The following is a 115,343-nucleotide window of genomic DNA, read 5'->3' as shown; positions in this document are numbered from 1 at the left end:
GTACGGTCAGCTGCTGGTTGCTCATAAACGTAACCTTAGGCGATGCGAGGTGATAGGCCGACATGCCGATATAAAACTGTTGCTTCTCATTGATGCGTGCCTTAAACACCCCGCCGATGGCTACATCCCAGTAATTGCGTCTGAGTCCGTCGGATTTGGCTGCGGCATCTGCGGAAGTCTGTGAGAAATTGCCGTAGGCATCCAGCTGGTCGTTGAATACCAGTTTGGCCGCATCAATGCTTCTCTGCGAATAAGTACCCTGTATGCCGATACCGAGGCTGTAATTGCCTTCTTTGTCGAAGCCTTTATGGTAGGCGGCGCTGGCGCTCACATAGTTGTTGGTGAGGAGTCCGTCGGCCACCTTGTCGCTGATCACCTGCAGTCCCACACCCAGCCTGTCGTTTGCGGGGATCTTGCTCTGCAGGATATTACCGTCAACAGATAAGGTGCCGGTGGTGAAAGCGTTGTTCACACTGGCCCACTGGCTTCTGTAGTTGACCATCGCACGCAGGGTGCCATCCATAAATCCCGTAAGGGCAGGGTTCACGGAAAGAGGTGCAACAAAGTATTGAGAGTAGTGCACATCCTGTGCATGCGCAGCAACAGAGGCACTGATCAGGAAAGCAAGCAAGGATAATCTTCTGCGATTCATATAACGGTCGTTTTAAAGAGAGGATGAAAGCCCTCCCGTCTCTGCAGACGGAAGGGCTTTTTCAAAAAAGATTATTTGATCATCAATACCGTTCCTTTGATGAGGATCGGTTCATTGTTGCTGTGCAGGCATACTGCCTCGAGCATATAGACAAATCCGGATGCATCGCTGATGGCTTGTCCGTTGAAGGTACCATCCCATCCGAACTTAGGATCGTTGGCATTGAAGTTTTCTTTGCGGAACACTTCCTGACCCAGACGGTTGTAGATAGCAAAGCTCTTCACGGTGAATCCGGTTCCGCGTACATAGAAGATGTCGTTAGTGCCATCATTGTTCGGGGTGAAGGCGTTCGGCATCGTGATGTTTGCACCATCACAGAATACGCGAACGATCATGGTGTCATGTCCGGTACATCCCTGCGTATTGGAAGCATAGATGATGTAGGTCATGTCCTTGCTGGAGTTGAACACAGGGTTGGGACAGTTGGCACAGGAAAGACTGTCAGCAGGTTCCCATCTGTATTTCACCACATCCTGACCATAAGTGGGCAGCAATGTATAAGGAATGTTCATGCGCACCAGTGTATCATATCCGGTAACCTGTGGAGTGGGGATCACCGTTACGGAAACCTGACCCGATGTATCCGGACAGGCGGCGTGGTCGCTCTTCGCGGTTACCGTGTATTTGGTGGAGCCGGCCGGACTGATGCGGGGCGTTCTGGAAGTGGAATCGTTCATGCCGGTGGAAGGCGACCAGAAAATATTGGTTGTATTCGTTGTGGCAATGAGCGAAATGGTGTCTCCGTAACAGAACGCAGTGTCTGCAGATACGGATAAGGTCACTCGCTCATCAACGGTAACATACATCGTGTCCGAACGCAGACATCCTGTTTCGGTACGTGCAGTGAGGATATATCTGCCTGCATTATCTTTCGTAACATTCTGACGTTTGAACGAAGCAGTGTTTGCAGTGAATCCGTCAAATCCGCCGTTCCATATATAATCGGTAAATGGTTCCGCGAGCACTTCCACATTAAGCAGACTTCCTTCGCAGAGATTCTGATCTTTCAGTTTCGGATCACCTGGAGAAGGAGCAACTACTACCGTGGTCATAGCCGGGTCAGACTGACAAAACTTGTAGGTGGTAACGAGGTAATAAATTCCTCCGGAAGCGCTGGTAACAACCAGCTGAGGCTGGGCTTCGGTGGAGGTAAATCCATCGGGTCCGGTCCACAGGTAATCGGTTTCCGCCCGCACTGCAGTAAAGAGTTTCAGCGTATCGCCGGCGCATAAAGGTCCGTTATTGGAAATAACAGGAGACGGGCCGGTGGGTCCGAGCAGATCAATAGGCCCGAAGTAAGTAGTACTCACGCAGCCAAACGAATTCACCACATAAATCGCTGTGTAGGAACCGCGAACAAGTCCGCTCAGCAGTATATAGCCGTCTCCGTCTGAAGTGGCGGTTACGGCAGGTTGTCCTTTGCCGTTAAAATCGTAATAAACGGTATAAGTTGTACCGGGATGATCCACTTTGAATCGGATCCATCCGTCTTTAGCGCCGCAATAGGTTGGGTCGCTGGATGTAAAGGAGTCGATTGCAGGGATCGGGTTCACAATAATCGTAATAGGAGTGCGTCCGCTTTCGCAAATGCCATTGAGTTGCGAAGCATAGAATGTGTAAGTGCCTGCGATATTCGTGCTTGGGATAAGCGAGGTAACCGGGGTGCCGCCGGTAGCGCTGGTATAATACAGCATGGTAGCGCCCGGAAGCCCGCTTGCAGAGAGCGGCGCTGCAGATCCGAACCGGCAGTAGGTAACCGGGGATACGACAGCTGGCGGATCAGGGATCTGGAATGGCTGAATCGTGATCACCATAGAGTCTACACATCCGAATGCTTCATTTGGTTTCGCTACATAAGTAACGGTATTCATCCCCAGATCAATCTCGTTGTCGGTTCCGGTAAGATTGGATAGTCCCGGTCTCGCACTCCAGGTCCAGGAATAGCCGCTTCCGTAAGCGATGTTCAGGTCCTGACGGATCGTCGGAGATCCTTTTGCACGGCAGAGTTTCACGGTGTCACCGGACTCATACAGCGTTCCTTCATATTCCCATACTGGAGAAATGTCCGCAAATGCAGAATCCAGGTCGTCTTTGCTCAACACATAGGCATAAGACAGGTTGGTACTGTCGCCGGGGGCCAGATTGCCGAGGTTGAACACCACGCCAATACCTACGTCATTGATGTAAGCGGTATCCGGTGTGTCGATATCCAGGATCGTATTGTTGATTTGTTTGGAGTTGGCGTTGAATATCTGGCTCAGGGAATCCGTGGGTTCCAGTCCGGCAATAACGATATAAGGTTTTGCACGGCAGTCTTTGGTGCCAAGGCCCAGGTAGGCTCCGAAAGTCTGTCCGGTGGCGGACACCAGGGTTTTCTGGCTTTTATTCGGGAGCTGGTATTCGAATTTATTAATGGTTACGTATCCGCCACCAACGGTCACCTCATTGTCGGGGTCAACTGTGCGCTCATAATAGACACGGTTCACAGTGGAGCTGCTCGTGTTCTTGACGGTCACTTTTGTAATGAAATAAACCTTGTCTTTCCTGAGTGTGGTGACGGCCCGGATCTTAAGGGGACCTGAAGTTCCCTCCCAGGTGGCACTTATGCGGTCTCCGACTACGGAATACGCGGTGCAGGATCCTGTGAGTCCGCCCGTAAAGGAAGTGGCGCCGGAACCTCTCCATGCTTTAGCCCAGACTCCGTTATATTGTATGTCCCATCCCTCCTGGGGAGAGCCGGGAAGAAAGTAATCTCCGAAATAATCCGGCGTTCCGACAGTCCAGCCATCTTTATCAGGATCGGCAATGAATCCGAGAAGTGATCCTGCTCCACGGGGATGATATCCCGCGGGAGCATTTGTACCGCTTCCGAATGCACCGTTGGTAGCAATACCCACTTCTACGTGATCTCCCTGTAAAAATGCTTCCGTTCCCGATAGCTGGGCTTTAGCCTGAGGTTGCACAGCCAGGAAAAGGCCGGCAAACAAACCTCCGATACGGTAGTAAAAATTTTTCATAGATAATTGTTTTGCGAAAATCAATTAAGGTTTATCAGTATGCAAAAAGTTACTGAAGTTACTAAAAAAAAATCATGAAAAAGTAACCTCGTAAACCTATTCGATATAAGAGACGAATCCTGCGATCAAATCGTTGGTGACAGCACGAAAAAAGCCCGGCGCAAGGGCCGGGCTTCAGATAGTTCATAATGCTAACAATCAAATACTTCCGGTTCTGCCACCGTCTACAGGGATGCTTGTGCCGTTCACATACGCGGCGGCCGGACTTGCTAAAAAGGCAATGACGGAGGCAATTTCCTCAGGTGTTCCGAAACGTGCGGCAGGGATTTCTGCGAGCATCTCTTGGGCAACTTCATCTTTATCCATCCCGGTTTTTGCAGATTTGTTGTCGATAATGCTGCTCAGGCGTCCGGTTGCCGTTGCTCCGGGCAATACGTTGTTTACCGTAATTCCGTAAGCCGCTACTTCATTGGCCATCGTTTTAGCCCAGGATGCTACCGCTCCGCGGATCGTATTCGAAACCCCCAGGTTTTTCAATGGTATTTTCACTGAAGTGGAAATAATATTGATGATACGTCCGTACCCTGCCGCTTTCATGCCATCCAGCACGAGTCCGGAAACAATATGATTGCAGATCAGGTGCTGGTTGAATGCCTGCAGGAATGCATCGGTTTGCGCGCTTACCACCGGACCCGCTGCCGGGCCGCCGGAGTTGTTGATAAGAATATGTATCGCATTTCCCGCGGCTATAAAATCCTGAACTACGCTGCGCACTTCCTCCGGACGGGAGTAATCGGCAACCAGATAGCCGTGCTGCTGGCCCTGTGCTGCAGGCAGCTTGCTTACAGCTTCTTTCAAAGATTCCTCATTGCGTGCAATAAGTGTACAATTGGCTCCCATACCGGCGAGCATTACGGCGGACGCCAGGCCTATTCCCTGGGTACTTCCCGCGATCAGTGCATTTTTCCCTTTCAGATCGAGCTGTAACATGCCGCAAAGCTAGTTCTTTCAGTAGAAAATGAACATTATGGCTTATTGTTCATCCCTGATTTCTGCCGCCGATCCATTAACTTCGCAGGTTCTTGTTTTTGAAGATTCAGTAGTTTTTATGGAATGGAGGAAGGAAGCCGGTCAGACAATGCAGCTGGCCATGCCTATTATTTTTGGTGAACTGGCGCAGATGGCCTTGCATCTGCTGGATACGGCTATGATCGGTCGTATCAGCCACGTGCAGCTTGCTGCCTCGTCCCTGGTGCTGAATGTACTGGGTATACCATTTGTACTGGGTATTGGTATGACGATGTCTATTGCACAGATGGTGTCTATGGCCCAGGGACAGCACGATAATAAAAAGGTATCGCATTATTTTTTTAATGGCTTCTGGCTGTGTACATTTTTTTCCGTGTTCATTGCATTGAGTCTTTTTTTCGGGCGTAATATCATCCTGCACCTGAATCAGGACCCGGAAGTTGCACGGCTTGCAATCCCGTTTTTGCAGGTAATGAGCCTGTCGTTGATTCCCATGCTGTTATTTATGGCATTGAAGCAGTTCACCGACGGATTACAGCATACGCGTACTGCGATGGTGTTGTCGGTATTGGCATTACCTATCAATGTCGGCCTTAACTGGGTGCTGATCTACGGCAACCTGGGTTTCCCGAGAATGGAGATCATGGGGGCGGCTTACGGCACGCTGATCACGCGTACAATTATTTTTTTCGCACTGGGTGCGGTGATCCTGCGGCATAAGCTGTACCGCAAGTACATCGCGGTCCGCAAATCACAGTGGTATTTCAGTCGTCAGACGTTTATGGAATTACTGCGCATCGGGGTGCCCAGCGGATTGCAGATCGGCATGGAGGCCGGAGCCTTTGCGGTATCCGGTATTATTATCGGCACTATCGGTGCGGTGGAGCAGGCAGCGCATCAGATCACGCTCAGTTGCGCCGCATTTACGTTTATGGTATCAATGGGCCTGGCCCAGGCCGGATCTATCCGTGTGAGCAATGCATACGGTGCTGGTAATTTCAGGAAGATTTCCCTGATCGGTAAATCCACGCTGATCTGTGCGCTGATCTATGGTGTATTCTGTGCGCTGATGTTTGTGACCTTACGCAACCAGTTGCCGTATCTGTTCAACCGGGAAACGGAAGTGGTATCAATGGCGGCGCTGCTGTTTATACTTGCGGCGGTTTTCCAGATATCGGATGCCACGCAGGCGATCGGTGCCGGTTTGCTGCGCGGACTCAAAGACGTGAAGGTTCCAACTGTGCTGATCTTTATCGCATATTGGGTGCTGGGTATCCCGTCCGGGTATGCGCTTGCCTTTGTTTTTCATCTGGGCGCACCCGGCGTGTGGCTCGGATTTATCATCGGACTCACATTCTCTTCTATTTTCCTGTGTACACGCTTCCTGAAGCTGGCAAGGCGTCATTCGGTAAATCATGAATAAGCACCGCTATTTCGTTCTGCATAAGCCGCGCAATATGGTATCGCAGTTCATCAGCGCTGATGCGGTGCCGTTGCTGGGTGCCATTGATTTCCCGTTTCCGGAAGGAACGCATGCAATTGGGCGTCTGGATAAGGATTCGGAAGGCTTACTGCTGCTTACGACCAACAAAAAGGTTACACGGCTGTTGTTTGAAGGCCCTGTTCCGCATCGCCGTGACTATCTGGTAATGGTCAAGAACAGGATCAGTGCCGAGCGCCTGCGTTTGTTGCAGGAGGGAGTATCTTTTATTGCTGCCGACGGATTGCCGCATCACACAGGGCCTGTATCTGTCCGTCTGGTGGAAGACCCGCTTGCTGAATTCGGAATTGCCGATCAACGACCGGCGCATATACCCAGCAGCTGGCTGCTCATCAGTCTCTGTGAGGGGAAATACCACCAGGTGCGGAAAATGGTGTCTACGGTGCACCATCGCTGCCGCAGACTGATCCGGGTGGCAATTGAAGACATTTTGCTCGGAGATATGAAACCGGGAACAGTAATCGAATTGAGTGAAGAAACGTTCTTCCGGTTGCTGCATATTGATTATGATGCCGGGGCTAACTGATCTTTACCGAAGTCATGCTTAAAGATCCGCCGACCATTTTGTCGTTAAACAGGCTAAGCGACTCTTTCTCCCCTTTGAGCGCTAATGCATATACAAGAGGCAGGTAGTGATCGGGAGTCGGTACTGCCAGTTGTATCGCGCGTCCCTGCTTTTCATACTGTACGATCGGATCGAAATTGCCGTCCAGGAGCCATTTGTTGATCTTGTCGCGACTCTCCACAGCCCAGTCAAATCCATAATTGTCTTTATTGATGTTGCGGAAATCCACCAGCCCCAGATTGTGCACGATGTTTCCGCTTCCCACAATCAGGATGCCGCGCGAACGCAGGCTTTGCAATTGCCGTGCCAGTTCATAATGGTATTCCGGACCTTTGGTATAGTCGATGCTCATCTGTATCACCGGGATATCGGCTTTCGGGTACAGGTGCGTCAGCACGCTCCAGGCTCCATGGTCGAGCCCCCATTTATCATCCAGTTCCACAGCAACAGGCTGCAGCAGTTTTTGGGTTTCACGGGCCAGTTCAGGACTGCCTTTCGCGGGGTATTGCACCTCGAAAAGTGCACGCGGAAACCCTCCGAAATCGTGAATAGTGCGCGGCATATCCATCACCGTCACTTTGGTGCCATGTGTAAACCAGTGAGCGGAAATACAGAGAATAGCATTCGGATGCGGCAATGTTGCTGCAACTTTCCGGAATCCCTGCACGAACTCATTTTCCTCAATCGCATTCATCGGGCTTCCGTGGCCGAGGAACAGCACGGGCATTTTCGGAGAGGGAGCAAACGAAGACGCAATTTGTCCGAGCGCCTGCAGATTGTTGCTGAAAGGTATCATGGATAATAAGCCTGCTTTTTTAAGGAACGATTTCCGGTCCATTGTACTGCATTTAAGATACAAAGTTACCAATAGAAACCGATCGGCGTCTACACGGGTCGCTTACCACGTGTAAACCGGCTGGTTATTCGTTACTGTTTCAGGGACCGTGAAATGGAACGGATGGTTTGCCAGAGCAGCAACAGGCAGGAAAGGGCTACGGCGATCCACACATATAAACCGGGAAACAGGTCGATTTCCAGTTGCAGGCTTTTCAGCCTTTGTGCAGCCAGTGACTTCAACAACACCGTCAATATAAGGCTCAACGTCACCGCACTGAGCATCAGTGGTACATACCGGCGTGTAAGGAAGAGCCGCAATTGTGCGGGACTATATCCCAGTTGCAACAGCAGTCTCACGGATTCCTGTGCTTTGGCCATGGTGAGCTCTATAAACAGTACGAATACAAGACCGCTCACGAACATCAGTAATAGTGCAATGACTCCGGTCCCCGCGGAAACCGCTTCCACAACGGAACGCATTTTGCTGAAACGCAACTGCTCTGCATTGGTGGTGTAATGATGGTCTGAAAGAAAGCCCGTAAACGCTTTGTCGCTCGGATCTTTCACTTTAAGGATAAGTCTCGACACATGAACGGTTCCATTGCTGCTGAAGTGGCGGTTCCCGTAATCGATAAACGATTGGGGTACGAGCACCGACGATATCCTGTCGGAAAATCCTTCCACCTGCGCCTGATATTCCTGCTGCATCGGTCCTTCGCCCATTGTAAGTGTGAAGCCCAACGCTTTTACCGATTCTTCGGAAAGTAAGGGTAGTCCCTGGCTCGGTGCAAATATGTAGTTGTACATATTCAGGAAATCGCGGGAAAGAATGATGGGTATCGTACGATCACCTTCTTTCCAGTTCCAGCGTCCCGGAATCTGGTCCATAAAGCGATCCGGAGCCGCCTCCAGAAACAGGAGCGTATAGAAGCTCATCGGTCCGTAGCCGAGGCTGGCAGCCACTTTAAAATTGGCCGGCGTCAATTTGCCGGCATCCTGTACCTGGGGTGCGCGGGTAATGGTCGTTAATTCCTGATCGGAAATAGTGGTGGCGTTTTTATCGGCCATGCTGGCATCTTCCACCTTCTTGCTGATAGTCAGGAATGTGCTGCCGAGGCTATCCTGGCTGCGCCTTCCGTCCAGGATGTCGCGGAATGTGGACCAGAGTTCCACGGAGACGAATAGTAGCAGGCAACCCGCCACCAGGGTGATCCAGGCGCCTGCAAGCCTGCTTTTCCCGCCACCGCGTAACAGCAGCTTTTTTAATATGCCTTTTGCTTCGCTCACAGTTGCAGCGTTTGGTGGTAAGGGAAAAAGTCGTTCTCGTCCAGGTCCGCTAACAGCAATGCAGCATTGTGCTGCTGCACCACGGATAATATCAGTCCGGATGCGATACGTGTGTTCCGCTTATCCAGATGACTGAAAGGCTCATCCATCAGCAGGAAAGAAAACGGCTGCAGTAAAGCCCGGATGATGGACAGGCGCTGCTGTTCCCCATAAGACATCTGCGCTGCAGGCGCATTCTTTTTATCCGCAATACCGAGTTGCAGCATCCATTCGCTTACCTGTTCCGGGCTTACCGTATTGGTAAGACTGCGCTTGATCTCCAGGTTTTCCCATGCGGTGCAATCCGGAAATAGCCGCATATCCTGGAAGATAATGCTGATCTGTGTGCTTCTTAAATGTGCAAGCTCTTCCTCCGTGACAGTTCTCAGGTTCTGATCGCCCCAGAAAATAGCCCCCTCGTAATCGCGGCGTATACCATACAGACTTTGGATCAGCGTGGTTTTGCCGGTGCCCGAAGGTGCCAGCACAGAAAGGTACCGGCCTTTTTCCAGCTCCAGCGATTGAGACCATATGTCCGATTGCCGTGCGGATAAGCGATCTTTCAGCGGTATCGGTACGAGTCCGGAAGTACGTAGTTTCATAGTTGCTTATTGCATGAGTGCACGCAATCTGTTTTCTGCAGCCATTGCTTTGGCGTTATCACCTATCGCCCTGTATATCTGCATCTGAAGGTTGTAGACAGCCGGATTGCCGGCATCAATTTTAGCCGCCTCGTCGAGTGTGCTGAGCGCCATGGGAATGTTGCCGCGTTGTGCATATAATGTTGCAAAGCGGATGAGAACCGCGTCATTGCTCGGATCAATTTTTACTGCCTGTTCATACACTTTAAAAGCGCTGTCCAGTTGCTGGCTTTCCATCAGTTGGTTGCCCAGCATATCCAGTTTGGTTTTACGTTCGAGTACGGCGCTCAGTATTGCGCCATCCACTTCTATTTTATGAACCGCATTTGCCGGCGGCCATGTGCCTGCATTCAGTTGTTCCAGGGAAATATAGCGCGAGTAGGTGATGTAATAGTCCCAGTCTTTCGTGTCGCGGTCGTTCAGACGTACATATACACCCAGGAATTTATCCGTGTCATGTGCGAAATAGCGCTCTATCTGAGACATGTTGGACGCCACGATGATCCTTCCTTTGGATGGCTTTGCGTTAGCCTTGATCCACTCGGTCGCCTGCTTTCCGCTGTTCTGGTAATAATCCAGATCGTAGCGGCCAACAGCATTTTTGACCCCTCCCTCAAACTCGTTGAAGTACACATACTCATTGGGGTAGCTGCGTACGATCCATGCGAGCGGTAACAGCATACCCAGCGCAATAACGGCACCGATACCATACTGCATTGACTTTTTGCCGCTGTATGTCTCGAGCAGATAATTGCACAACATGGCAGAGATCAGCACCATGCCGGGGTAAGTGAAGAAAAAGTGGCGCCAGGTATCATGCAGCGTAGAGTGCTTGTATACGGCATAAGCAATAGGGAAGATCAGGATGAAGTACCCGATCAGCACAGCAGGCCTGCCATAGCGCGTGCTCATCTTCGGAATGAAAATGAGGCTGCCGATAAAGGTGATCAGAATAAGGATTGGTGTCGAAATAAAGATCCACTGTGTGGTGTATGTATTCGGCACCTCGGTATTCATAATGTATGCGCCGTCGAACAACATACGGAACGGAACCTCGCGCATTGTCATTGCTTCGAGTGCTTCCAGCGGACGGGAAAGAGGGTCCTGCAGCGCCCAGGGCCAGAACATAATGCCAACGATATAGCCGACTACCGTCATTACGAGCAGGTGTATCGCAATGGCTTTCACACCCGCGCCGAAGGCCGTCTTTATTTTATTGCGGAACGGCTCGTTCCAGAGATAAAAGGCACCGATAAACAGAACCGAATACGGGATCATCAGAATTCCTCCGATCCGGAATCCCATGGCCAGTCCGAAACCCAGCCCCATCAGGAACGTATATTTCCATTGTGCTTTCTTTTGTCCGAAGGTGTCTATAAAACGCAGCAGGTAATAAAGGAACATGATGCTCGCAAACGCAAACGGAATATCCTTGGGATTGTTCATGGATTCTCCGAGCAGGCGCGGGCTTAACGCGATAAATATAAAAGCAAGCACACCGGTGCGCCATCCGCCGATCTGTTTTGCAGTCAGCCCGGTGTAGATAAACAATCCTGCTCCGAGCAGTGAGTTGACGATGTGGCGGAAGGTGAGCTCGTCCATCGACGAGAATAAATTTTTGTGCAGGAACGTGACTACAAAGTCGTACAAACCCCCGTAATAGTGCAGCCCCGCAACCTGGGCCCAGTTCTGAACATCGTAGTCCAGGGCTACTTTGCTTCCTTTGAAGAAATAGTCGTAGATATCATGCCCGTAAATGATCAGTGACCATTCGTCGCCGGACATTCCGTGCGGAATGCTGAGCAGAGGCATCGCAATCAGGCTGAGTGCCGTAAGTGCAAAAAAGATCTTTTGCCAGAGCTTATCCGATGCGGAAGCAGTGGAGAATGTATTCATCGTGGATTCTTTTGGTAAATATAGGTCAGGCCTGTTGAATATGAAATTGCTTATTTGCCGTAAAGCCAGTTCCGGGCGTTCTCAAACAGCAGTTGGTCCTTCAGCTCCTGTGCATAAGGCATTTGTTCGATGAGTTTGCCGGGATGATGTTCGCCGAGCGGGAAAGGGTAGTCGCTGCCCATACAGATCTTATCGGCACCGATCACGTCAATCACATAGTCGAGCGCTTTCGGATCGTGTACAAGGGCATCTATCCAGAAGCGGCCGAGGTATTCGCGGGGATTGTGGTTATTGTCGATCGCGCACAGATCGGGACGAACATTAAAGCCGTGTTCTATACGGCCGATCGTGAACGGGAAGCTGCCGCCGCCATGTGCGAAAGCCACGCGCAGTTTCGGAAAACGTTCAAACACGCCGCCGAAGATCATCGAAGCAATCGCCCGCGCTGTTTCCGCCGGCATGCCGACCAGCCAGGGCAGCCAGTATTTTGTCATGTCTTTTTCTCCCATCATTTCCCAGGGGTGCACAAACAGGCTGCAGCCTGATTCTTCCGCAGCTTTCCAGAACGGATCGAAATAAGGGTCGCTCAGGTTGCGGCCATTGATATTGGAGCCGATCTCCAGCCCGGGCATGTTCAGTTCCTTCACGCAGCGTTCCATTTCGCGGATGGAAAGGTCTATGTCCTGCAATGGAACAGTACCGATACCGATAAAACGTTCCGGATGCAGTTCGCAGCATTGAGCAATATGATCGTTGAAAAAGCGGGATGTTTCGAGTCCGTGCTCCGGCTTGGCCCAGTAATTGAACAATACCGGAATCGTGGACAATACCTGTACGCCTACCTCTGTCAGGTCCATTTCGCGGGTACGTACCGCCGGATCCCAGCAATTCTGCTCTACTTCACGGAATACCTTGTCCCCTTTGATCATTCTGGCACAGCCCGGGCAATGATGCTCGAGGTGTATAAACTCTCCATATCCGAACTTTTCAAAATAGTTCGGGATATGCTCAGGCATGATATGGGTGTGGATGTCGATTTTCCGTAAAGTCATTTGTCTTTAGTTTCGGCAAAAATGCGGAAAATCTTACAAACCGGGATCGTTCCCGATGATTAAATGATCTCCAGGCTGTGTCCGCTCCACAGCAGACCCAGTATCACGAGCCCCACCACAATACGGTAGATGCCGAATGCCCGGAATCCATAGCGTGTTACGAAGCTGATGAACGATTTGATCGCAATGATGGCGACTACAAAGCCGACGATATTGCCGATACCGAGCAATGTCCATTCTTCTGAAGAAACATGGTGCCCGTCTTTATAAAAATCCAGCAGTTTTTTAGCAGTTGCCGCAAACATCGTGGGTACAGCAAGGAAAAAGGAGAATTCGGCTGCCGCTTTGCGCGTGAGCTTCTGCTGCATTCCGCCGATTATTGTAGCTGCAGACCGCGATACACCGGGAATCATCGCAAGGCACTGGAAGAGTCCGACTACGAAAGCTGAAGGATACGAGATCTTATCAGAATCGTCCTGCGTGTTATTGCGCCAGATACGATCCACAAACAATAACACGATACCACCGAGTACCAATGCTATTGCCACGGTTTGCGGGCTTTCGAGCAACGCGTCGATCTTATCGGAAAACAGTACCCCGAATATCGCTGCGGGAATAAACGCGGCTATGAGCTTGAAATAGAACTGAATGCTCCGGAAAAAGCGTTTCGTATACAGCACTACCACAGACAGGATCGTTCCCAGCTGGATCGCCACTGTAAACAACTTTACGAATTCATCTTTCTGTATGCCCATCAGTGAACTGCCGATGATCATATGGCCGGTGGAAGATACCGGTAAAAATTCCGTCAGTCCTTCGATAATACCGAGGATAATGGCCTGGAGCGTAGTCATGTGCGTAAAGCTATGGAATGTTGAGATACTTGTGTGTTTGCAACGATAATTGCCAGCCCGGGTGCTCCTGTATATAAGCTATAATAGCAGGAGTCATCTGGTCCCGTTTGTCCCATTCGGTTTGCAGGTACAGCTTACATTGTTGGGGCATTTGCGCTGCGTAGCTTTCGGCCCACTGAAAATCGGATTTGTTGAAAATGATGATCTTCAGCTCATTGGCCAGGTGCAGGTTTTCCTGTAGGGGAGCCTTGAATTTTTTAGGCGAGAGCGTCACCCAGTCCCAGTCGCCGGTGAGCGGACTGGAAGCGGAAGTTTCTATATGGGTGCGGAATCCGGCAGCATGCAGTGCATCCGTAAGCGGAGTAAGCTCATACATGGAAGGCTCTCCTCCGGTCACCACGGCAATACGGCCGGGATGAGCAAGCGCCGCAGCTACAATATCCGTAACACTCATATGCGGATGCGCGGAAGCATCCCAGCTTTCCTTAACATCGCACCACACACAGCCGACATCGCAGCCGCCGAGGCGGATGAAATATGCCGACTGACCCGCATAGGCACCTTCACCCTGCAGGGTGTAAAAGTGTTCCATCACAGGATAAGTGGCGGGCTGAACTGTATGCATCATTATTTTAACGCGCCTGTGCCGATTTCAATGTGTTTTTCATCAGACCGCAGATTGTCATCGGGCCCACACCCTTAGGAACAGGGGTGATATAACTGCATTTAGGTGCCACTGAATCAAAGTCTACGTCTCCTACGAGTCGTGATCCGCTTTTGCGGCTCGGATCGTCGATGCGGTTGATACCCACATCGATCACAATAGCTCCTTCTTTCACCATGTCGCCGGTCAGGAAGCCCGGTTTGCCGATCGCGGCTACGATCACATCGGCCTGCAGGGTAAGCGATTTAAGGTCACGGGTGCGGCTGTGTGCAAGCGTTACGGTTGCATTACCGGGACGCGTATTCCGGCTCAGCAGGATGCTCATAGGCGTACCGACGATATTGCTGCGACCGATCACCACACAGTGCTTTCCGGTAAGGTCAAGATTGTAATATTCAAGCATCAGCATGATGCCGTAGGGGGTAGCCGGAAGAAAAGTGTCCTGACCGAGCACCATTTTCCCCTGCGAAATAGGATGAAATCCATCCACATCTTTTCCGGGATGGATCGCATTGATAATTGCGTTTTCTGAAATGTGTTTCGGCAGCGGTAATTGTACCAGGATGCCGTCTATATCCGGGTTGTCGTTCAGTTTTTGAACCTCGTTCAGCAATACAAATTCCGAGATATCCGAATCGAAGCGCAGCAGGGTGGAACCGAAGCCCAATTCTTCACAGGTGCGCACTTTGTTGCCTACATAAGCTTCGGATGCGGGGTTATTCCCGACCAGGATGGCAGCCAGATGCGGTGTTTTCCCGCCTTTATTTTTCAGGGCGGCCACTTCCAGTTTTATCTGTTCTTTAATATGTTGGGATACGGCGAGGCCGTCAAGAATTTGCATGGCGCAAAGGTACTGGATAACACCGAGAATGCCACTTGCAAAGCAGGTATTATTGGCGCTTTTTGCCTCTCTTCTGCTTCGATAATCGCCGCACCAGGTCGGCCAGCTGCCGGGTCAGTTCTTCCAGCTGTTTTTTTTCTGTCAGCAGGAAGGGCTCGGTACCTGCAGACCGCTCGGGTGTTCCCGCTTCCGGACCCGAATGCTTCAGCTGATCCGAAAGCTCCAGCAATTCGACAACAGAAATGTCCAGTACATTCGCTATTTCATAGAGACGCCTGACGGACACCTGCGTGTGTCTGTTTTCTATATTCCGGTAAGCCGTAGCCGAAATGTCCAGTTGGACTGCCAGGTATTCCTGCGTGAAATTCTTTGCTTCCCGGGCTTTACGCAGGTTCCACGCCACATCACATAGTTTGTTCTTCATATCCTGATTCTTCTTTAATTACTTTGATTGGGAAGTAAATTTAATATTCCCTTCATTTCTTACAGGCTAAATATATAGTTTTTAAGCAAAAAAGCAGTTTTTGTTGCGGTGAAAGCAAGTAAAACGGATATGAATTCCTGTGAATTTATCTCACCTTTGAATTGCCGGTTTTTACGGAATACCGGTCACCATACGCTGCCGGCCGTAAACGGCAGCGAAGCCAGTAAGCAGTTTGTTATGTAAGTGAAACCTATTGTTCACTTTAAAAAAAGCTTATATGAAAAAGCAAACAATTGCCCTTTCGGCACTCGCGCTTGCAGCCCTGGTTTCGTTCAGCGCCTGTACAAAAAAAGAAAATTCCATTCAACGTCCAGTTACAGAAGGAGCAAAGGACGCTAAGGGAGTTCAAAATGGCTTGTCCAGAACTGGAGACAAAATAACGTTTGACCCCAGAATAGATGACTGTGTAGATGGTCCTAACAAAACTTGCTTGGACCCTGTTGTTGTAAAGCCTAAAAAAATGACTTGCCTGGATAATGCTATAGCAGAAGGCGGCCTGACTTTACAGCAGCTGTTCTCTGATGAAACTACTGCATTGTCCCTGATTCCTGAATTTAATGCACCGGAATTTGCAATCGCGCGACAAATAATACTTTCGGGTAATGCGGTTTTCGTCAAGAAAGACAAAGGCGATCACGTACTTTACCTGATTAGTTCTAAAGATTCGCAAGGCACCCCGGTAATGGTTATTAACTATATCAAGGAGTAGTCTAAATGTTTTTATTTACGAAGCACGTTCGGATGTATAGCGCAATTGCGCTATGCATCCTTTTTACAGCCTGCTCTATTTCGCCGCATACGAAAATGGCTCGTCTGTCTGATTATTTAATAGATTCACTGCTTTTGCCTGAAGAAATCGGCGCCACGGCCTTTGGCTCGCAGATCCGGTACAGCGATTCAGGGCGTATAACTTACCTGGATAAAGAGCGGGATCTTTTCCTGTTGTATGATATCAATTTGGGCCGGAACACTGATTCTTTCCTTTTTGAGGAAGATATACAGGCGCTGGAAATACGCAATTTTGATTCAGTTTATATTGCCGGTCGGCACGAGCTTATCACCATCTTCAGGAAGAAAATACACCGTTACGACTTGTCGGAAATGCTGCGGACATATGTGGATGCCGATGTGTGGATATCCGATGGTAATGGATTTTCCGTCGTTGGTGATACCGTCAGAATAACCGTTCGCTGGTTCTCTGATAAGGACGATACTATTCCCAGCCGCAGATCTGTCCTGACACATTTCGAGGTTGTGTTTGCACTCAAAGGAGATTCTGTAATGTATCTGGGAAAATACAATCCCGATCCGGTTGCTTTGGTGGGACAAGACTTCGGAACGAACATGTCGCGCCCGGCACTTCTGTTAAACGGTCATATGATAGCGTGTAATTTGCCTTTTGGGGATACCCTGTATACCTATGATATCATCCGGAGGCAGGAACATAAGATTGGGATCCATTCCTCAATACGCCCGGCCCCGCAGCCTTTTGATTATAGCAAGGCTGCGGATCACGCATATTTTTCCGGATATCACAATGCAAACGCATGGTTTACTTTTTTGTACCATGATCCCTGGCGGCACCATGTCTATCAGTTTCTGAAACATCCCGGTGATTACATCACAAGTGAGGGTGAGCGTAAAAAATTTTATGACGCATCATTTTCACTGCTGGTATATAGTACAGATCTGGGACTCCAGGAGGAGTTGCAGATTCCGGAAAAAATGCTTTACCCGCTTAAGACTTTTGTTACGCCGGACGGTATCTGTATTGCAGAGGACAAGGATAGGCGACGGCTTGACGGGAAGACTATGTATTATCGATTCCGGATTCCCTGATTTCATTTTCACACAAACAATAAAACATGAATTGGGTTACAAGACATGCCGTTGCTTTTTGTTGTATTCTCTTGCTGAATTCTTGTGAAGACGATCCGAAACCGGCTGAATGGCTGCGCTTTGAAAAGGCTTTGAAGACATCTGCACTAACTGTTCGGGATACTAACAGTCGTGCCATTGTTCTCTGGAATGATGCAGCGTGTCACGGATGTAAGGTCAAGTGCGTTGATTTGCTATTACAACATCCCACATGGCATGTCATTGTAATTGCACCATATTCAGATCGAAATCTTGCAGCACAGTTACCACGAGACAGATATTGGATAGATTCTTTCAATCAGATTGGGAGATATTTCTACGGTATCAATAACCTGGGGATGATCCGGTTGAAGGGGAACATAGTAAGGGAGATCCGGGATTTTTCCGTTCAGGCGATGGATAGCCTGGAAATTGAGCTGGGCAGGCAAAATAACTGATGTATTTACACGTTTAATTGATTCGTCATCAGGTAAAAAATCAGAACAATGAGACCAAAAAATGCTGCAGTACTTGTCGGGATTTTGTTGGGTTCGTGTCAGAAAGGTACGGTTACACAAAACTTTATACAGCCGGTAGATTCATTTACTGTCGATATTCTTGAACGACCAGCTGATTTCAGGAACGTTTATGCGGAAGGAGATTCTGTCTTAGAAGGCTTTTGTGCCAATGATCAGGTGTTGGTACGTTATCGACGGGAAAATGATAAGCTGGTACGTTGTATTCGCGAATATGTGAATGCTCCCGGATTGCTGATGTGCGGCTGGAAAAACGGAACCGGGAAATGGACGTTTGTTGATGAGCAATGTCAGTTGTGGAGATATGATTCAGTGCTGAAAGCTTCCGGCTATATTTTTGACACTCCTTCGCATAAGTTTGCTGTTAGTGCTGCTGCTGCAATGCCGGTATTGTTTTATAACGGAGATACAATTCTTCCTTTTATTCATTACGACCGAAGTCCTGAGAATGCTGTTCGCTCTGGTTGTGCAATGGTGCGCTTTGGTGTAACAAAAGCCACGGCTTTTTCCCCGCGTCCTGAGGTATTACGAAAGCAGATTCAGGTACAACAAACTTATTGCCGCAATGGCTCGCTGCTGGTTATGTTATATGCTGGTATTGACACGCTTTACCTGTTTGATCTTTCGTCCGGGTTGCAGCGACATGTTCCTATATGCAATCCGGATTTTGTGCCACAATCCGAGGCAGATCCGCATATTCTTACGGATGTCGGTAAATCAGCTCGCTATTGTGCATCAAACTTCACCTATTGCGGTATATTCTTCAATGCGCATACAGGTCATTATACTTTGCTATATAATAAACCTCCACGGGCTAAGTCAGTCATGCCTAATGCCGACGAAAAGGTCGCCGGCGCTCTGGTACTTGATACCTCCTTTCGCACTTCCGGTCGCTATTTATTCAGCCATCCTGCCTGGATAGGACTTGCGTTCCCGATGGAAAACGGATTGGCTATTCCTGTAGATCCACAAAGACATAATGGAAATGCGTATCATAATCTACATTGCTATATTTACCGGTTTTAGTGCAAGTTGCGCAGATGAAAGAACGGCAGAGATGAATCGTGTTCTGAAAACATTTCATACCGCTATTCCGGAGCAGAGACATATCTATTTGCTAATTCCTTCGTGCGTTTGTAAAAACTGTTATTGCTTCCGCGCTGAAGATTTGCCTGAATATTTTGTAAACAGTTTTCAAATTGTTTCCAGTATTGATACGGAAAAATTTATAGGTTTTAGCAATACATTGCGTGATACTAATGATCAGCTTATACGATTGGCTTTTTTAGATTATGGTATAAAATTTGTGGTTACCGTTCGCGGTAGTGTTATTGGCGTAATTCCATTTACAAACCTCAACCAGCAATCGGATAGTCTGAACAGGTATTTTCTGAAGGTAAGTCAGTCTTGTAAGTAAACTCCGGTTGAATGAAAAGCTTTATTTCATTGCAGCCTTTTTCTTTTCCAGTGCCAGCAACTCATCCCGCCATTTTGCGGCTTCCATAAAGTCGAGGTTTTTCGCTGCCTGCTCCATTGTTTTGCGGGCCTTGCTGATCGCCTTATCCAGAGATGCTGCGGTCTGATACTCCGTCTGCTCCTCCGCTGCAATGGACGGACTGTTGTCGGCCACGGCATAAGGGCTCTTGTCGTCGTAACCTTTAATATCCAGTACGGAAGTCTGCTTGAAGATCTGCTCCGTGGATTTGATAACGGTTTTGGGAGTAATGCCATGCTCGGCATTATAACGCATTTGCTTCTCCCTTCGACGGTTTGTTTCATCAATGGTACGTTGCATGGATTCGGTCATCGTATCCGCATAAAAGATAACCATGCCGTCTGCATTACGTGCGGCACGACCCGCCATCTGCGTGAGCGATTTCTCGTTACGCAGGAACCCTTCTTTATCAGCATCGAGGATCGCCATCAGTGTTACTTCCGGAAGATCCAGTCCCTCTCTCAGCAGGTTCACACCCACAAGCACGTCAATGTTGCCCAGTCGCAGATCTCTGAGTATTTCCACGCGGTCCAGTGTATCTACTTCCGAGTGGATATAGCGGGAGCGTATCTGTATGCGGCTGAGGTACTTGTCCAGTTCTTCCGCCATGCGTTTTGTAAGGGTGGTCACCAGCACCCGTTCTCCCTTTTTTACCCGTTTATCGATTTCATCCAGCAGGTCATCGATCTGGTTCGCACTTGGTCGGATTTCAATCGGAGGATCCAGCAGTCCGGTAGGACGAACCACCTGCTCTGCAATCACACCGCCGGTTTTCTGCAGCTCATAATTGCCGGGTGTGGCACTTACAAAAACCACTTGGTTCAGCAACTGCTCAAATTCATTGAAATTGAGCGGGCGGTTGTCCAGTGCCGAAGGAAGCCGGAACCCAAAGTCTACGAGCGTGAGCTTACGCGAACGGTCGCCTCCGTACATGCCACTGATCTGGGGGATGGTTACGTGGCTTTCATCGATCATCAGCAGAAAATCTTTCGGGAAATAATCCAGCAGACAGAACGGCCGTGCTCCGGGACGACGGCGGTCGAGGAAGCGGGAATAGTTTTCAATGCCTTTACAGAAGCCAAGCTCCTGCATCATTTCCAGGTCGTAGTTCACACGCTCTTTGATGCGTTGTGCTTCTATCGGTTTGCCTATTTTCTGGAAATATTGTGTTTGTTCGTTTAGTTCATCCTGTATCTCATGAACGATCTCCGCCATCAGGTTCTTCGGCGCGATGTACAGGTTTGCAGGGAAAATCGCAGCATGCTGCATCCGTTGTATCCGTTTGCCGCTTTCAATCTCAAAGCTTTCGATTTCTTCAATTTCATCACCGAAGAAGGTGATTCGGTAACCAAAATCCAGGTAAGGAAGGTTAATGTCTACGGTATCCCCGTTCACGCGGAATGTGCCCCTTGTAAAATCTCCCTGGCTCCGCATATAGTTCGCGTGCACCAGGCGATGCAGAAAGCTATTCCGGCCCACATTATCGCCGATCTCAATACGGGTGATGCTGTTCTCGTATTCCGTTGGGTTACCCATACCGTAGATACAGGATACGGAAGCTACGATCACGATATCGCGCCTGCCGCTGAGCAGACTTGAAGTGGCGCGCAGCCTCAGTTTTTCCAGCTCTTCGTTGATCGAAAGATCTTTTTCGATGTACACATTTTTTGTGGGTATGTACGCCTCCGGCTGATAGTAGTCGTAGTAAGAAACAAAATACTCTACGGAGTTTTCCGGGAAAAACTGCCTGAATTCCCCGTAGAGCTGTGCCACCAGTGTTTTATTATGTGTGAGGATCAGGGTAGGTTTTTGCACCTCCTGTATCACGTTGGCCATAGTGAACGTCTTCCCTGAGCCCGTCACACCGAGCAGGGTCTGAAAAGGTTCGCCTGCCTGAATCCCCTCCGTCAATTGTCTGATTGCGGATGGCTGGTCGCCGGACGGTTTATATTCACTATGGAGTTTAAAAGGCATATGGTTAGTTTTGGCCGATCCATTTGCGGGTCAGCAGGTATTCTGCGATCTGGATAGCGTTGGTGGCAGCTCCTTTACGGAGATTGTCCGCAACAATCCAGCAATTCAAAGTATTCGGCTGCGAATCATCCCTGCGGATGCGTCCGACAAAAACGTCGTCTTTATTTGTCGCGTATAACGGCATCGGGTATTGCTTTTCAGACGGATTATCCGTTACGATAATGCCCGGAGCCGATTCCAGCAGTTCACGTACCTCATTCAGATCAAAATCCTTTTCAAATTCGATGTTTACGCTTTCACTGTGCCCGCCCATTACCGGAACACGCACACAGGTTGCGGTTACACGGATACTGTCATCGCGCATGATTTTACAGGTCTCTTTCACCATTTTCATTTCCTCTTTCGTATATCCGTTATCCTGGAATACGTCGATCTGCGGTAACAGGTTAAGGTCAATCGGATGCGGATAGACAGAAGGCGTCGTATTGCCCGAACGTTGCTGCAGCAGTTCATCCACAGCTTTCTGTCCCGTACCGGTAACGCTCTGATAAGTACTTACCACAACGCGTTTGATCTTATAGCGTTCGTGCAGCGGTTTCAATACCACTACCATTTGTATGGTGGAGCAATTCGGGTTGGCAATGATCAGGTCTTCTTTCGTCAGTGCATCCCCGTTTACTTCCGGAACGATGAGCTTTTTAGATGGGTCCATGCGCCATGCCGAAGAATTATCCACGACATAGCATCCTGCTGCTGCGAATTGCGGTGCTAACTCCAGGGATGGGCCTCCTCCGGCCGAAAACAGCGCCAGTTCAGGTTTCCGGGCAATAGCATCAGCAGCAGTCATCACAGGAAACTCCTTACCCTTAAAGGATACCGGCTTACCCAGGGAACGCTCAGAAGCGACGGGTAAAAGTTCAGTTACGGGGAAGTTTCTTTCTTCCAGCAGACGAAGCATCGTACTGCCAACAAGGCCTGTGGCGCCTATGAGTGCTACTTTCATAAGTATAATTAATAAAAAATTGGGGTCGTAAAATTAGTCTTTTTCGGACTGTTGAAGGTTCTGTATTTGGTAAATTAAAATAAAAAAAGAGGCTTCTTGCGGAAGCCTCTTTTTCTGAAAAGTCAGATTTTATTAGTGGGCTACGGTAAAGCTGCGAACGGTTCCGTTGCTCAGCTTCACGAAGTAGCTTCCGGAAGGCAGGTTGCTCACGGAAATTTTATCGCTGATCGTTTTGGCAGCCGCATAGTGGCGGGATACTACCGAACGACCCTGAATGTCTACCACCTGCATATCCAGGGATTGCGCCTCAGCCTGAGCAATCTGGAGAGACAGTTCGTCACCGGCAGGGATCGGGAAGAGTTTTACGTCAGCAGCGATAGTGCTGATTTCCTTAACTGCAGTCGGAGAGAAGTCTTCGTAATAATAGTTAGTACGGGAATCTCCGCTCGCCATGTAGAAACCTCCACCTGTACCGTCGTTGGTGTATGTGGTTTCAGATGTTTCCTGGTTGTAAGTGTTGTATGTATACTGTGTGAGGGCTGAACTGTCGTAAGTGGAAGTAGAGCTGTTCCAGTTAAGAGAATACTCATCCAGCAAATTAGCGGATGCATCAAAAGTAGATGCGATACGGCCGATAGGGCTCCAGGTTGTTCCGTCGAATTCTTCAAAATCCTGGAAGATCGGATTTTTAGAAGCATCGTATGTGTAAGTTGCGCGTTGGTAATCTTCCAGCACTGTTCCTGAGAAGTTCACTTTTACCAACATAGTGGCGATGTCATCTGACGAATTATACGTGTAGTCCAGAGATACATAAGGAAGCCATACGCCCGCGTAGATGTAAATCGTGAGTTTGCTTTCTTTACCTGTACCAGTGTAAGAAGTAACGATAACAGAGTTATAGTCGTACGCAGAGCCGCTCCAAGTCAGAGAAGTATCGGTAAGTTGTTTCCCGGCTGAATTGTAGGTGAACTTGTCCATATCCCCATTATCCCAGCTGGTTCCGTTCCAGGTCTGAGATTCGGTTGTTACCATCAGGTTTGAGGAGTTGAATGTATTTACAGTGCGGTCACTGTTTTCATAGGCCAATGTACTGTAGTTATAAACCTGATTGGTTACAGTAGTCTGGTTGTTATTGGCATCATAAGCGGCATAACCGCGGCTGTCCAGTTGCAATGGTGCAGAAGTGCCTCCATTGGTGTAGTTGTGCATGGTGTCGTACTTCAGGGTTGTTTTGAGGTCTCCGCCGCGTCCCCAGCTGTACTTCAGGTGAGAGGAGTCGGTGAGGCTCAGCGTGGAGCCATCAGACTCGCGGTAAGCGTAAGCGATCACGCGGCTATCCATTGCAGTGGTTTTGCCGGTTTTGAGCGATCCCGCTTTTTGTTTTTCAATAAGTAAAGCAGTGTGCGCTTTTGCAATTTTCAGTGCTTCGGCCGGAGTTGCTCCGGCGTGCAGTTTAAGTGCCTTCGTGGTGGAACCCACTTGTATTTTCGCAGTCGCAGGTGTGACATTCAACAGTGCGATGCATGCTCCGAGGGATAAAAGGTTTTTGTTCATAAAAGAGAATTTGAGCGAAATTATCTGATTGCCGTGACTACCCTTGTTAAAAGTTGTTAATTGTTTTACGTTGTTTTCATTTGTAAGTCATACAAAAACAAGCGTTTGGGCCCCTTTGTTGTATGTAAGGTTTGCTGAATTTGATATTAATATATTTAATTATATGGATTGATTTGCTTTATTTGCGCATAAATTTTATTGTAAATATCAGACGAACTTAAAATGACAGAACAATTATGAAAAAGTATTTTTATTCCTTTGCTATGTTAATGGCATTGCATTCCGTTTCGGAAGCTCAGTTGCCGCTCAGCGGCAGTGTTTACCGCCAGAACTTTGATTCTTTGGTATTGGGTTTACCCAAAGGTTGGTATGCAGACACGAATGCACGTACTGCTTATCGCGGCGGGGCTGCTGCCGGTGTCTGGGTTCCGGGCACTACAACCCGTTGGTCTTCCACCGGCGGATCTTTCAAGAATGTTGCTTCAGCAAACAGCTTCCGCTACTGGGCGGATGCAACTACCACACTGCAGCTAACAGCCACCGATCGTGCATTGGGATTGCGGCAGACTTCCACTTTCGGGGATCCGGGCGCGTCTTTCGCAGTCCGGATCGATCAGACGTACAAATTGACGGACTTCCGTATCAGCTTTAAGCTTCAGTCGCTCGATTCTGCCAACGGCAGTAAAATCACTCCCTGGGTACTTCAGTATGGTTGGGGAGACAGTCCGGATACTTTTTATACGGTACCCGGAAGTATAATGGGTAGCGGAGGTAGCCGCTATGCCAATGATCGCTATGTTTTTTCGTTTGGTAAGGCGCTGGACGACAGCCGGGGGCCTGTCTGGATCAGGATTGCTGCCCTGGCCGGCTCCGGAGGCAGCGGTTCGCGTACCATCACGGCCCTGGATGATGTGGAGTTGCTCTGGAACGGGACCGCGATATCAGGTGCGCGTCCCTACGTACAACATACCGTTCCGGCTTCCAATGCAAAAGATGTACAACCCGGATCGATACTGCGGATCTCTTTTTCAAAAGGGATCAATAAAGGATCATCGGGCAATCTGTATATAAAAAATGAGTCATCCGGCACTATACAGACTATCAGTATCGGGTCTCCTGATGTTGTAGTCACGGGAAAAGAGATGGCCATAGCCGGCGTGCGCCTGCAGCCTTATTCCGATTATCACGTTACTTTCGACTCATCCGTTGCCGATACGGCGGGCTTCGCATGTATCCCACTGAGCGATACAAGCGACTGGCGTTTTTCTACGGTGCCGGCAACAGCAGGTAAGTTGCCCGAATTATTTGATACCGTTTGCCTGAAACCGCTGCAACCTTCCGGCTGGCAGCAATACAGCAAACAGGGAGTGCAGGTATGGTCCTGTCATGAAGCTGCCGCGGCAAACCAGGCCATGTATATATATGGATACGACGGCAGCCTGAATGTGCCCAACAGCGACTGGCTGATTTCCCCGCTTTATGATCTCAGCAGTGTTGTGGGTACTGCATCAGAAATCCATGTCCGCTACCGGAAATCTGGTCCCGGTAATATTCTTCAGCTATTTTTGTCCGAGAACTATGTTGGTTCCGGCGATCCCGATTCCGCCCTTTGGGTACCTGCAGGTTGGATCGGTACTGCCGCTACCGCGGGAGTATGGTCTGCCGAAACGATCAGAATTCCCGCAGGCTATGAAAAATCGAAGTGCTATCTCGGTTTTCATTACATTTCTGACGCCACCGAAGCACAGGAGGTCTGGCTGGACAGTCTGGATATCGTACCTGAGCCAACCGGCCTTGCGGCAGACCCGCAAACAGAAAGCAACCGTTTACGGGTTGAAAACCCGGTAGCAGCTGATGGCGTCATGCGTTTGTTTCTGAATACCGCGGCGTCAGGAGCATACGAGATTGCTGTTCACTCCATGACCGGCACTTGCGTTTTCCGGAAACAAGAGCGTTTTACAGCTGGTAGTAGAGTGCAAACAATTTCGGACGTATTTTTGTCTCCCGGTACTTATATAATATCCGTGTCGGGCGAAGGGCAACAGTTGCGCTCCGTTTTTGTAAAGGGAAAATAAGCAAACGATTATGGCAGAATATAGTGTTGGAGATGCATTACGCCGCCTGATCCGTCAGTCCGGATGGGGCGACAGGATCAATGAATACCGTTTGCGGGAAGAATGGGCGCAGATAGCGGGAGTGACCATTGCCCGTTATACAAACGGTATGATGTTGCGCGACAAAGTGCTTACGCTCAGTACGGATGTCGCTCCGCTGCGGCAGGAATTGTTATTGGGGAAACAACAGCTGATCGAGAAAATAAACGCCCACTTTCAAGAGACAATCATATTGGATATTAAAGTAAGATAGTACAAGCTGTGTTATCTTTTAAGTGAACTTTCTTTCTTACTGATTGATTTTCAATAAACAATTTTTTCAAAAAACATGTAGAAAAACTGTTTGTAACAGGAAGTCGGCGTACCTTTGCAATCCAAATTCAAAATAACACAAGCATGTCTCATCTTTCTGCAGAACAAAAGAAAAGCATTTTTAAAGAATTCGGTGGAAGCGAAGCTAACACTGGTTCTATTGAAGCGCAAATCGCAATCCTGACACAACGTATCAACCATATCTCCCAGCACCTGAAAAGCGGTAACAAGAAGGATTTCTCTTCTAACCGTGGTCTGATGAAAATGGTAGGTCAGCGTAAACGTCAGCTGCAATATCTGAGCCGCACAAACCTGACCGGTTACCGTGCGCTGATTGAAAAGCTCGGTCTGCGTAAATAATGATCGGCATTTTCTGACTATTCCCAGCATTATTACTAATGTTGGGAATAGTTTTTTTATGCCTGTAATCAATTATCTTTGATCGGTATTTTTTTAAAGTCCTTTACAGGAAGCAATACATTGGGGTTAGATATTGCTTGTTGCATACATTAAGAAAAAATCACCTCCCGGAATTACAGATGCGGCCCGGGCTGTGTGTTTGGCTGAAAAGTCCGCATTTTGATGACAAAAATTTTAAAAACAAGCAATCTTTATGACGCTGAATCCCACTTCTGTATCGTTCAAACTGAACGATGGACGTGAAGTAACAATTGAAACGGGCAAGATGGCCCGTCAGGCTGACGGAGCCGTAACCGTACGACTCGGAGACGCTGTTCTCCTTGCTACCGTGGTAGCAAACCAGGAACCTAAACCAGGTCAGTCCTTTTTCCCTCTTACCGTTGATTATCAGGAAAAATTTGCCTCCGCAGGGCGCATTCCCGGCTCTTTCTTCAAAAGAGAAGGTCGTCTGAATGATTATGAGGTATTGATTTCCCGTCTGATAGACCGTGCATTGCGCCCGCTGTTCCCGGAAGATTATTACTGCGATGTACAGGTAATTGTAACGCTCATCTCTTCTGACATCGAAGTGATGCCTGACGCGCTTGCCTGTCTGGCTGCATCCGCAGCGCTTGCAGTTTCTGACATACCGGTTCAGGAAATTATTTCTGAAGTACGTGTGGCACGTATCAATGGTGAGTTTATGATCAATCCTACCCGCACGCAACTGAAAGACGCGGATATGGATTTCATTATCGGAGCTACTGAGAAAAATATCATGATGGTGGAAGGCGAGGCTAAGGAATGTTCCGAAGCTGATGTCGTAAAAGCTATCGAGTTTGCCCATGAGGCCATTCGCGTGCAGGTAAAAGCGCAGCAGGAACTGCGTGATAAACTGGGCATCACCGCCAAACGTGAAGTGGTTCCCGTTGCAGTGAATGAAGACATAAAAAAACGCGTACAGGATTTCGCAGGAGCTAAAATGCTTGAAATCAGCAAGTCCGCTTCTTCAAAACACGAACGCAGCGAAGCTTATAAAGTATTGGCTGAAGGATTGAAAGCGCACCTGAGCGAAGGTCTGGAGCCGGAAACGGAGCTGGATGCAGCGGTTTGGTCCGAAGCAAAACGTCATTTCGAAGATCTGCAGTACTACACCGTGCGTAACATGATCCTGGATGAAGGTGTCCGCCTGGATGGCCGTAAAACAGATCAGGTTCGTCCGCTTGCAATGGAAGTGAACGCATTGCCTTCTCCTCACGGTTCCTCTTTGTTCACCCGTGGCGAAACACAGTCTCTGACAACGGTTACCCTGGGATCCAAAGACAGCGAATTGCTGTTGGAAACGGCCGCTACATCTGATTACCAGAAATTTATCCTGCATTATAATTTCCCTCCTTTCTCTACAGGAGAGGTGAAAATGCAGCGTGGCGTAGGCCGTCGTGAAGTAGGACATGGTAACCTTGCAAAACGTTCGCTGGAACAAATGATGCCGGGAGACGAATATCCGTATACCGTGCGCGTGGTTTCCGATATCCTTGAATCTAACGGTTCTTCCTCTATGGCAACCGTTTGCGCCGGATCTCTGGCTCTGATGGATGCAGGTGTTCCTTTCCCTAAACACGTAGGTGGTGTTGCAATGGGACTGATCAGCCGTCCTTCAGATAAAAAATGGGCTGTATTGACGGATATCCTCGGAGATGAGGATCATCTGGGTGACATGGATTTCAAAGTTACCGGCACACGTGAAGGTATCTGCGGTATCCAGATGGATATTAAAGTGGACGGACTGAGCATGGATATCATGACACAAGCGTTGGAGCAGGCCCGCAAAGGCCGTCTGCATATCATCGACGCTATGTATGAGTGTATGCCTGCTGCCCGTCCGGAACTGAAACCGCATACACCACGTATCGAACAACTGATCATCGAGACAGAGTTTATCGGTGCGGTGATCGGACCTGGCGGAAAAATCATCCAGGAGATCCAGCGTGAAACCGGAACGTCTATCTCTATCGAAGAGAAAGACAACAAAGGATTTGTAAAAGTATTCTCTGCCAATAAAGAAGGAATTGATAAGGCTATGGCCTGGATCCGCAGCATTGTAAGTGTTCCGGAAATAGGAGAAGAGTATGAAGCAACCGTAAAAAGCATTATGCCTTACGGAGCATTCGTTGAATTCATGCCTGGTAAACAAGGTTTACTGCATATTTCAGAAGTAAGCTGGAGTCGCCTTGAAACACTTGAAGGAGTGTTGAAAGAAGGAGATACCATTCGTGTGAAACTGCTGGAAGTAGATCCTAAAACGGGCAAATTCCGTTTGAGCCGCAAGGTATTGATGGAAAAACCGGAAGGATACCAGGAACAACCAGAAGGAGAACGCCGTGAACGCCGCGACCGTCCTAATGGTGGTGATCGGGATCGTGACCGTCGTCCGCGTGAAAATCGCCCTCCGCGCGGAGAGCGCCCGGAAAGGGCTCCGCGTCAGGATGCGCCGAACGCGCCATCTGCCGACGATGCAGATATGAAGCTCTGATAATGATGTGATTGTAAAAGGTCCGCCGGTATTTGCCGGCGGACTTTTTGTTTACCGGTAAGTTGTTATAAAACTTCATCTATTCTGATTAACTTCGCGCAAAAGTTACTACCCGGAGTCGTTTTCGATTTCCGGACTTATAACATTTTACCTTTATGCCTAAAATTGCTTTAATTACCGGTATCACCGGACAGGACGGGGCGTATCTCGCCGAACTTCTTCTGGAGAAAGGATACATTGTTCATGGTATCAAACGCCGTAGTTCCCTTTTCAATACCGACCGTATCGATCATCTTTACGAAGATCCGCATGTCGATAGCCGCCGGTTTATTCTGCATTACGGAGATCTGGCTGACAGTTCTAACCTGATCCGCATTATCCAGGAAGTACAACCTGATGAAATATATAACCTCGGTGCGATGAGCCACGTGAAAGTGAGCTTCGACACACCGGAATACACCGCAAACGCCGATGGTATCGGCACCTTGCGTATCCTCGAAGCTGTCCGCCTGCTGGGGCTCACCAAAAAGACCAAAATATACCAGGCATCCACTTCCGAGTTATACGGATTGGTGCAGGAAGTGCCCCAGAGCGAACGCACTCCCTTTTATCCAAGGTCTCCGTACGCTGTAGCTAAAATGTACGCCTACTGGATTACGGTAAACTACCGTGAAGCCTATGGGATGTTTGCCTGCAACGGAATATTGTTCAATCATGAAAGTCCTTTGCGCGGCGAAACATTCGTAACGCGCAAAATCACCCGCGCCGTAGCGCAAATGTCGCTCGGGCTGCAGGATAAATTATATATAGGGAATATGGATGCCAAACGTGATTGGGGACATGCCCGCGATTACGTTGAAGCAATGTGGCTGATTCTGCAGCAGGATAAGCCGGAAGATTTTGTGATCGCCACCGGTATCACTACTACTGTGAGAGATTTTATCATCATGGCTTTTGCAGAAGTGGGCGTAACACTCGAATTCAGAGGAGAGGGCGCAAATGAAAAAGCATTTGTGGCAGCAAGCTCGGATAACAATGAACATTTCCCGCCAGGTAAAGAAGTGGTGAGTGTTGATCCGGCTTATTTCCGCCCCACGGAAGTGGATTTGTTGATCGGAGACCCGACAAAAGCACAGCAATTACTCGGATGGAAGGCCAAATGTACCTTGCCTCAACTGGTAAAAGAAATGGTGCAGGCTGATCTGCAATCGTTCAAACGTGAGAAAATGCTGAAAGAAGCAGGTTTCACGATATTAAAACAATTTGAATAGTAGGACACGCCTTGATGCAGTTTAACGATAAAATTTATGTCGCCGGTCATCGGGGAATGGTCGGGAGCGCTATCCTCAGAAACCTTGAAAAAGCAGGTTTCCGCAATCTCGTGGTGCGCACTTCTTCGGAACTGGACCTGAGAGATCAGGCGGCCGTGCGTTCTTTCTTCGAAGAGGAGCGTCCGGACTATGTGTTTCTTGCAGCCGCCAAAGTTGGTGGTATTCTCGCAAATAATACACGCAGAGCGGAGTTTATTTATGAGAACATGATGATCCAGAACAACGTTATCCACCAATCGTACCTGAGCGGTGTGAAAAAGCTGATGTTCCTCGGCTCATCGTGTATCTATCCCAAAATGGCACCGCAGCCATTGAAGGAGTCTTACCTGCTTACCGGTCTGCTGGAGCCGACGAATGAACCTTACGCAATTGCGAAAATTGCGGGCATAAAAATGTGTGAGGCTTATCGCTCCCAGTACGGATGCAATTTTATTTCCGTGATGCCGACCAATTTATATGGCCCGAATGATAATTACGATCTGAATAATTCGCATGTACTTCCCGCTATGCTCCGTAAGTTTCACGAAGCAAAGCAGCAGCAGGCTGCCTCCGTTACACTTTGGGGAACGGGCAGCCCAATGAGGGAATTTCTTCATGCAAACGATATGGCAGACGCCTGTGTGTTCCTGATGCAGTCCTACAACGAAGCGGAATTGGTGAATGTCGGAGTGGGAACGGATATCAGCATAAAAGACCTGGCCATGATGATTAAAAAGATTGTGGGGTATGAAGGCGAAGTGATATGGGATTCGGAAAAGCCGGACGGAACACCCAGAAAACTCATGGATGTTTCCAAACTGAACGGGTTAGGCTGGAAAGCTTCCATTGATCTGGAATCCGGGATCAGAGCCGTATATAAGGAACGGTTTGAAAACACCATTTAATGATGGTTGTTCGCGAGCCTGGATATTCGTGGCTGGTCATTGCCACAAGGCCACGTTCGGAAAAGAAGGTAGCGATGTGCTTGCAACGTTTAGGCATTGATTATTATTTGCCTGTGCAACGTCAATTGCACCAGTGGAAAGACCGGAAGAAGTGGGTGGACGTAGTGTTGTTCCCTTCCTACGTATTTGTTTACCTAGACAAGGCTAACCGTAATGCGGTGTTTGAGGTGGAGGGGGTTTTGCGGTTCGTTTCTTTTCAGGGGCGCCCTGCGGTCGTTTCACAGTCAGATCTGCAGCGCATCAGTCTTTTGTGCAGTGGTCCTGAAGTGCCGGAAATATGTCGCGAAGTGTTACTCTCGGGAGACAGGGTGGAAGTTGTGGGCGGTGCATTATGCGGATTGCAGGGAGTGTTGACCGAGAACCTGAATGAGTCGCGGTTAAATGTAAGTATCAGTGGATTAGGTTGCCATTTATCGGTGATTATTGACCGGAAACTGGTGCGTAAATTATAATATCAGTCGATGCTCCGGCATGTGTTCAGTTACTGTTTATGTAACTGACGTCGGCGAAGCCATGTAACTTTAAACATACTTTAAGCAGTGAATAGCAATATAGCCATAAAGGTAGAAGATGTCGGAAAGTTATATCGACTTGGAGAAGTAGGTACCGGCACGATCAGCCACGATCTGAACCGTTGGATTGCCCGTATGCGCGGTAAAGAAGATCCGTTTGCTAAAGTGGGGGAATCGAATGACCGCACGACAAAAGGCAGTAGTGATTATGTCTGGGCGCTGAAAGATGTGAGCTTTGAGGTTAAGAAAGGAGAGGTGCTGGGAATTATCGGCAGGAACGGGGCGGGGAAAAGTACCCTGCTGAAATTATTAAGCAAAGTAACGCAACCAACTTCCGGTCGCATTAAAGTAAACGGCCGTATTGCAAGTTTGCTGGAGGTCGGTACCGGTTTTCATCCGGAAATGACAGGACGTGAGAATATTTTTCTGAATGGCGCTATCATGGGAATGACCAAACGCGAAATCAGATCCAAATTTGACCAGATCGTCGATTTTGCGGGAGTGGAGCGCTACGTGGATACACCGGTGAAGCGTTACAGCAGTGGTATGTATGTACGACTCGCTTTTGCGGTAGCTGCTCACCTGGAGCCGGAGATTCTGATCGTGGATGAAGTGCTTGCGGTAGGGGATGCCGAATTTCAGAAAAAATGCCTCGGAAAGATGAAGGATGTGAGTGTAAATGACGGGCGTACGGTATTGTTTGTGAGCCATAATATGGGCGCAATGAGCAATCTCTGTAATAACGGACTCGTTTTGCGCAATGGTCGTTTTCTTTTCTCGGGAACCATTCGCGAGGCTGTGGGCTGTTATCTCGAACGTAATAAGGCGAATGACGCTGTCGGGCAGTTTGCACGGGAAGCTGACAAGGAAATATATGTTTCCAGAATTTCCATTCTGAACGAAGGAGGATATGCGGCGGATGAGTTCCGGCATGATGAGGATATTGCAGTTGAGGTGAATATCGGGGGTAAAATTCCCGGGAATGGCTCTTATCGCCTGCTGCTTACCGTATTGGACAGCCTTAAAAATCCCCTTTTCTCAAAAGAGCAGATTATTTCTGAAAAAATGATGACTCTGAAGATAAGACGGAATTTCCTTGTGCGCGGTAACTATTCAGTAAAAACAATCATCTATATCCCCGGCGTTACTCAATACGACCAGGTAGAAGATGTTTGTCCGTTCACTGTGATAGATTCAGGTTCGGAATTCGCTCATCTGGAAACCTTTGATTATGGTACTGTTTTTTCGAATGCTATATGGGAATAATACGAAATATCGCACGTAGCATAAAAAATTATATCGCGCCTCAGCGATCTGCTCCGCAGCCAGCTCTTTTTTTTACGAGTGATTTACTCGCAGACAGGGGCTTTGAAATAGGAGCATACACCTATGGTAATCCACGGATTTTCCATTGGGGGGAAAAGGCAACACTTAAGATTGGAAAATTCTGTTCGATTGCTGAAGACGTGAAGATTTTTCTCGGAGGCAATCACCGCGTCGACTGGGTAAGTACCTATCCGTTTCCGGCTCTGCCCGGATTTTTCCCGGAGGCAGCTGAAATAACGGGGCATCCCTCCACCAAAGGCGATGTTGTAATAGGAAATGATGTATGGATCGGATACGCAGCCATTATTCTTTCCGGAGTCACGATCGGCGACGGAGCTGTCATAGGAGCCGGATCTGTAGTCTCCAAAAATGTGGGACCATATGAAATATGGGCCGGAAATCCGGCAGTCTGCATTAAAAAGCGTTTTCCGGAGGAAATTATAGCACGACTGCTCACCGAAAAATGGTGGGATAAGCCGGATGCTGCAATGAGAGCGAGTATAAAAACGCTGTGTGAATCACCTTTAAAAGATAAGAATGGATAACCAATTGGCCTATGACCGTCCTATTGTTGAAGATTTCAATAGGCTCTCTTCCGAACATAAGAAAGTAATTGAATGGGTTGGCCATGGAAAGCAGGTGTTTGAAGCCGCCTGTCATACCGGGTATATCAGTGCCTGGTTACAGAAAAATGGCTGCATTGTTACCGGAGCCGAACTTTTCGAACCGGCATTGGAAAAAGCCAGGCCATTTCTGAAGTCTGCTATTTTAGGGGATCTGGAAAGTGAAGAGGTCTGGGCACAGATTTCCCGCGATCAGTATGACGTGGTGCTTTATATGCATATACTGGAGCATCTGGTGAATCCTGAAAAGGTACTGGAGCGTACCAGAGATATTCTGAAGCCGGGTGGCAGCGTTATTATTTGTCTGCCTAACGTAAGTAACTGGTCAGACAGATGGAAGATGTTCCGTGGTCATTTCGAATACACCGACGTCGGTGTGATGGATAAGACGCATCTGAAGTTCTATAACTATTTTACGGCACCAAAGATGATTGAAAGCTGCGGTTTTACCGTAAAGGAATATTGCGGAGATTCATGGAAGGTGAGATTTAATATATTACCCGAAACCAATCGGTTTTTCAGCAGGATAAACGATCATTTTAACCGCGTGATGCACTACTTCCTTTCTCCCAATATGACCGACCGAGTAGGGATGTACTTAATTACCAAGTCATGACCGGGCACAAACTCGTTTCTGTTATCATACCCAATTACAATCACGCAAAATTTCTGGATCAGCGTATCACATCCGTTTTGAACCAGGATTACCCGGCTAAGGAACTGATTATTTTAGATGATTGTTCTACGGACGAAAGCGTTCAGGAGATCGGGAAATTCAGGCTCAGAAACGAAGTATCGCATATTGTCGTCAACCCGGTGAATTCAGGGTCTGTATTTGCCCAGTGGCAGAAGGGAATAGAGCTGGCCAGCGGCACCTATATATGGATCGCCGAAAGTGATGATTACAGCGACCTTTCTTTTCTGAGTACAATGGTAGGCCTGCTGGAAAAGCGGGAAGACACGATTCTTGCTTATTCAAACTCTGTACGGGTTGATGAGAACGGTAGAGAGTTTGAACAGTTAGCTGCTCCCGATTTCACCACGGCCTTCGGGCCAGATGGCTTTGCCGATGCGCAGGCATTCTGCAAGTCGCGCCTGTTGCGCTCGAACGTGATTCCGAATGCAAGCGCAGTTGTATTCAAAAAAGCATTTTTTCATAAAAAGCTGCTTGAAACCGCACGACGCTTCCGCCTTGCAGGAGATTGGGTTTTCTGGACTCAGTTGCTCCATCAGCCGGGCACAGTAGCGTATAGTCCGCTTCCCCTGAATAAATACCGGTTTCACTCCGGAACAGTGCGCTTTAGCAAGGGAAGGGAACGGAGAAAAGATCATTTGCTTGAAAATATACGCGCAGTTGTTATTAACCAGGAGCATATTGGTCTTTCTGAAAAAGAAAAGCAGGCACTTAAATATGGTGTTATCGAAAAGATGATCAGCAACTGGAAGCAGGAGCAAATCGGATTGGATGTGAAATTTTTATTCACTGCCCTTTCGGAGATTAAAAAAATAACAGGGGATGTGTACATCGCCTTTATCAGAACGATTGCCGCAACGCTCAAATCCGGATAATAATTATTACCGGAGCGATCAACATTTACCGGTAGCCGATCTGAATGTGACATTTCCGGATGTAAATGCCACCCGGTTTTGCGCATATTGTTATTTGAATAAATGTTATATTGGCAGCCAGGTGATGCTCCCATCCTTTCAAAAAACAGTTTATGATTAAGAAAATCATTCGTGCGCTTATTTTCTGGGCCAGACCGGAAACTTTTTCAGCCCAGGGAGTGCATCATACCAGTACCGTCCACGAGTCGGAACTGGAACAGCCGGTGCGCATTGGTAAGGATTCCTATTTCTATAATTGCCGCATCGGTGCTCACACTTATTTCGCCGGGCATAATGTAGCTATGAACGCCAGCATCGGGCGCTTTTGTTCTGTTGCCGGGAATGTTACGATCGGACCCGGGATGCATCCCGCAAAAACTTTCGTTTCCACAAGTCCGTATTTCTGGTCTACTGCCGGTCAATGCGGCGCAACAATCGCAGATAAAAGTTATTTTAAGGAAACGGGCTCCGTTACCATCGGTCATGATGTGTGGATTGGTCAGAACGCGGTTATCCTGGACAATATCCGGATCGGAAATGGTGCGATAGTGGCTGCAGGCGCCGTTGTAACGAAAGACGTCGCTCCGTTTTCGATAGTCGGCGGTGTGCCCGCCAGGCAGATCGGTATGCGTTTCTCTGAAGAGGAGATTGCATTTTTGCAGGAATTCAAATGGTGGGACAGGGATGAAAGCTGGCACCGGGAACACTTGCACGAAATGCACGACATTTCCTTATTAATTAAAAACAATAAACGTTAAGTTCATCGCAGCATGCTGTTTTCAAGAAAGAAAAAGCCGACAATAGGGGTTTTATACATATGCACCGGTAAATACGATATTTACTGGCAGCAATTTTACGAATCTTCAGAACGCTTTTTTTGTCCGGGCCTGGAAAAGCACTATTACATTTTTACAGATTCTACTACTATCAAAAGCTCTGAACGGATTACTGTCATTTACCAGCAACGGCTCGGATGGCCTTATGATACGCTCATGCGGTTCCATTTGTTTGTTCGTGAGCGTCATCTGTATGAACACCACGATTTTCTTTTCTTCCTGAATGCCAATATGCAGTTTGTAAGAAAAATCAGACCCTCACAGATATTGCCGTCCGATAAGGAAAAGCTCGTTGCGGTCATTCATCCGTATTACTATGAGTCGCCTGTCGGAGCACCCTTTGAAAGCAATCAGCAGAGTTTGGCATATGCCGACCCGGCTAAAGCCCGCCACTATGTGCAAGGATGTCTGAATGGGGGAATTACTGCGGATTATCTGCATATGTCTGAAGTGCTGGCAAAAAGAATAGATGATGATCAGAAAAACGGAGTGATTGCCGTGTGGCATGACGAATCTCATTTAAATGCTTACCTGGTGACGCATCCTGAATACAAGGCTCTGGATGCTGGTTATGCAAAGCCCGAGGGGCGCGCCGGCTTCCCTTTCAAAGAGCGCGTCGTGATTCTTAATAAGAATAATCAGGGGGGATTGGCCTTTTTACGTTCGTAGGAGGGCGCGCAGGGAAGCGATTCCTCAAAATGTATTCTTCTATCCGCTCAGGGTACCTCTAAAAAACAAACCAGAAAATCAAATTGCGTGAAATTACTTAAGCGACACCTTCACTTCAACTCGCATATGGGACGTATGGGCAACCAGATGTTTCAATATGCCTGTGCCAAGAATCTGGAACTGCAGGGTGGATTTGTATGCTCCCTGGATGACATCTCTAAACTGGAGTATTTTGAACTGGCGCCGAACGAACGCCGGAAAAACAGGTTCAAGGAAAAATTCTTCTTTCATGTGGCTAAGCGCCTTTACGGAATGGAGGTGCATAACCTTCAGTTTGAGGATATGCATGGCGATTTTCGTGCATGGCTGTTTGGTCTGAAGAAACCTTCAATGATATGGGGATACTTTCAGAGTGAATCGTATTTTGCCCAAAGCGCTGCACAGATAAGGCAATATTTTAGTGTCAAAAGGCAATACCAGAGCGGGTTCACAGACTTTCTGCAAAAGCACGGACTTGAACCTGGTTCTTATGCTGCCGTTCATATCCGCCGTACCGACTATAAAAATTTCACTGTGAAAGGTCTCGAAGGCGACGATTTTACATTGCCGGATTCTTTTTACGATAAAGGGATGGAGCTGTTGCAAGGTCAGTTTGGCGGTAAGGTCGTCATTGCTTCCGACGATGCCGGCTTCTGTAAAGAGCGCTATGGAGGGAATCCTTCGGTGATCATTTCAGATTGTGATGCGATCACTGATTTTCAATTATTGTCGCATGCAGCGGCGCTGCTGATCAGTAACAGCACTTACGCATGGTGGGCAGCATGGCTGAATGAAAAAGCCACACATATTTATTGTCCGAAATACTTTCTCGGTTTTAAAGAACATAAAGAAGTGCCTGTGAATATCTACCCGGGTCACTGGACACAAATAGCAGTTTAATTCCCGGATATGCATAAAAGAATTGTCGGACTGGACATTGTGCGCACAGTAGCTATCGTATTGGTATTGCTGTGCCATCTTTCCTATCCTTTTTATCCGTTCCTGCATGGGAAAGCGGAACACCTGTATGATCTGGCCGTCTGGATATTCGGCTATTACGGCGTTGAGGTTTTTTTTGTGCTGAGCGGCTTTCTGATCGGCAGTATTTTCGTCAGAGAATTTGCGTCGTCCGATCAGTCAGTTCCGCCGGACGCATCACTCTGGCGCTTCTGGGTGCGCCGCTGGGCAAGGACGCTGCCTAATTATTATCTTTTCGTACTGATTAACTGGCTGATAGCACGGTACATGCTCGGCGTGCACGAAACTCCCGTTATACCTTACCTGCTGTTTATCCAGAAAGTCACTCCGGACAGCACGCTGCATTATTTTGGTGTGTCCTGGAGCCTTGCGGTGGAAGAATGGTTTTACCTACTGATGCCGGTTTTCTTTTTCCTTTTTTATGGAATTATCCGGAACCCTAAAACGGCATTCAGGCTGGTTATCGCCACCATGATGTTATTCCCGGTTTTGGGAAAGCTGTTGTATGCGTTGGCTCATCCTCAGTTGGCGAATTATGAAAACGTATATCATTTCACCACCTGTTTCCGCCTCGATTCGATAGCGTTCGGTTTATTACTGAGCTACTTGTTTTACAATGAAAATATAAAGTCTTACCTGGTCGCCAGAAAGAAATTATTGTTACTTGCCGGACTGATAATTACGGTTGTGTGTTGCGGCCTGATCGCACTGTACCTGGCCAGGCCAAAGCAAAATGCGCTGGCTTTTACGGCAATCATGCCGCTCACCAGTTTGGGTGTAAGTTGTTGCCTGCCGTATTTCGCCACACTTAATGAATTATCGAAAGGGAAAAATGCGGGACGGATGTTCGTGCACTGCAGTAAAATATCCTATTCGCTGTATCTTGTGCACATCCCGGCAATGATCCTGATTGAGGAGCTGTTTAAAAGTGCCGGAGATACAGGTGGTTTCGCTGCTTCACTCGGAAAATATCTGTTGATTATAAGTACGACCTTCGTGACCTCTTCTCTGATCTACAGGTATTTTGAATTGCCGGTTATGAAGCTTCGTGATAAAAAAGTAAAATCTAATTAATATGCGGCAATCAGCTTTAGTGGTTCAGTCTTTTGGTCGCGAAAATGAGTACAAACGCGTTATGCTCACCGTGTTGAGCTTTTTTGCGTTCAACGATACGGCACACACGAAGGTGATATTGTTCACCGACAGGCCGGAGAGATTTGAAAAGGTATTTGCGGGCTTGGATGTGCATTATGTATTGCTCACGGGAGAAAAGATACAACAGATGCGCGGTCAGATCGATTTTCTGCACCGCATGAAGATCGCCCTGATCGAAGAAGCTTTTTCGCTGATAGGCGATCGCTTCCTGTTTTATGCAGATTCGGACTCTTTCTTCCTGCAAAATATTCAAAGCCTGCTCGGTCAGCTGGATCCTGAAACAGCTTCCATGCATCTGAAGGAATACCTGTTTGAGGCAATGGCAACATTTGAGCTTCCGGCGGGAGAAACGTTCCGTGCGGCGCATGCCTGTTTTTCGGAACAGGTTTTGAAAGATGCTTCGGGAAATGCTTTAAAAGTGGACCCCAAAAGCGAGTGGTCGTGGAATGCGGGTGTAATGTGCTTCCATCCGAAGCAGGCGGAAATTATTCCGGATGTATATGCGCTCACAGATCAGATTTATCCTGCATCCGGTAACCATGCTTCCGAGCAATATGCGTTTTCCATCATGCTGCAGCGCCGTTACAAAATGGTGCCGTGTTTTGAATATAATTACCATTACTGGTATCGCACCAAAAAGCAGATCGCAGATTGGTTTTTACACGATCATATCGATGCTGCTTTCGAAAGTCTTCCGCTGGAGGATAAGATAAGCCGGGCGAAAGGCTGGGTTACACAATTAAGAAAGGAATTCAGATCCAATATACGTCGCGTACAGGATGAAGCGGTTCAGTCTTTCAACCGCAGAGAATTTGCCCGTGGCTATGCTTTTGCATTCAAAGCGCTTCTGAGCAGTCCGGGATTCAATACCTCTTTTTATAAAGATGTACTCTACCACACAAAAAAAATGATTAGCGGGAAGTGAATAGTCAGAGAAAACATATAGCGGTCAGCTTTTGCGTTGCGTATGATTGGGAGATGCTGCGTCTTTCCATTCCACCGATTTATGAACGCGCAGATCAGATTTGCCTGTCGATCGATGAGAGCCGCGTGAGCTGGTCGGGTAATAAATTCAGCTGGGACCAGGAAGGGTTTATGAAGATGCTTGCGGAACTGGATCCCAAAGGGAAAATCCGGCTTTTTGAAGCAAACTTCTATGTGCCTACACTTACACCCATGCAGAACGAAGTGCGGCAACGGAATGAGATAGCGAAGTTTATCGGCGGCGATGGCTGGCATATTCAACTCGACACCGATGAGATCTTTCTGAATTTTGAAGGATTTGTACATTATTTACAGTCGTTCCGTTCGCGCCGGAAGGTCAATATCGCATGTCCCTGGATTACTGCATATAAGCAGACGGAAGACGGATTCTTTTTCGTGAAGCCATCCGATTTTTCGCAGATAGAATTTATCCAGATCGCAACCCTGCATCCCGACTATGAATATGGCCGTCGCAATGGCAATTTCAATGTACGGTCTCCGTTTGCATTATTGCATCTGAGCTGGGCACGTAGCGAGCAGGAGATTTGGGAGAAGATCAATAACTGGGGACATAAGGATGATATAGATATCCAGGGCGAGTTCGACCGGTGGAAAAATCTCTCCGCTGATAATTTTCATACATACCGGAATTTTCACCCCGTTGTGCCGGAAGCCTGGCCTGCACTCGGTTTTATCGCAGCTAAAGATGTGGCCCACCTTATGGCTCTTCCCGAAGGGACTATAAGGTTGCCGCTTACCAAGCGAAAGCTGCGGATCGAAAATTCAATCTGGGTTTCCAGAGCAAAAAAATACCTGCGTTTTAAACGATGACGATATCCGTATTGATTCCCACTTACAACGGAGCAGGTAAAATAATGAATCTCCTGCACTGCCTCGGAAAGCAAACATTGCTGCCGGACGAGATCATCGTGCTCATCGATGGCTCGAAAGACGGCACTGAAGAGCTGATTGCCGATGGCGATTTTTCGCTGAAAGCACGCACGAAGGTGTTATGGCAGCCGAACGGCGGACGCGCCAAAGTGCGGAATACGGCGGTTGCTCATGCCAGCGGCGATTTGCTTATTTTTTTTGACGACGACATGTTGCCGTTGCCGGACTGTATAAAGCAGCATCACGACTGGCAGCTTACGCACGAAAGAGCTTTTGTTACCGGCGGACTGGAGGAACCTGTAGATGAAACTACTTCGGATATTCTTCGTTACAAAGCATCACTCAGTCGTAAATGGAATAAAGAACTGGAGGGACATCCGGACGGATTGCTTGAAGGAGACAGCGCCTTTTTTACAGCAGCGAATTTCTCGGTTCCTGCAGGATTGTTCCGCGAACTGAAGGGCTTTGACGAACGCCTGAACGATGCGGAAGATTACGAATTGTGTGTACGGGCGCAGCGTGCAGGTGTCCGGTTCTATTTTCTCCCGGATGCATTTGCCTGGCACAACGACCCGCTCACCTGCAGCACATACATTCGGCGTCTGCGACAATATGCGCAGGCTCACCGTAAATTGCAGTCCCTGATGCCGGAATTGCCGGTACGCTATAAACAGCCCGTACCGCAGGGGCTCAAAAAAATATTTTTTAAATTATTCCTGAACCGGTTCTGGATCCGCTCCGTCGATAATGGTTTCTGGACGCGGCTGCTGCCCCTTTCGTTGCGCTATCGTTTGTATGATTACGTGATCACCGCAAACGGTGTATATTTTCCTGATAAAGTATCGCTTTCATGACTGCCAAGAATCTGACTTACATAGTGTCCGACATGAGCAAGATGATTGCGCTTGAGTGGATCATCGATTACCGGGATAAGTCGCTGACGAATCTCAGTTTTATATTTCTGAATAAAGGCGACAGCGAGATAGAAGCCTTTGTGCAGCAACATAAGCTGCCTTTTATCCGTATTCCTTATCATGGCAAGAAAGATCTGCCTAAAGCAATATGGCAATCGTTCCGTTTCCTGCGTGCGCAACGGACGGAGATCGTGCACTGTCATTTGTTTGATGCCTGTATGGTGGGCTTAACCGCGGCGCGCATGGCCGGGGTACCCAAGCGTATTTTTACCCGGCATTATGCGACCTATCACCATGTATACTTTCCCAAAGCGGTGAAGTACGACCGGTTTATGAACGCAATGGCCACAGATATTGTTGCGATTAGTGAGCTGGTGAAACGGGTACTGATCAAAGACGAACAGGTACCGGAATCGAAAGTAAGCCTCGTGCATCATGGTTTCCTGCTGAGCGAATACGATAATGTTACCAAAGAACGGATTGCGCATTTCAAATCCAAATATGGTTTGGGTGCCGAGCCGGTAATTGGTGTGGTGGCGCGCTATACATTGCTGAAAGGTATCCAGTTCATCATCCCTGCGTTCAAACAACTGCTGCAGCATTATCCCGATGCGAAGCTGCTGATCGCAAACAGCCACGGTAATGACGAGGCATACCTGAAAGGTCTTATGCAGGATATTCCCGCGCAGAATATCGTTGAAGTGAAATATGAACGGGATATGGGCGCCTTGTACAAATCGCTCAGTGCATATGTACACGTTCCTATTTACGATCATATCGAGGCCTTCGGACAGACTTATGTGGAAGCGCTTATGGCCCGGATTCCTTCTGTCTTTACACTGTCCGGCGTGGCAAGTGAATTTATTGTGCACGAACGCAATGCACTTGTCGTACCGTTTGAAGATGCCGGTGCGATATTTGAAGCGCTGATGCGTTTGCTGAGCGATAAAGATCTCTGTAAACAGCTGGAGAATCAAGGCTATGAGGATACACGTAAATTATTTTCCCTGGAAAGAATGATTTCCGGACTTGAAAAATTATATATTTCGTAAAATTATTATCGGCCTTTGATATCAGGTTTACTTAAAAGTGTTTTATCCTCGGTGAATTTGCTGCGTCTTAATAAGGCGGGGAATAAATTCATTTTTGTATTTCATGATATCGATAAAGACGGGAAGCGCCATTTTTCCTCCGAGCATTATTCTACAAAACTGGATCGTTTTGCCGAACAGATTGATTTTCTGAAACGGAATTTCCGGATTGTTCCATTGCGGTCTTTACTTGAAGATGACTTCGTAAGCGGCGCCAACTATGCATCGCTTACATTCGACGACGGCTTTTATTCAGTTAAGGAATACGCACATCCTTTACTGTCAGGCATGGGTATTCCGTACACCTGCTTTATCAATAAGGCAGCATGCTCGCTTAACAGGCTCTGGATCAGCGATATCGTACTGGGCACTTTCGACCGGTATGCACTTGCAGCGGGTCTCGGGCATTTTTGCGGTCAGAGCGTGGAGCAGTTGAAGCATTCAGCTGATTTTAATAATCAGCTTTCTGCTTATTATGGTACGCTGCCGTTTGAAGATTATCAGGTATACCTGAATGAAGCGGATATCCGCTCGATGATCGCATCCGGTGTTGCCTTTCAGAGCCACTCCTCTTTTCACGCCGTGCTCAGCATGTGTAAGCCGGAGGTACTCAGGGGGGATATTGCCGGCAATGAAGCTATGCTGCGTTCTCTGAACGGAATTCCTTCGGATATGTTCGCACTGCCATTTGGTAAGAAGGAACATTATACCGATGCGGTTTCGGATGCGCTGCGTAAGGAAAATTACCGGTTTATGTTCACAACAAACCCGGTGGGGTTTTCCGGCAGACCCGGTTTTGCCGTTCCGCGTATCGGTCTTTTGAATCAGTCGGCTACTGAGATCCGATTTCTGATCAACAGGACTTTTCTCAAAAAGATCGATTTGTAATTTTGTTTATCTATGCTGTTCAATTCACTGAATTTTCTGCTGTTTTTCATTATTGTGTTCAGCCTGTACTGGTTTGTCTTCGGACGCAGGCTCGCCTGGCAGAATTTGTTTCTGATGCTGGCCAGCTATGTGTTTTATGCATTCTGGGACTGGCGTTTTCTTTTCCTGCTGATATTCTCCACCTGCCTGGATTTTGTGAGTGGTATCCAGATATACAGGGCTAAAAGCGATAAGTTGCGGCGCCTGTATCTTGTGCTCAGCGTCGGTATCAATCTTGGTTTCCTTGGAGTGTTCAAGTATTATAATTTCTTTGCAGACTCTTTAGCCCGGTTATTGGAGGCCGGAGGGATTCATACACACTGGACATTATTGTCCATCGTGTTGCCCGTGGGCATTTCCTTCTATACGTTTCATGGACTTTCTTATGTGTTCGACATTTACAACCGTAAAATAGAGCCCAGTTATAACTTCGTCAATTACTCACTGTTTGTAAGTTTTTTTCCATTGCTCGTAGCGGGGCCTATCGAACGTGCTACACATCTGCTGCCGCAGGTGGAAAAGCCGCGGCAATTCTCTTACGAGCAGGCCTGCGACGGCATTACGCAGATCTTATGGGGTTTATTCAAGAAAGTAGTGATTGCTGATGGCTGCGCGCAATTCGCAAATCAGATATTCAATGAGTCCGGTCAGTTTGGCGGCATCACATTGTTTGCAGGCGCTGCGCTGTTCGCATTCCAGATATATGGAGATTTCAGCGGCTATTCTGATATGGCAATGGGTGTTTCCAAACTGCTGGGCTTCGAACTGTTGCGCAACTTTAATTACCCGTACTTTTCGAGAAGTATTCCCGAATTCTGGCGGCGCTGGCATATTTCACTGTCTTCCTGGTTCCGCGATTATCTGTATATCCCGCTCGGAGGTAGCCGGGGAGGCCGCTGGCATTCGCTTCGCAACCTTATCATCATCTTCGTCGTGAGCGGTTTCTGGCATGGTGCCAACTGGACTTTTGTTGTATGGGGATTGCTGAATGCGCTGTATTATATTCCCTCTCTGCTGTTCAAAAGCAATCGTGACCATCTGAATACGGTTGCTGAAGACAGGGCATTGCCTAATTTTAAAGAGCTGATGCAGATGATGGCGACCTTTATTATGACGGTTTTTGCCTGGGTTTTTTTCCGGGCTCCTTCCGTACAATTTGCGTTCAGCTACTGCCACCGTATTTTGCTGGCGGCGTTTGATCCCAACGCCTACAAAGAGATGCTAACCTATGTGCGCTGGACCATAGGCATACCTATGATGCTGATCTTATTTTGTTTCATGGTGCTGGAATGGGTCGGGAGAAGAGAATTGCATCCACTGCTTGTATTCAGAAAGCATATTCCCAAGCCAGCACGCCATGCGCTTTACTACGTAATTCTTATTGTCGTATTCCTGTTTGCAGGCAAACAACAGCAATTTATTTATTTCCAGTTTTAAACCAAGATGAAGCGTTTTCTCATCAATCTTCTTTTATCCGTTCTGCCTGTAGCTGTTTTTGCGCTGTGGCTGGATTGGCGTGTGGTGAAAGATCTGCGGCATTCCAACCATGGAGATTATGGCGTATGGAACGATCTGTATTCGGGCAGAGCCAATAAAGACTTACTGATATACGGATCTTCGCGTGCCTGGGTACACATTGATCCTGTCGTGCTGGAAGATAGTGTCCGGATGAGCGTATATAACCTCGGAGTTGACGGCTACAATTTCGATATGTCGTCTTTGCGGCACGACATCATTATGCGCGGAGTGCCACCGAAAGTGATCGTCTATGCGTTGGACGGGTCGACACTCTTCAAACGGAAGGATCTGTACAACCAGGCTCAGTTCTTACCGTATCTGGATGATGACGCACTCGAAAAACGTATTTCGGGTTATGAAGGATATAGTGCCTGGGACGCACGCCTGCCGTTTGTTAAGTTTATCGGACAGTACCGTGTATTATTTCGCTGGTTTAACGGAGACTTCAGTGCTGGGGTTCCCGCAGATCGCTACCGGGGATTCAAGGCGCAACATGTCAACTGGACAAAGGATGTAGATGAACTTATAAAGCACCAGAAACAGTTGACGCAGCCCCTGGATACGTCCAGTATCAGACGCTTTGAGCTGTTTTTGCAGCAGTGCCGCGCAAGCCACATCCGGGTGATCCTTACCTATCCTCCGGAACATATACTGGGGCAGCAGTTTGTGTCTAACCGTACGTCCATTATCCGCATCTACCGCAGTCTGGCGTCTATTTACGACATTCCTTTCCTCGACTATTCTTCAGATACGCTTTGCATGGACAAAAAGTACTTTTACAATTCCCAGCATCTGAACGATGTCGGCGCTACTATTTATTCCCGTAAATTGGCGTCCGCATTAAAGGGTATCCTGAAAGATGCACCTCAAAAATAAAAGTGATTATGGAGTTCCAGATTCGTCCGACAGACACAGCAGATTTCAGCAGATTAACAGACATGTTTGCGCTCTGTCTCGGCCGGCGCGTGGACGATTCTTATTTCAGATGGAAATACCTGGAGAACCCGTCCGGACCGGTTGTTGCATTTGAAGCATTTGAGCAGAATAATATTGCTGCCTTTTACGGAGTGATACCTGAGTGTTACGCAGACGGACAGGAAAAGTTCCTCGCGTATCAGTCCATGGATACCATGACGCACCCGAATTACCAGAAGAAAGGCTTGTTTGTAAAGCTCGCAAAGCATACCTATGCGGCGGTACAGGCAAAGCACCCTGAACTGTTGATCGTGGGCGTTCCGGGAAGTAATTCGTTTCACGGTTTTGTGAATAAGCTTGGCTGGAAACACCTGATCGATATACCCTACATATTTACACACCGGGCCGCGTTTACAGCAAGGAATATTTTTCGCAGGGATCGTACCATTCACATAACCGAACTGAATACTTTCACGGACGATATCCAGGGTTTCCTGGATCGTTTCTACAGTACACAGAAAATGATACGCCCATTCTACGATGTCGCTACATTGAACTGGAAGGTATTCATGCACCCCTTCAAAGAACTCCGTGTATTATCATTGACGAAGAATGAACATATGGAGGGCTTGATAATTTATTCTAAAGAAAATAACAGGATAAAAATAGAATTAGCAGATTTTTCACAATCGGAATCTTCAGATGCCCTACTTCTGGCAGGGTTAAGCCGTATTTTTGGAGACAATCCGCAAGCGCAATGGTTGTTTACCTGGGAGCCAACCCGTAAAGATCTGAAGACAGCTTACCGGAAAGCGGGGCTTTTAAAAAATCCGTTTTCAAAAGGGCCGTTTTCATACAAGGTGCCGTTCATCATATATGGAACGAAATTTGCAGGAGCGGATACAGGGGATTTGCGGAGTCGTTTCGACTTGCAGCCTCTGATTCAGGATTAACGAGACGAAATTTATGAATTCGAAAGAGATCTTGCAACTGACAGGAATCAGGTTTGTTGCAAGCTTTATGGTATGCATTTTTCATTTTAACCCTTTTACAGTAGCTGTCTTCGGAGAACGGATCCACGATTTTTTTTCCGAAATGCATGTGGGGGTTACCTTTTTTTTTGTGCTTAGCGGCTTCCTTATTGCCTATCGTTATTACCATGAGGAACATATTGATTTCAGACGTTTTTACGGGAACAGAATAGCGCGGATCTTCCCGGTGTACCTATTGCTGACCATCGCATTTTTCGCAGTTCAGTTGTTCAATCATCCCGAATGGAGGGCACAGCTTTGGTTTTACAAGGAGCTATTTCTGAACCTCACACTTTTAAAAGGCTTCTCTTCCTCGTATAAATTCTCCGGAATATTGCAGGCCTGGTCTTTGACGGTAGAAGAGACATTTTATCTCTTTGCTCCCTTCATCTTCCTGTTGCTCAGGAAAAGCAGGTACATGCTTTTAATATTTCCTGTCTTTTTTTTACTGCTGGGCATACTTTTGCAGTACAATATCGGAACAAGTCCGCATAATACAGACGCATGGTTCGGAAATATGGAGTTTATAAGTTCCTATACTTTTTTCGGGCGCTCTTTCGAATTCTTCTGCGGCATTGCGCTTGCGAAAGTTTGTTTCAGGCAGCGCGATAAAGGCGTCGAAGCGGTACGAGGAAATTTTTATACGGCTTCAGGAATTTTGCTTTCCCTTATGCTGATCTTCCTGATATCGTTATTCGCTTCCCCGCAATATATCCATGGTATTCAGCATCCTGCCGGTATCCTGATCAACAATATCCTGCTTCCGATATGTATTGCGGTATTTTATTACGGACTGATATACGAAAGGACTTTATTCGCAAAGTTATTGGCTCATCCGGTTCTCGTTATTTTGGGTAAAAGCTCCTACGTTTTCTACCTGGTCCATCTTTGGGTAGGTTCTTTTAATGATAATATACTGTTTGTCTTACCTGTAAGTATCCTGATCTCGTTGCTGCTGTGGCGTTTTTTCGAGGAACCTGCAAGGCGTATAATTACGTCACGCCTCGCCGGCGAGCAAAAATGATTTTTTTGTGAAGCTGCCGCCCGGGAGCGTGTCTATTTGTTTTATAGCTGTTTAATTAGTAATTATGCACTCGTTAAAAAAATACACGTGCATAATTTTTTGAATAAAACTTTACGCGATAAGAAGTTTTTTGTCGTATTGATGGTTGTATTGGTTGCAGTCAAAATATTTCTGTGTAGTTTTTTATATGCGTATAATGATAATGACCAACTGTTGTATACTTCCGGGAAACTGAAATTCAGCAATGGCTTTTACCAGGGAGGTGATGATTTTGAAGTGTTCAACAGTGCCGCCTACTACCGTGCCACGGATACGATTATGGTACTGGATCCGGTGCATAGTTTTTATAAACCGTCACCGAGAGCGCACAGGCCGTATGCTTCCGCTTTCCGTCCCAAGGCATTTGTGTTGATGCATCTGTACGGGACGCAGTTGTTTCACTCGATCACCGGCAAGGATGCCGGAACCGTAGATAGTCCGAATATGCATGCTTATTTCAATTTTTACGGATGCATCCTTTATTTTCTTGCTATCGCTGCCTATATTATTTCGCTGTTCGCATTTTACGCGCTCCTGCAGTTCCTGTTCGGTAATGAACTCTGGGCGCGTGCCGGGCTGATCCTGTACGCAATTATTCCATCCCATTTATTGTTTATCGGACTGTTCGATTCGTGGGAAAACATCAGCTTTTATGTACAGGTGATCTTTTTCTCACATCTCTATCTGGCAGTATTTGCAAAAAAATCTTACAGCACATGGGGCGCTTTGGGCGTGGCTTTGTGTGTACTCGTCGCATTTTGCCGTCCGCATCTGCTGATGACTTTCGGTGCATTGCTCGCTCTTGTAGTACTTTACGCTTTGTTTGCGAAAGATAAATCCGCACGTTCCTCATCTCTCAGGATCGTCGTTTTTTCGGTGCTGTTGCTCACTTGCGGACTCGCTTTCACATTCTGGCAGAACAATAAATGGTTCGGGAAACCTTTCCTGAGCACGCAATCTTCATTCGAATTTTTCCAGGGGCATAATGAATATGCACGCAGCAGCTGGAACTCCCATATTTACGAACAGCATAAAGCGTATTTTGATTCCGCGATCTACGGGAACCGCAGTCCGGAGCAGATCGCCGCAATGAACCTGAATGAATACCAGGAGGCGTCGCTGTATAAGCAATATGCCGACCAATGGATGAAGCATCATGTAACGCAGGAGCTATTGCTGACCACCAAGAAAGTGGCGGGATATTTCATCCCCTACAATCATCTGAACAACCGTGTAAACCTGGTAACGGTGCTGCTGGAAGCGGGATTTGGTCTGTTTTGTTTGCTTGTGGCTGCTGCATTGCTGCGTTTCCGGAAGAATAGGGAGCAGCTATGGCAATACGTGTTTATTATGGCACCGGTATTATTTACCATTGTGCTTACCATTATGTTTTTTGTCGGGTATCGCTGGCGTTATTATGCCGAGCCTTTTATGCTGATCGGCGGCATGCTGGCGGTTAAGCATTATTACGATACGAAGCGTACGCGAAACACCCTGAATGCTTAAACCAACGAACGATGATTACTGTATCCCAGATTCTTTTTTGTGCCCTGTACTCGATAGGCATGTTGCTGTTTTTCGTGGGTATCGGTTATCTCGTGTACACGATCCGCGGACGCAAAAGTGATCCTTATGCCGTTCCTCCTTCTTTTTATCAATTCGGCATTACCGGACTCGCACTGACGGTGAGCCTTTACGCTATTGTATCTACCGGCGGTAAAACTATATTGCTTCCTGTTCCGCTACTGATTTGGTTTTTTCTTCAGAAACGCGCTGCAACAGATCCATTCAGCGAAAGGCGACCCTTTAACTGGGCGGATATTTTCCTTTCCTGGTTGTTGCCCTTCCTGTTTTTTGTGTACACCTTCTGGTCGTTCAATCCGGATCAAATAAAGTATGTAGCCGGCGATTTTAATATTTACTACCGGATGTCCCTGTTCCTGAACGAGCGTGGGGTAGAGGCTTACAATTTCAATATGCTGCAACAGCCTTTTATCACACGCCCGGCTCCTTATCATTTCGGGGATTTGTGGTTCTACGGCATCAGTGCGCGTCTTACGGCCAATCAGCCTTCGCCGCTATTCTTAATTGCGTTCAGCGTATTGGCAACTTTATTTGCTGAGGGCGTAAAGGATCTCTTTACGCGCACGCTCAAAGCCGGGACGTCCGTATATCTGTTACGTATTTTACTGGTGCTTGCCGGATTGTTTGCAGGTATGGAACTCACTTTCCCGTCTTTTCTGCGCCGTTTCTGCGAACCCTATACGCTGAGTATTTTCAACTGGGGGAAGATTTTATTGCTGAGCACATTCGTTGTGGGTATCCTGAATGCACTTAAAGCAAAAGCCTATACCGGCGCTTCTGTACTGATCGCCATTACTTCAATGTTCTACATCAATGCTGCACCTGCATTGTTCCTGGCGGCCTTCCTGCTTTACGGCGCTGCACTTCTGAAGCGTCGGATACATATCGCGGCATGGCTGCGGCTGAACTCATGGTACCTGGTGCCTACAGCTCTGGTGGTTTGCTATTTGTATATCATCCTTCCGAAATTCCTTCCCGAAAGCTGGCCTCATGCATATACTCCTTCTGAAACGGTGGCTGGTCCGCTTAAGAATCTGCAGCCATTCAAATACATAAAGACGGCAGTCAATATTTTTATCGGTGGTTTTTTTCAATTGTTTACGCTGGCCGCATATGCAGTTATTGCTGTATATGCTATGGTAGTTGCCAGGGTAAATTGGAAAACGGCATTGATGAGCATACCGGAATACATGTGGTATACAGTGCTATTATTTGTTGGCGGATTGGCAAGTTGGGCGGTCATGCATCCGGTGGCGGTGGATACGGTTCAGTTCTTCCATAATATTATCGGTATCGTTTATGTGTTTGTGATCGCCGGGCTGCTGGTGTATGTGAGTCAGGTGCTGCGCAACCGCCTTGCTACAGTACTGATGACACTGGCGGTGATTGCCGGTATTGTTTTGTCTGTGGGACATATATTCTTCACCTGGAACTATCCGAAAGCCGAGTGGGTACGTCTCCGGCAATTTACGTCCACGCCCGATGCGCACTGGGTAAATCTCAAATCCCAGAAGGAGTTTTCTTATTGGTCGATCAAGAAAACGGACCAGTATATTCCGCTGTGCATCATGAACAACAAATGGCCTCAGTATTTTAATGTCTGCCTGAATGCACCTTTTATTCCTGTTGATCAGCAGTCTTTGTATGCATTTGAAGAGCAGCGGGATAAAATGACGCAGACCTTTTACCAGTATTATAATGCAAAACAGCAGGAAGGCGCGGGTTCCGACTTCGGCTCGATAGCAGAAACATTTATGAAAGAGTATAAAGTTGGCTATTTTTGCGTTTCAGGTGATACAGTGCTGCCAGAGCGTTTCCGCCCGATGGTGTCGGATAGTTTAACGCTTTCGTATGAGCGTATGACCATTTATAAAATCAAATAATTTTGATGCCTTCTGTTTCTTTCGTAGTACCCTGCTATAACGAGGTTGCACGCTTACAGCGTTCTGCCTTCCTCGACTTTGCTGCCGCTCATCCCGAAATTGATCTCTGGATGGTAAACGACGGTAGTAAAGACGGCACCTGGGAGCTGCTGCAGGAGCTGGAAAGACAATCTTCCCGGAAGATCAGGGCATTGAACTTTCCGGTAAATTCCGGAAAGGCTGAAGTGATCCGGAAAGCAATATTGCACATCGCAGAAACGGAGCATCCCGCTTATATCGGGTTTATTGATGCAGACCTTTCCGCCCCGTTGGAGGAAATACTTATCCTGATGAACCAGCTCGCCGGGCATCCGTATAAAATTGTGGCGGGTGCACGGATTAAGATGGTGGGCCGTAAGATTGTGCGCAAAGCATCACGCCACTACTTCGGGCGCATCTTTGCAACGTACCAGGATTACCTGCTGCAATTAGGCAATTATGATACGCAATGTGGCCTGAAAGTCTTCCAGACTGACTTTGCCAAAAGCATATTTGCCGATCCGTTTAGTTCTTCCTGGTTTTTTGACATAGAACTGTTCCTGCGTGCAAAGCGTATGCTGGGCGATAGTGGCTATGAGGAAATGGTTGCGGAAGTGCCTTTGAACGAATGGCAGGAAATCGGAGGGTCAAAACTGAAAATGTCAGATTTCATAAAAGCTCCTTTCGAAGTGCTCAAAATCTACAGACGTTATAAATAGACCGCCTCCTTCCAGTAAAATGAATCCCTACTTTTCAATAGTTGTCCCTACTTATAACAGGGCTGCGCTTATCGGTAAAACGCTCCGTTCGCTGCTTGATCAGTCTTACGACAATTATGAGATAATTGTTGTGGATGACGGTAGCACGGATAATACGGAAGAGGTGGTCCGTTCCTTCGACCATCCGCGTCTGCGTTATTTTAAAAAGCAGAATGCAGAAAGAGCTGCAGCACGCAATTACGGTGCGTCAAAGGCCGAAGGGGAATTCGTTAATTTCTTTGACAGCGATGACCTTGCGCTGCCCGACCATTTATCCGTGGCGGCAGAACTGCTGCGGGGGCACCCTGACGCAAACTGGTTCCATCTCGGTTATGAATGGGCAGATCCCGATGGGGTGGTATTCCGCAGCGTTAACCGTTTTCAGGGAGATACGCTGAACCATCTGATGGCGTCCGGCAATCCGCTGAGCTGTAACGGGGTTTTCGTTCGTCGTGAAATTCTGAAACAACATCCGTTTAATGAAGACAGGGCATTGTCTGCATCAGAAGACTATGAGCTCTGGTGTCGCCTTACAGCCCGCTACCCGCTTTATTATTCAAATAAAGTAACTTCTACGATCATTGATCACGAAGCCAGAAGTGTGCGCGTGATTCACGGGGAAAAGCTTATCCAGCGATTGGAACTGCTCATACACTATCTGCGGCAGGACGCCACCGTGATGCAGTATTTCGGGAAAAGCTTCTCCCGGATACTGATGGATTCAAATTCCTACATTGCATTGCATCTTGCAAATGCACCAAAATATAAGTTCCAAAGCATTGCATATCTGCTGAAGTCGATGGGCAACAGCTTATACCTGCTGCGGACAAAAAGATTTTATGCTTGTGTAAAAAATATTCTGATAAAATGGTAAAAGTACTGATCACCGGAGGTGCCGGCTTTATTCCCAGCAGCATGGCCGATAGAATACTGGCCCTGGGAGGTCATGAGGTTGTATTGGTAGACAATCTGCTCACAGGAAATATGGACAATGTTCCTGTGCACCCGAATGCCACATTTATCAAATGTGATGTCAATAACTACAATGACATCGCAGCAGTAATGACCTCGTACAAGTTCGACTACGTATTTCATTACGCGGCGGTGGTAGGTGTGTTGCGTACACTGGATAACCCTGTGATGGTGCTCCGGGATGTGGAGGGTATCCGCAATGTGCTCGATCTGTCCAAAAATACAGGAGTGAAACGCGTGTTCTATTCTTCTTCCTCCGAAGTATACGGAGAGCCTGTGGTATTACCGCAGCATGAATACACCACACCTTTGAATTCCCGCCTGCCTTATGCGGTGGTGAAAAATATAGGGGAATGCTTCTGTCGTTCTTATCACCAGGAGTATAACCTGGATTATACTATTTTCCGTTTTTTCAATACCTACGGTCCTAAGCAGAGTCCCGATTTCGTTATGTCCAAATTCCTGCACGCAGCGCTTGCCGGGAAGGACATCACCATTTATGGTGACGGATCCCAGTCGCGGACATTCTGTTATATCGACGATAACATTGACGCATGTCTGCGCACGATGCTGGACGATCAGTACAAAAACGATGTATATAATATCGGTTCCGATATCATCATCACCATCAAAGAACTGGCTGAGACCATTATCGAACTTACAGGGTCTTCTTCAAAGATCGTTTACCTGCCACCTTTGAAGGATGGTGATATGACGCGCAGACAGCCTGATAACAACAGGATGCGCGAACTGATCGGAAGAGATCTGTTACCTTATAAGGAAGGTATCCGGAAAGTGCTGGATGCCTGGAATAAAAAACAGTAGGAATTTATGTGTGGTATTTTCGGAGCCGTAGTTCGCCGCGGAGCAGATGAAGCAGCATTGAAAGCCGCAACAGACCAGTTGCAGCGCAGAGGGCCTGATGCCGGCGGATATTATTTATCGGAAGATAAACGCACTTTTCTCGGTCATCGCAGGTTAAGCATTATCGATACCTCACATGCAGCTGATCAGCCGATGTTTTCGGCAGATGGCCGCTTTGTGATTGTGTATAACGGGGAGCTGTACAATTTTGCCGAACTGAAGTCGAAACTGCCGCAGCACCACTGGCGTACCAGCAGCGATACAGAAGTATTGCTGGAATTGTTTGCGCGCTTCGGAAGTGATTGTTTCCCCTGGCTGAATGGCATATTCGCTTTTGCGATCTACGATACCGCAGAGCAGAAAATCTTTTTATGCCGGGATCACCTGGGCATAAAACCCCTGTTTGTATTCAGGACCGGCGATACGCTGATGTTTGCATCTGAACTCAAAGCTATCGTCCGCGCAAATAGCCGCGAGCTAACAAGCAATAATTTCATGATCAGCCGTAAGGCGGTCGCAAGCTTCCTCCATCTCGGATATATTCCCGAGCCGATGACCATTTTCAGAGGCGTAAAGAAATTCCCTGCAGGAAGTTTTGGTGTATACGATATCAACGCGGGTACCTGGGACAGGAAGACCTACTGGGACGCGGATAACTATTATCTGCGCAATCCTTTGTCGCAGGAATCAGCAGTGCTTCCGGCTTTCCGTGATTTACTGTTTGCTTCCGTGGAAAGGCAGATGATCAGCGATGTGCCGCTGGGTACCTTCCTGAGCGGAGGCATTGATTCCAGCCTGGTAACCGCGCTTGCTTCGAAGATTGCACCCAAACCGGTGAATACGTTCAGTATCGGCTTCGAGGATCCGAAACATGACGAATCGGTTTTTGCGGAGCAGATAGCAAAGCATCTGCGTACGAATCACCATACATTTAAAGTGTCCGTTCAGGATGTGCTGGATATCGTTCCGGACTTTTTTAATCTGTATGACGAACCCTTCGCAGACTCTTCCGCATTTCCGACCATGCTGGTATCCAAGCTCGCAAGACAACATGTGACCGTTACGCTTTCCGGAGACGGAGGAGATGAGCTGTTCCAGGGGTATGGCATGTATACCTGGGCCAATCGCTTGTCCAACCCGGCTGTACAGGTTTCCCGCAAACTGATCGGCTGGGGTAGTTCGTTTATGGCTGAGCGGTATCAGCGGGCCGGGCTTGTCGCGAATTATCCAAACAGTCGGAATAAGAAAAGCCATATTTTCTCACAGGAACAATACCTGTTCAGCGAACGGGAGGTCGCCGATATCATGCTGAAAAATACTTTTGATTTCAGCAAGTTCAATGAGCCGGTGAAAAGGGGTACCGCCGCAGAACAACAGGCATTCTGGGATCTAAATCATTATCTAAAAGACGATCTGCTGGTGAAAGTAGATCGCGCCAGCATGCACTATTCGCTGGAAACACGTGTTCCATTGCTGGATAAGGAACTGGTTCAGTTCGCACTGAACGTGCCGTATGACCTGAAAGTAAGTAAGGAGCTGGGAACGAAACACCTTATGAAACGGGTGCTCTACGAGCTGGTTCCCGAACAATATTTTCAACGTCCGAAAAGAGGATTCTCTGTTCCGCTGGCAAGCTGGCTGCGCAACGAACTCCGTCCTATGATTGAAGAGTTGTTGACGCAACAGCAGGTCGACTATGCGGGACTGGTGAGTTACCGTCGTGTAAAAGCGCTTACGGATGCATTCCTGGGCGGCAAAACATATCTTTATAACAGAGTGTGGGCACTTCTTGTGTTACATTTGTGGAAGAAGACGAATAATTTCTGATGCTCCCGGCAATCACTCCGGATGCACCGCTAAATTTTTTGAAGGTTGAATATTCTATACATATCATACGACGGGATGACCGATCCTCTGGGTCAGAGCCAGGTATTACCTTACCTGAGCGGTCTTTCGCAGAAAGGATATAAAATCACACTGATCAGTTGCGAAAAGCCGGAGAGGTTAATTCATAAAGAGGCGATCCAGGCCATTTGCAGCAAATATCATATCAACTGGCAGCCGCTGGTTTATACGCGTAAACCTCCGATTCTTTCCACGATGAAAGATGTACGGCGCATGAAAAAGCTGGCAATGTCGCTGCATAAAAAAATAGCATTCGATATAGTACACTGCCGCAGTTACATCGCGGCACTCGTGGGGGTATACTTGAAGCAGAAGACCGGCGTGCCTTTTATTTTTGATATGCGCGGTTTCTGGGCAAATGAACGTGTGGACGGCGGTTTGTGGAGATTAAGCAATCCCGTTTACCGTCGTGTGTTCAATTATTTCAAGAACAAAGAAAAAGTTTTTCTGGAGGAGTCGGCAGCAATTGTTTCGCTCACGTACACCGCTAAAGAAGAAATAGAGCATTGGCCTGTTTCTTCCAGTCCCGTCACAGTCATCCCTTGCTGTGTGGATACAGAATTGTTTAATCCGGAGCACCTCAACCGGGAACAGCTCGAAGCGCTGAAGCGTAAAGCAGATCTTCCCGCCAATACATTAGTGCTGGGTTATGTAGGCTCCCTGGGTACCTGGTATCTGTTGTCTGAAATGCTGGGATTTTTCAAGGTATGGCTCAAGCAGCATCCTGCATCTGTATTCTTTTTTGTCACGGCAGAGCCTAAGGAAATGGTGATGGATGAGGCAGAAAGTCTGGGTATCAGCACTGATAAGATAAAGGTGATATCCGCGGGCAGACATGAAGTGCCGTACTATATCTCCATGATGGATCTTGGTATTTTCTTTATCAAGAACGCTTACTCTAAAAAGGCTTCCTCACCTGTAAAGCAGGGCGAGATGATGGCAATGGGTGTTCCTGTGTTTTGTAATGCAGGGGTAGGGGATTCAGATTACATTATCCAGAAATATCGTTCGGGAGAATTGGTATATACATTTAATGCAGCAGCCTATTCGGATGCTATCCGCCGTATGAAAGAGGAAATGAACCATCCTGAGCAGATACGCGCGGGTGCGATGGATTATTTTGATCTGGGTGCCGGAGTGGAAGCTTATGCCGCGCTGTATGATTCGCTGAAACGCTGAACCTGATCAGCCTGCAATCTGAACACTCCAGGCCTGAGCTTTTTCTGCAAACATAGATTTGGTAAGCGTCCATGTTTCTTTGAAGAATGCTGAAAAACGATAGTGATTCAGGTGCTCCTCAGACTCCCATATGCTATGCGTGAAAAATATGTTCGGATGGTTCACGTCCTGCCATAGTTCCAGGAAATGACAACCTTCGAACGAACGGATCGTCTGTTTGCGCTCTTCGAATAATTGCCGGAATGCTTCAATATGTTCCGGCTGAAAGCTCATCTGCACAATACGTTTGATCATTTTATTCGAAAGATATTTTAAGGTGCCGGTAATATTTCTGTTTTGTATCGTAGAGATTAAACGATAAAAGTTTGGCTGCAGACGCGCCTTTTACGGCTATTTCCATATAGCCTGCGCGGTTGAACCGGCATAAGGCTTCGCCCTCGCTTACCATTCCGGCGTGTGGTGTGATCACGCCTATATTTCCGATACCCCCCAGATCGATTTTAAACCCTCTGTTCCTGCGCAGTGCTTCAAACTCTTCCTTACGCATGTTGATGATCAGATTCCCGTTATGGGCTATGTGCAGTATCTGGCAGTCGACAGAATGCTCGGTAGCTACAGGCAGGGGCATGGTCATCTGCTTGATCGGGTCCAGTTTAAAGTGCGGGAAGCCGAGATCTGCAGGTTTCTTGTGAGAAAGTATATAAGCGATTTCCGCACACTTTTCCTGCCAGTCGCGGAAGTTCTGGTCGTCGCGGTCCCATTCATAGCATTGCCAGAGACTGATATTTTCTATGCCCAGTGCCAGGGGTAATATACCGTTGTTCGGTGCAAGGAAATAATGACCGTCTTTCTCACATAATACCAGTGACGGATTGCGGGAATGATAAATACCTACGTAAATAATGTGGCATGTGCCTTCAGGAAATTCCTTGTAAGAACTTGCGCTCAGGTAAGCAGCTTCGATCAGGTTTTCCCCCGTTACGGAAGCGCTGATTTCCAATACTGCGGCATCCGGATTATGCCGTAGTAAGATACTCCGGGCAATCGCTGTGGAAGCGTCTTTATGCCCGAAATCGGAAAGTAACGTGAGGAAGCGCATCGTGTAATCTGCAAAGTTAAACGGAATTGGCAAATTGTTATAATCATTGTCACATCAGTTCTTCATTAAAGCGTAATCGAATATCGTACCTTTGCCATATGAAAACCCTGAGGGAACATACATTGGAGGAATTGGAAGCGTTGATGGTTTCCTGGAACGAACCTAAGTTCCGCGCAAAGCAGATATACGAGTGGATATGGGATAAGTATACCAACGATATCCAGCAGATGAGCAACCTGTCTAAAGCATTGCGGGAAAAGCTCGCGGAGCACTTCGCATTGAATACGGTTGCAGTCGACCACGTGCAGACAAGCAGCGACGGTACGGTCAAAAGCCGTTTCGTCCTGCACGATAAACATTTTATCGAAGGAGTGCTGATCCCTACCGAGAAGCGGCTCACAGCCTGCGTTTCAAGCCAGGTGGGGTGTTCTCTTACCTGTAAGTTCTGCGCCACCGGCTACATGAAGCGGGTGCGTAACCTGGAGGCACAGGAGATCGTCGATGAGGTGATGCTGATCAACGAGCAGGCATTTAAGTCATTCGGCAAACATCTGACCAATATCGTATTCATGGGAATGGGCGAACCGCTGCTGAATTACAAAAATGTAATGAAGGCAATTGAGCAGATCACCAGCCCCGACGGAATGGGCATGAGTCCGCGCAGGATCACCCTTTCTACAGCCGGTGTTGCAAAGATGATCCGTCAGCTCGGCGATGACCAGTCGCGTGTAAAACTGGCACTGAGCCTGCATGCGGCCAACGATAAAAAGCGCAACGAGATCATGCCGATCAACGAATCGAACAATCTGGCAGCCCTGGTCGATGCATTGAATTATTTCTATCAGTGTACCAAGACGCATGTTACGTTTGAATATATTCTGTTCAAAGGATTCAATGACTCTGAGAAAGATGCAGACGAGCTGATCCGTATTTACCGGAAAGTGCCCTGCGATCTGGTGAACGTAATTGAATATAATCCTATCGATAATGCACAATTCGAAAAACCCGATGAACAGGCTACTGACGAATTTATGGCTTATCTCACCGCGCACAAAGTGAATGTGCGGCTGCGGCACAGCAGAGGAAAGGATATTGATGCCGCCTGCGGACAACTGGCCAATGTGAATCTGCGTACAATGGAGGAAAAACTCAATATGCAGGAGCCTTCTTAGCTCCCGGAAATAACCGTTTGCGATGCCGTCTGGAAAGACGGCATTTTTTTATTAATTTATTGAACGTTTTTCCCGCCCGGGTGTATAAGTATCAAAAGCATAACATCATGTTCAAACACACCTTTTTTACAGCTTTACTGGTTTTCGCAACGCTCGTGTCGGAAGCGCAGAAGCCGCAACCCATTCTTTCATTTGCAAGAGAACAACGCCCCCTTCCCTGGTATAAGGAACAGGCAGGTCTCTGGAAAAAGGAAATAGATAAGGATAACAGGAACGCAACTGCATGGCTTCAGTATTTCCGTGCAGTACGCGTCGTAAACATGCAGGACCCGGACAGTAAGAAAACTCCGGAAGAAAAAGACGCGCAACTGATGTCGATTGTGGATGATATGGAGAAAGCTATTCCCGGTACATATGAATACAACCTGAGCCGGTACAGCGCCGCGGGATTACGCGACGGTTATGAGTCTTACCTGCTCAAAGCGCAACGCCTGGAAGAAGGGCATACCGAACATTATGACTATATGGTGAACCAGGGTGAGATCACCCGGGATACCGCAACCCGTAATAAATACTGTCTGAAGCTCTATGAATCCGGACAGGTCTCCACCGGTATGATGAATTACAACCGTAATGTGCTCGCAGGACTCGCTCCGGGTGCGATTCTGATCACGGTAGGCGACAACGATACCTATCCGGCATTTGTATTGCAGGCAATGGGCTTTCGCAAAGATGTCGCAGTCATTAATATGAGCCTTATCCGTGTAAACAGCTACCGCGAAAAATTGTTTAAGGAGTTGGGTATTGCTCCATGGCAGATGCCCGGGGATAATGCTTCGGCTGAAGAGGCACAGAACGCCGAAAAGCGTTTTGAAAAGGAATTTATCAAGACGATCATAGCAAACAAACAGGAAAGACCGGTATACCTGTCACTCACCTCAGCGGGATGCGATGCCTATGCCGCTCCTTTAGACGAGCATCTGCACCTGACGGGACTTGCGTACAAGTATAGTGAGCAACCTGTAGACGACATCGGTATCCTGCGCCGGAACTTTGAGCAGGAATATATGCTCGATTATCTGAAGGTCCATTTTTATAAAGACATTTCGACGGATCTGGTTCAGTATATCAACCTGAATTACGTAGTGCCCATGCTCAAATTGTACGATCACTATCAGCTCGCCGGGGAAACACAACGCGCAAGATGGATCGGAGCGTACGCAAAGGAAGTGGTGAAAGGCACCGAATACGAACAGCAGGTAACAGATCACCTCAAAAAATAAGCGGGTGGCAGAAAAAATGCAAATAACGGAACAGGCTTCAGATGAATATCTGATGGCGCTTGCCACACAGGGCAGGCGTTCCGCTTTTGAGATACTCTACGACCGGTATTTCCGGAAACTTACCTGGTATGCTTACGGAATGCTCCGTGATGTTCAGCGCTCAGAAGACCTGGTGCAGGATGTATTTTGTGTGATTATCGATAAGCCGGAATCCTTTGATCCTTCAAAAACCTTCTCTACCTGGATCTATACGCTGGTAGGGAATCGCTGCAGGAACGAATTGCGCAACGTAGCGAACAGAAGTGCTTTAATGAAGGAACAGGTAATGGAAGAAGTATCTGAACAGCCTGCGGTAAACAGTGATCGGCAGCGCTTGCGCCAAAAGATCGACCTGCTGTTGGGAACGCTCACGGAAAAAGAGCGGCAGATATATCAGCTTCGCTTTGAGCAGGATCTTAAAGTGAGGGAGATCGCTGTAATAACGGGCATTCCGGAAGGATCTGTGAAGTCAGGTATTTTTTACCTGCTACAAAAATTATCTCATCATTTAAAAGAGTTTAGTTATGCAAAGTAATATGCAGGAGTGGCCGGAATGTGTCCTGGAATGGGTGGCCGTTCATCCGTTTTCAGCTTTGTCTGAAGCGCAACAGGCCGTTGTATTGAGTTGTATGTCTTCGGCGGAGTATGATGCAATGCATGAAGTTTCCGGAACATTATCAGTTATGCATGAAGTTTCGGTTAATGCCGGTCCGGGAAGGAAGCAGGTGTTGATGGATCGTTTTGACGCCCGTCATCAGCCGGCTGCACCGCAGGAGATGCGTAAGAAGATACAATGGTCATTCCAATTATGGCGGGCTGCGGCAGTGGTCTTGCTGGGACTTTGCGGTTGGCTGTCCTACGGGCGCAGGAGTGCGGCTTTGCCGGATTCTCCTGTGACTACAATCCGGGATACCGTTGTGCGCATCAGAGAAGTGGTAGTGACAAATGTGGTGCATGATACGTTCCGGCTTGTCGCAGCGGTTGCTACGTCTGTTCCGGAACATAAAATACGCAAGGCGGCAGCACGTTTACGCGGCGGGCAAGAGCATGCAGTAGCAATGAACAGTGATTTTGCAGATATAGGCGTAGTATCTCCTGCTGAAGTTAACGCAGCACGTAATCAGTCGAAAGGGACATCAAAAAAGGACGATACCCTGTCGCATCAATATGCATTTGTGGTATTGTAGTTCAGGAATATTTCTGTTTTAAAGGTTGCAGCAGGTATTCGAGACCATTTAGTTTGATCTCGTAAAGCGTCTGAAGCAATGTGCCCAGTTTCCCTGCCGGGAAGCCCTTTCTGGCGAACCATTCCAGGTAAGATACGGGAAGGTCGCACAGGATCCTGTCTTTGTACTTGCCGTACGGCATACGCATGCGCACAAGATCTGTCAATAGCGATTGGTCTCCGGATGGAATTGGCTCGGCACTCATAATGCGAATATAGGCGTACTTGTCTGAAATGAAAATCCCCTTCATGACGAAGGGGATTTTTTTAAGGGAGTTGTGAATGGAATATGATTAACTGCATCCGGTTGTGGTACCACAGTTAGGACACATATAGCAGGTGCCGTTTCTCAACGTGATATTACCGCAGTTGCTGCAGGCAGGAGCGTCAGCGCTTGTGCCCATCAGTTTTTTGGTTTCGGCTGTTGCTGATGCCGTTACCACAGGTTTTGCAGGTACCAGCTTCGGAGCAGTAGCAGCGGTGGTTTTGTGCGCCGGTGCCGTTACTCTCACCTGCGACAATTCCTGTTGTACGGTATGCTTCAGGCGTTCTTCATCTACTACATGTACCAGGTCATCGCGGTCGAGGTATTCATACGCCAATACGCGGAATACATAGTCGAGTACGGATGTCGCCGTTTTGATGTTCGGATGCTCTACCATACCACTTGGTTCAAAACGGGTAAAGATGAATTTATCGACGTACTCTTCCAGGGGCACACCATATTGCAGGCCTACGGATACGGCTATTGCGAAGCTGTTCAGTAGACTACGCATGGTGGCTCCTTCTTTGGCCATGTCAATGAAGATTTCTCCAAGCGTATGATCCCCGTATTCACCGGTACGCAGGAAGATTGCCTGCCCGCCTACCTTGCTCTTGAATGTATATCCGCGACGTTTTGCCGGCAGGGATTTACGTTCCACGATACGGCTCAATTGGCGTTTCAGTTGTGTATCCGGGCTCGCCTGAACACGTTTGTTTACTTCTTCCAGTAGTTCGTCGATCGTAAGCTGACCCAGGTCAACGATCTGACTGGTATTGATGTTCGTTTCTTCTTCTTTTACAGGCTCGCCTTTTTTCTTCTTGTCGCTTTTGTTGCTCAATGGCTGACTCAGCTTGGAACCATCGCGGTACAGGGCACAGGCTTTGATACCCAGCTGCCAGCTCAGGTAGTAACAGTCTTTTATCTCTTCAACTGTCGCTTCATTAGGCAGATTGATTGTTTTGGAGATCGCACCACTGATGAAAGGCTGAACAGCTGCCATCATACGGATATGGCCATGCGCATGGATAAAACGCTCTCCGCGCTTACCGCATTTGTTGGCGCAATCGAATACCGGCAGATGCTCCGGCTTCAGGTAAGGTGCCCCTTCGATCATCATTGTTCCGCACACGTAGTCGTTTGCAGCAGCAATCTCTTCTTCTCCGAATCCGAGCGCTTCCAGCAGGTTGAACTCCATGTCGTAGTATTGCTCCGGCGTAAAGCCCAGGCGCTGCAGACACTCTTCACCGAGATTGTACACGTTGAATACGAATCCGATCTCAAATGCGCTTTCCACGAGACTGTCGAGCTTCTTCAGCTCTTCAGCGATAAAGCCTTTTTCACTCAGCGACTGATGATTGATGAACGGTGCACCGGCAAATGTGCCATGTCCTTTCGCATATTTTACAATTGCATCGATTTCAGACTCAGAGTATTTCAGATTGCGCAGCGCAGCAGGGATAGATTGGTTGATGATCTTGAAGTAACCGCCGCCGGAAAGTTTTTTGAATTTCACCAGTGCAAAGTCCGGCTCAACACCTGTTGTATCGCAATCCATCACCAGTCCGATTGTTCCGGTAGGAGCGATTACCGTAGCCTGCGCATTGCGGTAGCCATATTTCTCTCCCAATTGCAATGCATTGTCCCAGGCGCGTGTAGCAGCAGACAACATATAATCAGGGCAGTATTTTGCATTAATGCCCATTGGTTTTGTCTCAAGGCTCTCATACGCTTCTGCAGCATCATAAGCAGCGGCGCGGTGATTGCGCATTACACGCAGCATATGCTCGCGGTTTTCAGCAAAGCGCGGGAACGCTCCCAGCGATTCCGCCATTTCAGCAGAAGTGGCATAAGCAACACCCGTCATGATGGCGGAGATAGCACCACCGATAGCGCGGCCTTCTTCGCTGTCGTAAGGGATGCCGCTTACCATCAGCATAGAACCGAGGTTCGCGAATCCGAGTCCGAGGGTGCGGTAATCATAGCTCAATTGCGCTACTTCGGGACTTGGGAACTGTGCCATCAGTACGGAAATTTCGAGCACTACTGTCCACAAGCGTGTCATATACTCAAAGCTGGCCACATCGAATACGCCTGTTTCTTCGTTAAAGAAACGACGCAGGTTCAGCGATGCAAGGTTACAGGCCGTATTGTCGAGGAACATGTACTCAGAACAGGGGTTGGAGGCCCTGATATCCCCGCCTGCAGGACAGGTATGCCATTCGTTGATGGTTGTATTGTATTGCGTACCGGGGTCCGCACAACGCCATGCAGCGTAAGAGATTTTGTCCCATACTTCTTTGGAAGGGACTTTTTTCATCACTTTACCATCGCTGCGTGCGGTCATTTCCCACTCTTCGTTGTTGGCAAGGCGGCGGAAAAATTCGTTCGGAATACGAACGGAATTATTGGAGTTTTGTCCGGATACTGTTTTGTATGCTTCTCCTTCATAGTCGCTCGCATAACCTGCTGCGATAAGGGCAGCTACTTTCTTTTCTTCCTCTACTTTCCAGTCGATGAAGTCCAGTACTTCAGGGTGATCCAGATCCAGACACACCATTTTTGCAGCACGACGGGTAGTGCCCCCGCTTTTGATGGCACCGGCAGCACGGTCGCCAATTTTCAGGAAGCTCATAAGGCCGCTGGAAGTACCGCCGCCGCTCAGTTTTTCGCCTTCTGCACGGATGTTGGAGTAGTTGGTGCCCACACCGGAGCCATATTTGAAAATACGCGCTTCACGTACCCAGAGGTCCATGATACCGCCTTCATTTACCAGGTCGTCTTCCACGCTCAGGATAAAGCAGGCATGTGGTTGCGGGCGTTCGTATGCATTCTGGGAACGCTCCAGATTCCCGGTAGACGGATCAACATAAAAGTGACCCTGCGCTTTACCGTTGATACCATAAGACTGATAAAGTCCTGTATTGAACCACTGCGGAGAGTTAGGTGCGCAGCTTTGTTGCAGGATGCTGTATACGAGCTCGTCGTAGAAAACCTGCGAATCATACTCAGAAGCGAAATAACCGTATTTCAGACCCCACGCGCGCCAGCAATCCGCAAGACGATGAGCTACCTGCTTGATAGACGTTTCCCGTCCGAGGCTGCCGTCTGCCTGAGGTACACCGGCTTTGCGGAAATATTTTTGAGCGAGGATATCTGTAGCAATCTGAGACCAATGCTCCGGAACCTCCACATTAGTCATTTCGAAAACTTTCTCTCCGTTGGGATTACGGATTACCGAACTGCGGTAGTCGTATTTGAATAACTCAAACACGTTGCGCTCATCGTTCGTAAAGTGCCTTTTAAATTCCAGGCCTTTGCCTGAGCCGGTAGTGTATGTTGCTGCCATATATTCCTGCTTTTTTTTATTGGTGGAAAAATCTTTTTTACGGTTGGGCAACGAAATTATTTAAAACTTTTGCCCGTGCAAGATTTAGATGCCCACAGGGTGTGGATAACCATTAAATGGTTGAAAAACAATTCTATAAATTTAATGAAAATAATTTTAATGAATTGCTAAAGTACCGGGAGCTCTCAAAAAAAACGGCCCCTTATGGAGGCCGTTTCAGAAAGTATCAGCAGTTGCGTTACCAGATCTTATTTCTTGAATTTTCAAAGCCTTTCGGCTTTACAACAGTAAAAATTCTGGATATGTTGAATCCGAAGTGGATCGCCCCTTTTTGCCATTTATCGGTGGTTTGGCCGATGAACATACGTTCCGTCATGCCAATGGAGTTGGTGCAAAACAGCTGGAATACGTGTCCTCCAGTTTCTATGTCGAATCCTGCTCCAAGCGAATTGGTTGTGCCGGTAAGCTGACTGAACTGATAGAAATATTCAACATTGAACGTTACTCTTTTGCTCAGGCGCAAACGGCCACCGGCTCCGAGCGCAAAGATATCATTAGGATCTGCTTTTGTATCTACGAGGTTGTAATGCACGTGCGTGGGCATCAATTGCAGCGTAAACAGGTTGCTGAACTTACGCGCGATCAGCAGTTGGTTAAAGAAAAACAGACGGTTACTGAACGGATAACTCTCAAAAGGCGTAAGCTGACGCCCCACAAGGTCCGTAGCTTTCTGGCTCGTAAGAGACATCCCGCCCACGTAACTTAAGCTGAGGGGCATTTCATCTTTTTCAGTCTGGCGCAGGATACGCGCTTTTAAAAAGCCATCGTATTCCTTGTATAAGGAGCTGCGGCCCACACCTACCGTAAGCCAGTTGGTAACACCATAATCCAGGCCGAGACGCAGCGTTGCACCGTCCAATCCGAAAAATTCCTTCACGCCGCCATTCAATGCGCCGAAACGGTGCGAAATACGGAAGTCGAGGTTGCCTTTTGCCGTATTTTCAATGCTGTGGCTGTTGATGATATGACCCGTTTTGAAAGACCCGTAGGTGTATGTTTTCTTCGGCTTTTCTTCGTCCAGGAGTTTGGAAAGGTCGTCGCCGTCGTTTTGCGCAAATGCCGCAGTGGCGGGCATCAGCATCAGCAGTCCCGCAACTGTTTTAAAAGATTTTATAAGCAATGATTGCATAAGTTAGATTTGATTTGATGAGAATGGATTGCTGTTTGCGAAGCACCTACATTTTTTTCAGAGAAGAATTGATGGTGATCTCAATTTCTTTGGCAACCTTGCCTTCAGCCACGGAAGGGATCCTGATCTTATAGTCGGCGGTCGCCACCTTAAACTGAGCCATTACTGAAGCTTCATTTGCTCCAATGGTAACTGTCCCCGGCACTTTTACGTCTTTGGTTACACCATGGATAGTGAGTTTTCCGCTTACAGTTGTCTTGTATACTCCTGGTTTGTCCGAAACGGTTCCTGGCGCGAGCTTGCCTTTAAAATCTGCCTTCGGATATTTATCCGATTCCATATAGCTCTCATTGAAGTGGTCCTGCATCAGCTGTTTTTCAAACTTGAAGCTTTTTACCGGTACCTGAAAGACAACATCACCTGTAGCCAGATCTATTACTGCACCTGTTTCATTGTTGAATGCCTCGATATTTTCAATGGGTGTCTGCGAGAAAAAAGTAATGCGCCCGCTGCGGGTCATATATTTCTGAGCGGATACGGTATTCGCTAAAAGCAATCCCGCTGCAATAACTGTTATTTTTTTCATGAAAGAATGTTTTAATTGTTAGGACTAGTTATTGGATGCTCCGTTATTGATCCAGCGACGCACTTTATTAATGCTGCACTCGTCCCACTTGGAAGCCCCCTGCGGCATGGATCCGTCCTGGATCACACGCAGGAATCTGCCATCGTCGACGATGGATTTGGCACCGGAATAAGTCGTAAGATTAACACCCGCAGAAGCGGAAGCATCATGACAGCCGCTCTTGGCGCAGGATGCCTGAACCATCGGCTGAATATCAGCGCTCCATGTGGTATTGGTGGTATCGCAGGGACCCAGTGGCGGGTACATCGTTTCTTTGTTGTCTTTGTAGCAACTGTACTGCGTGCTCAGGAGTAAAAATCCGCCCGCAATACCGCACATCGCGACGAGGCGACTGAATGGCTTTTTTAGCATCATAATTGTAATTTGACTGGTGAAATTGACTATTGGGAAATAATGCAGTCGGTAAGTTTTACATCTCCGACAAAACCGCTGCAAAAACCTTTTAATACTACAGAATCTCCGGTTTTGCCGGGGAATTTTTTCTCGCGCATGGTACACATTACGCCGGACATCATATCGTCGGTTTGTAATACAACGAAAGGTACACCCTCCTGATTGGTATCCGCAACTGAAATAGTGCCGTTTACCTGTACTGCCTTATTCAGATAAGTCTGATTTGCTTTCGTTTCATCAGTCGAAAACTCCTGAAACAAAACCCTGGCATTTACCGGAATGCCTGTTACATCATCTACTTTTCTTGCCGGACGGTTCGTGATTACCAGCACAGCAATTACTCCTGCGAGCAGTACGATGGCTAACGCTATAACGACTTTTTTCACAATACGGTAGTTTTCGTGAAATTAACGTCATTTATTTGTCAGTAGTTTGTCCGGCAGAGTAATTAACAATGTGTTAGCCATTCTGCTCTTCCAGCCTGCGATACGCTTTAATGAAGATGGCACCCAGATTTTTATGCGGCGGTACATAATCTCTGAAGGTCGATTCTGCCGGTTTGCCTTTAAACTCTCCGTCCAGTCTTTTCCACATATTCACCCAGTTCACGTCAGTTCCTTCTCCCAGGTTGTCATTTAATGCTCTCAGGATCGGTTCATTTACAGCCATTGCGCCCGTTTGCTTGGTCGAAATGATCTGAGCGTCAGGTGAATTGGTCAGGATGGTGGAGAGGTTATGATAGCCGCCGCAGGATCCGAGCACTACCACTTTGGTCTTGTCGTTCAGACGTTCGAGTGTGGTCGGTAAGTGATAACTGTGTCCGCGGTGGATCAGTATGGCAGGATTAATTGCATTCTCATCGAGGTATTTATTCAACGCTCTCTGCGCATCTTCGTCTTCGGGTTCTGCAAGCGGCAGGTTGGCATATACAGATATCGGTCTGCCTGAAGTGGAAGTGATATTCACCCAGTATTTGGTCGTCGTCATTTTCCATTTCGGTCCTTTGAAATTATTCAGGAAGCTCGCATAAGACATCTTCCCGTCTTCATCGCCGTAGAAGAAAAACTGCTCTACCACTGCCGCGCTGTCATGCGTCAGTGTAGCGTAAGGTACATAATTGATAGGGGGCAAATTCAGTTTTTTAGAGCGCTCTTCTGCCGTTTCATTGGTTACGGTATCCTTTGCTCCGTCAAAAAGAGTGGCGAGCAAGGCATACACCTGTAATCCTTTTTTGCTGCGGTGCTGATAAGAGACTTCGTAGTTCTTTTTTACTTCTTCGCGCAGGTAGGCGATCATGGAAGAGTCTTCAATACTTCCGAATGCGTCGGCCACATCCACCGCGTCTTCGAGGTCATCTTCTTTTCCTTTGTCGAGATTCGCGATAAAACTGCTGAGCAGTTCTTTTTTCTTTTCTTCGGTAAATGTCGCGAGGAACTGATCGAGCCGGTTGAATCCCGCACACATTCTCACAAACGTACGGAAACGGTCATAATGCAATTTTCCGAGGAACTCGTCCCCCGTCATCGGTTTCATCTTTTCCATCAGGCGTTTGAAGGCGCCGGTAAAGGAACTTGTATAGATTTCTTCCTGTCCGTAAATGATGATATAATAAATCGCTTCCGGGCTCAGGTTTTCAATACATTTAAAACGGACCGCTTCCGGTTTTTCATGCAATTCGTCCATTACACGCACATAGTTGCGCAACGAGCGGTATTCCAGTTCACTGTTGATGCTTGCATTACCAAGGTCATTATTTTCGATCTTCAGTCGTACGAGATTTTTAAAGAACAGGTCCTGGTCTTCGGTGATTTTATCTACTTCTGCGATGCTCAATGTCCCATTGTGGATATCGTGTAAAAACGTCTTTGCTTTCAGAGGAGATTTTGATTCGCGTACAATTTTCACGATCGTTTTTACCAGCGGATCCGTATTGCGTTCCACGGCGTTTTTCAGACCGGCATTCGTTGAAGACGCATAGTTGAAAATCTCGTCGGGATTGATTTTCGCAGCCCCTGCAATAACAATGTCCGCGCAGGGTTTGTTGATGAATTCCGGAAGACGGCGGATCAGCAGGGTAGGGTCTTTTTTGGCCAGCTCTTCACAAAGGAATTCTTTATCGTCATCGCCCAGCATCTGACTGTTTCCCATTGTGTACACGTTTACATTGCCGCGGACGAATGCGGAAAGGTTGCCTTCGTATTTAGCGATAACCATATCGCGGAAGTTGTTTACAAGCCGCTTATAATAGAGCGGATCGACTTTATTGTCGTCATTAAAACGGATAAGCACCTGCTCAAGGGAGCGGAGGTAGCCAAGCTTTGTCTGGTTTTCGGTAAACTTATCAGCGATCGGCAGATTCTCGATCATGATTTCAATTTTGCTGATCTCCCGCAGCAGACTGTTGGTAAGCGTCCGGCTGCTGATGCTGTCGTTATTAAAATTGATATAGTCGTCAATTTTACCGTCGAAGGCGTCCGCCCGTTTTTGCTGTTTCTTCACTTTGTCGAAAAACAGGCTGCGCTGCAGGGGTACGGGATTGATAAGCGTATCGATGTCGTAAATGGATACCGTTTTCTTCTTCTTGTCGTCTTTCTTATGATTTTCTTTCTGGGCAAAGGCGAACTGTGCACAAAGGATAGCGACAACCAGACATAATGTTTTTGTGAAATTCAGATGCATGCGAAACCGTGGTGTTGACGAAATCACAAAAATAGACAATCCGCACGGCCACAGAGGATAAAAAAAATATAAAACGTGTTTTTCCGATTCCATATAAAACAATGTACCTTTGCAGCGTCGAAGGTGTTTCTCCACAAGAGAAATGAAAAGGGAATCAGGTGCAAGTCCTGAACATTACCCGATGCTGTAAGTCTCTAAAAAGCCACTGCATTCCATTGCCACTGATGATCAAAGTTCATTTGGGAAGGCGCAGCGGTGAGATAAGTCAGAAGACCTGCCTGCGATAATAATTGACCGCTTTCGGGATTTTTAAAAGCGAAGATCAAATTTCCGGCTGAAGCAGCCGGGTATTTTTTTCTGCCGTTTCCATCTTGCAAGAGGTTTGTGATGAAATTTATTGATTACAAATACAAACGCTATGCGCAAAATTTTTATGCTTTCCGCTGCCCTGCTGGGTGGTGTTGCCGCTTCCGCCCAAACGGTTGCTGATTTTGATTCACTGACCCTGCCCGGTAGTGATACTGCTTATGTAAATTATTCCGCTCCCGGAACTGATGTGGGATTCTCCAGCGGGCTCGCTTATTTTCCCTGTGTATACGATACAGCCTGGGGTACCAGCTTCTGGTCAGGCGGCTTCGCGTATTCAAATAAAACAGACAGTGTTACCAGTGGTTACCTGAATGCGTATGCCGCTAAAGCAGGTATCGGTTTTGCAGGTTCTGCGCAATATGCCACCGCAAACGGCTCTGAAAATATCATCAGACTTACAGGTGCGGCGCTCGGCCATCAGGCAATGGGCTTTTACGTGACCAACAGTACTTACGCATACAACAGTATGCGTGACGGCGATGCTTTTGCAAAGAAATTCAGAGCGGCCGATTCTGATTATTTCCGTCTTGATGTATTTGCTTATTCGGGAGGTGTCCTGAAATCGGATTCCGTTAGCTTTTTCCTCGCCGACTTCCGCAATAGTGATTCCACAAAAGCTTATATCGTGCGTGACTGGGAGTGGGTGGATCTTATGAAACTCGGTGCCGCGGACAGTTTCCTGCTGCGTCTTGTTTCCTCCGATGTAGGCACATGGGGCATGAATACACCTGCGAGCTTCTGCATCGATAACTTCATCACCAACGAATCCGGACTGAATGTCAAAGAGCAAAATGCAGCCTTCGACCTGAAAGTATTCCCGAATCCTGCCACAGACTTTGTGTTTATTGAGTCGTCGGTCACTCATAAACAACATGTGCAGTTGTCCGACCTGAACGGGCGTGTCATTGCTTCTTACGAACTTAATCCGGCTCAACGCCTTTCCGTAGATATGCGCTCATTACAATCAGGCGTGTATATACTTACATTTAACGATGGTACGCGCACGGCTTCTGCACGCGTGGTGAGACAATAACAGATCATGAATAAAGTATTATCCCTGCTCCTTTTAACTGTATGCGGAACCCTGTACGGACGTGCTCAGTTCGCACCACAGGCAGGAATTTCCGGCACTACCGCGATACATCGCAGTAGTGCCGGTATTAAACAATGGGCAGCTTCCTGCACTGTTACGCGCGGACTTACGGATATTGCCGATGCTGGTTCCGGACCCGCTTCTGTAGGCACAGACGCGGATGCTACCGGCATGGCTGACGGTAGTGTGGTAAGCCTTGGCGACAGTGGCGTGGCAGTACTTACGTTCAATGGTTATATTTTCGACGGTGACGGACCCGATTTTGCTGTTTTTGAAAATGGGTTTGCAAATCCTGCCAATGGCGAAGAAGCTTTTCTGGAACTCGCTTTTGTTGAAGTAAGTTCAGACGGGGAACATTTTTTCCGTTTCCCGGCAACGTCCAATACCGGTATTTCCACTCAGGTTGCCGGTGCGGGAGACTACATGAACGCCCGTCTCGTAAATAACCTTGCCGGAAAATATATTGCCCAGTATGGCACTCCTTTCGATCTTGCTGAACTGAAAGGCACTTCAGGATTGGATGTGAGCCATGTGACACATATTCGTATCGTAGACGTTATCGGTTCTGTAAATGCGCATCATTCACAGGATGCCCACGGCAACGTGATCAACGATCCTTACCCCACACGTTTCCCTTCCGGCGGTTTCGACCTCGACGCGGTAGCCGCAATCAATACTGCAGGACTGGGTCTCAAAGAGTTTGAAGCATCCGGATTCCGGATGTACCCCGTTCCGGTTACTGATGTGCTGTCGCTTGATATACCCGGTGAAGAGCATGTTCATGTATCTGTGCGTGATATCCAGGGGCGGGACTTGCAGCAGTACGATGCTTCCGGATCGCTGAGGATTCCCATGGCTGCATACAACGCAGGTACGTATTTTCTGTATATCGATCGTAAATCAGCTCCTGTATGCGTGGGTGTCTTCTCAAAAGTCTGAGTTTTCTGTTGCTGTTCGGCTTCGCGGCATGTAAGAAAGACAAGCCGGATGGCCCGGATAATACGTTGCCCCCTGCATATGCGGAAAAGGTGCTGATTGCCTGCGAAGGTAGTCTCGGCAACGGTAATGCAGCGCTGTCTGTTTATGATATTGCTGCAGACAGCGTATACACAGACGTGTTCAATGCCGCTAATCAGCAGTCACTGGGAGACGTGCTTCAGAGCATGCTGCTTGCCGGACCGGATTGCTTTCTGATGGTCAATAATTCAGACAGGATTACCGTCGTTGATTCCGGTTCTTTCCGTATCAAAGGTTCGATAGCCGTTCCCAAGCCGCGTTATATGTTGCAGGTATCGCAGAATAAGGCTTATGTTGGAGAATTGTTTCAGTCGAAGTTAGCCGTGATCGATCCTTCGTCCCGTCGGTTGATAAAAGAAATGCCGCTGCAATACCGCAATGTGGAGCAGATGATGCTCTGGAACAACCTCGCATTGATTGCTAACTGGGATGAAAATTGCCGGCAGGTCTACCTGCTGGATACTGCCACCGATTTGCCGGTTGACTCTATTGCCCTGCCCGGTTATGCGCCCAGCGCATTTGTACAGGATAAGGAAGGTCATGTGTGGGTTCTGGCGGGAAACGTATTTAAAGGGAAACCGGCTACATTATCCTGCCTGGACATCGGCTCGCGCAGCGTGCTCCGTTCTTTTACGTTCCCTGCAAAGGCGGATCCGATCAAGATTTGTCGCAATAACGGCGGAGATACACTTCTTTTTATAGAAGTGAATTACGATGGCGGTACAGATCGCAACGGTGTATTTAAAATGGGCATCAACCAATCCACACTTCCCGAAACTCCTTTCATCGGCTGTGTTGCCAATCAGTATTTCTGGGCATTGGGAGTGCATCCGCAAACCGGTGAACTCTACGTCGGAGATCCGAAGGGTTTCGTACAAAAATCTTCCGTTACTATTTACAGTGAAGCGGGTGTCGCACGCAGGCAGTTTTCGTGCGGTATCGGAGTATCTTCGTTCTGCTTTAAATGATCTCTTGGGTTTTTCGGCTTTATATCGGAATATCATCATCGCAGTACTGCCGGTACTGTGCGCTTACTCATGGAACAGCCGGGCCCAGACCAAAGAGCTGCATGAAGTAAAAGTGAAACACCGCCGCAAAGCTGCTTCAGGTTCTCCAGATGTAAAGTTGCAGGGCTTTGCACCGGGCATGCAGCAGCTAAGTGTTGATTCGCAGTGGCAGCAGCAATACCGCATGCAGCAATTGTCCCAATTGCTGACGCAGCAGTTTTCCGTTTTTGTAAAGTCTTACGGCATCAATAGCCTGGCAACACTTAATTTCCGCGGTGCATCCGCGGCCCAGTCGCAGGTATATTGGAATGGTGTTCCTTTGAACAATGCATCGTTTGGTGCAACGGATGTCTCTCTGCTTACGGTAAACCAGTTTGATAAGATCCACCTGCTTTACGGCGGTTCTTCCGCGCTCACAGGTAGTGGCAATGTAGGCGGTGCATTACTGCTCGATAATGATCTGCACACATCCGATTCGCTGCGCAGCAGCACCAGCGTCGGACTGGAATGGGGCAGCTATCGTTCGGGCAGGATAAATCTCAGGCAGTCTTTTTCCGGAAAACGGTGGAGTATTTCTGCTAACCTGAACGCACAACGCGCTGATAATAATTTTCATTATACCAATAGTGCAAACCAGGACGTGCAGATGACTCATGCCGCGCTCCGCTCTGCAAGCGGAATGCTGAACGTGCTGTATCAATTGTCCGACTACAGCAGTATCAAAGCTGCATTCTGGCTTATCGATTATAAAAGGGAAATACCACCCGCTTTGTTTGAAGCTGCTTCTGTTAAACTGCAGCGGGATCACGCTTATCGCGGTATGCTCCAATGGCAACACAGCAGGTCTGCAGGGACATTTTACAGTAAGCTTGCCCTGTCTGTGGAGCAGATGCATTATACCGACAGTGCAGCCGCTTTGGATACGCGCAATCAGGTTGTTCAGCTCTATCAGGAAACCGGCTGGAAGCGTGCTTTATCTGAGCATCAGAATCTGCTGCTTTTTGTACCCGTGAATATTTCCGGTACCCATCCGGAAAGGGACTCGCAATCCCGGTATCAATATCGCATCGCAATTGCTGCAGCATATCAGCTGGGCTTGTTCCGGGAGAAGGCGCGGCTGTCTGTCGCAGCAAGAACAGAGCAGATAAATGAACGCACTGTTTTTCTTCCGGGAATAAACGGGTCTTTTCAGGCCTTCAGTTTTCTCACACTGAAAGCAAACCTGCAACGGAGCTTCCGGGCACCTACATTAAATGAATTATTCTACAATCCGGGCGGGAATCCAGCCTTAAAACCCGAATACGGCTGGTCGGCCGATGCCGGTTACGAATTGCTTGTTCCGGCAGGCAGGCGCGTTGCGTTGAAGCATGAACTCGCATTATTCGACAGGCGTATTCATGATTGGGTGCTGTGGTTCGGAGGGTCTGTATGGACGCCTCATAATATAGCCACCGTTCACTCCCGCGGACTCGAAACGGTAAATACACTTACGGTACAGCTGCCACGGTACTGGCGCCTGTGGCTTGGACTGAATACTTCATTTGTGCTTGCCACTACCGTGGAAAGCTACCTGCCCGGAGACGGCAGCATCGGCAAGCAGATACCGTATACGCCCAGGTATAACGGGCAAGGCAATATCGGCTGTTCCTGGAAGCAGTTTTCCTGCAATTATAATCACACCTACACCGGGTATCGTTTCGTAACGGTTGACGAATCCCAGTTCCTAGAACCTTTCCAGACGGGTAACATATACCTGAGCTACCGTCAACCGGTAAGCACCGTTGTGCTGACCTGCTCTGCCGGAATGAACAATATCTGGAACAGTACTTATCAGGTGGTCAATGCGCGCCCGATGCCGGGACGGAATTGGAATTTTGGCCTCAGCGTTTCATTGTAGCGGCAGCCATTTATTATCCCTAATTTTGAAGCATGCGGCTGCGCCTGATTTTACTTTTCTGCGTTACTGTGCTTTCCGTTTGCGCACGGGCACAGTCGTTAAAGCTGGTATGGCATGCCGTGGATGTACCTTCCGTTGCCCTCCCTCCTGAAGCTTTCTACACAGATGCCGCAGCTGTTGTATCCGAGATCAATGACTGGTGTCCGGAAATGCAGGCTTTGGGTTTTCTTGAAGCCTCAGTGGACAGTGTCTCGGTAAAAGGTAACGAATACCATGTGTTTTGCTTTACCGGAAGCAGGTATTCCTGGGCGAAATTGTCGCTGGATTCTGTTCCGCCGGCCCTTCTTAACCAGGCAGGAATCACTGGCGCAGATTTTGCACGGCATGTAGTTAACCCTTCTTCCCTTTCTGCGTTTACCGCCCGTCTATTGCGCTATTGCGAACGAAACGGATATCCGTTCGCAAGGGTGTGGATGCAGCATGCGGTGGAAGAAGAGCCGCATGTGATTTCCGCTGAAATGCGTGTTGATCCCGGCCGTCGCCGTACAATAGATACCATCATCGTAAATGGAAATATTTCCGTTTCCAACTCCTTTCTGCATCGATACCTTGATATTCCAAAGGGGAGTGCTTACAATGAAGAAAAGCTGAAAAAGATAAGCGCCCGTTTGCGGGAACTGCCGTATTTGCAGGAAACATCGCCTATGCTTGTTGAGTTCCGTGCTGCCGATACAAGGATCGTTTTGTTTCTTAAGGAAAAAAGTGCGAATCAGCTGAATGCAATCCTCGGTTTAATGCCGAATAACCTGCAGACCGGTAAAATGCTGCTTACCGCCGATATTCAGCTCGCGCTGATGAATCAACTGGGGCGGGGGGAACAATTAAGTGCAAGCTATCAGAACCTTCAGGCAAAATCCCCGCGTCTGAAAGCGGATGGCGTGTTACCTTATATCTTCCGTTCGCCGGTGGGTATTGAAGCCCATTTTGATATGTTCCGGTATAATCTCGATTTCCGGAAAGTATCATTTCAGCTGGGAGCACGCTACCAATTGTCGGCAACGGAATTTATTAAAGTGTATTACCAGGTAATGAGCAACCGGGTAGTGGAGATAGACTCGGCCGGTATCATTGCATCCAGAAGTCTTACCAACAACATCGATACGCGTGCAAACGGGTTTGGTGTGGAATTTCAGGCAAATCATACTGACTACCGATACAACCCTCATAAGGGATGGTCCATCCGGTGCGCTGCACTGGGCCTGCAGCGGCAGGTATTGCCCAATGATGCAGTCAGGCAATTGAACGACGGAACCGGTTTCAACTTTGCCAGTTTATACGATACTGTCCGCTTGCGCTCCCGGCAGTACCAGCTTTCGGGAGAACTCGCTTTTTACCTGCCCGTAAGCCGGGCGTTTACCTGGAAGCTGGCGTATAACGGAGCGTATATGACCGCCCCGCAATTATTCCAGAACGATCTGTATCAGCTGGGCGGATTCCGGCTGCTGCGTGGTTTCGATGAACAAAGCATCTTTGCGAACCAGTATCATGTACTGAGTGCGGAATTCCGTTTGCGTATGGCTCAGAATTCCTATGCCTATCTTTTTTCCGACAACGGCTGGGTGCAAACAAAATTCAATCGCTTTTCCCGGGAAGCGCTCTACAATGGTTTCGGGTTGGGAACGACGCTCGAAACAAAAACGGGAATTTTTTCCATTGCACTGGCATTCGGGCGCAGCGACTATATTCCGCTTCGCTTTAAAGAATCCAAGCTGTCGTTCGGTTATGTAGCGCTTTTTTAATTCGGGAATCCTGTCGAATTAAATACCTTTGTCGCCATGAAATTCCGGTTGACTATTTTGCTGATTTCCATGCTGATGCTGGGCGCGATTTATAGCTGCCCCGCAAAGGTACAGGCAGATTCGTACGGGGTTTCTATAGATACATCAGTCGTTCATCATTCCGTTGCCCAACGTCTCGATTCTCTGATGTCTCCTCAATGGGATGCCGGTGCAACGCGGATGGTCAACTTTTTGTCCAAGCCGCATTATACCGACGATAACACACTGGATTTCTACTTATTGCTCTGCCTCGCGGCGATCCTCGGAGGCGTTAAAACCATTTACCCTAAATATTTTAATGATCTGTGGCGCGCCTTTCTGAACCCGACTCTGGGAAACAGACAGTTGAAAGACATCATCCAGGCAGCGTCTTACCCCAATCTGCTGATGAATATTTTTGCTTCAGTTGTACTGGGGGCCTATCTGTATTATTTTATTTCTATATTTGTTGACTGGCGGTTTTCCGGGCTTACAAATGGCACTATTGTATTGTTGCTGATTAGTGGAGCGCTCATTACGTATTTGGGGAAATATTTGTTTGTAGAGTTTGTAGGATGGGTCTTTCATATGAAGAACACTACCGACCTGTACAATTTCAATATCTTTCTGGTCAATAAAATCCTGGGTATATTTCTTTTACCTTTTGTTGTGTGCTTCGCATTTATGGACGCGCGTTGGGACAATCCTATCTGTATTGTGTCGGTTATACTCGCGGCAGCTTTTCTGGCAAACAGGTATCTCCGTTCCTGGAATATTTTTGCGCAATTCTTTATGAATAGCCGATTCCATTTTTTTATGTACCTTTGCGCGTTCGAGATCCTACCTATGGCCGTATTACTCAAGCTTGTAACACGCATCGTATAGCGCGTATTCGTTAGAGTTATAGCCATTTGTACAAACCAGTTTATAAGTCCTATTCCACAATAATGGCAAAAGAAGCAGTAGCAAAAAAAGCGAAAACGTCTGTTGCATCCCAATCGAAGGCGGAGACATCCATAAAAGCAGCGGCAGAAAAACCTGCGACAAAAAAGAAAGATTCGGCAAACCAGCCTTTGAAAGAAGTTCACACCGTATTAGTTACTTTACCGAAACCGGAGACAGATAAATCTCCGTATTACGATATCGCCAGGAAATACAACGTACTCGTTGATTTTTTCCCGTTCGTGAAGGTGGAGGGCATTTCCGGCCGCGAATTCAAAAAGCAGAAACTGGACATCCTTGAGCACACGGCGATCATTTTTACCAGTCGTAATGCTGTCGAGCATTTCTTCCGCATATGCGAGGAGAATAAGGTGAAAGTTTCCCAGGATATGAAGTACTTCTGTATTTCTGAGGCGGTAGCCTTGTACCTCCAGAAATATATCCTGTACCGTAAGCGTAAAGTGTTTTTCAGTCCGGACGGCACAACTGACGGTCTGCTCGAGGTGATCGCCAAACATAAACATGAAGAACGGTATATTCTGCCTACTGCTGATAACGGTAAGAGCGATATAAATGTATTCCTTACAAAGAATAAGGTTCCTTTCTCGGAAGCAACCCTCTACCGTACGGTGAGCAACGATATTATGGAGTTGATGGAAAAGAAATACGACCTGCTTCTGTTTTTCTCATCCCTGGCTATCCAGACATTATTTGATTACTTCCCGGATTTCCGGCAGAATGATACCATCATCGGGTCATTTGGTCCGGCCACCGCAAAGGCTATCCAGGATGCCGATCTGCGACTGGATATGAGTGCACCGATGCCGGGAGCTCCTTCTATGGCGGCTGCGCTCGACAAATTCCTCGAAGAAAATAAAAAAGGCAGAAAAAAATAAGAATGTTTCTGAACAGGAAAGGCGGCATCGGAAGATGTCGCCTTTTTTTTGTTTGTCGGGATATGAATCATTTCATTTAGTTACGTAACATTGCTGCAAAATCAAACTAAATGAAGAAAATTGCTATTATCTCGATGCTGCTTGTTTCCACTTTGTCGGTTGGTGCCCAGACGGAAAACACACAAGAAAGTTCCCGTTCAAAGCCGGCTGCCGCGTGCAAACCTTTTTCGTTAGGACTGCCTATGGGAATCGGAGCCAATGCAGGGTTGATTGGTATCGGTGCGGAGTACGGTTTTGCCAAACATTTTTCTGCCGGCGCCGGAGCTGGTATCGGGTCCTGGGGTTATAAATATTTTGGCGAGGCAAAATATTACTTTAAAGACGATTGCTTCAAGGGAAGCGCTTTAGGCCTTGCATACACGTATGCCACCGGTATCTCAGATGTGGATGTGAAGGGAATAGAGACCGTTTATGGTAAAAAGGATGTAAAGATGGATCTGGATCCGGTATCCAATCTGGCTATAGCCTACTATCACTACTGGGGCATGGGACGCCGCAGGATCAATCGATTTTATTTAAGTGTCGGGTATTCCGTATGCCTGTCGTCCGTGACATACACCGTGAAAGGATACCCCGTTTCGCCGCTTACCGGTCAGGGAGCAACAACCATGAATGTACTGGCGCCCGGAGGCCTTGTGCTCGGTCTCGGCTTTTATTTCGGACTGTAAACGTACGCTATCGTAAAGGGCGGATGAGTAAAGTCATCCGCCTTTTTTATAATTCAAGTTTGAGGTATCTGCCGGTATGGCTTTCTGCACAGGCTGCTATTTTTTCCGGTGTTCCGGTTGCTACCACATTGCCGCCACCTTTTCCGCCTTCGGGCCCCATATCAATAACATAATCCGCCACCTTAATAATATCGAGGTTGTGCTCGATCACCAACACGGTGTTGCCCCGCTCCACCAGCCGGTTCAGTACCTCCAGCAGATGCCGGATATCCTGAAAATGTAATCCCGTGGTTGGTTCATCCAGAAGGTACACCGTCTGACCGGTATCCCGCTTGGATAGTTCGGTTGCAAGCTTTACCCGTTGCGCTTCCCCGCCGGAGAGCGTAACAGCATTTTGTCCCAACGTGATATAGCCAAGCCCCACATCCTGTAATGTTTTTGCTTTCCGGTGCAGCATCGGAACATTTACGAAAAAGTCTACTGCCTCGTCAACGGTCATATTTAATACGTCTGATATAGACTTCCCGCGATAACGTATTTCAAGTGTTTCGCGGTTATACCGCTGCCCGTTGCAGGTTTCGCAATGAACGTAAACATCGGGAAGGAAATTCATTTCAATCGTGCGCATGCCGCTTCCCTGGCAGGTTTCGCAACGTCCTCCTTTTACATTGAAGGAAAAACGGCCTGCATTATAGCCGCGTATTTTGGCTTCCGGTACCTGGGCAAAAAGCTGGCGGATGTCATTGAAAAAGCCGCAGTAGGTCGCCGGGTTGCTGCGGGGAGTGCGCCCGATCGGGCTTTGGTCGATTTCAATAACCTTATCAATATGTTCCAGTCCTTCCACTGATTTATAAGGCATGGGCTGCTGCTTATAGTTCGGATAGCAGTGTTTGGCCAGGATAGGGTATAGCGTCTCGTTGATAAGGGTGCTTTTACCGCTTCCGCTTACACCGCTGATCGCAACAAAAGTGCCCAGGGGTATACGGATACTGGCATTGTGCAGGTTGTTGCCGCTGGCGCCCTTCAGGCTTACAAAATGACCATTGCCTTTTCTTCTTGTTTCGGGTACATCAATTCTGAGCGTGTTATTCAGGTACCCCGCGGTAATGGTTTGCGTGCGGATTACTTCGGAAGGCGTGCCCTCGCTTACAATACGTCCGCCATGTACCCCGGCCGCAGGTCCGATGTCGATGAGGTAATCGGCTGCAAGCATAATGTCCTTATCGTGCTCCACCACCAATACCGAATTGCCGGTATCGCGGAGATCTTTAAGCGCATTGATCAGTCGCGTGTTATCACGCTGATGTAAGCCAATGCTCGGTTCGTCCAGGATATAGGTGATTCCGGTGAGCTGCGACCCGATCTGTGTCGCCAGCCTGATGCGCTGCGATTCTCCTCCGCTCAGTGTGCGCGTGGCACGATTCAGATTCAGATAATGCAGCCCAACATTCAGCAGGAAGCGGATGCGATCACGGATCTCTTTGAGAATATCTTTAGCGATGGTCTGCTGTTTTTTGCTGATCCGCTTTTCGAGCGACTCAAACCATGCTCCCAATTCATCCAGTGCGCTTTCAGATAATTCAGCAATATTTTTACCATCGATTTTGAACCAGAGACTCTCTTTGCGCAGTCTTGCACCATGGCATTCAGGGCATTCGCGGAGCTCCATATATTGCTCGGCCCAGTTGCGTATAGCATCCGAACTTGTTTCGTTAAACCAGCGCAGGATCATATTGACAACGCCTTCATAAGCACCCGCCGGGGCAGGTGTGGTGTCGGCGTCTTCGTATTGGATGGTGCCTTCGGTATTGCCGAACAGCAGGAAATTGAGTTGTGCTTCGGTAAGATCTTTTACAGGTTTGTTCAGCGGGATTTTGTTCTTTTTCGCTGCGCTCATGGCAAGGTTGTACGTCCATGCATCACGTTCTTCTCCCAAAGGAGCGATACCACCGTCGGCAATGCTTTTATCCGGATCTGGCAGCACCTCGCGCATATTGATCGAGTGGATGCTGCCCAGACCTTTGCAATGAGGACAATAGCCATAGGGAGAGTTGAACGAAAAGCTGTTCGGTGACGGTTCTTCGTACGAAATGCCTGTGTCGGTACACATGAGCTGGCGGCTATACTGCATGAATTTTTTGCCGTCGGCCTCTTGCACGAACATCAGGTCTTTCCCTTCCTTCAGGCTTTTGGTGATGGACGCAGAAAGCCTTGCAGCGCCTTCGTTATCCGCAACCAGCCGGTCTACTACCAGCTCAATATCGTGGATTTTATAGCGGTCCAGCTGCATTTTTTCTTTCAGATCCACTATTGCTCCGTCGACACGGACTTTGAGATAACCTTGTTTTCTGAGTTGCTCAAAAAGCTCACGGTAATGCCCCTTACGGCCGCGTACTACAGGTGCGAGCAGGATGATTTTTTTACCGTTGAAACTTTTGCGGATATGGGCAGCTATCTCTTCTTCAGAAAATCGCTGCATGTGTTTGCCGGTATTGTAGGAGTATGCTTCGCCGATACGGGCATACAGTAATCGCATAAAATCGTATACTTCCGTTACCGTCCCAACGGTGGAACGCGGATTGCGATTAGTGGTTTTTTGTTCAATGGATATTACGGGTGAAAGTCCGGATACCTTATCGACATCCGGTCGCTCAAGGTCACCCATAAATTGTCGTGCATACGCCGAAAAACTTTCCATGTAGCGTCGCTGACCTTCTGCAAACAAGGTGTCAAATGCAAGCGAGGATTTTCCGCTTCCGGATATGCCCGTAATGACAACAAGCTGATTTTTGGGGATGGTAAGGTTTATATTCTTCAGGTTGTGCACCCGGGCTCCGATCACCTCAATAGATTGACTCATATCGTCTCTTCCAATTATTATTTATTTCGGGAAATAGTAAAGTTAACGAGTTCCTCCATCGCATCCCGCTCCTCGCTGTCCGGAAAAGCGGAAAGAATCGTTAAAGCCTTATCCCGGTAAAGCATCATCTGGCTTTCGGCGTAAGACAGTCCTCCGAATTCACGGACATATTGCATCACCTCAGCCACTTTATCATGGTCTGTATTGTTGTTTTTTACGGTGTAAATAATTCTTCGTTTGATCGCCGACGGAGCTTGTTGCAGCGTATAAATGAGGGGCAGGGTCATTTTCTTTTCCTTGATATCGCCTCCGCTTGGTTTGCCGGTATTGTTGTATCCGTAATCGAGCAAATCGTCTTTAATCTGAAACGCGATACCGATCATTTCTCCGAACTCACGGAACATTTCGGCTGTTTTACGGTCCTTCCTGGCAGAAAAAGCGCCTGCCGAACATGCCGAAGCTAACAAAGAAGCTGTTTTTGAACGAATAATATCAAAATACACCGACTCTGTTATATCAAGTTTTCGCGCTTTCTCAATCTGCAGAATTTCACCTTCACTCATTTCCTTTACGGCGTTGGAGGTGATCTTTAATAGTTCAAAATCTTCGTTTTCTATGGAGAGCAGGAGGCCCTGGGCCAGCAGATAATCACCTACCAGCACCGCTATTTTATTTTTCCATACTGCGTTGATAGAGAAAAAGTTACGCCTCTGCATTGCATCGTCGACCACGTCATCGTGGACGAGTGTGGCGGTATGCAGCAGTTCTATCATTGAAGCGGTGCGGTAAGTAGCATCGTTGATCTCACCGGCAATTTTGGCGGATAACAGAACAAAAAGCGGCCGCATTTGTTTGCCTTTGCTTCTGAGGAAGTATTTCAGTACTTGCTTCAAAACAGCATTCTGCCCATCCAAAAGCGTACTGAAACGCTTCTCGAACTCGATTAAATTTTTATTAAGTAACCTTTTTACTTTTTCCAAATGTTAGTATTTTAGCGAGGTAATACCGGATTTTTATTGCTGCGGCCCTCTGACGCGACATTGCTTTCTGCTGGGTTTGAGGGGTTTTAAGGCGTTCGCAAAATTGCGAAAGGATTTCCATAAAAAGCTAATAATAGAGAAGGTTTCCGTAATGTTTTAAGAAAACTCTAAAAGGCCGATTATTTTTTGGTTTTTCAATAATTGTATTACTTTTGCCTGAGTTTTTTCTATTAAGTCACTAACTACTTTAATTTAAATATACCAATTATGATTAACAAGAAGTACGTTTTATTAGCCAGCTTCGCAGCAGCTATTGCCGTACAGCCGGCTTTTGCTCAAGAGTCGAGCTCTACAACTGCAAAAGGTTGGAGTGGGCGCGATATGACCTACCGCGGTTACAACTACGATTATATGGATACGAATTATGTTCCTAAATCTCGTATGAAACAGCAGAGCAAATTTTTGGCTAACCAATATGCTTTTCCATCCAAGCCACGCAATATGTGGGAAGTGGGTGTGAAGTTCGGTCAGTTGAACGTTTCCGGAGATGTTCCTGCAGAAATGCTGTGGAGAGGTTCCTGGGGCTTAGGCGTTCATGTCCGTAAATCTATTGGTTATGTATTCTCCGTTCGCGCTGACTACAACTACGGTAACGCTAAAGGTCTTCAATGGCAACCTTCTCAGGGATATGTTTATAACTCTGCCTGGAACACTACCTATAACCCGGGTTCCGACAAAGTTTTTTATAACTATCGCACAGAACTGCACCAGTTGAATCTGGACCTCGTAGCTTCTACCAACAATATTCGTTTTCACAGGGCTAAAACCGGTATCTCTTTCTACGGATTCTTCGGTCTGTCTGGTATCGCTTATCAAACTTGGGTAAACACCAAAGATGCAAGCGGAAACAGCTATGCTCAGAAGTTTGAACAAATCTATCAGCAATATGCTAACGTAACAGCTACTCATCAGATTGAGTATTCTCAGCGTAACAAAGTTCGTAAAGATCTGCGTGACGCTATGGATAACACCTATGAGACTGACGCGGAAAACACACAGAAAAACCGTCGTCCGGGTATCTTCGGAAGAAAAACGTTCCTGCTGTACGGATCTATGGGTCTGGGAACGCAAATCCGTCTGTCCACACACTGGAACGTAGCAATCGAAGATCGTCTGACTATTCCTTTGGGTGGTGGTAGCGATCTGCTGGATGGTCAACGTTGGGCTGAACAAACTCCTGGCTTCCCTGTAATGACACAAAGCACAGATGCGTTGAACTTCTTCAGCGTAGGTCTTAACTACAATATCGGACGCAAATCCCGCAATGTTGAGCCTCTGTACTGGATGAATCCTCTGGATTATGCTTATACAGAAATCAACACTCCACGTCACATGATGCTGCCTGATCCGGTTCTGGCTGATGCTGACGGCGATGGTATCGCTGATCAACTGGATAAATGCCCAGGTACTCCTGCAGGTGTAGCTGTTGATGCTCACGGTTGTCCTATGGATACTGATGGTGATGGCGTTCCTGATTACATGGATAAACAACTGATCACTCCTACAGAGTGTCAACCAGTTGATGCTGACGGTGTTGGTAACTGTCCTTGTAACCCTAAATGCGGTACACTCCAAACTTGTGCTAACATCCCTGCTGCATCAATTTCTTTCGGAAATAATGCAAGCAACATCAACTCTGCTGCTCAATCTCAACTGGCGGTTCTGGCTGCTCATATGCAAGCTAACCCGACATGTAAAGTGGTGGTTATCGGTAACGGTAACGGTAGCAAAGTTCAGCAACAACGCTCTTGGGATCGCGTAAACGCTATCATCGAATATATGAGCGAGAAAAATGGTGTTGACCGTGGACGTTTCATCTTCCAATATGGTCAGGCAGGTGATGCTAACACTGTAATGATCCGCGCAGCTGCTCAGGATGAAGAAGGTCCAATGAACGTTCCTCCTCCATTCCCTAACCTGAAAAAATAATCTTTCAGTAAATAAACGGAAAGCCGGTCAGTAAAACTGACCGGCTTTTTTATGCTATAGATTTGAATGGGTGCAAACGTTTTGTCAGGCAGCAGATCTTTTTCAGATATAATTGTCAGTGTCGCTGACATTATTGCTGACATAAAAGCTTTGGCACAGTGATTGGAGTGTAGAAGTCGAACCTAACTAAATAAACTTACAGTAATGGGAAAAATAATTGGAATTGACTTAGGAACAACCAACTCTTGTGTAGCCGTAATGGAGGGTAGCGAGCCTGTGGTAATCGCTAATGACGAAGGTCGTCGGACGACTCCGTCTATCGTGGCATTTTTGAAAAATGGCGAAAGAAAGGTTGGAGATCCTGCAAAACGTCAGGCAATCACAAACCCCGCAAATACCATCATGTCTATTAAACGTTTTATGGGAAGACGTTTTGACGAGGTTAGCGGTGAAATGGAACACAGTTCATACAAGGTTATCAAAGGAGAGAATAATACTCCCCGCGTAGATATTGATGGCCGACCTTATACTCCTCAGGAAATATCCGCAATGATTCTTCAGAAAATGAAGAAAACAGCCGAGGAATTCCTGGGCCAGGATGTGACAGAAGCGGTTATTACAGTACCGGCTTACTTTAACGATGCACAGCGTCAGGCTACTAAAGAAGCAGGCGAAATCGCCGGTTTGAATGTTCGCCGCATCATTAACGAGCCGACTGCGGCTGCGTTGGCATATGGTCTCGACAAACAACATAAAGACAGCAAGATTGCTGTCTTTGACCTGGGTGGCGGTACATTCGACGTTTCTGTTCTCGAATTGGGGGACGGTGTATTCGAGGTAAAGTCAACAAATGGTGACACACACCTCGGTGGTGACGACTTTGATAAAGTGATTATGGACTGGCTGGCTGATGAATTCAAAGGGGATGAAGCAGTGGATCTGCGTAAAGACCCGATGGCATGGCAGCGTCTTAAAGAAGCTTCTGAAAAAGCGAAAATTGAATTGTCTTCTTCACAGGAGACAGAAGTGAATCTGCCTTACATCACAGCTGTGGATGGCGTGCCTAAACACCTTGTGCGCAAACTGACGCGTGCAAAGTTTGAGCAACTTGCCGACTCTTTGATCCAGCGCACGCTGGAGCCTTGCCAGAAAGCGATCAAAGACGCAGGAATTGCGAAGGAAGAGATCGATGAGGTGATCCTGGTAGGTGGTTCCACACGTATTCCTAAAATTCAGGAAGTAGTAGAAAAATTCTTCGGTAAGAAACCTAATAAGGGTGTGAATCCGGATGAGGTGGTTGCAATCGGTGCGGCTATCCAGGGTGGCGTTCTTTCAGGAGATGTAAAAGATGTGTTGTTGCTGGATGTTACACCATTGTCTCTCGGTATTGAAACTTATGGTGGTGTAATGACCCGCCTGATTGAAGCAAATACAACTATTCCTTCTAAAAAAAGTGAGACTTTCTCCACTGCCGCAGATAATCAGCCAAGCGTAGAAATCAATGTATTGCAGGGAGAGCGTCCAATGGCAAATCAGAATAAATCACTGGGCCGCTTTATCCTGGATGGAATCCCGCCCGCACCGCGTGGCGTACCTCAGGTAGAAGTAACTTTTGATATAGATGCAAACGGTATTCTGCATGTCACTGCAAAAGATAAGGGTACCGGTAAGCAACAGAATATCAGGATTGAAGCCGGAAGCGGATTGAGCAAAGACGAGATCGAACGCATGAAAAATGAAGCTAAGGCAAATGAAGAGTCTGATAAGGCCGTTCGTGAGCGCGTTGAGAAGCTGAATATGGCAGACGGTATGATCTTCAATTCTGAAAAGCAATTGAAAGAGTACGGAGATAAGATTCCCGGCGATGAAAAGTCTAAAATCGAAGCTGCTATCGCCAAGCTGAAGGAAGCGCATAAAGCGGAAGACCTCGACGGTATTGATAAAGCCGTAGAAGAAATAAATGCCGCATGGCAGACTGCAAGTCAGCATATTTACGCCGGTCAGCAAGGTGCTGAAGGTGGTGCTGATGCCTCAGGTGCACAAGGCGGAGCGCAGCCGGGAGCGGATGACGTTACCGATGCAGAGTTTGAAGAAGTGAAGTCTTAATCAGTAAAAAGACGCCCCGAGCCGTCCATTTAATATTATGGACGGCTCTTTTTTTTCCTGCCGTGCTTAAATCCGGGAAAAATGCAACTATAAATCTCGTTTTTCAATACCTTTGCGCCTCAATTAATCTGAGCCCGTGCTGCAAGGCACGAAATTATTATTCAATCAAATAAAATCGTTTAAAGACTATGGCTGTTGTAACCCGTGAAAATGTGGGTAATCTGCAAGATAAAATCACCGTAAAATTGTCGAAAGAAGATTTTCTGCCTTCTTTTGAAAAATCACTGAAATCTTACGCGAAGAATGCGACCGTTCCGGGTTTTCGTAAAGGAATGGTGCCATCCGGAATGATCAAAAAAATGTACGGACAATCTATATTCAATGAAGAAGTGATCCGTACTGCAAGCCGTGAGCTTGAAAATTATCTGCAGGCAGAAAAAATCGCCATTTTCGCTAAGCCTATGGTTGCGTCAGATGCAAGTCCTCTGGCACTTGATATGGCGGCTCCGGCCGATGTTGATTTCGCTTTTGAAGTAGGATTGAAACCTGACTTTGCGATTCCGGCGATCGACAGCAAAACATCGCTTACTTTCTATAAAATAGAAGTGTCTGATACTATGGTGGAAGACGAAGTGAAGCGTATTGCCCGCCGCTTCGGTAAAGCAGAGGATAAAGATGCTATTGAGCAAAACGATGATATCGCATACGCTACAATCGTTCCTGCAGACGCTAGCGGTAACCCGATCGAAGGTGCAGAGAAAATCGAAGATACTTCCGTACTGGAACGCTATCCTGAGAAACTGCGTGACATGCTGAAAGGTAAAAAGGCAGGAGACAGTTTCAGTTTCCGTCCTACAGATGTCTGCAGCAAAGAAGAGCTCGCGGCATTCCTGAAAAATATTATTAAAAATGAATCCGCTGCAGAGCAGACATTCGTATTTAACCTGACCAAAGCCGGCTACATTATTCCTGCCGAAGTGAACGAAACGCTTTATGCGCAGGTGTTCCCTAACGCTGAAGTGAAGGATGAAGCGACTTTCCGCGATATGATCCGTAAAGAACTTGACCGTGAATTCACCCGCATTTCTGAAGATCGCCTGAACAGCGAAATGTATGAAGTGCTCGTGCACAAAACTCCATTCGATATTCCGGTTCCTTTCCTGAAACGTTGGTTGAAAGAAGGACAGGATCAGCCTAAAACAGAGCAGCAGGTAGAAGCGGAATTCCCGTCTTTCGAACATCAGTTGCGCTGGACATTGATTTCCGACAAACTGATCACGGATAACAAAATTGAGGTGAGCATGGAAGAAGTGAATCAGGATATCAAAGGTCGCGTTTTAAGCTATTTCGGCATGGAGAACGATGACGATGCCCCCTGGATGGACGGCTATATGCAAAAGATCACCAAAGACGAAAAGGCTTTGAACGAAACATACCAACGTCTGATGTTTGACCGCCTGTTCGGATACCTCAGAACCGCGTTCAGCATCAATGAGCAAAAAGTTTCTGAAGAAGAGTTTTTTAAACTGAAGGATCCGCATGCGATGCATCATCATCATGCGCACTAAGAAAAGCATAAATTACATACAGAGAAAGGCGTACCATTTGGTACGCCTTTCTCTGTAATATCAGGTGTTGTTATTCCGTTTTATAATTCCATGAATTCGTCCGGGAAACGCAGCGCGTAATCAACGAGCGCAATTTCGGTTTCCGCATTCAGTCTTTCGAATGCTGCATCCAGTTCCTCAAATTCTCTGAACTCTTCGTAGAGCTGGGCAAATTCCTCCACAGTGGTTTCTTTTCCCAGCGTTTCGCTGTTCAGCGAAAACACTCTCAGCACATCATCGAGTATTTTTGCCATCTCCGTGGCTCCGACCTGAGTGAGCATCGCCGGCATCGGGGGCAACAGGTCGATATACCCGTTTTGGATCAGTTGAATGAATCCGCCCTGTATCACCTGCATCCGTACATAGTCGTAGCGCAACAGTAGTTCCTGACCGGGGGAGAGTGTTTCTATAAAAGAAAAGTCCTGGCGCTTATATAATTCCTCATGAACAGGCATTACCAGCGCTTCGAATAAGGCTGCAAAATCACCTTTTTCACGTAAAGCATTCAGGTCGTTCAATGATATTTTGGGTAGAAAGGAGCTTCTCACTATTGGTTTAATTACGGTTAAGATTATTGCTGTTCTGTAAGTTCGTTTTCATATTGCTCAATGAGTTCGCCGATATACTGAAGCATATCCTTGCGACCAAGATGTTTTACCGAGCTGGTGATAAAGCTGCGCGGAATATATTCCCATTCTTCACGCATTTTGTTGATGAAAAATTTGGCGTTCCTCGATGTCTCGGATTGGGTGTTTTTGTCCGCTTTGGTAAATACAATGTTGAAAGGGATACCCCATTCTCCCAAAGCACGTAAAAAATCCAGATCAATTTCCTGAGGCTTTAATCTGCTGTCGATCAATACGAACACACAGATCAGGTTTTCCCTTTTCTGGAGATAATCGGATATCATGTGGCCGAATTCGCGGCGTTTATTCTGCGAAACCTTTGCATATCCATATCCGGGCAGGTCCACGAGGTACCAATTGTGGTTAATGATAAAATGGTTGATGTGTTGTGTTTTACCCGGGCTGCCTGATGTTTTGGCCAGTTTGCTGTTATTCGTCAACATGTTGATCAGGGACGACTTGCCCACGTTGGAACGGCCGATAAACGCAAATTCAGGTTTGTCGGGTTTAGGGCATGCATTGACATTCACATTGCTGATCAAATATTTTGACGACTTTATCTCCATTGCTTAATAGTGCTGTATTTTTGCCGACCTCATTGAGCATAATATTTATGAAACACAATGCCGTAGTGCCGGATCATTCGTCAAAATTAAGTAAGAAAGAGCAAGTTGCAGGTATGTTTAATGACATTGCCGGTAAATATGATTTTCTGAATCACGCTTTATCGATGGGTATCGATAAAGGATGGCGCAAAAAAGCGATAAAGAGCATTGAATCCGTCCAACCCCGCCGTATCCTGGATATTGCGACCGGAACAGGAGATCTTGCACTTGCCGCTGCTGCATATTATCCCGATAGCGTTGTGACGGGGCTCGATATTGCAAGCCAGATGCTCGCAATGGGAACGGAAAAGATCAAAGCACGCAACCTTCAGGAACGCATTCATATGGAACTGGGCGACAGCGAGCAGATAGCGCACGGCGATCATTCCTTTGATGCCGTTTTGTGTGCCTATGGTACGCGTAATTTCCAGGACCTGGAAAAAGGTCTTTCGGAAATGTGCCGCGTACTGAAGCCCGGTGGCAGGGTGGCGATACTCGAGTTTTCCCATCCACGGAACTTTCCTGTTAAACAGGTATTTGGGTTTTATTTTAAATATGTGCTTCCTTTTCTGGGCAGGGTTATTTCCAGGCACTCAACGGCTTACACATACCTGCCGGAATCGGTAATGGCTTTCCCGGAAGGGGCAGCATTCTGCGATATCATGCGTGCCTGCGGATTTTCGGATGTCTCGGCCCGGCCGCTTACTTTCGGGATCACCAGCCTGTATACAGGAGTAAAGCCGTAAAAAATTGACGGATAATATCCTGAGGTCTCCGGAATACCGGAGACTTTTTTATTCATCCCGGAAGCGCCAGAAAATTTCGAAATGTAAAATCAAATTGTTATTTTTACAATCGTCTTAACATTGGACTTCTCATAAAGAAAAACACAATGATCAAAAAAATTACCCTTTTTGCCGGTTCTCTTGCAATTTCTCTTGCATCGCTGGGTCAGAGCGTCTTCCCGTGCGGTTTTGACGATGCGCATAAAGAACTGATGCGCACCGACAGGCTTTACGAAAAGGCTGTTCGCGCCTCAAACAACAAATGGATCGAGTACAAAAAACTGGCTTCAGTTGCGCGTTTGACAACGACCTCTGCCGGCTATGTGTATGAAATCCCGATGGTGATGCATATCATCCACACGGGTGGAGCTGTTGGTTCGCTGTACAACCCTGACAGCACCAAGATCGCTCAGATGATCGATTTCATGAACAAAAACTACGCGGCACAATTTCCGTTTCCTGATACCACCACAGGGACTTCAGGCGGAGGATGCCGTATACCTTTGAAATTTGTCCTGGCAAAGCGTACGCCTACGGGAGCTGCCACTAATGGTATTGTTCGCCTGGATGGTACTGTTACCTATGGTCTCACTTACAGCGATTATGGTGTGAAGCGCTCTGCGAGTACCGGTATCACTACCGCGCAGGCAATGGCATTGAGCCGCTGGACGCCATCCGACTATTACAACGTATATATCGTTAATAAAATCGACGGTAATGACCTGACTACTACGGGTGGTGTTGCCGGTTATGCTTATTTTCCGGGTTATCCAACCGTAGACGGTATGGTGGTTGTCGCTTCTCAGGTTAAGTCCGGCAGTGTGACAGTCGCACACGAGTTCGGTCACGCGTTCAATCTGTACCATACGTTTGAAGGTGACGGTGGCACCGCTACCTGTCCTGTAAATACCGATTGTACTGCAGATGGAGATCTGGTTTGTGATACAGAGCCGGCTTACGGTTCCAATCACTGGACAGGATGGTGCCCTCCGACTGACGTTAATCCTTGTACCGGTTCTTCTTACAACAAAACGCAGTACAATGTGATGGATTATACCAATTGCGACTGGTATTATCCGGGAAGCGTTACCGGTCCGGACCGCTTTACTGCCGGACAGCGTGATCGCGTTATGTATGCTTTGAATAACATCCGTACCGGATTTATTTATTCCTACGGTCTTATGGATCCTTCCGGAACCGTAGCGACTCCGGTTTCCACACCTACTTCCAGTTCTACAACCGGTGCATTCGGACCGGAGTCCGTGAAACTGAAAGATATTGAAGTTTGGACAGGTAGTCTTGGCGACGAAAATGCTTCTTATGTGGATCATGCATACACACAGCAGATCCGCGCAGCGATCGGTGATACCATTCCTGTGGTTGTTTCTACCGCTACAAACCGTCAGAACGTAAAAGTGTACGTAGACTATAACAATGACGGAGACTTTGTAGATGCAGGTGAGCAGGTATGGACGCACAATGGTACAACTTCAACCGAAGATCATACAGGAAGTTTTATCATTCCTTCTTCTGCCACAACCTGTACCTGGCTGCGTATCCGCGTTGTTGCGGGATGGTATGCCGCTTCTATCAGTGACTGGGCAAACGGACCTTACTCCAATAACGCGCAGGCAGAGGATTATGCAATCATGATTAAAAACCGCACTGCTGCGGATACGGTAACCATTGCACAAACCGTGGGTTCCAATCCATCCTGTACCGGTAGTGTGGTTACCTTCACTGCCACACCGAAGGGCGGTTCACCTACTTACAAATGGTACGTAAACGGAGTGTTTACCGGAACGACCACTTCTTCTTTCTCTTCTTCATCTCTTGCTGACGGTTCCGTTATTACTTGCCGCACCTTCTTCACAGGTGCCTGCGGAGCGGATAGCGCTGAATCAAATTCTATTCTTCTGCGTGTATCTTCCACTGCTTCTGCATCTGCGAAAATATCGCTCATCAGCGGAACGAATCCCGGCTGTGCAGGTCAGAGCCTGGTATTTAAAATGACTGTATCCGGCGGAGGTACTCCCGATTATGCATGGAAAGTGAACGGAACTGCAGTTGGCGGAAACGTCGACACTTTTGCTACGAGTTCGCTTGCAGCGGGAGCAAAAGTATGGTGTCGTGTCACTCCTCACTCCTCCTGCACGTCCACGCCCGTTAATTCGGATACGATGACTATTTCGTTTGCCGCCGTAGTGCCGACCGTAAGTATTGCACTTACTTCGGGAACGATCCCTTCATGCGACAGTACCTATCTGACATTTACGGCTACTCCTACCAATGGCGGCGCTGCCCCTAAATATCAGTGGTATAAAAACAATGTTGCTGTAACAAGCGCTACCGCTAATTTCTACTCAGACTTCACCTTTAAAACAGGCGATAGTATCTGGTGCCGCGTTATTTCGAATCATCCTTGTATTGTTGCCGGATCCGGTGATACTGCATGGTCTTCAAAAATGTATGTGACAAGAAATACCCGTACGGTTCCTACTCTTTCTGTAACGCGTACGAAAGGTTCAAATCCGGGTTGTCTGGATTCACTTCTGGAATATACTGCAGTAGCAACTGACGGTGGAGGTACTCCAACGATCGTATGGCTGATCAACGGTGCTATTGCCGGTTATGGTAGTGTGTTCGGAACCACCGCTTTTCTTGATAAGGATACACTTTCCTGTAAAATGTATGTTACGGCAGGTTCCTGCAATACAGTGGATTCGCTGGTATGGGGACCTGAAGTAATGGTTCGTTCCACTACACCTGGTACTCCAGTTATTTCGCTGATCGGAACGATGCTGGTTTCCAGCATTCCTTCAGGTATTCAGTGGTATGGCCCTTCAGGCCTGATTCCTGGCGCTACAGGTCCAACGTACCATCCGGCTGTTGCGGGCGTGTACTACGCCGTAGCGGTAAATAACGGTTGTAACGGAAAGAAATCCAATGAGCTGAATGTTACATTGCTTTCGATCAGTCCGTACAATATGGCCGAACTGAAAATCTTCCCGAACCCGAGCACCGGTATTGTGAACCTGGATTGGGGAACGCAGTCTGTTTCCGGTACTGTTGCCGTGTACAATGTTGCTGGTCAGCGCCTGGTTTCAGAATCATTTGAAAATACATCTTACCATACCTTGGATCTGACCTCAGTTTCAAACGGTAATTACTTTATTGTTGTCCGTGATAGCGCGGGTAAAACCGGAACGGTTTCTATCTCTGTCAACAAATAGTTTTTTCTCCTGTTCTATTTTAAAAGTTAGAAGCCACTGCATTATTGCGGTGGCTTTTTTATTGACAAAAGCGAATATTTTTACGGCCGAAATGAAAATGATAAAATCTGCATACTGGTTATTGTTCCTGGTGGGATTAACCGCCGCGCTTTCTGCGACTGCCCAAAACGATACTGCTGTCCGCCCCGGTTTAAGGGTAAGCCTGCTCACCTGCGGTCCCGGAGCGGAAATATATAGCGTGTTTGGTCATACCGCAGTTCGTATCATAGATTCTGCGACAAATACGGATATTGTGTATAATTACGGCACATTTAACGGTTATGACGAACAGTTTGAGCTGAACTTTATGCGCGGCAAACTTTTGTATTACCTGTCAGAAGAGGACTTTGCCGGATTTAAAGAAGACTATATGATGGAGGGGCGCTGGGTAGACGAGCAGGTGCTGGAAATTTCCGCTTCCGACAAAAGAGCTATTCAGGATTACCTGACCACCAACCTGCTGCCGGAAAACAGAGCCTATAAGTATGATTTTTTCTTTGACAACTGTGCAACGCGCATCCGCGACATTTTCACGGAAACACACGGCAGTGCGTTCCGTTTTGGGAATGTTGTTCCGGAAAAAGGCATCACCTTCCGTCAGATTATTAATCGTTATCTGAATCCTGATCCCTGGGAGCGCCTTGGTATCAATATGTTGCTGGGCAGTAAAATTGATAAGGTGATGACCAACGAGCAAATGATGTTCCTCCCGGACTACCTGAAGGATGCGGTTGCTGGAGCCACACTCTCCGGAAAGAAATATGCGGCTGCCCCGGATCGTATTGTACGCATTTCGGCGCTGAATGCCGGGCATCCTGATTATTCCGTTACAATTGTTTTGTGGAGCCTGTTTGTATTGCTGGCTGCCGGTTTGCTCGTGCCGAAGCTGAGGTTCGTGGGCAACCTGCTCTCCTCGGTATTGCTGATCCTTACCGGTCTCTTAGGGGTATTAATGCTGCTGATGTGGTTCGGTACAGACCATAAAGCATGTTCCGACAATTTTAACCTGCTATGGGCGCTGCCTACGAATCTGTTATACGTTTTCCGTAAAAGGCAGACGAAATACGCCCTTATTGCTATACTGTGTATCTTTTTAAGTGTCATCTTTCATCTTGTCGGATTGCAAGGCTTGTTATTGCCGGATATGGTGCCACTGCTGCTGATGTTGTTAATGATATTTGGTGTGCATTTCCGTAAATACTCAGTTGCATAATATGGAGCAGATCATTCTGAAAGGGAAGGTATTCCCGGAAATTATATACCGGAAAACAGGTTCCGGACCAGCATTGCTGTTAGTACATGGGTTCCCTGCCAATCCGCTCTTGTGGCGGGAAATTATTCCGGAATTGAGCAGCCGTTATACCTTGCTGATGCCCGATTTTTTTGCTGTTCCCGGGAGCTGGATGGTGGATGGGCACAATTCCATGGATATGCTCGCCGAAGGTTTTGCAGCCATCCTGGACAATGAAAAGGTGGAACGCACCGTTATTATCGGACATTCTATGGGTGGCTATATGGGACTTGCTTTTGCAGGAAAATACCCTTCACGCCTGCACGGCTTAAGCCTGGTTCATTCTTCTCCTGTGCCGGATGATGAAGCCCGTGCCGAGGGGCGGCGTAAAACGGTGGCAATCCTGGAAAGCGGGGGCAAAAGGCTTTTTCTGAATAAAATGGTTAAGGCCTTATTCCCGGATGAGTTTAACGACAAGCATCCGGAAGTATATAAAAGACAAACGGAAGAAGCCATTGCTGTGGACGATCAATCGCTGGTCGCTTTTTACCGGGCAATTATGGAGCGTGCGGATACCCGGTCTGTTGTACAAGGACTATCCTGCCCGGTACAGTATCTGATCGGCGAAAAAGACAGTTTGGCCAATATTAGAAAAGAATTAGCACAGAAAAGCTTAGCAAAAACGAGTTTTGTCAGTATCTTTAAAAATGCCGGTCATATGGTAATGCTGGAAGAACCGGACGCAGTGCTGGCAACCTTAAACAGGTTTCTTTCTTATTGCTTAGCCGAAGGGCAGGAATGAATATGAAGCGATTTGCATATCTTTTTATTTTTATCGTGTCGCTGCTCTCCGCGCTGCCGACTTTCGCTTCCCACATTGTAGGAGGTGAAATCACCTATACCTGCGGCAGCGGTGGCCGGTACACCATACAGGTGACTATCTACCGCGATTGTATCGGTGGTTCCCCACAGGCAATTTCCGAGGATAATCCGGCTATTATTGCGATCTATACCACTAATGGTAAGCTCTTTTTAGTGGATTCCATTAATGCCGATAACGCTAACGGCGTTGCTGTACCGGCAAATTTTCAGAATGAGTGTGTAAATAATCCTCCCAAAGTTTGCCTGAACAGAATTGTTTTCAGAAAAACATATGTGCTGGATAACACGACAACCGGTTATCGGGTAGTTTATCAGCGGTGTTGCCGCAATGCATCTATCCTGAATATTATTGATCCGGCGTCGTTGGGTGTCAACTATTATTGTATCATCCCGCCGACTTCCTCTGCGAGCTGCAATAACAGCGCTGTTTTCAAAAATTATCCTCCGCAGATCATCTGTGTCAACAACCCCCTCGTTTATGATCACAGCGCAACAGACCAGGACGGCGACTCATTGAGTTATGAATTCTGTCAGGGATATGGTTACTATTCCACCCGTAATGATGGACGTGAGGTGCCGTCTTATTCCGGTGAGCCGCTGCCTTATGGTAATGGATACAGTTACATGAAGCCTATAATCGGCGTGCCGCCTGTGATTATCAACCCGGTTACGGGGCTTATTACCGGTACTCCCACGCTTCAGGGGCGTTTCGTAGTTACGGTATGCTGTCATGAGTGGCGGAAAGGTGTGCTCATCAATACCGTTACGCGTGAATTCCAGTTTGTGGTTACGAATTGTTCCCGTGCAGTTATCGCAGATATGCCGCAATATTCTGACGAGTATAATACTTATATCGTGAATTGTGCGGATTATACTGTTCACTTTGATAATCTGAGTACCAAGAATGTGCGGTATTACTGGGATTTCGGGGTGGAATCGCTGAATAATGATACATCTGACGAGTTCTCACCCACTTACATTTATCCGGATTCCGGTACTTACATTGCAAAGCTGATTGTCAACAAAGGTTCTACCTGCGCAGACAGCATCAGCCGTTTTGTAAAAGTTTATCCAAAGCTTGAAGCTGTATTTAGTCCTCCTACGACCGTTTGCGTAGGTGATACCGTAAGGTTTAAGGATCTGTCCAACTCAACTTACCAGGTAAACAGATGGGCCTGGAATTTTGATGATTTCTCACCTTTGGATACGCAGCAAAACCCGATCCATATTTTTACGAAAGGAGGACTGTTCAATGTGGGATTTGCCGTGGCGAACAACAAAGGCTGTAAGGATACTTCATTCGCGAAGATCCTTGTCGATCCTTTTTCTCCTAATGTAGGCAACGATACGTCTATTGTGCAGGGAGAGACAATTACGTTTAATGGATTTTCCGGTTCTAATTATTTGTGGAGTCCTTCAAAATATCTGTCTGATCCGACCATCGCAAATCCGGTGGGTACATTCCTCGATACAGGTACGTTTATTTATATCGTAACTGCCAAAAGTGAACAGACCGGTTGTCCGGGCAGAGATTCTATGAAGGTGCATGTATATAGCGGGCCTTCGCTTGCTATGCCCAATGCATTTACTCCTAACGGCGATGGGAAAAACGACCGGTTCAGGCCTATCATCATCGGGTACCGCGAAATACTTTATTTCCGGATCTATAACCGTTACGGACAGCTTATGTTTGAATCCAAATCCATGGATGGAGGCTGGGACGGTACATTCCACGGCCAGGAGCAGGAGGTGGGAGTCTACTACTGGCTGCTCAGTGCAAAGGACCGTTACGGCAAAGAGGAGCTTATAAAGGGCGATGTGTCCCTCCTTCGTTAGCATTTCCTTACAGGTATACTTTCGGTAATAATGCGATATCCCGTTTATCGTGCTTATACCTTTGTGCAAATATCTGATCTATGAATTCCAGAACCGTTGAAAAAATTGTAGCTCCTCCGCCGGCACATATGGTAGGAGACGGCTTCCGCGTACATAATTTTATACCGCAGGGGGCGGGCATAAGCAATCGCCGGATGAGTCCGTTCTACATGCTGGATTATAATGCCAAACAACTATTACCTCCCAGTGAAGTGCCCCGGGGAGTGGGAGTACACCCGCATCGTGGTTTTGAGACAGTAACGATCGCCTATGCAGGGAGTGTTGCGCACCACGACAGTCGCGGTAACTCCGGCGTTATCCATCCCGGAGATGTACAGTGGATGACAGCTGCATCAGGTGTATTGCATAAAGAATATCATGAAGAGAAGTTCAGCAAGGCAGGCGGCGACTTTCAGATGGTGCAGCTCTGGGTGAACCTGCCGGCCGCACATAAGATGAGCACGCCGGGATACCAGGCAATCGAAGCTTCAGGCATGGGAATATTCAACTTGCCTGATGGAGCGGGTGTAGTAGAGGTGATAGCGGGGGCTTATGAAGGGATAAAAGGGCCCGCCAAAACCTTTTCTCCGGTTGAATTGTATAATGTCCGTATCCGTTCCGGAGCGGTAGTTCGCCTGCATTTACCTTCATCATTCAATACCGCATTGCTGAGCATCAGTGGCTCTGTGAAAATAAATGGCGGCGAAGCGCTGCCTGCCGATCATTTCGCCTTAATGTCTAACGACGGTGATGAATTTACGATTGAAGCAACTTCGGATAGTGTGGTGCTCGTGATGAGCGGCGCTCCGATCGATGAACCCATTGCTGCTTACGGACCGTTCCTGATGAACTATCCGCAGGAGTTGCAACAGGCGATTACCGATTATCAGAATGGAAAGTTCGGAGAACTGGAAGATTAGGTTGTTTTCAACGATTAACTACTTAACAAAAATGTCCGCCTCGTAAGCGGACATTTTTTATGAGTTATACAGGCAAAATTTATTGTTCGGTTCTTTCCGGGCGCATTTGCGGAAACAGCAGTACATCCTGAATAGAAACATTACCGGTAAGCAACATCGCCAGACGATCTATGCCGAATCCGATACCCGCTGTAGGAGGCATTCCGTATTCGAGTGCCCTGAGGAAGTCGTGGTCGATGAACATTGCTTCATCGTCGCCGCGCTCCATTAATTTTACCTGCTCTTCGAAGCGCTCACGCTGATCGATCGGATCGTTCAGCTCTGTGTAGGCGTTCGCAATTTCCTTGCCGTTTATGATCAGCTCAAAACGCTCTACCAAACCAGGTTTGCTTCTGTGTTTTTTAGTCAGCGGACTCATTTCAACCGGGTAGTCTGTGATGAATGTCGGTTGAATGTAATGGTGTTCGCATTTTCCTCCGAATATCTCGTCGATGAGTTTGCCTTTTCCGATATTGGGGTCAACAGCAATATTGAGCTGCTTACATACATCGCGCAGACCTGCTTCGTCCATTTCACTGACATCGAAACCGGTGTGCTCTTTGATTGCGTCGAATATCGGTACGCGTGCATATGGCGCTTTGAAGCTGATTTCCTTACCGTCGATCACAGATACCGGCGAATTGTTTGTTGCAATTGCGGCGTGCTCCAGCAACTGTTCTGTGGTTTCCATCATCCAGAAATAGTCTTTGTAAGCAACGTAAAATTCAAGGATGGTGAATTCCGGATTGTGGGTGCGATCCATCCCTTCATTACGGAAGTTGCGGCTGAATTCGTACACCCATTCGAAGCCACCCACGATCAGTCTCTTCAGGTAAAGTTCGTTGGCGATACGCAGGTACAGCGGTATGTCGAGTGCATTATGATGCGTGACGAAGGGGCGGGCGGCAGCGCCTCCCGGAATGCTTTGCAGTACGGGTGTGTCTACCTCGAGCGCACCTTCACGATTCAGGAATTCGCGGATCGCGTTTTTCATTTTTGTGATCCTGGTAAATGTATCCCTTACAGAAGGATTCACGATCAGATCTGCATAGCGCTGGCGGTATTTGAACTCCATGTCACTTACCGCATCGAAAATTGCTCCGTCTTTCTCCTTCACCACAGGTAAGGGGCGCAGGGATTTTGTGAGCAGGGTAAAGCGCGTGGCGTGAATAGAGATTTCTCCCATTTTAGTAACGAATACATAGCCTTCTATGCCGACAATATCACCGATATCGAGCAGCTTTTTCCATACTGTATCGAACATGGTTTTGTCCTCTCCCGGACAGATATCGTCCCGACGGATATAAACCTGGATACGGTCTGTGCTGTCCTGCAGTACGGCAAAATTCGCTTTACCCATATCGCGGACCATCATAATCCGTCCGGCAATCGAAACCTGCTTATATGATTCCTGCGTTGTTTCGTTGAAGTTGGCCTTTATATCGGCAGCCGTGTGGGTGATCGGATAAGCCGGAGCAGGGTAAGGATCTATTCCTAAGGCCAGCAATTGTTGTAATTTTTCCCGGCGAATCATTTCCTGTTCGCTCAATACCTGGGTCATATTTTTTTGGATTATTGAAGAGAGGTGCAAAAATAGGGCATTTAGCGCTACAAGTTCCATGTAATCGCTGCCATCCTGTCTTATTAGATTGCGGGACCTGGAAAAATTTGAAATGCACGCAAATTCGCTTTGCTTTGTATTTATGAAAACAAAGAAGCGGGTACAGAATGCCTGGGCTATGTACGACTGGGCAAATTCGGCTTACAATCTTGTGATCACTTCCACTGTGTTTCCTGCATATTATGTAGCGGTAACGGGTGGTGAGGGTGCTCCCAAAGTGTCTTTTTTCGGCTGGCATGTGACCAATAGTACCTTGCTGGAATATTCGCTGGCTTTGGCATATTTCATTATCGCGCTGTTATCGCCGATCCTGTCTGCCATTGCGGACGTGCGCGGAAATAAAAAGTCCTACATGAAATTCTATTGTTATCTCGGTGCGCTTGCATGTATGACGCTTTTCTTTTTTAAGCCGGCTAATATTGAGTTGGGGATCATCGCTTCTATGATCGCGGCTATCGGGTATTGCGGAAGTCTTGTGTTTTACAATGCTTACCTGCCCGAAATAGCACTTAAAGAAGAACAGGATAAGCTTAGCGCCAAGGGCTTTACCTACGGTTATATCGGCAGTGTGTTGCTGCAGCTCATCTGCTTTGTGTTCCTGTTTTCAGACTTTGCAGACGGCACATTTGCTGCAAGACTGTCTTTCCTGCTTGTGGGCGTATGGTGGCTCGGCTTTGCCCAGATCGCATTTTACTATTTGCCCGGGAAAGCCGGCAATACAGTGCATCAGCAATCGGGAAGTATATGGACACGCGGCTTTTCTGAATTGGGAAAAGTATGGCAGCAGGTGAAGCAAATGCCCGTGCTGAAATGGTACCTGATCGCGTTCTTCTTTTATAGTATGGGCGTTCAGACCGTAATGCTTGCCGCTACGATTTTCGGCAGTAAGGAAGTGAAGAAATATGTCGATGGCCAATGGGTGAACCTGGACGCAAAAGATCTGATTCCGGCTATCCTGATCATTCAACTTGTTGCCATACCTGGTGCGATTCTGATGGCTTCGCTCGCAAAGCGATTAGGTAATATAAAGGTATTGCTGGCTGTGGTGGTGTTCTGGATCGGTATCTGTATAGCGGCCTATTTCACTTACACGAATATCCAGTTTTATGTCCTTGCGGTTTGTGTGGGATTGGTAATGGGAGGAATACAATCCTTAAGCAGGTCCACCTATTCCAAGTTGCTGCCTGCAGGCACGAGCGACACCACCTCTTTCTTCAGCTTGTATGACGTTATGGAGAAAATGTCGATTGTGCTGGGAATGTTTTCTTTTGCCCTCGTTGAGCATATTTTTGAGTCCATGCGCTATTCGATACTCGCACTGATATTATTTTTTATATTGGGAATGAGTGTTTTGTGCTTTGTTTTAAAAGTGCAGCGCCGACCTGGTTTGTAAGGTTGCGGGAAAATTCCTTACTTTTAGACTGATTTGCAAAGTTGCATTTATGAAGTTATACACGATTGACACCGGATTATTCAAGCTGGACGGGGGAGCTATGCACGGCGTAGTCCCTAAAAGTATGTGGCAAAAACAAAATCCTGCGGATGAAAACAACATGTGCACCTGGGCCATGCGTTGTCTGCTTATTGATACCGGGAGTTCTCGTATTCTGATCGATTGTGGAATAGGCGATAAACAGGACGAAAAGTTCCTGGGTCACTATTATCTGCACGGTAAGGACAGTCTGGAAAAATCATTGAAAAAGCATGGTTACTCTCCTGCCGATATCACCGATTTGTTTTTGACGCACCTGCACTTCGATCATTGCGGCGGCGCTATTAAAAAGACGGGGGAAGACGCTTTTGCGCCTGTTTTTGAAAATGCTGTTTACTGGAGCGACCGTCTGCACTGGAAAGCGGCAATCAAGCCTAATGACAGGGAGAAAGCATCTTTCCTGAAAGAAAATATACTGCCTTTACAGGAGTGCGGAAAGCTGAGCTTTGTAGAGGCGCACGATGGGGGAGAGTGGAAGGAGGAAATCCGCATCCGTTATATGCAGGGGCATACAGAAAGTATGATGTTGCCGCTGATCCCTTATAACGGGCGTACCGTACTTTACTGTGCCGATCTTATTCCCAGCGCAGCGCACGTGAGTCTGCCATGGGTGATGGCTTACGACATGAAACCTCTGGAGACGCTGTCTGAGAAAAAAGAAATGCTTGAAGCCGCAGCGGAAAACAACTGGGTGTTGTTTTTTGAACATGATCCTCATATCGAATGTGCAACCGTACAGATGACAGAGAAGGGTGTTCGGATCAAGTCGACCTTCAAGCTCTCAGAAATCGATAAGCACTAATTTTTAAAGTCCCCGTTATGAAAAAAATCTTATCCGGTTTTGCTTTTGCTGGCATGCTGGCCGTTGTTTCGTGCGCTTCTTCTGAGAGCAATATGAAATCGATGTCCGCCATGAAAGACTCGGTTTTTGCTGCATACCCTCAGGTTGCATCCGTTACCGTAAACGTGGAGAACGGATCCGATCTGCAGATTGCCCTCGGTTCGGAAGCGCTGTACAATGCGGATCCTGCCGAACGCAGGCAGGTAGCAGGCGAGCTTACGGCTATGGCATTACGTATTTTTGGTAAAGAAGCACATTTGCATTCCGGAAGGGTATTGGTTACGAGAAATGAAACCAACCAGGAAGCCGAACCCAAAAACGCGCTCATGGAGCCGATGAATTTTGAAAAAAAATAATCCGGCAGTTGTTGCTGTAGACAGAATAAGATGAATGAAGTTTTATGGCATGATCTGCGGCAGGAATGCGCTGCCCGTAATGCCACACTGGTAGCGGTTTCCAAAACAAAACCTGCAACAGACATAGCGGAGTTGTATGCTTTGGGCCAGCGGGATTTTGGCGAGAATTACGTTCAGGAGCTCGTTGATAAACACGCGCAATTACCCAAAGATATCCACTGGCATTTTATCGGCCATCTGCAACGCAATAAGGTAAAATACATTGCGCCGTTTGTACATTTGATACATGCCGTGGATAGTATGGAACTTCTTGAAGAAATTCAGAAGCAGGCCGCCCGTTGCCAGAGATCTATCGATATATTGCTTCAGTTGCATGTTGCGCGTGAAGAGACGAAATATGGACTGGATCAAGCGGAACTGGCGGCGCTTTTATCCATTTACAATACCGCACCGGAGCGATTTGCAAATGTGCGTATCTGCGGACTGATGGCGATGGCCAGTTTTACAGAAGATTCCCGCCAGGTGAGAGATGAATTTGCAGCAGTACACCAACAATTTGAGCAGATAAAAATGCAATATCCAGGTATGAGCGGGCATTTTTCCGTTTGTTCTATGGGTATGAGCGGCGATTACAATATTGCACTGGAGGAAGGCAGCACCATGTTGCGCATCGGCAGTATGTTGTTTGGAAAGCGTAATTAAAACACGGTACATGGAAATCAAACCTACGGCTGAGACACTTGAATTGATTGCCCGGCAGGCAGTTGAAGGTTTTATTATAGGGCTGCATAAGAGTCCTTTTCATGGGTTTTCCGTAGAATTTGCCGAACACCGGCAGTATAATCCCGGAGACGATCTGCGGCATATCGACTGGCGTGTTTATGGTCGCAGCGAACGTTTTTTTATCAAGAAGCACGAAGAGGAAACCAATCTGCGCTGCTGTATTTTGCTGGATACTTCTTCTTCCATGCAGTTCCCGGATGGTGGCCGCTGGAATAAATTGCAATATGGCTGCCTTGTGGCAGCTTCTTTGCTGCAACTGCTGAAACGGCAATTGGATGCTACTTCCCTGGCGCTTTTTGATGAGTCGGTGTATTTTACCACGGAGTGCCGGTCGGCTGGGACCCATTACAGGCGATTGCAGCAGGAGCTTGCACGTGTATTTGCGCTGGAGGAAAAAATGCGGCCATCCAATATTGCACAGGCAATTCATCAGATAGCGGATCAGGTGCACCGGCGTTCGCTGGTGGTGGTGATCAGTGATATGGTGGAAACACAGGAGGAACTGAATGACCTTTTCGATGCGCTGCAGCATTTGCGGTATAATAAGCACGAAGTGATACTGGTGCAGGTGCTGTCGCGTAAGGAGGAGATAGAGTTTGCATTCGAAAACCGGCCGTATGAATTTGTCGACCTTGAAACGGGATTACACACGAGGCTTCAGGCTGGCGATCTGAAGGACCAGTATCGGCGGGCAATGAATGAATTTCGTGTTGCAATTGAAAATCAGTGTTATAAATATAATATTTCCCGAGTGGAGGTAGATTTGGAAGCGCCGGTTGATGAGGTGCTGCATGCATTTTTGCTGAAAAGAAATAAAATGCAGTAGATTCCCGGAAAATTTCTATCTTTGCGCTCCGTTTTTTAAGGCGATAGTTCTTTTTTTGTAGCACAATCATAAAGAGTACAGTAAATGAAACGTAGTATGGAATTTGAACTGGCCTGGCAGGGAATGAAACTCGGGGAACACAATTTTGAGTTCCAGTTAGGGAAAGATTTTTTTACAGGCGAACACAGTTCTCTGGAAGATATAGTTGATATTGAGGCGAAAGTAGAATTGAAGTTTGTGAAGCATGAGACCTTTTTCGAACTGCATTTTGACATCGGAGGATACATTATTACCCCTTGCGACAGATGCGGAGATGAATTCAGGATGGAGCTCTGGGATGAATTTGATCTGATTGTGAAACTGGACGATTCTGAGCGGGATGAGATGATGGAAGAGGATGCGGATGTGGTATTTATCCCGCGAAGCGAGACTGTGCTCGATATCAGTAAATGGCTGTATGAGTTTGTGGTACTAAGTATTCCGTTGCAGCGCATTCACCCTGATGATGCGGAAGGTAAATCCACCTGTAACCAGGAAGCGCTTCGGTTACTGGGTAAACTTGCAGAGCAGCCTGAAGCACCTAAAAACGATCTTTGGGAAGGACTTAAGTCAATTAAAATTAAAAAAAGTAAATAACAGCATAAAATCTAAATAAAATGCCAAATCCTAAACGCAGACACTCACAACAAAGAAGTGCAAAACGTCGTACGCATTATAAAGCTACAGCAGAAACTTGGAGCGTAGATGCTACAACTGGTGAAAGCCATCTGCGCCACCGCGCACACTGGGTTGAGGGTAAATTGTACTATCGCGGTAACGTGATTGTTGACAAAGCGCCTGCAGCAGCAGCTTCTGAGAGCGGATCCGCTGAATAGTATTAACCAAACCAGTTCGACTGATGAATATAGGTCTTGATGTGATGGGTGGTGATTTTGCACCGCTCGAAGCAATTAAAGGGGTGCGTCGGTTCTTTGAAAACCATCCTGACACCGCAGTTCATTTGACTTTAGTTGGCGATACCGAAAAAGTGCAGCCACATTTGTCGCTCGTCGATACCTGGAAAGATAAATACACGTTTGTTCATGCCACTCAGATTATTGAGATGGATGAGCATCCGACCAAAGCTTTTAAAGAAAAGCCCGATTCCAGCATCGCTGTTGGATTTGGGCTTTTGGCGCGCAAGAAAATCGATGCTTTCATTGGTGCCGGTAATACCGGTGCAATGCTGGTCGGTGCGATGTATTCCGTAAAGACGATTGAAGGAGTATTGAGACCGACAATTGCCTCATTTGTGCCCAGAGAAAACGGAAGTTTTAACCTGCTGCTTGACGTAGGTATCAATGCCGACTGTAAGCCGGAGCATCTGGTTCAGTTTGCTCAGTTAGGTACCATGTATATGGAGCGCGTGATGGGTATGTCCCGTCCCAGAGTTTCACTGCTGAATATCGGTGAAGAGGAAGGGAAAGGTAATATACTTGCTCAGGCTACTTATCCGATGCTGCAGCAGGCAACACATATCAATTTCATCGGTAATACAGAAGGCCGCGATATATTCCTCGATAAAGCCGACATATTTGTGTGTGAAGGATTCGTGGGAAATATCATTCTGAAAATGGCTGAGTCCGTTTACCATATTTTCAAAGAGCAACGCGGTGTTCAGGATGATTTTCTTGATCAGTTCAATTATGAGCTGTATGGAGGTACGCCGATTCTGGGTATTAATGCGGCTGTGATGATTGGTCATGGTATTTCGTCAGCATTAGCTTTCGAAAACATGATCGTCAATGTGGAGCGTATCGTTCAGACGGAACTTATTTCCGCTATGCAGCAGGAATTTACATCCTGATAATTTTTTACTGAAAATCATCTTTTGCCGCCTTATGGGCGGCTTTTTTTTGCAGCTAAGTCGGGCATTGTAAAAATGTAAATGCATAACTCGTTTTTTATGCTGGATTAGCTTGCAAATTCACAAAATTTACTCTATTTTTCGCACAAATTGTTTACATGCTGACTAAGTAATGTTTACAATAACACAATCTATCGTTATTGAAAACAGGCATAGCTTTGTTAATTTTGCAAAAAATTTAAGAACGGTAAAATAACCGTAATGCCCGGGGGTATATAAATATAGTTATAAGCTCGTTTTATTAAAGGCTAATAAATAAACTGTTGTGGCATTAATTTCCAGTATTGTATTGTCTTTATTTTCAGAGAATGAGCATATCGTGCACCTTTTTTGCGTATATCACTTTTTTCAATGATGATTTTTTTGCAAAAATGCAATTGTGGAATGGTTTTTGTTTTGTTTATAGTGGTTTCTCTTTATAAGAGTGCCTGAAAAGTATTGTTTATGCGCCTTTGGGCGTTAAAATAAATCCGTTAGAAATGAATTTCAAACAGTTACTTAAACGTAATTTATTTAAAGGGTCTTTGCTGCTGCTGTTGCTGCTTTCGCTGGCACAAATGGCATCTGCTCAGGTGAAGTTTGGTGACAACCGGACCGTTCTGGCGCCGGGAGCATTAATGGAACTGGAGAGCACAAACAAGGGCTTTTTGAATGTGCGGCTGTCTACCACGCAGATGCTCAGCATACCGGTGACCACAGCAAGCAGGGGTATGATGATCTACAATACAGACAGTGCATGTTTGTGTGTGTATACAGGATCTGCCTGGAAGAACGTTTGTTCTGATACCAATTTCGTCAACTTAAAGCTGGCAGGTAAACTGAATATCAGCGATACTGCGGCAATGCTGAGCACTTACCTGCGCACCGTATATGGAGTGAAATATACCGATACTGCAATAATGCTTACTCCTTACGCCAGAAAATCTAATCTGGCTGATACTGCCTGGGTGCTTCGCGGACTGATAGCCAATAAAGTTGCTTACACGGATACTGCTTCTATGCTGGCTCCTTATACCCGTCGCTCAGAATTAAAAGATACCGCTACCGCTCTCCGTTCCCTGATCAATACAAAAGTGGCTTACACGGATACTGCGTCTATGCTGTATCCGTATGCCCGTAAGCAGGCGTTGAATGACACAGCTTCCGCGATACGTACTGCGCTGAACAGTAAAGTGAACTATACCGATACTTCGGCAATGTTGGTGGGGTATGTCCGGAAGGGCAAGTGGGCTACAGACAGCCTTGCGCTTGCAACTGCTATAGAACAAAGGGTAAAATATACTGATACGGCTTCCATGCTGAATCCTTACGCACGTAAGCAGGCACTGAATGATTCGGCTGCTGCATTGCGCATGGGTTTGAATACAAAAGTTGCCTATGGAGATACAGCTTCCATGCTGAATCCTTATGCACGCAAACAGGCGCTGAATGATTCGGCTGCTGCATTGCGCATGGGTTTGAATACAAAAGTTGCCTACGGCGATACAGCTTCCATGCTGAATCCTTATGCACGCAAACAGGCGCTGAATGATTCGGCTGCTGCACTGCGCGCGGGTTTGAATACAAAAGTTGCCTACGGCGATACGGCTTCCATGCTGAATCCTTATGCACGCAAACAAGCGCTGAATGATTCGGCTGCGGCCTTGCGCGCGGGTTTGAATACAAAAGTTGCCTATGGAGATACAGCTTCCATGCTGAACCCTTATGCACGCAAGCAGGCTCTTGCTGATTCAATAGCTCTGGTAAGAACAATTATCAGTACGACCGCAACAGGCTTGATTGATACAGCATCTGCTTTGCGCGCTGGCTTGAATACAAAAGTTGCATATGCGGATACGGCTTCTATGCTGTCTCCATATGCTCGTAAGCAAGCGCTGAATGATACGGCAACTGCTTTGCGTAATAAAATCAACAGCAACGATGTTGCTATTCGTTCAGATCTGGCAGATACCTCTTCTACATTGCGTACTTTGATCAGCACGACCGCAACGGGCTTGATTGATACAGCTGCAGCCCTTCGCGCCGGACTGAATACGAAAGTTGCGTATGCGGATACTGCTTCTATGCTGTCTCCATACGCTCGCAAGCAAGCGCTGAATGATACGGCAACTGCTTTGCGTAATAAAATCAACAGCAACGATGTTGCTATTCGTTCAGACCTGGCAGATACTTCTTCTACATTGCGTACTTTGATCAGCACAACTGCGACTGGTCTGGTTGATACGGCAGCTGCATTGCGTGCCGGACTGAACACAAAAGTTGCGTATGCGGATACGGCTTCTATGCTGTCTCCATACGCTCGCAAGCAAGCGCTGAATGATACGGCAACTGCTTTGCGTAATAAAATCAACAGCAATGACGCAGCGATCCGCTCAGACCTGGCTGATACTTCTTCTACATTGCGTACTTTGATCAGCACAACTGCGACTGGTCTGGTTGATACGGCAGCTGCATTGCGTAGCAAAATCAACAGCAACGATGTTGCTATTCGTTCTGATCTGGCAGATACTTCTTCTACATTGCGTACTTTGATCAGCACGACCGCAACAGGCTTGATTGATACAGCATCTGCTTTGCGCGCTGGCTTGAATACAAAAGTTGCGTATGCGGACACTGCTTCTATGCTGTCTCCATATGCTCGTAAGCAAGCGCTGAATGATACGGCAACTGCTTTGCGTAATAAAATCAACAGCAACGATGTTGCTATTCGTTCAGACCTGGCAGATACTTCTTCTACATTACGTTCATTGATCAGTACGACTGCGACCGGCTTGGTGGATACAGCAGCAGCACTTCGTAGTAAAATCAACAGTAACGATGTTGCGATTCGTTCTGATCTGGCAGATACATCTTCTACATTGCGTACTTTGATCAGCACGACCGCGACCGGCTTGATTGATACAGCAGCAGCACTGCGTGCCGGACTAAACACGAAAGTTGCGTATGCCGATACGGCTTCTATGCTGTCTCCTTACGCTCGCAAGCAAGCGCTGAATGATACGGCAACTGCTTTGCGTAATAAAATCAACAGCAATGATGCAGCGATTCGCTCTGATCTGGCAGATACATCTTCTACATTGCGTACTTTGATCGGTACGACTGCGACTGGCCTGGTTGATACGGCCGCTGCGCTTCGTGCTGGCTTGAATACAAAAGTTGCGTATGCTGATACGGCTTCTATGTTGTCTCCATACGCTCGCAAACAAGCTTTGAACGACACTGCTTCTACATTACGTTCATTGATCAGTACGACTGCGACTGGTCTGGTTGACACGGCTGCAGCCCTTCGCGCCGGACTGAATACGAAAGTTGCTTATGCGGACACTGCTTCTATGCTGTCTCCATACGCTCGCAAGCAAGCGCTGAATGATACGGCAACTGCTTTGCGTAATAAAATCAACAGCAATGATGCAGCAATCCGCTCAGACCTGGCAGATACATCTTCTACATTGCGTACTTTGATCAGCATGACCGCAACAGGCTTGATTGATACAGCAGCAGCACTGCGCGCCGGATTGAATACAAAAGTTGCGTATGCGGACACTGCTTCTATGCTGTCTCCATATGCTCGTAAGCAAGCGCTGAATGATACGGCAACTGCTTTGCGTAATAAAATCAACAGCAACGATGTTGCTATTCGTTCAGACCTGGCAGATACTTCTTCTACATTGCGTACTTTGATCAGCACAACTGCGACTGGTCTGGTTGATACGGCAGCTGCATTGCGTAGCAAAATCAACAGCAACGATGTTGCTATTCGTTCTGATCTGGCAGATACTTCTTCTACATTGCGTACTTTGATCAGCACAACTGCGACTGGTCTGGTTGATACGGCAGCTGCATTGCGTAGCAAAATCAACAGCAACGATGCAGCGATCCGTTCTGATCTGGCAGATACATCTTCTACATTGCGTACTTTGATCGGTACGACTGCGACTGGTCTGATTGATACAGCAGCAGCACTGCGTGCCGGACTGAACACAAAAGTTGCGTATGCGGATACGGCTTCTATGCTGTCTCCATACGCTCGCAAGCAAGCGCTGAATGATACGGCAGCTGCTTTGCGTAATAAGATCAACACCAACGATGCAGCGATCCGCTCTGACCTGGCTGATACCTCTTCTACGCTGCGTACCCTGATCAGTTCTACAACAACCGGTCTGGTGGATACTGCAGCTGCACTGCGTGCTGGCTTAAATACAAAAGTTGCTTATGCAGATACGACTTCAATGTTGTCTCCATACGCTCGCAAACAAGCTTTGAACGACACCGCTTCTACACTGCGTACTCTGATCAGTTCTACAACAACCGGTCTGGTTGATACAGCAGCGGCTTTGCGTAATAAGATCAACAGCAACGACGCGGCTATCCGCTCTGACCTGGCAGATACCTCTTCTACATTGCGTACCCTGATCAGTTCAACAACAACTGGCCTGGTGGACACCGCAGCTGCGCTGCGTGCTGGTTTGAATACAAAAGTTGCGTATGCAGATACGGCTTCTATGCTGTCTCCATACGCCCGCAAACAAGCTTTGAACGATACTTCATCTACACTGCGTACCCTGATCAGTTCAACAACAACAGGTCTGGTTGATACGGCAGCTGCGCTTCGTAGCAAAATCAACAGCAACGACGTGGCTATCCGCTCTGACCTGGCAGATACTTCTTCTATATTACGTTCATTGATCAGTTCTACAATAACTGGTCTGGTGGATACAGCAGCAGCACTGCGTAGCAAAATCAACAGCAACGATGCAGCGATCCGCTCTGACCTGGCAGATACTTCTTCTACATTACGTTCATTGATCAGTTCTACAACAACTGGTCTGGTGGATACAGCAGCAGCGCTTCGTAGCAAAATCAACAGCAACGACGCAGCGATCCGCTCTGACTTGGCCGATACTTCTTCTACACTGCGTTCATTAATCAGTTCTACAACAACCGGTTTGGTGGATACGGCGGCTGCACTTCGTAGTAAAATCAACAGCAACGATGCAGCGATCCGCTCTGACCTGGCCGATACTTCTTCTACACTGCGTTCATTAATCAGTTCTACAACAACCGGTTTGGTGGATACAGCGGCTGCACTGCGTGCTGGCTTGAATACAAAAGTTGCTTATGCAGATACGACTTCAATGTTGTCTCCATATGCTCGCAAGCAAGCATTGAACGATACTGCAACTACACTGCGTTCATTAATCAGTTCTACAACAACCGGTTTGGTGGATACGGCGGCTGCACTTCGTAGTAAAATCAACAGCAACGATGCAGCGATCCGCTCTGACCTGGCCGATACTTCTTCTACACTGCGTTCATTAATCAGTTCTACAACAACCGGTTTGGTGGATACAGCGGCTGCACTGCGTGCTGGCTTGAATACAAAAGTTGCTTATGCAGATACGACTTCAATGTTGTCTCCATATGCTCGCAAGCAAGCATTGAACGATACTGCAACTACACTGCGTTCATTGATCAGTTCTACAACAACCGGTTTGGTGGATACGGCAGCAGCGCTTCGTAGCAAAGTCAACAGCAATGATGCGGCAATCCGTTCTGACCTGGCAGATACCTCTTCTACATTGCGTACCCTGATCAGTTCAACAACAACAGGTCTGGTTGATACAGCGGCTGCACTGCGTAGCAAAATCAACAGCAACGATGCGGCTATCCGTTCTGACCTGGCAGATACCTCTTCTACATTACGTTCATTGATCGGTTCAACAACAACTGGCCTGGTGGACACAGCAGCAGCTTTGCGTAGTAAAATCAACAGCAACGATGCATCGATTCGTTCTGACCTGGCTGATACTTCATCTACATTGCGTTCATTGATCAGTTCTACAACAACTGGTTTGGTGGATACGGCAGCTGCATTGCGTGCTGGATTGAATACGAAAGTCGCGTATGCTGACACAGCTTCTATGTTGTCTCCATACGCTCGTAAACAAGCTTTGAATGACACAGCTTCTACATTACGTTCACTGATCGGTTCTACAACAACTGGTTTGGTTGATACAGCAGCTGCACTTCGTAGCAAAATCAACAGCAACGACGCGGCAATCCGTTCTGATCTGGCTGATACTTCTTCCACACTGCGTTCATTGATCAGCTCTACAACGACTGGTCTGGTTGACACGGCTGCTGCACTTCGCGCTGGTTTGAATACAAAAGTTGCATATGCAGATACCGCTTCTATGCTGACTCCATACGCTCGTAAACAAGCATTGAACGATACTGCAACTACACTGCGTTCATTGATCGGTTCAACAACGACCGGTCTGGTGGATACTGCAGCTGCACTGCGTGCTGGTCTGAATACAAAGGTTGCATATGCAGATACCGCTTCCATGCTGAACCCATACGCTCGTAAACAAGCTTTGAATGACACAGCTTCTACACTGCGTACCCTGATCGGTTCTACAACAACTGGTCTTGTCGATACAGCGGCTGCACTGCGTAGCAAAATCAACAGTAATGATGCCGCGATCCGCTCTGACCTGGCTGATACTTCTTCTACATTGCGTACTTTGATCGGCTTTACAGCAACTGGTTTAGTAGATACGGCAGCAGCATTGCGTAGTAAAATCAACAGCAATGATGCGGCAATTCGTTCTGACCTGGCTGATACCTCTTCTACATTACGCTCATTGATCAGTTCTACAACAACCGGTTTGGTTGATACGGCTGCTGCACTTCGCGCTGGTTTGAATACAAAAGTTGCGTATGCAGATACGGCTTCGATGTTGTCTCCATACGCTCGTAAACAAGCTTTGAATGACACAGCTTCTACACTGCGTACTTTGATCAGTTCTACAACAACAGGTCTGGTGGATACAGCGGCTGCACTGCGTGCTGGATTGAATACGAAAGTTGCGTATGCAGATACGGCTTCTATGCTGTCTCCATATGCGCGTAAACAAGCTCT

Annotated in this window: 96 protein-coding genes and 1 riboswitch (1 of these 97 running past the window's edge); of the genes, 67 read left to right on the top strand and 29 right to left on the bottom strand. The window is 47.4% G+C overall.

From position 1 onward, the window contains the following. The 3 genes from ABD846_RS06625 to ABD846_RS06615 all read right to left on the bottom strand — a co-directional run. Nucleotides 1-652: the 5' portion of a PorP/SprF family type IX secretion system membrane protein gene (locus tag ABD846_RS06625; RefSeq protein WP_344824197.1), read on the bottom strand. It extends 386 nt beyond the left edge of the window; only the first 652 of its 1,038 coding nucleotides appear in the window; its start codon is at nucleotides 650-652; the stop codon falls past the left edge of the window. Between the two features lie 71 nt (nucleotides 653-723). Beyond that, nucleotides 724-3,729, bottom strand: a complete 3,006-nt coding sequence (locus tag ABD846_RS06620; RefSeq protein ID WP_344824194.1) for a T9SS type B sorting domain-containing protein — start codon at nucleotides 3,727-3,729, stop codon at nucleotides 724-726. 198 nt (nucleotides 3,730-3,927) lie between these two features. Then, the gene (locus ABD846_RS06615) at nucleotides 3,928-4,719 is read right to left on the bottom strand and encodes an SDR family oxidoreductase (protein WP_344824191.1); all 792 of its coding nucleotides are present in this window, start codon (nucleotides 4,717-4,719) and stop codon (nucleotides 3,928-3,930) included. Nucleotides 4,720-4,837: 118 nt separating this feature from the next. Between ABD846_RS06615 and ABD846_RS06610 the strand changes: the two genes are divergently transcribed. Together ABD846_RS06610 and ABD846_RS06605 are read left to right on the top strand one after the other, a co-directional pair. Further along, a complete protein-coding gene (locus tag ABD846_RS06610; RefSeq protein ID WP_344824188.1) occupies nucleotides 4,838-6,181 on the top strand; it encodes an MATE family efflux transporter in 1,344 nt (447 codons plus the stop codon). Continuing rightward, the gene (locus ABD846_RS06605) at nucleotides 6,174-6,785 is read left to right on the top strand and encodes a pseudouridine synthase (RefSeq protein ID WP_344824185.1); all 612 of its coding nucleotides are present in this window, start codon (nucleotides 6,174-6,176) and stop codon (nucleotides 6,783-6,785) included. The genes ABD846_RS06610 and ABD846_RS06605 overlap by 8 nt, the downstream gene beginning before the upstream one ends. Here the strand turns inward: ABD846_RS06605 and ygiD are convergent. From ygiD to ABD846_RS06560, 9 genes are all read right to left on the bottom strand, one after another. Next, nucleotides 6,778-7,662: a 4,5-DOPA-extradiol-dioxygenase gene (gene ygiD, locus ABD846_RS06600; RefSeq protein ID WP_344824182.1), complete on the bottom strand. Its 885-nt coding sequence runs from the start codon at nucleotides 7,660-7,662 to the stop codon at nucleotides 6,778-6,780. The two genes, ABD846_RS06605 and ygiD, sit on opposite strands and share 8 nt — an antisense overlap. Before the next feature lie 89 nt (nucleotides 7,663-7,751). Then, nucleotides 7,752-8,948, bottom strand: coding sequence for an FtsX-like permease family protein (locus ABD846_RS06595; protein ID WP_344824179.1), 1,197 nt, complete (start codon nucleotides 8,946-8,948; stop codon nucleotides 7,752-7,754). Beyond that, nucleotides 8,945-9,589, bottom strand: coding sequence for an ATP-binding cassette domain-containing protein (locus tag ABD846_RS06590; protein WP_344824176.1), 645 nt, complete (start codon nucleotides 9,587-9,589; stop codon nucleotides 8,945-8,947). Before ABD846_RS06590 ends, ABD846_RS06595 begins: the two co-directional genes overlap by 4 nt. A 6-nt stretch (nucleotides 9,590-9,595) precedes the next feature. Then, nucleotides 9,596-11,524 carry a tetratricopeptide repeat protein gene (locus ABD846_RS06585; protein WP_344824173.1) on the bottom strand — a complete coding sequence of 643 codons (1,929 nt, stop codon included), beginning with the start codon at nucleotides 11,522-11,524 and terminating at the stop codon, nucleotides 9,596-9,598. 50 nt (nucleotides 11,525-11,574) lie between these two features. Continuing rightward, entirely contained in the window at nucleotides 11,575-12,576 is a 1,002-nt protein-coding gene (locus ABD846_RS06580; RefSeq protein ID WP_344824170.1) for an amidohydrolase family protein, read from the bottom strand. Between the two features lie 59 nt (nucleotides 12,577-12,635). Continuing rightward, on the bottom strand, nucleotides 12,636-13,430 hold the full coding sequence (locus ABD846_RS06575; protein ID WP_344824168.1) for an undecaprenyl-diphosphate phosphatase: 795 nt from the start codon (nucleotides 13,428-13,430) through the stop codon (nucleotides 12,636-12,638). Between the two features lie 10 nt (nucleotides 13,431-13,440). Beyond that, nucleotides 13,441-14,058 carry a 7-carboxy-7-deazaguanine synthase QueE gene (locus ABD846_RS06570; RefSeq protein ID WP_344824165.1) on the bottom strand — a complete coding sequence of 206 codons (618 nt, stop codon included), beginning with the start codon at nucleotides 14,056-14,058 and terminating at the stop codon, nucleotides 13,441-13,443. A gap of 4 nt (nucleotides 14,059-14,062) precedes the next feature. Then, the gene (locus ABD846_RS06565) at nucleotides 14,063-14,935 is read right to left on the bottom strand and encodes a bifunctional 5,10-methylenetetrahydrofolate dehydrogenase/5,10-methenyltetrahydrofolate cyclohydrolase (RefSeq protein WP_344824163.1); all 873 of its coding nucleotides are present in this window, start codon (nucleotides 14,933-14,935) and stop codon (nucleotides 14,063-14,065) included. A 49-nt stretch (nucleotides 14,936-14,984) separates the two neighbouring features. Further along, on the bottom strand, nucleotides 14,985-15,359 hold the full coding sequence (locus ABD846_RS06560; RefSeq protein ID WP_344824161.1) for a helix-turn-helix domain-containing protein: 375 nt from the start codon (nucleotides 15,357-15,359) through the stop codon (nucleotides 14,985-14,987). 277 nt (nucleotides 15,360-15,636) lie between these two features. On the opposite strand from ABD846_RS06560, the gene ABD846_RS06555 reads away from it, so the two are divergent. The 4 genes from ABD846_RS06555 to ABD846_RS06540 all read left to right on the top strand — a co-directional run bounded on the left by ABD846_RS06555 (nucleotide 15,637) and on the right by ABD846_RS06540 (nucleotide 18,838). Continuing rightward, nucleotides 15,637-16,128 carry a hypothetical protein gene (locus ABD846_RS06555; protein WP_344824159.1) on the top strand — a complete coding sequence of 164 codons (492 nt, stop codon included), beginning with the start codon at nucleotides 15,637-15,639 and terminating at the stop codon, nucleotides 16,126-16,128. 95 nt (nucleotides 16,129-16,223) lie between these two features. After that, nucleotides 16,224-17,258, top strand: coding sequence for a hypothetical protein (locus ABD846_RS06550; protein ID WP_344824157.1), 1,035 nt, complete (start codon nucleotides 16,224-16,226; stop codon nucleotides 17,256-17,258). Between the two features lie 26 nt (nucleotides 17,259-17,284). Next, nucleotides 17,285-17,734, top strand: coding sequence for a hypothetical protein (locus tag ABD846_RS06545; protein ID WP_344824156.1), 450 nt, complete (start codon nucleotides 17,285-17,287; stop codon nucleotides 17,732-17,734). Between the two features lie 48 nt (nucleotides 17,735-17,782). After that, on the top strand, nucleotides 17,783-18,838 hold the full coding sequence (locus ABD846_RS06540) for a hypothetical protein (RefSeq protein ID WP_344824155.1): 1,056 nt from the start codon (nucleotides 17,783-17,785) through the stop codon (nucleotides 18,836-18,838). 412 nt (nucleotides 18,839-19,250) lie between these two features. On the opposite strand, the gene uvrB is transcribed toward ABD846_RS06540, so the two are convergent. The 3 genes from uvrB to ABD846_RS06525 form a co-directional block, all read right to left on the bottom strand. Next, on the bottom strand, nucleotides 19,251-21,281 hold the full coding sequence (gene uvrB / locus ABD846_RS06535) for an excinuclease ABC subunit UvrB (RefSeq protein ID WP_344824154.1): 2,031 nt from the start codon (nucleotides 21,279-21,281) through the stop codon (nucleotides 19,251-19,253). Nucleotides 21,282-21,285: 4 nt separating this feature from the next. Beyond that, nucleotides 21,286-22,284 carry an aspartate-semialdehyde dehydrogenase gene (locus ABD846_RS06530; protein ID WP_344824151.1) on the bottom strand — a complete coding sequence of 333 codons (999 nt, stop codon included), beginning with the start codon at nucleotides 22,282-22,284 and terminating at the stop codon, nucleotides 21,286-21,288. A gap of 132 nt (nucleotides 22,285-22,416) precedes the next feature. Beyond that, nucleotides 22,417-23,838 carry a T9SS type A sorting domain-containing protein gene (locus tag ABD846_RS06525; RefSeq protein WP_344824148.1) on the bottom strand — a complete coding sequence of 474 codons (1,422 nt, stop codon included), beginning with the start codon at nucleotides 23,836-23,838 and terminating at the stop codon, nucleotides 22,417-22,419. 236 nt (nucleotides 23,839-24,074) lie between these two features. Between ABD846_RS06525 and ABD846_RS06520 the strand changes: the two genes are divergently transcribed. The 31 genes from ABD846_RS06520 (at nucleotide 24,075) to ABD846_RS06370 (ending at nucleotide 57,714) form a co-directional block, all read left to right on the top strand. Continuing rightward, entirely contained in the window at nucleotides 24,075-25,913 is a 1,839-nt protein-coding gene (locus tag ABD846_RS06520) for an Ig-like domain-containing protein (RefSeq protein WP_344824145.1), read from the top strand. 10 nt (nucleotides 25,914-25,923) lie between these two features. Further along, complete coding sequence (locus ABD846_RS06515; RefSeq protein WP_344824142.1) at nucleotides 25,924-26,205, top strand: DciA family protein; 282 nt, start codon at nucleotides 25,924-25,926, stop codon at nucleotides 26,203-26,205. Nucleotides 26,206-26,348: 143 nt separating this feature from the next. Then, nucleotides 26,349-26,624, top strand: coding sequence for a 30S ribosomal protein S15 (gene rpsO, locus ABD846_RS06510; protein WP_344824139.1), 276 nt, complete (start codon nucleotides 26,349-26,351; stop codon nucleotides 26,622-26,624). 253 nt (nucleotides 26,625-26,877) lie between these two features. After that, nucleotides 26,878-29,196 carry a polyribonucleotide nucleotidyltransferase gene (gene pnp, locus ABD846_RS06505; protein WP_344824136.1) on the top strand — a complete coding sequence of 773 codons (2,319 nt, stop codon included), beginning with the start codon at nucleotides 26,878-26,880 and terminating at the stop codon, nucleotides 29,194-29,196. A 155-nt stretch (nucleotides 29,197-29,351) separates the two neighbouring features. Beyond that, nucleotides 29,352-30,467 carry a GDP-mannose 4,6-dehydratase gene (gmd, locus tag ABD846_RS06500; protein WP_344824133.1) on the top strand — a complete coding sequence of 372 codons (1,116 nt, stop codon included), beginning with the start codon at nucleotides 29,352-29,354 and terminating at the stop codon, nucleotides 30,465-30,467. Nucleotides 30,468-30,481: 14 nt separating this feature from the next. Further along, a complete protein-coding gene (gene fcl, locus ABD846_RS06495) occupies nucleotides 30,482-31,411 on the top strand; it encodes a GDP-L-fucose synthase (protein ID WP_344824130.1) in 930 nt (309 codons plus the stop codon). Continuing rightward, complete coding sequence (locus tag ABD846_RS06490) at nucleotides 31,411-31,923, top strand: UpxY family transcription antiterminator (protein ID WP_344824127.1); 513 nt, start codon at nucleotides 31,411-31,413, stop codon at nucleotides 31,921-31,923. Before fcl ends, ABD846_RS06490 begins: the two co-directional genes overlap by 1 nt. Before the next feature lie 87 nt (nucleotides 31,924-32,010). Further along, nucleotides 32,011-33,249 carry an ABC transporter ATP-binding protein gene (locus ABD846_RS06485; RefSeq protein ID WP_344824123.1) on the top strand — a complete coding sequence of 413 codons (1,239 nt, stop codon included), beginning with the start codon at nucleotides 32,011-32,013 and terminating at the stop codon, nucleotides 33,247-33,249. Between the two features lie 200 nt (nucleotides 33,250-33,449). After that, nucleotides 33,450-33,854: a CatB-related O-acetyltransferase gene (locus ABD846_RS06480; RefSeq protein WP_344824120.1), complete on the top strand. Its 405-nt coding sequence runs from the start codon at nucleotides 33,450-33,452 to the stop codon at nucleotides 33,852-33,854. Continuing rightward, on the top strand, nucleotides 33,847-34,548 hold the full coding sequence (locus ABD846_RS06475; protein ID WP_344824117.1) for a class I SAM-dependent methyltransferase: 702 nt from the start codon (nucleotides 33,847-33,849) through the stop codon (nucleotides 34,546-34,548). The genes ABD846_RS06480 and ABD846_RS06475 overlap by 8 nt, the downstream gene beginning before the upstream one ends. After that, nucleotides 34,545-35,501, top strand: coding sequence for a glycosyltransferase (locus tag ABD846_RS06470; RefSeq protein ID WP_344824114.1), 957 nt, complete (start codon nucleotides 34,545-34,547; stop codon nucleotides 35,499-35,501). The genes ABD846_RS06475 and ABD846_RS06470 overlap by 4 nt, the downstream gene beginning before the upstream one ends. Before the next feature lie 152 nt (nucleotides 35,502-35,653). Next, nucleotides 35,654-36,298 carry a CatB-related O-acetyltransferase gene (locus ABD846_RS06465; RefSeq protein WP_344824111.1) on the top strand — a complete coding sequence of 215 codons (645 nt, stop codon included), beginning with the start codon at nucleotides 35,654-35,656 and terminating at the stop codon, nucleotides 36,296-36,298. 12 nt (nucleotides 36,299-36,310) lie between these two features. Continuing rightward, nucleotides 36,311-37,045 carry a family 6 glucosyltransferase gene (locus tag ABD846_RS06460; RefSeq protein WP_344824108.1) on the top strand — a complete coding sequence of 245 codons (735 nt, stop codon included), beginning with the start codon at nucleotides 36,311-36,313 and terminating at the stop codon, nucleotides 37,043-37,045. 87 nt (nucleotides 37,046-37,132) lie between these two features. Beyond that, nucleotides 37,133-37,984, top strand: a complete 852-nt coding sequence (locus tag ABD846_RS06455) for an alpha-1,2-fucosyltransferase (RefSeq protein WP_344824105.1) — start codon at nucleotides 37,133-37,135, stop codon at nucleotides 37,982-37,984. Nucleotides 37,985-37,993: 9 nt separating this feature from the next. Further along, entirely contained in the window at nucleotides 37,994-39,136 is a 1,143-nt protein-coding gene (locus tag ABD846_RS06450; protein WP_344824102.1) for an acyltransferase family protein, read from the top strand. 1 nt (nucleotide 39,137) lies between these two features. After that, complete coding sequence (locus ABD846_RS06445; protein WP_344824098.1) at nucleotides 39,138-40,142, top strand: hypothetical protein; 1,005 nt, start codon at nucleotides 39,138-39,140, stop codon at nucleotides 40,140-40,142. Continuing rightward, entirely contained in the window at nucleotides 40,139-41,032 is an 894-nt protein-coding gene (locus ABD846_RS06440) for a hypothetical protein (RefSeq protein ID WP_344824095.1), read from the top strand. The genes ABD846_RS06445 and ABD846_RS06440 overlap by 4 nt, the downstream gene beginning before the upstream one ends. Then, nucleotides 41,029-41,946, top strand: coding sequence for a glycosyltransferase family 2 protein (locus ABD846_RS06435; RefSeq protein WP_344824092.1), 918 nt, complete (start codon nucleotides 41,029-41,031; stop codon nucleotides 41,944-41,946). Before ABD846_RS06440 ends, ABD846_RS06435 begins: the two co-directional genes overlap by 4 nt. After that, on the top strand, nucleotides 41,943-43,058 hold the full coding sequence (locus ABD846_RS06430) for a glycosyltransferase family 4 protein (RefSeq protein ID WP_344824090.1): 1,116 nt from the start codon (nucleotides 41,943-41,945) through the stop codon (nucleotides 43,056-43,058). Before ABD846_RS06435 ends, ABD846_RS06430 begins: the two co-directional genes overlap by 4 nt. 57 nt (nucleotides 43,059-43,115) lie before the next feature. Next, nucleotides 43,116-43,985 (top strand): polysaccharide deacetylase family protein, encoded by an 870-nt coding sequence (locus ABD846_RS06425; RefSeq protein ID WP_344824087.1) that lies wholly within the window; start codon nucleotides 43,116-43,118, stop codon nucleotides 43,983-43,985. 12 nt (nucleotides 43,986-43,997) lie between these two features. Next, entirely contained in the window at nucleotides 43,998-45,461 is a 1,464-nt protein-coding gene (locus tag ABD846_RS06420) for an MBOAT family O-acyltransferase (RefSeq protein WP_344824084.1), read from the top strand. A 6-nt stretch (nucleotides 45,462-45,467) separates the two neighbouring features. Beyond that, nucleotides 45,468-46,418 carry an SGNH/GDSL hydrolase family protein gene (locus ABD846_RS06415; protein ID WP_344824080.1) on the top strand — a complete coding sequence of 317 codons (951 nt, stop codon included), beginning with the start codon at nucleotides 45,468-45,470 and terminating at the stop codon, nucleotides 46,416-46,418. A gap of 8 nt (nucleotides 46,419-46,426) precedes the next feature. Continuing rightward, nucleotides 46,427-47,410 carry a GNAT family N-acetyltransferase gene (locus ABD846_RS06410; protein ID WP_344824077.1) on the top strand — a complete coding sequence of 328 codons (984 nt, stop codon included), beginning with the start codon at nucleotides 46,427-46,429 and terminating at the stop codon, nucleotides 47,408-47,410. 13 nt (nucleotides 47,411-47,423) lie between these two features. Further along, entirely contained in the window at nucleotides 47,424-48,512 is a 1,089-nt protein-coding gene (locus ABD846_RS06405; protein WP_344824074.1) for an acyltransferase family protein, read from the top strand. Nucleotides 48,513-48,611: 99 nt separating this feature from the next. Beyond that, nucleotides 48,612-50,057, top strand: coding sequence for a hypothetical protein (locus ABD846_RS06400; RefSeq protein WP_344824071.1), 1,446 nt, complete (start codon nucleotides 48,612-48,614; stop codon nucleotides 50,055-50,057). An 11-nt stretch (nucleotides 50,058-50,068) separates the two neighbouring features. Continuing rightward, a complete protein-coding gene (locus tag ABD846_RS06395; RefSeq protein WP_344824068.1) occupies nucleotides 50,069-52,018 on the top strand; it encodes a hypothetical protein in 1,950 nt (649 codons plus the stop codon). A 5-nt stretch (nucleotides 52,019-52,023) separates the two neighbouring features. After that, nucleotides 52,024-52,755: a glycosyltransferase gene (locus tag ABD846_RS06390; protein WP_344824200.1), complete on the top strand. Its 732-nt coding sequence runs from the start codon at nucleotides 52,024-52,026 to the stop codon at nucleotides 52,753-52,755. 19 nt (nucleotides 52,756-52,774) lie between these two features. Next, nucleotides 52,775-53,668, top strand: coding sequence for a glycosyltransferase family 2 protein (locus tag ABD846_RS06385; protein WP_344824065.1), 894 nt, complete (start codon nucleotides 52,775-52,777; stop codon nucleotides 53,666-53,668). Next, entirely contained in the window at nucleotides 53,662-54,591 is a 930-nt protein-coding gene (locus ABD846_RS06380; RefSeq protein ID WP_344824062.1) for an NAD-dependent epimerase/dehydratase family protein, read from the top strand. Before ABD846_RS06385 ends, ABD846_RS06380 begins: the two co-directional genes overlap by 7 nt. 6 nt (nucleotides 54,592-54,597) lie before the next feature. Next, nucleotides 54,598-56,457, top strand: a complete 1,860-nt coding sequence (gene asnB / locus ABD846_RS06375; protein WP_344824059.1) for an asparagine synthase (glutamine-hydrolyzing) — start codon at nucleotides 54,598-54,600, stop codon at nucleotides 56,455-56,457. Nucleotides 56,458-56,502: 45 nt separating this feature from the next. After that, the gene (locus ABD846_RS06370) at nucleotides 56,503-57,714 is read left to right on the top strand and encodes a glycosyltransferase (RefSeq protein ID WP_344824056.1); all 1,212 of its coding nucleotides are present in this window, start codon (nucleotides 56,503-56,505) and stop codon (nucleotides 57,712-57,714) included. Between the two features lie 6 nt (nucleotides 57,715-57,720). On the opposite strand, the gene ABD846_RS06365 is transcribed toward ABD846_RS06370, so the two are convergent. After that, nucleotides 57,721-58,008 carry a putative quinol monooxygenase gene (locus ABD846_RS06365; RefSeq protein ID WP_344824053.1) on the bottom strand — a complete coding sequence of 96 codons (288 nt, stop codon included), beginning with the start codon at nucleotides 58,006-58,008 and terminating at the stop codon, nucleotides 57,721-57,723. 1 nt (nucleotide 58,009) lies between these two features. Then, a complete protein-coding gene (locus ABD846_RS06360; RefSeq protein ID WP_344824050.1) occupies nucleotides 58,010-58,846 on the bottom strand; it encodes an SAM hydrolase/SAM-dependent halogenase family protein in 837 nt (278 codons plus the stop codon). Between the two features lie 65 nt (nucleotides 58,847-58,911). Between ABD846_RS06360 and rlmN the strand changes: the two genes are divergently transcribed. The 4 genes from rlmN to ABD846_RS06340 all read left to right on the top strand — a co-directional run bounded on the left by rlmN (nucleotide 58,912) and on the right by ABD846_RS06340 (nucleotide 62,494). Continuing rightward, the gene (gene rlmN, locus ABD846_RS06355) at nucleotides 58,912-59,985 is read left to right on the top strand and encodes a dual-specificity RNA methyltransferase RlmN (RefSeq protein WP_344824047.1); all 1,074 of its coding nucleotides are present in this window, start codon (nucleotides 58,912-58,914) and stop codon (nucleotides 59,983-59,985) included. 107 nt (nucleotides 59,986-60,092) lie between these two features. Continuing rightward, complete coding sequence (locus ABD846_RS06350; protein ID WP_344824044.1) at nucleotides 60,093-61,268, top strand: hypothetical protein; 1,176 nt, start codon at nucleotides 60,093-60,095, stop codon at nucleotides 61,266-61,268. Between the two features lie 4 nt (nucleotides 61,269-61,272). Next, entirely contained in the window at nucleotides 61,273-61,842 is a 570-nt protein-coding gene (locus ABD846_RS06345; protein WP_344824041.1) for an RNA polymerase sigma factor, read from the top strand. Continuing rightward, nucleotides 61,832-62,494, top strand: a complete 663-nt coding sequence (locus ABD846_RS06340) for a hypothetical protein (RefSeq protein ID WP_344824038.1) — start codon at nucleotides 61,832-61,834, stop codon at nucleotides 62,492-62,494. Before ABD846_RS06345 ends, ABD846_RS06340 begins: the two co-directional genes overlap by 11 nt. 1 nt (nucleotide 62,495) lies before the next feature. On the opposite strand, the gene ABD846_RS06335 is transcribed toward ABD846_RS06340, so the two are convergent. The 7 genes from ABD846_RS06335 to ABD846_RS06305 form a co-directional block, all read right to left on the bottom strand. After that, nucleotides 62,496-62,783: a DUF3820 family protein gene (locus ABD846_RS06335; RefSeq protein WP_344824035.1), complete on the bottom strand. Its 288-nt coding sequence runs from the start codon at nucleotides 62,781-62,783 to the stop codon at nucleotides 62,496-62,498. A 42-nt stretch (nucleotides 62,784-62,825) separates the two neighbouring features. After that, a complete protein-coding gene (locus ABD846_RS06330) occupies nucleotides 62,826-66,143 on the bottom strand; it encodes a vitamin B12-dependent ribonucleotide reductase (RefSeq protein WP_425568022.1) in 3,318 nt (1,105 codons plus the stop codon). A 238-nt stretch (nucleotides 66,144-66,381) separates the two neighbouring features. Continuing rightward, entirely contained in the window at nucleotides 66,382-67,332 is a 951-nt protein-coding gene (locus tag ABD846_RS06325) for a DUF5777 family beta-barrel protein (protein WP_344824030.1), read from the bottom strand. Nucleotides 67,333-67,378: 46 nt separating this feature from the next. Beyond that, nucleotides 67,379-67,918, bottom strand: coding sequence for a YceI family protein (locus ABD846_RS06320; RefSeq protein WP_344824028.1), 540 nt, complete (start codon nucleotides 67,916-67,918; stop codon nucleotides 67,379-67,381). A gap of 24 nt (nucleotides 67,919-67,942) precedes the next feature. Continuing rightward, nucleotides 67,943-68,332, bottom strand: coding sequence for a hypothetical protein (locus ABD846_RS06315; RefSeq protein ID WP_344824025.1), 390 nt, complete (start codon nucleotides 68,330-68,332; stop codon nucleotides 67,943-67,945). A gap of 26 nt (nucleotides 68,333-68,358) precedes the next feature. Continuing rightward, the gene (locus ABD846_RS06310; RefSeq protein WP_344824022.1) at nucleotides 68,359-68,757 is read right to left on the bottom strand and encodes an OB-fold protein; all 399 of its coding nucleotides are present in this window, start codon (nucleotides 68,755-68,757) and stop codon (nucleotides 68,359-68,361) included. A gap of 73 nt (nucleotides 68,758-68,830) precedes the next feature. Beyond that, the gene (locus ABD846_RS06305) at nucleotides 68,831-71,050 is read right to left on the bottom strand and encodes a hypothetical protein (protein ID WP_344824019.1); all 2,220 of its coding nucleotides are present in this window, start codon (nucleotides 71,048-71,050) and stop codon (nucleotides 68,831-68,833) included. A 104-nt stretch (nucleotides 71,051-71,154) separates the two neighbouring features. Then, nucleotides 71,155-71,346, top strand: a riboswitch (cobalamin riboswitch). A gap of 122 nt (nucleotides 71,347-71,468) precedes the next feature. On the opposite strand from ABD846_RS06305, the gene ABD846_RS06300 reads away from it, so the two are divergent. The 8 genes from ABD846_RS06300 (at nucleotide 71,469) to ABD846_RS06265 (ending at nucleotide 80,816) form a co-directional block, all read left to right on the top strand. Continuing rightward, nucleotides 71,469-72,452 (top strand): T9SS type A sorting domain-containing protein, encoded by a 984-nt coding sequence (locus ABD846_RS06300; protein WP_344824016.1) that lies wholly within the window; start codon nucleotides 71,469-71,471, stop codon nucleotides 72,450-72,452. 6 nt (nucleotides 72,453-72,458) lie between these two features. Next, nucleotides 72,459-73,451: a T9SS type A sorting domain-containing protein gene (locus ABD846_RS06295; RefSeq protein ID WP_344824013.1), complete on the top strand. Its 993-nt coding sequence runs from the start codon at nucleotides 72,459-72,461 to the stop codon at nucleotides 73,449-73,451. Then, on the top strand, nucleotides 73,424-74,497 hold the full coding sequence (locus ABD846_RS06290; protein ID WP_344824010.1) for a YncE family protein: 1,074 nt from the start codon (nucleotides 73,424-73,426) through the stop codon (nucleotides 74,495-74,497). The genes ABD846_RS06295 and ABD846_RS06290 overlap by 28 nt, the downstream gene beginning before the upstream one ends. A 4-nt stretch (nucleotides 74,498-74,501) precedes the next feature. Then, nucleotides 74,502-76,433 (top strand): TonB-dependent receptor, encoded by a 1,932-nt coding sequence (locus ABD846_RS06285; protein WP_344824007.1) that lies wholly within the window; start codon nucleotides 74,502-74,504, stop codon nucleotides 76,431-76,433. A gap of 32 nt (nucleotides 76,434-76,465) precedes the next feature. Next, nucleotides 76,466-78,232: a BamA/TamA family outer membrane protein gene (locus tag ABD846_RS06280; RefSeq protein WP_344824004.1), complete on the top strand. Its 1,767-nt coding sequence runs from the start codon at nucleotides 76,466-76,468 to the stop codon at nucleotides 78,230-78,232. A 36-nt stretch (nucleotides 78,233-78,268) separates the two neighbouring features. Further along, nucleotides 78,269-79,135, top strand: coding sequence for a DUF4271 domain-containing protein (locus tag ABD846_RS06275; RefSeq protein ID WP_344824001.1), 867 nt, complete (start codon nucleotides 78,269-78,271; stop codon nucleotides 79,133-79,135). Between the two features lie 62 nt (nucleotides 79,136-79,197). After that, nucleotides 79,198-80,088: a uroporphyrinogen-III synthase gene (locus tag ABD846_RS06270; RefSeq protein ID WP_344823998.1), complete on the top strand. Its 891-nt coding sequence runs from the start codon at nucleotides 79,198-79,200 to the stop codon at nucleotides 80,086-80,088. A 110-nt stretch (nucleotides 80,089-80,198) separates the two neighbouring features. Further along, complete coding sequence (locus tag ABD846_RS06265) at nucleotides 80,199-80,816, top strand: hypothetical protein (protein WP_344823995.1); 618 nt, start codon at nucleotides 80,199-80,201, stop codon at nucleotides 80,814-80,816. 46 nt (nucleotides 80,817-80,862) lie between these two features. Here the strand turns inward: ABD846_RS06265 and uvrA are convergent, their stop codons facing one another. Continuing rightward, on the bottom strand, nucleotides 80,863-83,676 hold the full coding sequence (gene uvrA / locus ABD846_RS06260; RefSeq protein WP_344823992.1) for an excinuclease ABC subunit UvrA: 2,814 nt from the start codon (nucleotides 83,674-83,676) through the stop codon (nucleotides 80,863-80,865). Nucleotides 83,677-83,693: 17 nt separating this feature from the next. Then, nucleotides 83,694-84,569 (bottom strand): polyprenyl synthetase family protein, encoded by an 876-nt coding sequence (locus ABD846_RS06255; RefSeq protein WP_344823989.1) that lies wholly within the window; start codon nucleotides 84,567-84,569, stop codon nucleotides 83,694-83,696. Between the two features lie 549 nt (nucleotides 84,570-85,118). On the opposite strand from ABD846_RS06255, the gene ABD846_RS06250 reads away from it, so the two are divergent. The 3 genes from ABD846_RS06250 to ABD846_RS06240 all read left to right on the top strand — a co-directional run bounded on the left by ABD846_RS06250 (nucleotide 85,119) and on the right by ABD846_RS06240 (nucleotide 90,319). Beyond that, entirely contained in the window at nucleotides 85,119-86,645 is a 1,527-nt protein-coding gene (locus tag ABD846_RS06250) for an OmpA family protein (RefSeq protein WP_344823986.1), read from the top strand. A 204-nt stretch (nucleotides 86,646-86,849) separates the two neighbouring features. Then, on the top strand, nucleotides 86,850-88,751 hold the full coding sequence (gene dnaK / locus ABD846_RS06245; protein WP_344823983.1) for a molecular chaperone DnaK: 1,902 nt from the start codon (nucleotides 86,850-86,852) through the stop codon (nucleotides 88,749-88,751). A gap of 188 nt (nucleotides 88,752-88,939) precedes the next feature. Next, nucleotides 88,940-90,319: a trigger factor gene (locus tag ABD846_RS06240; protein ID WP_344823980.1), complete on the top strand. Its 1,380-nt coding sequence runs from the start codon at nucleotides 88,940-88,942 to the stop codon at nucleotides 90,317-90,319. An 80-nt stretch (nucleotides 90,320-90,399) separates the two neighbouring features. On the opposite strand, the gene ABD846_RS06235 is transcribed toward ABD846_RS06240, so the two are convergent. Both ABD846_RS06235 and yihA read right to left on the bottom strand, forming a co-directional pair. After that, on the bottom strand, nucleotides 90,400-90,906 hold the full coding sequence (locus ABD846_RS06235) for a DMP19 family protein (protein ID WP_344823978.1): 507 nt from the start codon (nucleotides 90,904-90,906) through the stop codon (nucleotides 90,400-90,402). Between the two features lie 23 nt (nucleotides 90,907-90,929). Next, nucleotides 90,930-91,550, bottom strand: coding sequence for a ribosome biogenesis GTP-binding protein YihA/YsxC (yihA, locus tag ABD846_RS06230; RefSeq protein WP_344823975.1), 621 nt, complete (start codon nucleotides 91,548-91,550; stop codon nucleotides 90,930-90,932). A gap of 47 nt (nucleotides 91,551-91,597) precedes the next feature. On the opposite strand from yihA, the gene ubiE reads away from it, so the two are divergent. From ubiE to ABD846_RS06200, 6 genes are all read left to right on the top strand, one after another. Then, entirely contained in the window at nucleotides 91,598-92,335 is a 738-nt protein-coding gene (gene ubiE, locus ABD846_RS06225) for a bifunctional demethylmenaquinone methyltransferase/2-methoxy-6-polyprenyl-1,4-benzoquinol methylase UbiE (RefSeq protein WP_344823972.1), read from the top strand. A 146-nt stretch (nucleotides 92,336-92,481) separates the two neighbouring features. Beyond that, a complete protein-coding gene (locus ABD846_RS06220) occupies nucleotides 92,482-95,607 on the top strand; it encodes a M43 family zinc metalloprotease (RefSeq protein ID WP_344823970.1) in 3,126 nt (1,041 codons plus the stop codon). A gap of 91 nt (nucleotides 95,608-95,698) precedes the next feature. Continuing rightward, entirely contained in the window at nucleotides 95,699-96,859 is a 1,161-nt protein-coding gene (locus tag ABD846_RS06215) for a lipoprotein N-acyltransferase Lnb domain-containing protein (protein WP_344823962.1), read from the top strand. Nucleotide 96,860: 1 nt separating this feature from the next. Next, nucleotides 96,861-97,679, top strand: coding sequence for an alpha/beta fold hydrolase (locus ABD846_RS06210; protein ID WP_344823960.1), 819 nt, complete (start codon nucleotides 96,861-96,863; stop codon nucleotides 97,677-97,679). Between the two features lie 2 nt (nucleotides 97,680-97,681). Beyond that, a complete protein-coding gene (locus tag ABD846_RS06205; RefSeq protein ID WP_344823957.1) occupies nucleotides 97,682-99,595 on the top strand; it encodes a PKD domain-containing protein in 1,914 nt (637 codons plus the stop codon). Between the two features lie 80 nt (nucleotides 99,596-99,675). Beyond that, the gene (locus tag ABD846_RS06200; RefSeq protein WP_344823954.1) at nucleotides 99,676-100,554 is read left to right on the top strand and encodes a pirin family protein; all 879 of its coding nucleotides are present in this window, start codon (nucleotides 99,676-99,678) and stop codon (nucleotides 100,552-100,554) included. Nucleotides 100,555-100,633: 79 nt separating this feature from the next. Here the strand turns inward: ABD846_RS06200 and lysS are convergent, their stop codons facing one another. Continuing rightward, nucleotides 100,634-102,154 (bottom strand): lysine--tRNA ligase, encoded by a 1,521-nt coding sequence (lysS, locus tag ABD846_RS06195; RefSeq protein ID WP_344823951.1) that lies wholly within the window; start codon nucleotides 102,152-102,154, stop codon nucleotides 100,634-100,636. Between the two features lie 142 nt (nucleotides 102,155-102,296). Between lysS and ABD846_RS06190 the strand changes: the two genes are divergently transcribed. The 9 genes from ABD846_RS06190 to ABD846_RS06150 all read left to right on the top strand — a co-directional run. Then, nucleotides 102,297-103,607, top strand: a complete 1,311-nt coding sequence (locus ABD846_RS06190; RefSeq protein WP_344823948.1) for an MFS transporter — start codon at nucleotides 102,297-102,299, stop codon at nucleotides 103,605-103,607. 49 nt (nucleotides 103,608-103,656) lie between these two features. Further along, a complete protein-coding gene (locus ABD846_RS06185; protein WP_344823945.1) occupies nucleotides 103,657-104,508 on the top strand; it encodes an MBL fold metallo-hydrolase in 852 nt (283 codons plus the stop codon). A 17-nt stretch (nucleotides 104,509-104,525) separates the two neighbouring features. After that, nucleotides 104,526-104,903: a hypothetical protein gene (locus ABD846_RS06180; protein WP_344823942.1), complete on the top strand. Its 378-nt coding sequence runs from the start codon at nucleotides 104,526-104,528 to the stop codon at nucleotides 104,901-104,903. Nucleotides 104,904-104,933: 30 nt separating this feature from the next. Then, the gene (locus ABD846_RS06175) at nucleotides 104,934-105,605 is read left to right on the top strand and encodes a YggS family pyridoxal phosphate-dependent enzyme (protein WP_344823939.1); all 672 of its coding nucleotides are present in this window, start codon (nucleotides 104,934-104,936) and stop codon (nucleotides 105,603-105,605) included. A 10-nt stretch (nucleotides 105,606-105,615) separates the two neighbouring features. After that, nucleotides 105,616-106,512 (top strand): DUF58 domain-containing protein, encoded by an 897-nt coding sequence (locus tag ABD846_RS06170; protein ID WP_344823936.1) that lies wholly within the window; start codon nucleotides 105,616-105,618, stop codon nucleotides 106,510-106,512. 84 nt (nucleotides 106,513-106,596) lie between these two features. Then, nucleotides 106,597-107,148, top strand: coding sequence for a YceD family protein (locus ABD846_RS06165; protein ID WP_344823934.1), 552 nt, complete (start codon nucleotides 106,597-106,599; stop codon nucleotides 107,146-107,148). 20 nt (nucleotides 107,149-107,168) lie between these two features. Next, complete coding sequence (rpmF, locus tag ABD846_RS06160) at nucleotides 107,169-107,387, top strand: 50S ribosomal protein L32 (RefSeq protein WP_344823931.1); 219 nt, start codon at nucleotides 107,169-107,171, stop codon at nucleotides 107,385-107,387. Between the two features lie 23 nt (nucleotides 107,388-107,410). Then, nucleotides 107,411-108,358, top strand: a complete 948-nt coding sequence (plsX, locus tag ABD846_RS06155; RefSeq protein ID WP_344823928.1) for a phosphate acyltransferase PlsX — start codon at nucleotides 107,411-107,413, stop codon at nucleotides 108,356-108,358. Nucleotides 108,359-108,897: 539 nt separating this feature from the next. After that, on the top strand, nucleotides 108,898-115,343 hold a 6,446-nt coding region (locus ABD846_RS06150; protein ID WP_344823926.1), incomplete at its 3' end, for a beta strand repeat-containing protein.

Source organism: Rurimicrobium arvi (assembly GCF_039540495.1).
GTDB lineage: Bacteria > Bacteroidota > Bacteroidia > Chitinophagales > Chitinophagaceae > Rurimicrobium > Rurimicrobium arvi.
The sequence above is the reverse complement of the archived record's forward strand: the minus strand, read 5'-3'. Positions and strand labels throughout refer to the sequence as shown.

Coding starts and splice junctions, on each gene's coding strand:
- ABD846_RS06620 (WP_344824194.1), bottom strand. CDS start 3,729: ATGAAAAATTTTTACTACCGTATCGGAGGTTTGTTTGCCGGCCTTTTC.
- ABD846_RS06615 (WP_344824191.1), bottom strand. CDS start 4,719: ATGTTACAGCTCGATCTGAAAGGGAAAAATGCACTGATCGCGGGAAGT.
- ABD846_RS06610 (WP_344824188.1), top strand. CDS start 4,838: ATGGAATGGAGGAAGGAAGCCGGTCAGACAATGCAGCTGGCCATGCCT.
- ABD846_RS06605 (WP_344824185.1), top strand. CDS start 6,174: ATGAATAAGCACCGCTATTTCGTTCTGCATAAGCCGCGCAATATGGTA.
- ygiD (WP_344824182.1), bottom strand. CDS start 7,662: ATGGACCGGAAATCGTTCCTTAAAAAAGCAGGCTTATTATCCATGATA.
- ABD846_RS06590 (WP_344824176.1), bottom strand. CDS start 9,589: ATGAAACTACGTACTTCCGGACTCGTACCGATACCGCTGAAAGATCGC.
- ABD846_RS06585 (WP_344824173.1), bottom strand. CDS start 11,524: ATGAATACATTCTCCACTGCTTCCGCATCGGATAAGCTCTGGCAAAAG.
- ABD846_RS06580 (WP_344824170.1), bottom strand. CDS start 12,576: ATGACTTTACGGAAAATCGACATCCACACCCATATCATGCCTGAGCAT.
- ABD846_RS06575 (WP_344824168.1), bottom strand. CDS start 13,430: ATGACTACGCTCCAGGCCATTATCCTCGGTATTATCGAAGGACTGACG.
- ABD846_RS06570 (WP_344824165.1), bottom strand. CDS start 14,058: ATGATGCATACAGTTCAGCCCGCCACTTATCCTGTGATGGAACACTTT.
- ABD846_RS06565 (WP_344824163.1), bottom strand. CDS start 14,935: ATGCAAATTCTTGACGGCCTCGCCGTATCCCAACATATTAAAGAACAG.
- ABD846_RS06560 (WP_344824161.1), bottom strand. CDS start 15,359: ATGAAGAACAAACTATGTGATGTGGCGTGGAACCTGCGTAAAGCCCGG.
- ABD846_RS06555 (WP_344824159.1), top strand. CDS start 15,637: ATGAAAAAGCAAACAATTGCCCTTTCGGCACTCGCGCTTGCAGCCCTG.
- ABD846_RS06550 (WP_344824157.1), top strand. CDS start 16,224: ATGGCTCGTCTGTCTGATTATTTAATAGATTCACTGCTTTTGCCTGAA.
- ABD846_RS06545 (WP_344824156.1), top strand. CDS start 17,285: ATGAATTGGGTTACAAGACATGCCGTTGCTTTTTGTTGTATTCTCTTG.
- ABD846_RS06540 (WP_344824155.1), top strand. CDS start 17,783: ATGAGACCAAAAAATGCTGCAGTACTTGTCGGGATTTTGTTGGGTTCG.
- uvrB (WP_344824154.1), bottom strand. CDS start 21,281: ATGCCTTTTAAACTCCATAGTGAATATAAACCGTCCGGCGACCAGCCA.
- ABD846_RS06530 (WP_344824151.1), bottom strand. CDS start 22,284: ATGAAAGTAGCACTCATAGGCGCCACAGGCCTTGTTGGCAGTACGATG.
- ABD846_RS06525 (WP_344824148.1), bottom strand. CDS start 23,838: ATGAACAAAAACCTTTTATCCCTCGGAGCATGCATCGCACTGTTGAAT.
- ABD846_RS06520 (WP_344824145.1), top strand. CDS start 24,075: ATGAAAAAGTATTTTTATTCCTTTGCTATGTTAATGGCATTGCATTCC.
- ABD846_RS06515 (WP_344824142.1), top strand. CDS start 25,924: ATGGCAGAATATAGTGTTGGAGATGCATTACGCCGCCTGATCCGTCAG.
- rpsO (WP_344824139.1), top strand. CDS start 26,349: ATGTCTCATCTTTCTGCAGAACAAAAGAAAAGCATTTTTAAAGAATTC.
- pnp (WP_344824136.1), top strand. CDS start 26,878: ATGACGCTGAATCCCACTTCTGTATCGTTCAAACTGAACGATGGACGT.
- gmd (WP_344824133.1), top strand. CDS start 29,352: ATGCCTAAAATTGCTTTAATTACCGGTATCACCGGACAGGACGGGGCG.
- fcl (WP_344824130.1), top strand. CDS start 30,482: ATGCAGTTTAACGATAAAATTTATGTCGCCGGTCATCGGGGAATGGTC.
- ABD846_RS06490 (WP_344824127.1), top strand. CDS start 31,411: ATGATGGTTGTTCGCGAGCCTGGATATTCGTGGCTGGTCATTGCCACA.
- ABD846_RS06475 (WP_344824117.1), top strand. CDS start 33,847: ATGGATAACCAATTGGCCTATGACCGTCCTATTGTTGAAGATTTCAAT.
- ABD846_RS06470 (WP_344824114.1), top strand. CDS start 34,545: ATGACCGGGCACAAACTCGTTTCTGTTATCATACCCAATTACAATCAC.
- ABD846_RS06465 (WP_344824111.1), top strand. CDS start 35,654: ATGATTAAGAAAATCATTCGTGCGCTTATTTTCTGGGCCAGACCGGAA.
- ABD846_RS06460 (WP_344824108.1), top strand. CDS start 36,311: ATGCTGTTTTCAAGAAAGAAAAAGCCGACAATAGGGGTTTTATACATA.
- ABD846_RS06450 (WP_344824102.1), top strand. CDS start 37,994: ATGCATAAAAGAATTGTCGGACTGGACATTGTGCGCACAGTAGCTATC.
- ABD846_RS06445 (WP_344824098.1), top strand. CDS start 39,138: ATGCGGCAATCAGCTTTAGTGGTTCAGTCTTTTGGTCGCGAAAATGAG.
- ABD846_RS06435 (WP_344824092.1), top strand. CDS start 41,029: ATGACGATATCCGTATTGATTCCCACTTACAACGGAGCAGGTAAAATA.
- ABD846_RS06430 (WP_344824090.1), top strand. CDS start 41,943: ATGACTGCCAAGAATCTGACTTACATAGTGTCCGACATGAGCAAGATG.
- ABD846_RS06420 (WP_344824084.1), top strand. CDS start 43,998: ATGCTGTTCAATTCACTGAATTTTCTGCTGTTTTTCATTATTGTGTTC.
- ABD846_RS06415 (WP_344824080.1), top strand. CDS start 45,468: ATGAAGCGTTTTCTCATCAATCTTCTTTTATCCGTTCTGCCTGTAGCT.
- ABD846_RS06410 (WP_344824077.1), top strand. CDS start 46,427: ATGGAGTTCCAGATTCGTCCGACAGACACAGCAGATTTCAGCAGATTA.
- ABD846_RS06405 (WP_344824074.1), top strand. CDS start 47,424: ATGAATTCGAAAGAGATCTTGCAACTGACAGGAATCAGGTTTGTTGCA.
- ABD846_RS06395 (WP_344824068.1), top strand. CDS start 50,069: ATGATTACTGTATCCCAGATTCTTTTTTGTGCCCTGTACTCGATAGGC.
- ABD846_RS06390 (WP_344824200.1), top strand. CDS start 52,024: ATGCCTTCTGTTTCTTTCGTAGTACCCTGCTATAACGAGGTTGCACGC.
- ABD846_RS06385 (WP_344824065.1), top strand. CDS start 52,775: ATGAATCCCTACTTTTCAATAGTTGTCCCTACTTATAACAGGGCTGCG.
- ABD846_RS06380 (WP_344824062.1), top strand. CDS start 53,662: ATGGTAAAAGTACTGATCACCGGAGGTGCCGGCTTTATTCCCAGCAGC.
- asnB (WP_344824059.1), top strand. CDS start 54,598: ATGTGTGGTATTTTCGGAGCCGTAGTTCGCCGCGGAGCAGATGAAGCA.
- ABD846_RS06365 (WP_344824053.1), bottom strand. CDS start 58,008: ATGATCAAACGTATTGTGCAGATGAGCTTTCAGCCGGAACATATTGAA.
- rlmN (WP_344824047.1), top strand. CDS start 58,912: ATGAAAACCCTGAGGGAACATACATTGGAGGAATTGGAAGCGTTGATG.
- ABD846_RS06350 (WP_344824044.1), top strand. CDS start 60,093: ATGTTCAAACACACCTTTTTTACAGCTTTACTGGTTTTCGCAACGCTC.
- ABD846_RS06340 (WP_344824038.1), top strand. CDS start 61,832: ATGCAAAGTAATATGCAGGAGTGGCCGGAATGTGTCCTGGAATGGGTG.
- ABD846_RS06335 (WP_344824035.1), bottom strand. CDS start 62,783: ATGAAGGGGATTTTCATTTCAGACAAGTACGCCTATATTCGCATTATG.
- ABD846_RS06330 (WP_425568022.1), bottom strand. CDS start 66,143: ATGGCAGCAACATACACTACCGGCTCAGGCAAAGGCCTGGAATTTAAA.
- ABD846_RS06325 (WP_344824030.1), bottom strand. CDS start 67,332: ATGCAATCATTGCTTATAAAATCTTTTAAAACAGTTGCGGGACTGCTG.
- ABD846_RS06320 (WP_344824028.1), bottom strand. CDS start 67,918: ATGAAAAAAATAACAGTTATTGCAGCGGGATTGCTTTTAGCGAATACC.
- ABD846_RS06315 (WP_344824025.1), bottom strand. CDS start 68,332: ATGATGCTAAAAAAGCCATTCAGTCGCCTCGTCGCGATGTGCGGTATT.
- ABD846_RS06305 (WP_344824019.1), bottom strand. CDS start 71,050: ATGCATCTGAATTTCACAAAAACATTATGTCTGGTTGTCGCTATCCTT.
- ABD846_RS06300 (WP_344824016.1), top strand. CDS start 71,469: ATGCGCAAAATTTTTATGCTTTCCGCTGCCCTGCTGGGTGGTGTTGCC.
- ABD846_RS06295 (WP_344824013.1), top strand. CDS start 72,459: ATGAATAAAGTATTATCCCTGCTCCTTTTAACTGTATGCGGAACCCTG.
- ABD846_RS06290 (WP_344824010.1), top strand. CDS start 73,424: ATGCGTGGGTGTCTTCTCAAAAGTCTGAGTTTTCTGTTGCTGTTCGGC.
- ABD846_RS06280 (WP_344824004.1), top strand. CDS start 76,466: ATGCGGCTGCGCCTGATTTTACTTTTCTGCGTTACTGTGCTTTCCGTT.
- ABD846_RS06275 (WP_344824001.1), top strand. CDS start 78,269: ATGAAATTCCGGTTGACTATTTTGCTGATTTCCATGCTGATGCTGGGC.
- ABD846_RS06270 (WP_344823998.1), top strand. CDS start 79,198: ATGGCAAAAGAAGCAGTAGCAAAAAAAGCGAAAACGTCTGTTGCATCC.
- ABD846_RS06265 (WP_344823995.1), top strand. CDS start 80,199: ATGAAGAAAATTGCTATTATCTCGATGCTGCTTGTTTCCACTTTGTCG.
- uvrA (WP_344823992.1), bottom strand. CDS start 83,676: ATGAGTCAATCTATTGAGGTGATCGGAGCCCGGGTGCACAACCTGAAG.
- dnaK (WP_344823983.1), top strand. CDS start 86,850: ATGGGAAAAATAATTGGAATTGACTTAGGAACAACCAACTCTTGTGTA.
- ABD846_RS06240 (WP_344823980.1), top strand. CDS start 88,940: ATGGCTGTTGTAACCCGTGAAAATGTGGGTAATCTGCAAGATAAAATC.
- yihA (WP_344823975.1), bottom strand. CDS start 91,550: ATGGAGATAAAGTCGTCAAAATATTTGATCAGCAATGTGAATGTCAAT.
- ubiE (WP_344823972.1), top strand. CDS start 91,598: ATGAAACACAATGCCGTAGTGCCGGATCATTCGTCAAAATTAAGTAAG.
- ABD846_RS06220 (WP_344823970.1), top strand. CDS start 92,482: ATGATCAAAAAAATTACCCTTTTTGCCGGTTCTCTTGCAATTTCTCTT.
- ABD846_RS06215 (WP_344823962.1), top strand. CDS start 95,699: ATGAAAATGATAAAATCTGCATACTGGTTATTGTTCCTGGTGGGATTA.
- ABD846_RS06210 (WP_344823960.1), top strand. CDS start 96,861: ATGGAGCAGATCATTCTGAAAGGGAAGGTATTCCCGGAAATTATATAC.
- ABD846_RS06205 (WP_344823957.1), top strand. CDS start 97,682: ATGAAGCGATTTGCATATCTTTTTATTTTTATCGTGTCGCTGCTCTCC.
- ABD846_RS06200 (WP_344823954.1), top strand. CDS start 99,676: ATGAATTCCAGAACCGTTGAAAAAATTGTAGCTCCTCCGCCGGCACAT.
- lysS (WP_344823951.1), bottom strand. CDS start 102,154: ATGACCCAGGTATTGAGCGAACAGGAAATGATTCGCCGGGAAAAATTA.
- ABD846_RS06190 (WP_344823948.1), top strand. CDS start 102,297: ATGAAAACAAAGAAGCGGGTACAGAATGCCTGGGCTATGTACGACTGG.
- ABD846_RS06185 (WP_344823945.1), top strand. CDS start 103,657: ATGAAGTTATACACGATTGACACCGGATTATTCAAGCTGGACGGGGGA.
- ABD846_RS06180 (WP_344823942.1), top strand. CDS start 104,526: ATGAAAAAAATCTTATCCGGTTTTGCTTTTGCTGGCATGCTGGCCGTT.
- ABD846_RS06175 (WP_344823939.1), top strand. CDS start 104,934: ATGAATGAAGTTTTATGGCATGATCTGCGGCAGGAATGCGCTGCCCGT.
- ABD846_RS06170 (WP_344823936.1), top strand. CDS start 105,616: ATGGAAATCAAACCTACGGCTGAGACACTTGAATTGATTGCCCGGCAG.
- ABD846_RS06165 (WP_344823934.1), top strand. CDS start 106,597: ATGAAACGTAGTATGGAATTTGAACTGGCCTGGCAGGGAATGAAACTC.
- rpmF (WP_344823931.1), top strand. CDS start 107,169: ATGCCAAATCCTAAACGCAGACACTCACAACAAAGAAGTGCAAAACGT.
- plsX (WP_344823928.1), top strand. CDS start 107,411: ATGAATATAGGTCTTGATGTGATGGGTGGTGATTTTGCACCGCTCGAA.